At 39.9% G+C, this 115,343-nt stretch carries 86 protein-coding genes (1 of these 86 running past the window's edge); 50 read left to right on the forward strand and 36 right to left on the reverse strand.

Going from position 1 to position 115,343, the window contains the following annotated elements; genetic code table 11:
• Nucleotides 1-489: 489 nt before the first annotated feature.
• Nucleotides 490-1,347 carry a peptide chain release factor N(5)-glutamine methyltransferase gene (prmC, locus tag ACWICE_RS04390; RefSeq protein ID WP_454297723.1) on the reverse strand — a complete coding sequence of 286 codons (858 nt, stop codon included), beginning with the start codon at nt 1,345-1,347 and terminating at the stop codon, nt 490-492.
• Nucleotides 1,348-1,755: 408 nt separating this feature from the next.
• On the opposite strand from prmC, the gene ribD reads away from it, so the two are divergent.
• Nucleotides 1,756-2,799 carry a bifunctional diaminohydroxyphosphoribosylaminopyrimidine deaminase/5-amino-6-(5-phosphoribosylamino)uracil reductase RibD gene (gene ribD / locus ACWICE_RS04395; RefSeq protein ID WP_454297724.1) on the forward strand — a complete coding sequence of 348 codons (1,044 nt, stop codon included), beginning with the start codon at nt 1,756-1,758 and terminating at the stop codon, nt 2,797-2,799.
• Between the two features lie 125 nt (nt 2,800-2,924).
• Nucleotides 2,925-4,211, forward strand: a complete 1,287-nt coding sequence (locus tag ACWICE_RS04400; RefSeq protein WP_454297725.1) for a DUF2851 family protein — start codon at nt 2,925-2,927, stop codon at nt 4,209-4,211.
• On the opposite strand, the gene ACWICE_RS04405 is transcribed toward ACWICE_RS04400, so the two are convergent.
• Complete coding sequence (locus ACWICE_RS04405) at nt 4,208-4,858, reverse strand: ankyrin repeat domain-containing protein (protein ID WP_185217087.1); 651 nt, start codon at nt 4,856-4,858, stop codon at nt 4,208-4,210. The genes ACWICE_RS04400 and ACWICE_RS04405 overlap by 4 nt on opposite strands.
• Before the next feature lie 424 nt (nt 4,859-5,282).
• On the opposite strand from ACWICE_RS04405, the gene ACWICE_RS04410 reads away from it, so the two are divergent.
• From ACWICE_RS04410 to ACWICE_RS04450, 9 genes are all read left to right on the forward strand, one after another.
• Nucleotides 5,283-5,855, forward strand: coding sequence for a UbiX family flavin prenyltransferase (locus tag ACWICE_RS04410; RefSeq protein ID WP_254529117.1), 573 nt, complete (start codon nt 5,283-5,285; stop codon nt 5,853-5,855).
• A gap of 270 nt (nt 5,856-6,125) precedes the next feature.
• Complete coding sequence (locus ACWICE_RS04415; protein ID WP_454297726.1) at nt 6,126-7,391, forward strand: dihydroorotase; 1,266 nt, start codon at nt 6,126-6,128, stop codon at nt 7,389-7,391.
• 7 nt (nt 7,392-7,398) lie between these two features.
• Nucleotides 7,399-8,067 (forward strand): hypothetical protein, encoded by a 669-nt coding sequence (locus ACWICE_RS04420; RefSeq protein ID WP_254529121.1) that lies wholly within the window; start codon nt 7,399-7,401, stop codon nt 8,065-8,067.
• A 3-nt stretch (nt 8,068-8,070) separates the two neighbouring features.
• Nucleotides 8,071-8,700, forward strand: a complete 630-nt coding sequence (locus tag ACWICE_RS04425; RefSeq protein ID WP_185211653.1) for a DUF4199 domain-containing protein — start codon at nt 8,071-8,073, stop codon at nt 8,698-8,700.
• Between the two features lie 64 nt (nt 8,701-8,764).
• Nucleotides 8,765-9,715: a glycosyltransferase family 2 protein gene (locus ACWICE_RS04430; protein ID WP_185217083.1), complete on the forward strand. Its 951-nt coding sequence runs from the start codon at nt 8,765-8,767 to the stop codon at nt 9,713-9,715.
• A 1-nt stretch (nt 9,716) separates the two neighbouring features.
• Entirely contained in the window at nt 9,717-10,727 is a 1,011-nt protein-coding gene (locus ACWICE_RS04435; protein ID WP_185211655.1) for a glycosyltransferase, read from the forward strand.
• Between the two features lie 41 nt (nt 10,728-10,768).
• Nucleotides 10,769-11,041 (forward strand): hypothetical protein, encoded by a 273-nt coding sequence (locus tag ACWICE_RS04440; RefSeq protein WP_185211656.1) that lies wholly within the window; start codon nt 10,769-10,771, stop codon nt 11,039-11,041.
• On the forward strand, nt 11,038-11,805 hold the full coding sequence (locus ACWICE_RS04445) for an MBL fold metallo-hydrolase (protein ID WP_254529125.1): 768 nt from the start codon (nt 11,038-11,040) through the stop codon (nt 11,803-11,805). The genes ACWICE_RS04440 and ACWICE_RS04445 overlap by 4 nt, the downstream gene beginning before the upstream one ends.
• Before the next feature lie 103 nt (nt 11,806-11,908).
• Entirely contained in the window at nt 11,909-12,061 is a 153-nt protein-coding gene (locus tag ACWICE_RS04450) for a lmo0937 family membrane protein (protein WP_139185413.1), read from the forward strand.
• Here ACWICE_RS04450 and ACWICE_RS04455 read toward each other — a convergent pair.
• Together ACWICE_RS04455 and queA are read right to left on the reverse strand one after the other, a co-directional pair.
• Nucleotides 12,058-12,750 carry a 2-C-methyl-D-erythritol 4-phosphate cytidylyltransferase gene (locus ACWICE_RS04455; protein ID WP_313258523.1) on the reverse strand — a complete coding sequence of 231 codons (693 nt, stop codon included), beginning with the start codon at nt 12,748-12,750 and terminating at the stop codon, nt 12,058-12,060. The genes ACWICE_RS04450 and ACWICE_RS04455 overlap by 4 nt on opposite strands.
• 95 nt (nt 12,751-12,845) lie before the next feature.
• Nucleotides 12,846-13,895: a tRNA preQ1(34) S-adenosylmethionine ribosyltransferase-isomerase QueA gene (gene queA, locus ACWICE_RS04460; RefSeq protein ID WP_185211659.1), complete on the reverse strand. Its 1,050-nt coding sequence runs from the start codon at nt 13,893-13,895 to the stop codon at nt 12,846-12,848.
• Nucleotides 13,896-14,162: 267 nt separating this feature from the next.
• On the opposite strand from queA, the gene ACWICE_RS04465 reads away from it, so the two are divergent.
• Genes ACWICE_RS04465 through ACWICE_RS04480 form a run of 4 tightly spaced genes read left to right on the forward strand, consistent with a single transcriptional unit; the run spans nt 14,163 to nt 21,248 of the window.
• Nucleotides 14,163-16,622 carry a glycoside hydrolase family 31 protein gene (locus tag ACWICE_RS04465; RefSeq protein ID WP_185211660.1) on the forward strand — a complete coding sequence of 820 codons (2,460 nt, stop codon included), beginning with the start codon at nt 14,163-14,165 and terminating at the stop codon, nt 16,620-16,622.
• A 21-nt stretch (nt 16,623-16,643) separates the two neighbouring features.
• Complete coding sequence (gene glgB / locus ACWICE_RS04470) at nt 16,644-18,563, forward strand: 1,4-alpha-glucan branching protein GlgB (protein WP_254529128.1); 1,920 nt, start codon at nt 16,644-16,646, stop codon at nt 18,561-18,563.
• Nucleotides 18,560-19,975 (forward strand): glycogen synthase, encoded by a 1,416-nt coding sequence (locus ACWICE_RS04475; RefSeq protein ID WP_454297727.1) that lies wholly within the window; start codon nt 18,560-18,562, stop codon nt 19,973-19,975. The genes glgB and ACWICE_RS04475 overlap by 4 nt, the downstream gene beginning before the upstream one ends.
• Before the next feature lies 1 nt (nt 19,976).
• Nucleotides 19,977-21,248 carry a glucose-1-phosphate adenylyltransferase gene (locus ACWICE_RS04480; RefSeq protein WP_454297728.1) on the forward strand — a complete coding sequence of 424 codons (1,272 nt, stop codon included), beginning with the start codon at nt 19,977-19,979 and terminating at the stop codon, nt 21,246-21,248.
• A 59-nt stretch (nt 21,249-21,307) separates the two neighbouring features.
• On the opposite strand, the gene ACWICE_RS04485 is transcribed toward ACWICE_RS04480, so the two are convergent.
• The 4 genes from ACWICE_RS04485 to ACWICE_RS04500 all read right to left on the reverse strand — a co-directional run bounded on the left by ACWICE_RS04485 (nt 21,308) and on the right by ACWICE_RS04500 (nt 25,941).
• Nucleotides 21,308-21,508 (reverse strand): hypothetical protein, encoded by a 201-nt coding sequence (locus ACWICE_RS04485; protein ID WP_185211664.1) that lies wholly within the window; start codon nt 21,506-21,508, stop codon nt 21,308-21,310.
• Nucleotides 21,509-21,572: 64 nt separating this feature from the next.
• Nucleotides 21,573-22,211 (reverse strand): response regulator transcription factor, encoded by a 639-nt coding sequence (locus ACWICE_RS04490; protein ID WP_185217076.1) that lies wholly within the window; start codon nt 22,209-22,211, stop codon nt 21,573-21,575.
• Entirely contained in the window at nt 22,208-24,466 is a 2,259-nt protein-coding gene (locus ACWICE_RS04495; protein ID WP_454297729.1) for an ATP-binding protein, read from the reverse strand. The genes ACWICE_RS04490 and ACWICE_RS04495 overlap by 4 nt, the downstream gene beginning before the upstream one ends.
• A gap of 77 nt (nt 24,467-24,543) precedes the next feature.
• Entirely contained in the window at nt 24,544-25,941 is a 1,398-nt protein-coding gene (locus tag ACWICE_RS04500) for a WG repeat-containing protein (RefSeq protein WP_454297730.1), read from the reverse strand.
• Between the two features lie 571 nt (nt 25,942-26,512).
• Here ACWICE_RS04500 and ACWICE_RS04505 point away from each other — a divergent pair.
• Nucleotides 26,513-29,761 carry a SusC/RagA family TonB-linked outer membrane protein gene (locus ACWICE_RS04505; RefSeq protein ID WP_254529134.1) on the forward strand — a complete coding sequence of 1,083 codons (3,249 nt, stop codon included), beginning with the start codon at nt 26,513-26,515 and terminating at the stop codon, nt 29,759-29,761.
• A gap of 4 nt (nt 29,762-29,765) precedes the next feature.
• The gene (locus ACWICE_RS04510) at nt 29,766-31,505 is read left to right on the forward strand and encodes a RagB/SusD family nutrient uptake outer membrane protein (RefSeq protein WP_313258501.1); all 1,740 of its coding nucleotides are present in this window, start codon (nt 29,766-29,768) and stop codon (nt 31,503-31,505) included.
• A 52-nt stretch (nt 31,506-31,557) separates the two neighbouring features.
• On the opposite strand, the gene ACWICE_RS04515 is transcribed toward ACWICE_RS04510, so the two are convergent.
• The 3 genes from ACWICE_RS04515 to ACWICE_RS04525 all read right to left on the reverse strand — a co-directional run bounded on the left by ACWICE_RS04515 (nt 31,558) and on the right by ACWICE_RS04525 (nt 35,860).
• Nucleotides 31,558-33,255, reverse strand: a complete 1,698-nt coding sequence (locus ACWICE_RS04515) for an amino acid permease (protein ID WP_454297731.1) — start codon at nt 33,253-33,255, stop codon at nt 31,558-31,560.
• 118 nt (nt 33,256-33,373) lie between these two features.
• Nucleotides 33,374-34,315, reverse strand: coding sequence for a Dyp-type peroxidase (locus ACWICE_RS04520; RefSeq protein ID WP_454297732.1), 942 nt, complete (start codon nt 34,313-34,315; stop codon nt 33,374-33,376).
• Between the two features lie 159 nt (nt 34,316-34,474).
• Nucleotides 34,475-35,860, reverse strand: coding sequence for an NAD(P)-binding domain-containing protein (locus ACWICE_RS04525; RefSeq protein ID WP_185211672.1), 1,386 nt, complete (start codon nt 35,858-35,860; stop codon nt 34,475-34,477).
• A gap of 518 nt (nt 35,861-36,378) precedes the next feature.
• On the opposite strand from ACWICE_RS04525, the gene ACWICE_RS04530 reads away from it, so the two are divergent.
• On the forward strand, nt 36,379-37,251 hold the full coding sequence (locus ACWICE_RS04530) for a DUF808 domain-containing protein (RefSeq protein ID WP_185211673.1): 873 nt from the start codon (nt 36,379-36,381) through the stop codon (nt 37,249-37,251).
• A 97-nt stretch (nt 37,252-37,348) separates the two neighbouring features.
• Nucleotides 37,349-37,861 carry a hypothetical protein gene (locus tag ACWICE_RS04535; protein WP_454297733.1) on the forward strand — a complete coding sequence of 171 codons (513 nt, stop codon included), beginning with the start codon at nt 37,349-37,351 and terminating at the stop codon, nt 37,859-37,861.
• Nucleotides 37,862-38,001: 140 nt separating this feature from the next.
• Here the strand turns inward: ACWICE_RS04535 and ACWICE_RS04540 are convergent, their stop codons facing one another.
• Complete coding sequence (locus ACWICE_RS04540) at nt 38,002-38,430, reverse strand: GNAT family N-acetyltransferase (RefSeq protein ID WP_214649456.1); 429 nt, start codon at nt 38,428-38,430, stop codon at nt 38,002-38,004.
• Between the two features lie 490 nt (nt 38,431-38,920).
• Here ACWICE_RS04540 and ACWICE_RS04545 point away from each other — a divergent pair, with 490 nt between their 5' ends.
• Nucleotides 38,921-39,139: a hypothetical protein gene (locus tag ACWICE_RS04545; RefSeq protein ID WP_185211676.1), complete on the forward strand. Its 219-nt coding sequence runs from the start codon at nt 38,921-38,923 to the stop codon at nt 39,137-39,139.
• Nucleotides 39,140-39,249: 110 nt separating this feature from the next.
• Here ACWICE_RS04545 and ACWICE_RS04550 read toward each other — a convergent pair whose 3' ends face one another.
• Nucleotides 39,250-39,744 carry an RNA polymerase sigma factor gene (locus tag ACWICE_RS04550; protein WP_313258486.1) on the reverse strand — a complete coding sequence of 165 codons (495 nt, stop codon included), beginning with the start codon at nt 39,742-39,744 and terminating at the stop codon, nt 39,250-39,252.
• Between the two features lie 550 nt (nt 39,745-40,294).
• Here ACWICE_RS04550 and ACWICE_RS04555 point away from each other — a divergent pair.
• From ACWICE_RS04555 to ligD, 3 genes are read left to right on the forward strand one after another with little or no spacing between them, the layout of a single operon-like run.
• Nucleotides 40,295-41,287 (forward strand): sensor histidine kinase, encoded by a 993-nt coding sequence (locus ACWICE_RS04555; RefSeq protein WP_313258483.1) that lies wholly within the window; start codon nt 40,295-40,297, stop codon nt 41,285-41,287.
• Nucleotides 41,288-41,290: 3 nt separating this feature from the next.
• A complete protein-coding gene (locus tag ACWICE_RS04560) occupies nt 41,291-41,950 on the forward strand; it encodes a response regulator (protein ID WP_454297734.1) in 660 nt (219 codons plus the stop codon).
• 42 nt (nt 41,951-41,992) lie between these two features.
• Entirely contained in the window at nt 41,993-44,476 is a 2,484-nt protein-coding gene (gene ligD / locus ACWICE_RS04565) for a DNA ligase D (protein WP_454297735.1), read from the forward strand.
• On the opposite strand, the gene ku is transcribed toward ligD, so the two are convergent.
• Nucleotides 44,473-45,225, reverse strand: coding sequence for a non-homologous end joining protein Ku (gene ku / locus ACWICE_RS04570; RefSeq protein ID WP_454297736.1), 753 nt, complete (start codon nt 45,223-45,225; stop codon nt 44,473-44,475). The two genes, ligD and ku, sit on opposite strands and share 4 nt — an antisense overlap.
• A 113-nt stretch (nt 45,226-45,338) precedes the next feature.
• Between ku and ACWICE_RS04575 the strand changes: the two genes are divergently transcribed.
• Complete coding sequence (locus tag ACWICE_RS04575) at nt 45,339-45,842, forward strand: CinA family protein (RefSeq protein WP_254529142.1); 504 nt, start codon at nt 45,339-45,341, stop codon at nt 45,840-45,842.
• Here the strand turns inward: ACWICE_RS04575 and ACWICE_RS04580 are convergent.
• A complete protein-coding gene (locus ACWICE_RS04580; protein WP_185211683.1) occupies nt 45,835-46,731 on the reverse strand; it encodes an SDR family oxidoreductase in 897 nt (298 codons plus the stop codon). The genes ACWICE_RS04575 and ACWICE_RS04580 overlap by 8 nt on opposite strands.
• 82 nt (nt 46,732-46,813) lie before the next feature.
• Between ACWICE_RS04580 and ACWICE_RS04585 the strand changes: the two genes are divergently transcribed.
• Nucleotides 46,814-47,503 (forward strand): DUF421 domain-containing protein, encoded by a 690-nt coding sequence (locus ACWICE_RS04585; protein ID WP_237235549.1) that lies wholly within the window; start codon nt 46,814-46,816, stop codon nt 47,501-47,503.
• On the opposite strand, the gene ACWICE_RS04590 is transcribed toward ACWICE_RS04585, so the two are convergent.
• The 6 genes from ACWICE_RS04590 to ACWICE_RS04615 form a co-directional block, all read right to left on the reverse strand.
• On the reverse strand, nt 47,504-48,595 hold the full coding sequence (locus ACWICE_RS04590; RefSeq protein WP_313258470.1) for a sensor histidine kinase: 1,092 nt from the start codon (nt 48,593-48,595) through the stop codon (nt 47,504-47,506).
• Nucleotides 48,596-49,176: 581 nt separating this feature from the next.
• Nucleotides 49,177-49,632, reverse strand: coding sequence for a ferritin-like domain-containing protein (locus ACWICE_RS04595; protein WP_454297737.1), 456 nt, complete (start codon nt 49,630-49,632; stop codon nt 49,177-49,179).
• Between the two features lie 97 nt (nt 49,633-49,729).
• Entirely contained in the window at nt 49,730-50,770 is a 1,041-nt protein-coding gene (locus tag ACWICE_RS04600) for a DNA topoisomerase IB (RefSeq protein ID WP_454297738.1), read from the reverse strand.
• Nucleotides 50,771-50,800: 30 nt separating this feature from the next.
• Complete coding sequence (locus ACWICE_RS04605) at nt 50,801-50,992, reverse strand: hypothetical protein (RefSeq protein ID WP_454297739.1); 192 nt, start codon at nt 50,990-50,992, stop codon at nt 50,801-50,803.
• A gap of 75 nt (nt 50,993-51,067) precedes the next feature.
• Nucleotides 51,068-52,165, reverse strand: coding sequence for a hypothetical protein (locus ACWICE_RS04610; RefSeq protein ID WP_454297740.1), 1,098 nt, complete (start codon nt 52,163-52,165; stop codon nt 51,068-51,070).
• A gap of 9 nt (nt 52,166-52,174) precedes the next feature.
• Nucleotides 52,175-53,296, reverse strand: a complete 1,122-nt coding sequence (locus ACWICE_RS04615; protein ID WP_454297741.1) for a glycosyltransferase — start codon at nt 53,294-53,296, stop codon at nt 52,175-52,177.
• 250 nt (nt 53,297-53,546) lie between these two features.
• Here ACWICE_RS04615 and ACWICE_RS04620 point away from each other — a divergent pair, with 250 nt between their 5' ends.
• The gene (locus ACWICE_RS04620; protein WP_454297742.1) at nt 53,547-55,022 is read left to right on the forward strand and encodes a glycoside hydrolase family 130 protein; all 1,476 of its coding nucleotides are present in this window, start codon (nt 53,547-53,549) and stop codon (nt 55,020-55,022) included.
• A gap of 2 nt (nt 55,023-55,024) precedes the next feature.
• Here the strand turns inward: ACWICE_RS04620 and ACWICE_RS04625 are convergent, their stop codons facing one another.
• The 4 genes from ACWICE_RS04625 to ACWICE_RS04640 all read right to left on the reverse strand — a co-directional run bounded on the left by ACWICE_RS04625 (nt 55,025) and on the right by ACWICE_RS04640 (nt 63,161).
• Complete coding sequence (locus ACWICE_RS04625) at nt 55,025-55,624, reverse strand: hypothetical protein (protein WP_454297743.1); 600 nt, start codon at nt 55,622-55,624, stop codon at nt 55,025-55,027.
• Between the two features lie 1,412 nt (nt 55,625-57,036).
• Nucleotides 57,037-58,368 carry an efflux RND transporter periplasmic adaptor subunit gene (locus ACWICE_RS04630; RefSeq protein WP_313258458.1) on the reverse strand — a complete coding sequence of 444 codons (1,332 nt, stop codon included), beginning with the start codon at nt 58,366-58,368 and terminating at the stop codon, nt 57,037-57,039.
• 4 nt (nt 58,369-58,372) lie between these two features.
• A complete protein-coding gene (locus ACWICE_RS04635; RefSeq protein WP_454297744.1) occupies nt 58,373-62,725 on the reverse strand; it encodes a CusA/CzcA family heavy metal efflux RND transporter in 4,353 nt (1,450 codons plus the stop codon).
• Between the two features lie 112 nt (nt 62,726-62,837).
• A complete protein-coding gene (locus ACWICE_RS04640) occupies nt 62,838-63,161 on the reverse strand; it encodes a DUF6660 family protein (RefSeq protein ID WP_185211694.1) in 324 nt (107 codons plus the stop codon).
• A 164-nt stretch (nt 63,162-63,325) separates the two neighbouring features.
• Here ACWICE_RS04640 and ACWICE_RS04645 point away from each other — a divergent pair, with 164 nt between their 5' ends.
• The 6 genes from ACWICE_RS04645 to ACWICE_RS04670 all read left to right on the forward strand — a co-directional run bounded on the left by ACWICE_RS04645 (nt 63,326) and on the right by ACWICE_RS04670 (nt 72,145).
• Nucleotides 63,326-64,351, forward strand: coding sequence for a glycosyltransferase family protein (locus ACWICE_RS04645; RefSeq protein WP_254529156.1), 1,026 nt, complete (start codon nt 63,326-63,328; stop codon nt 64,349-64,351).
• A gap of 92 nt (nt 64,352-64,443) precedes the next feature.
• Nucleotides 64,444-65,235 (forward strand): class I SAM-dependent methyltransferase, encoded by a 792-nt coding sequence (locus ACWICE_RS04650; protein WP_454297745.1) that lies wholly within the window; start codon nt 64,444-64,446, stop codon nt 65,233-65,235.
• Between the two features lie 321 nt (nt 65,236-65,556).
• Nucleotides 65,557-68,313: a DUF1553 domain-containing protein gene (locus ACWICE_RS04655; protein WP_454297746.1), complete on the forward strand. Its 2,757-nt coding sequence runs from the start codon at nt 65,557-65,559 to the stop codon at nt 68,311-68,313.
• A 4-nt stretch (nt 68,314-68,317) separates the two neighbouring features.
• Nucleotides 68,318-69,817: a DUF1501 domain-containing protein gene (locus tag ACWICE_RS04660; protein WP_454297747.1), complete on the forward strand. Its 1,500-nt coding sequence runs from the start codon at nt 68,318-68,320 to the stop codon at nt 69,815-69,817.
• A gap of 7 nt (nt 69,818-69,824) precedes the next feature.
• Nucleotides 69,825-70,712, forward strand: coding sequence for a sugar phosphate isomerase/epimerase family protein (locus ACWICE_RS04665; RefSeq protein WP_454297748.1), 888 nt, complete (start codon nt 69,825-69,827; stop codon nt 70,710-70,712).
• Nucleotides 70,709-72,145 (forward strand): c-type cytochrome domain-containing protein, encoded by a 1,437-nt coding sequence (locus ACWICE_RS04670; RefSeq protein ID WP_454297749.1) that lies wholly within the window; start codon nt 70,709-70,711, stop codon nt 72,143-72,145. Before ACWICE_RS04665 ends, ACWICE_RS04670 begins: the two co-directional genes overlap by 4 nt.
• Nucleotides 72,146-72,197: 52 nt before the next feature.
• On the opposite strand, the gene ACWICE_RS04675 is transcribed toward ACWICE_RS04670, so the two are convergent.
• The 3 genes from ACWICE_RS04675 to ACWICE_RS04685 form a co-directional block, all read right to left on the reverse strand.
• A complete protein-coding gene (locus ACWICE_RS04675) occupies nt 72,198-72,776 on the reverse strand; it encodes a helix-turn-helix domain-containing protein (RefSeq protein WP_454297750.1) in 579 nt (192 codons plus the stop codon).
• Between the two features lie 174 nt (nt 72,777-72,950).
• Nucleotides 72,951-73,358 (reverse strand): response regulator, encoded by a 408-nt coding sequence (locus ACWICE_RS04680; protein ID WP_454297751.1) that lies wholly within the window; start codon nt 73,356-73,358, stop codon nt 72,951-72,953.
• Between the two features lie 9 nt (nt 73,359-73,367).
• Nucleotides 73,368-74,870 carry a PAS domain-containing sensor histidine kinase gene (locus ACWICE_RS04685; protein ID WP_454297752.1) on the reverse strand — a complete coding sequence of 501 codons (1,503 nt, stop codon included), beginning with the start codon at nt 74,868-74,870 and terminating at the stop codon, nt 73,368-73,370.
• 749 nt (nt 74,871-75,619) lie between these two features.
• Here ACWICE_RS04685 and ACWICE_RS04690 point away from each other — a divergent pair.
• From ACWICE_RS04690 to ACWICE_RS04705, 4 genes are read left to right on the forward strand one after another with little or no spacing between them, the layout of a single operon-like run.
• Nucleotides 75,620-76,432 (forward strand): hypothetical protein, encoded by an 813-nt coding sequence (locus ACWICE_RS04690; RefSeq protein ID WP_185211703.1) that lies wholly within the window; start codon nt 75,620-75,622, stop codon nt 76,430-76,432.
• Between the two features lie 5 nt (nt 76,433-76,437).
• Nucleotides 76,438-77,541 (forward strand): ThiF family adenylyltransferase, encoded by a 1,104-nt coding sequence (locus ACWICE_RS04695; protein WP_454297753.1) that lies wholly within the window; start codon nt 76,438-76,440, stop codon nt 77,539-77,541.
• Between the two features lie 37 nt (nt 77,542-77,578).
• Nucleotides 77,579-79,711, forward strand: a complete 2,133-nt coding sequence (locus tag ACWICE_RS04700) for a sensor histidine kinase (RefSeq protein WP_185211705.1) — start codon at nt 77,579-77,581, stop codon at nt 79,709-79,711.
• A 49-nt stretch (nt 79,712-79,760) separates the two neighbouring features.
• Nucleotides 79,761-80,849, forward strand: a complete 1,089-nt coding sequence (locus ACWICE_RS04705) for a hybrid sensor histidine kinase/response regulator (protein WP_185211706.1) — start codon at nt 79,761-79,763, stop codon at nt 80,847-80,849.
• 11 nt (nt 80,850-80,860) lie between these two features.
• Here the strand turns inward: ACWICE_RS04705 and ACWICE_RS04710 are convergent, their stop codons facing one another.
• Together ACWICE_RS04710 and ACWICE_RS04715 are read right to left on the reverse strand one after the other, a co-directional pair.
• Nucleotides 80,861-81,328, reverse strand: coding sequence for a response regulator (locus ACWICE_RS04710; RefSeq protein ID WP_185211707.1), 468 nt, complete (start codon nt 81,326-81,328; stop codon nt 80,861-80,863).
• Between the two features lie 103 nt (nt 81,329-81,431).
• Nucleotides 81,432-82,706, reverse strand: coding sequence for a DUF2264 domain-containing protein (locus ACWICE_RS04715; protein WP_454297754.1), 1,275 nt, complete (start codon nt 82,704-82,706; stop codon nt 81,432-81,434).
• A 139-nt stretch (nt 82,707-82,845) separates the two neighbouring features.
• Here ACWICE_RS04715 and ACWICE_RS04720 point away from each other — a divergent pair, with 139 nt between their 5' ends.
• The 6 genes from ACWICE_RS04720 to ACWICE_RS04745 all read left to right on the forward strand — a co-directional run bounded on the left by ACWICE_RS04720 (nt 82,846) and on the right by ACWICE_RS04745 (nt 91,642).
• Entirely contained in the window at nt 82,846-83,715 is an 870-nt protein-coding gene (locus tag ACWICE_RS04720) for a helix-turn-helix domain-containing protein (RefSeq protein ID WP_454297755.1), read from the forward strand.
• A 169-nt stretch (nt 83,716-83,884) separates the two neighbouring features.
• Nucleotides 83,885-85,387, forward strand: a complete 1,503-nt coding sequence (locus tag ACWICE_RS04725; RefSeq protein ID WP_454297756.1) for an acyl-CoA dehydrogenase family protein — start codon at nt 83,885-83,887, stop codon at nt 85,385-85,387.
• A 343-nt stretch (nt 85,388-85,730) separates the two neighbouring features.
• On the forward strand, nt 85,731-86,867 hold the full coding sequence (locus ACWICE_RS04730) for an NAD(P)-binding domain-containing protein (RefSeq protein WP_454297757.1): 1,137 nt from the start codon (nt 85,731-85,733) through the stop codon (nt 86,865-86,867).
• Between the two features lie 38 nt (nt 86,868-86,905).
• Nucleotides 86,906-88,120 (forward strand): MFS transporter, encoded by a 1,215-nt coding sequence (locus ACWICE_RS04735; protein WP_454297758.1) that lies wholly within the window; start codon nt 86,906-86,908, stop codon nt 88,118-88,120.
• A gap of 656 nt (nt 88,121-88,776) precedes the next feature.
• Nucleotides 88,777-91,227 (forward strand): ThuA domain-containing protein, encoded by a 2,451-nt coding sequence (locus tag ACWICE_RS04740; RefSeq protein WP_254529174.1) that lies wholly within the window; start codon nt 88,777-88,779, stop codon nt 91,225-91,227.
• Between the two features lie 82 nt (nt 91,228-91,309).
• On the forward strand, nt 91,310-91,642 hold the full coding sequence (locus ACWICE_RS04745; RefSeq protein WP_454297759.1) for a hypothetical protein: 333 nt from the start codon (nt 91,310-91,312) through the stop codon (nt 91,640-91,642).
• Between the two features lie 675 nt (nt 91,643-92,317).
• Here ACWICE_RS04745 and ACWICE_RS04750 read toward each other — a convergent pair.
• Nucleotides 92,318-93,160, reverse strand: coding sequence for a mechanosensitive ion channel family protein (locus tag ACWICE_RS04750; RefSeq protein ID WP_185211713.1), 843 nt, complete (start codon nt 93,158-93,160; stop codon nt 92,318-92,320).
• Nucleotides 93,161-93,438: 278 nt separating this feature from the next.
• Here ACWICE_RS04750 and ACWICE_RS04755 point away from each other — a divergent pair, with 278 nt between their 5' ends.
• From ACWICE_RS04755 to ACWICE_RS04780, 6 genes are all read left to right on the forward strand, one after another.
• Nucleotides 93,439-94,824, forward strand: coding sequence for a TrkH family potassium uptake protein (locus tag ACWICE_RS04755; RefSeq protein ID WP_454297760.1), 1,386 nt, complete (start codon nt 93,439-93,441; stop codon nt 94,822-94,824).
• 3 nt (nt 94,825-94,827) lie between these two features.
• The gene (locus ACWICE_RS04760) at nt 94,828-95,511 is read left to right on the forward strand and encodes a potassium channel family protein (protein WP_185211715.1); all 684 of its coding nucleotides are present in this window, start codon (nt 94,828-94,830) and stop codon (nt 95,509-95,511) included.
• A 314-nt stretch (nt 95,512-95,825) separates the two neighbouring features.
• On the forward strand, nt 95,826-99,728 hold the full coding sequence (locus tag ACWICE_RS04765; protein ID WP_454297761.1) for a response regulator: 3,903 nt from the start codon (nt 95,826-95,828) through the stop codon (nt 99,726-99,728).
• A 4-nt stretch (nt 99,729-99,732) separates the two neighbouring features.
• Nucleotides 99,733-100,086, forward strand: coding sequence for a response regulator transcription factor (locus ACWICE_RS04770; RefSeq protein ID WP_185211717.1), 354 nt, complete (start codon nt 99,733-99,735; stop codon nt 100,084-100,086).
• 3 nt (nt 100,087-100,089) lie between these two features.
• A complete protein-coding gene (locus tag ACWICE_RS04775; protein ID WP_454297762.1) occupies nt 100,090-101,157 on the forward strand; it encodes a hypothetical protein in 1,068 nt (355 codons plus the stop codon).
• A gap of 2 nt (nt 101,158-101,159) precedes the next feature.
• Nucleotides 101,160-104,558: a sulfatase-like hydrolase/transferase gene (locus ACWICE_RS04780; RefSeq protein WP_454297763.1), complete on the forward strand. Its 3,399-nt coding sequence runs from the start codon at nt 101,160-101,162 to the stop codon at nt 104,556-104,558.
• Between the two features lie 3 nt (nt 104,559-104,561).
• Here the strand turns inward: ACWICE_RS04780 and ACWICE_RS04785 are convergent, their stop codons facing one another.
• A complete protein-coding gene (locus ACWICE_RS04785; RefSeq protein ID WP_454291709.1) occupies nt 104,562-105,815 on the reverse strand; it encodes a YaiO family outer membrane beta-barrel protein in 1,254 nt (417 codons plus the stop codon).
• 178 nt (nt 105,816-105,993) lie between these two features.
• Here ACWICE_RS04785 and ACWICE_RS04790 point away from each other — a divergent pair, with 178 nt between their 5' ends.
• Nucleotides 105,994-107,085: a helix-turn-helix domain-containing protein gene (locus ACWICE_RS04790; RefSeq protein WP_454297764.1), complete on the forward strand. Its 1,092-nt coding sequence runs from the start codon at nt 105,994-105,996 to the stop codon at nt 107,083-107,085.
• 180 nt (nt 107,086-107,265) lie between these two features.
• The gene (locus tag ACWICE_RS04795) at nt 107,266-107,607 is read left to right on the forward strand and encodes a hypothetical protein (RefSeq protein WP_454297765.1); all 342 of its coding nucleotides are present in this window, start codon (nt 107,266-107,268) and stop codon (nt 107,605-107,607) included.
• Between the two features lie 21 nt (nt 107,608-107,628).
• On the opposite strand, the gene ACWICE_RS04800 is transcribed toward ACWICE_RS04795, so the two are convergent.
• The 4 genes in view from ACWICE_RS04800 to ACWICE_RS04815 are tightly spaced (at most 20 nt apart) and all read right to left on the reverse strand, a layout consistent with a single transcriptional unit that may run on beyond the window.
• Nucleotides 107,629-109,518, reverse strand: coding sequence for a CocE/NonD family hydrolase (locus tag ACWICE_RS04800; RefSeq protein ID WP_454297766.1), 1,890 nt, complete (start codon nt 109,516-109,518; stop codon nt 107,629-107,631).
• Nucleotides 109,518-111,500, reverse strand: a complete 1,983-nt coding sequence (locus tag ACWICE_RS04805; protein ID WP_454297767.1) for a prolyl oligopeptidase family serine peptidase — start codon at nt 111,498-111,500, stop codon at nt 109,518-109,520. The genes ACWICE_RS04800 and ACWICE_RS04805 overlap by 1 nt, the downstream gene beginning before the upstream one ends.
• 20 nt (nt 111,501-111,520) lie before the next feature.
• Nucleotides 111,521-112,927 (reverse strand): RagB/SusD family nutrient uptake outer membrane protein, encoded by a 1,407-nt coding sequence (locus ACWICE_RS04810; protein WP_454297768.1) that lies wholly within the window; start codon nt 112,925-112,927, stop codon nt 111,521-111,523.
• Between the two features lie 10 nt (nt 112,928-112,937).
• Nucleotides 112,938-115,343, reverse strand: partial view of a SusC/RagA family TonB-linked outer membrane protein gene (locus tag ACWICE_RS04815; RefSeq protein WP_185211726.1) — the 3' portion only. Its footprint extends 579 nt past the window's final position; only the last 2,406 of its 2,985 coding nucleotides appear in the window; the start codon falls outside the window, past its right edge; it ends in the stop codon at nt 112,938-112,940.

Genomic DNA, 115,343 nt, shown 5'->3' on the forward strand with positions numbered 1-115,343 from the left:
AAAAATCCTTAATATGTGCCAAATCTTTTGAACTTAAATTTGTCCATAATCAAATAAGTCGCTGTTTTTCAGTTTGAAAAAATGAATAAAAATATTGGGTTAGATTTATACTGAAGTGGTTTCTGTTCAATTTTTACCCAAAAACTTGCAGGAACAACCATTTTGCCGGACAGCGAAAGGAGATCTGTTTTTCCATATTCATTAAAAAATTGAAATAAGTGGGGGCTGAAATTATTAGGGCGTTGCATTCGGGAATTGTTTTACCCATGTTCGGGCCATATTGCGAAATTTCCGAATATGTCTCGAATGAGACCAAAGCCATGTACATCTGAAATCAAAAACGATTGTTAAAATTTTGATCTAAGCTAGGAGGGAGGCAATGCTGGTATCGAATTTAATGAAAACAGTGCCTATGGTCTAAAGGTAGAAACTCTTCGGGAAAATAGGATGCTTTGTAAAGGTTAATAATCCTTAAACTTAAAAATTGCCTTAAAAATAGCTTGCCCTGATCATTCTGGGAACTGAGTTGATGTCATGGAGAATATCAACCTTGGCAAATCCTTTCTTGATCAGAAGTTCCTTGGTTTCTTCGGAAAGGTACTGGTTGATCTCGAAATAGAGAGTCCCTTCCTTTTTGAGGTGTTTTAGGGCGAATGAAGCGATATGGTCGTAAAACAACATTGGGGCTGAGTCTTCCACAAATAAAGCCGTGTGTGGCTCGAAATTCAGAACATTACGGTGCATATCCCTTTTCTCGTCATGGGTGATGTAGGGCGGGTTGCTGACAATGATGTCATATTGCTCCTGATCAAAGACCAGGTTCCATTCCAGGATGTCCAAACAACGGAAGTCCACAGGGCATCCATTTTGTTGAGCATTCTGTTTGGCAATGGTAATGGCCTCCGGGGAAATGTCCACTGCGCACACATGGGATTCGGCAAGACTTTTTTTCAAGCTGATCGCAATACAGCCAGTCCCTGTGCCGATATCGATTATATCAAGATCTGATTTGTTCTTGTTTTCGGAGATAATCAGCTGTACGAGTTCCTCCGTCTCAGGTCTGGGGATTAAGGTATCCTCCGACACGATAAACTCCATTCCATAAAAAGGAGCCTTTCCAATAATCTGTTGTATAGGTCTGCCGATCTGAAGCTGTTGCAGGAGCAAATTGAAGTTGGTCTCCTGATCCTCCGAGAGCTTATCTTGCAACTTCATGCTAAGTTGGATCCTGCTGTAACCCAGCAAATGTTCGGCAGCAATCTGAAACAGGCTCATTGCTTCATCCTGATCATAAATCGACGATAAATCCGACACAAATTTTTGCCTTAAGCTGCCTATAGAATCCATACAGCAAAGGTAGGAAAAAAACTTGTGGCGAGCTGCTCTTGACAGCTCGCCACAAGTTTTTTAGACATCAGACAATAGACACAAGACAACAGACCCTGCGGCAAGAATCTTACACAAACTGTTGGGGTGTATGCGATACACCCCAACAGTTTGTGTGCGTTAAGCTGGCGAAATATAGGTTATGATCTTGGCCTATCCTCTCATCTTTTCCATCCTGGTTCATTCCCTGATCTTGGTCTATCCTCTTATCCTTTTAATCCTGGTTCAAACAAGTTGACATATACGAGCAGCCCCTTCGAACCTGTGTATTATTCTGGCGAAATATTAGGTCATGGTCATGGTCCTTCCGGAAAGTTTTTCTCAATCCACCAATCTCCATACTCAAATCTATTTCACTACCTTTGAAACATGCATAATCAATACATGAAGCGATGTTTGGAATTGGCTGTCTTGGGGGCAGGCAAGACCAGTCCGAATCCGATGGTGGGGGCAGTGATTGTCCATAATGGAGAAATTATTGGAGAGGGCTATACATCGCCTTATGGAGGTCCGCATGCGGAGGTGAACGCGGTCAGGTCCGTAATCGATCAGGTCGGAGAGGCGAAGGCAAGGGAGCTGTTTTCGGAGAGTACGATCTATGTGAGCTTGGAGCCCTGTGCGCATTTTGGGAAGACACCGCCCTGTGCGGACATGATCGTGGACATGGGTTTCAAGGAAGCTGTGATCGCTTGTTTGGATCCCTTTGCGAAGGTAAATGGTTTGGGCCTGAAAAAGTTGGAGGATGCGGGGATTAGCACGGAAGTAGGGGTTTTGGAGGATGAGGCTAAGTGGGTGAACCGCAGGTTCTTTACGAAACTGAAAGAGTTCCGTCCTTACGTAATCCTGAAATGGGCAGAAACTGCCAATGGTTATTTTGCACCTGTATCGGGGCAGCGCTGGATCAGCAATTCGGCAAGTAAGCAATTGGTGCATAAATGGCGTTCGGAGGAAGATGCGATCCTGGTCGGCAAAAGAACGGCAGAGCTTGACAATCCAAGCTTGACGGTTCGGGACTGGGAAGGACGGAACCCGAAACGCATATTGATCGACAAAAATTTGGAACTTCCGGAAAGTCTTTCAATTTATGACGATGCAGCGGAAACCATAATTTTCAATGCTCAGAAAACCGATTGGCAGGGTAACCGGAAATATATAGAACTGGAGAATTTTGACCTGTACCTTCCACAGCAAATCCTTTATCAGCTGTATTTAATGGATGTACAGTCCATTATCGTTGAAGGCGGTAGAAAGACGCTTGACCTGTTTATTCAGGCAGGACTTTGGGATGAAGCCCGCATATTTGTAGGAGCCGAATCATGGTCTGAAGGCATCGAGGCTCCAAAATTAATTGGAGACCTGAGGGAAGAAATAAAAGTAGGTTCGGATCTATTGAAAATTTACCTTCCAAAATAAATCGAATCATAATTTTTCCTAGCTAAGCTTGCCCTCAATCTATTGGGAGGCTTAATTCATCATTTCATAAACTTGTTTTTAAAATTAAAATACGTAATTGAAAGTTAAATATATTATATTTAGCTATGCGTATATCCGAGCATATCCTACACTTTATTTGGCGTTATCGACTTTTTGCTCCATTTGACCTTTGTTGTACGAATGGAGATGAGATTGAGGTTGTTCAAGCGGGCAACTATAATACCGATGCTGGACCAGACTTTCTTCTTGCCCATCTTCGTATAAATGGCCAGGACTGGCATGGGCATGTTGAAATCCATGTAGACCCCAATGATTGGAACCAACATGGCCATCAAAAGAACAAGGCCTATAATGCAGTGGTGCTGCATGTGGTCTGGGAAGCCGGCTTGGACTGTTTCCTGGAGGATGGAACCCTCATTCCCTGTTTGGAATTGAAGCCTATCGTTGAGGAATCCCTATTACAGAAAATTGAGAAACTCTTGCAGAATAATCATTGGTTGCCCTGTAGCTATGGGATGAATCAGGTGCCAGACTATCAGAAGATCCAGGTCTTGAACCGAATGGGGATTGAGCGATTGGAGCATCGCTATAAGATTGTGGTCCTGATGCTCAATAGCTATAGAGGGGATTGGGAAAGGGTCTGTTTGGGGATGTTGGCAGGTGCTTTTGGAATGAAGGTCAACAAGCAATCCTTTCAGGACCTGAGCCAGATCCTGTCCTTGAAATTGATCCAAAAGATGAAGAATAACCCTGAGAATATACAGGCCTTGTTTTTTGGGCAATCGGGGTTCTTGAAGTCCTATAAGGGGAATGATCCCTATGTCATAAAGCTTCAGGCCAATTATGGCTATCTGAAGAAAAGCCAGAAGTTAATTGAACTTTCCGCCTTCCAATGGAAGTTTATGCGCATGCGGCCCTATAATTTCCCGACGGTTAAATTGGCCCAGCTTGCCGCGATGTACTGTCGCTTTGCCTCTTGGTTTTCTCTGATCGTGGAAGCGAACAGTTTGGATGAATTAAAGGGATATTGCCAGCAATTGGAGATTCCAGAGTTTTGGAATACGCACTTTCATCTGGAGAAAGAATCAGTCAGGCACAATACCCGGATTACCGAGCAGTTTTTCCATCTCTTGGCGATCAATAGCTTTGTGCCCATTTTATTTTCCTATGGAAAGTACATAGGGAACCAGCAGTATATGGATCGCGCCTTGCACTGGTTGGAGCAGCTGAAGCCGGAGGTCAATTCCGTTTGCCGACGTTATATGGGATTTGGCTTGGACCTGTTCAATGCACTGGAGACCCAGGCCGTGTTACATTTAAGGTCGGCCTATTGCAATTCCAAGCGATGTCTGGAATGTGGTATTGGGGTATCGATTATCCGAAAGGATTAAGCTTTTAGGATCTCAGCAATTTCAGGGAATCCTTTTTCTGCGGCCATATCGGATGCAGTATGCCCGAAATCGTTTCGGATGGCGATATTGGCGCCATGTTCCAATAGAATGATGATCATATCGATATTACCCTGTTGGGCGGCCAAGTGCAGAGGGCTGATCCTGGAGGATTGCAGCACATTGACTTCAGCACCGGCTTCGATCAGCATTTTGGCGATATTGTTTTGCCCGTTACTTAATGCCGAGTGGATAGGGAAGACCTGATATCCATTTTGGGAGGATGAATTGGGATTAGCACCGTTTCGCAATAAGATGCGAACGATATCTTCTTTTCCAAAGTGGGAAGCTATGCCTAGCGGGTAAAAGCCATGGGAGGAGAGTTCGTTGATGACATCAGGTTTTTGGTCAACCATAAACTGTACCTGTTCGGTCAGGCCTGCGGCACAGGCTTCGTGTATGGTGATGCTCTTGATATATTTGAGGATGACCTGCACGATCTGGCTTTTTTGGTAATAACAGGCCAAAAGCAGTGCTGAAATGTCATGGCTGGTGTTTTCCTTGACAAGGTCGGGGTTTTGGCTCAGTAATAAATCTAAATCTTGGTAGTTTCCGGTCTCAATATATTCTTCCAGTACTGTCAAACTCATAGTCCTTATTTTGCGTTACGAAATAAACAAAAAAAAGTTAAAATAAAGTTACTTGGGCCCTAAATTTCTATGTTTTGCTATAAAATATTTTAGGTTAATAAATGTAATCTATACAATTTTTTTTGTTTGGGTACGAACACTATTTAATTTTTGTAGCTGATTGTCTACAAAATAGGAAATCTACCACCTTGTCTTATAACTTTTCTGTTGATTTTTTTACTTTTGTAATGCCCTCCCCAAGGGCATGTTTTTCATAGGTAGATGTAGGGTCGAATTAATCTAATTCGACCCTTTTTTTCTTTAGGGCTCAAATTTAGTTTCCAATTAGGTATTTTTTGACTTAATGGGATTTGTTGAAACGGCTAATTATTAACTATAAAAGGGTTTTGCAGGTACTGTGGAGGAAGTTTCATAGATTTGTAACATGAGCAAAAGAAAAATTGTGGTAGCCATTACCGGAGCATCTGGATCCATCTATGCGAAAGTGCTGTTAGACAAGCTGCAGCAGCTTTCAGAGCAGATCGAAGCTGTAGGGATCGTTATGTCGGACAACGCCAAGGACGTTTGGAAGTTTGAACTGGACAACGATAGTTACAAAGATTATGATTTTCCGACCTATCAGAAGAGTGATTTTATGGCTCCCTTTGCTTCCGGTTCAGCAAAGTACGATTGCATGTTTGTCGTTCCCTGTTCTATGGGAACCATGGCGAGGATAGCACATGGGATTTCCTCGGATCTGACGACCCGAGCGGCCGATGTGATCCTGAAAGAAAGGAGAAAGCTCATTTTGCTGACCCGAGAAACCCCGTTGAGCAGCATCCATATCCAGAATATGGCCCTGATTACCCAGGCAGGTGGAATTATCTGTCCAGCTTCCCCATCGTTTTACAGCCGTCCACAAACCTTTGAAGAATTGGCCGCAACCGTTGTAGACCGTGCCCTGGATATCGCAGGATTTGATCTGAGCGGTTTAAAGACCTTTCGTTGGAGTGAATGATTTCATTGATCCTTTTATAGATAGGGACAGCAGGTATTTTGCGAATAATGGGATATACAAGGATTCCTAAAAGTTTTTGTAACAGTATTCATTGAATTTTGTACTTTTGTTTTTTAATGAAACAGCTGTTAATATCTTCGAATAAGGAGTTTTTATACTTGAAGAAGGTTTTTGAAAATGCTCATTGGAAAAGAACCTTTGGATGGCTAGCTGGTTCCCACAACTTAAACAACAGCATTCAGCACAATTTTTTGATTTTCAATTCAATTCATGGCTACAATATTAATTAATTCTGCGACTTTGGTTTCGGCAGGACATCCGCTGCATTTGTCTACTGTAGACGTACTTGTGAAAAATGGCAAGATCGAACAGATTGCCAAGAAGATCAAGTCGGACGACAATAAGCTTCAGGTGATTGACGGGAAGGATTCATTTCTTTCTGTAGGATTTTTTGACCTCAACGTTAATTTCGGTGAACCGGGTTACGAAACGAAGGAGGATCTTCAGACGGGAACTGCAGCTTCGGCAGCAGGAGGATTTACGGCAGTGGCCGTACAGCCGAATACCAATCCGCCAATCCACAACCGTTCGGAAGTAGCCTTGATCGTCAATGCTGCCAAAGGAAACCTAGTGGACGTTTTTCCGGTAGGGACGGTCAGCAAGAAGCGTGAAGGCAATGAATTGGCTGAACTATATGATATGAAGGTCACTGGTGCCGTAGCTTACAGTGATGGTACGCACAGTATACAGCAGGCGGGTCTGATGTCCCGTGCCTTGCTTTATGCAAAAGGTTTTGATGGATTGATCATGGCATTTCCGGAGGATGACTCCATCGCCGCAGACAGTAAAATGAATGAAGGTGAAGTGAGTACCTACCTTGGCATGAAAGGTATCCCTAACCTAGCGGAATCCGTTATGATCTCTAGGGATCTTTTCCTAGCGGAGTATAATGAGGCGCCAATCCACTTCAGTACCATCTCTACGGAAGAAGCAGTTGACCTGATCAAAAAAGCTAAGAGTAAAGGGATTAAGGTGACCTGTGATGTCGCTGCACATAACTTGGTCTTTACAGATGAGGACGTTAAGGGTTTTGATAGCAATTATAAAGTAAGCCCTCCATTGCGTACCAAGAAAGATGTAAAAGCCCTGATCAAAGGATTGAAAGATGGCGTGATCGATGCGGTGGTATCACAGCATACTCCACAGGAGATCGAATTCAAGCAGGTGGAATTCCAGATTGCGAAAAATGGTATCATTGCGGCACAGACCGTCTTGCCATTGTTACTGAAGGCAGGTTTGTCCGCCGAGCAGATTGTAGAGAAATTAGCGGTTAACCCTAGGAAAATCTTAGGACAGGAAGTTCCTGTTATCGCAGAAGGAGCAGAGGCAAATTTGGTGTTGTTTAGTCCATCGAAAAAATGGATATTTGATAGTAAGACCAATAGATCAAAATCAGCAAACAGCCCGTTGTTCGGTCAAGAATTAACAGGTCAGGTATTAGCTGTAATTAACAATAATAAGTTGCACATCAATTAAATAACATATGGATACTAAAGTAAAGAATGCCTTAGAGGCTGCTGTAAATAATTATGCTAAGGTAGAGCAGATTGATGGACAGGATATCCTTCCGGGCTTAGCTTCCGCATTTGAATTAGATGCTCCATTTATGGATAAGGTAGAGGCCATGGATGCTGTTTTTGATGACAATCAACGCTTTGAAGAACTGCGCGAATATAGTTTTGACCTGTTGATGATCAACTTCTTTGCAGAGGATGTCCAGAAATTGGAAGAGGACTATCTCGATTCAGAAGAATGGGAAGCGATCGAGGAGGAAACTCTTGATCGTGGCTCAGAACTGTTGAATATTCTATTATACCTGAAAGAATGTGAAGATGACGAGGTTGAACCTTCGTTGGATGATTTCTTGAAGGAGTTCCTTTTGGTTGAAGAAGATGAATTTCAGGATGAATACAGGATTTATGAAAAGGTAATTGCCAATCAGATCTTGATCGATAGCGACTATAATGAAATCGCAAAAGTGGCCAAAGGGCTTTCTGAGGATGATGAATTGGTTGATTTATTCTATCCTTTGATTTCTTTCTTCAACGAACAGAAACCAAATGCAGGACAGTTGGAGGAATATGCGCAGGCAGCTCCGAATAAGGCATTAGACCAAGCGCTTCTGCAATTAATCATAAACTACAACTCATAAATTATGGATTCAATCAACGCTACAAATAATGTAAGGAAACAAGCCGTGATCAATGGCGTCATCTTAGGAGTGATATCCTTTGTTCTTTCCATTATTTCCCTTTATTTTTCGAAATCAGCTACATCGATCGTTACTTCTTCGGTCATCAATATTTTCGTTAGTTATGCGGTTTTCCTTGCGATTGCTGTATTCTTTATCCTGAAATTGAGAAAAGCTAACGGTGGGTATTGGGATTTTTCCACGGCCCTGAAGAATATCTTTATTATGTTGGCCATTACGGCTGCCATAGGTCTTATCGGTATCAATATATTCAATATGGTTTATCCAAGCTTACAGGTAGAAGCTATTGAAAACACGCAGAACCTGACCATTGAGATGATGGAAGCCAATAATATGCCTGATGAGCAGATTGATGCTACCTTGGAGATGTTGGATCAGCAGAAGGAAGCCTTAGGTTCCTTGTCGATCGGGCAGATCCTGAAGGGATTGGCGGTTTCCTTATTGCTTTACTTTGTATTGGCCTTGATTTTTGCGGCAATCTTCAAAAAAGAGAAGCCCATGTTCAAACCTGCAAGCAGTTCAGATGAAGCACATCCTTGGCAAAACACAGATAACAACGATAATAACGCTTAACAAACGCTAACGTTTATATGATAAAGGTATCATCCAAAAATGATACCTTTGTTCTTTATTCATTATGGACATTTCAGTAGTAATACCTTTATACAACGAGGAAGAATCACTTCCTGAATTGACGGCTTGGATTAAGCGCGTTATGGATGCCAATAATTTCACTTACGAAATCGTTATGGTTGACGATGGCAGTAAGGATAGTTCTTGGAAGGTGATCAAGAACCTGAAAAAGGAGAATGAGAATGTTATCGGTATACGTTTCAGGAGGAACTATGGGAAATCGGCGGCGCTTAACGTTGGTTTTGCAGCGGCGGAAGGCGATGTGGTCATTACGATGGATGCTGACCTTCAAGATAGTCCTGATGAGATTCCTGAGCTTTATGACCGGATCATGAACCAAGATGCTGACCTGGTTTCAGGTTGGAAGAAAAAGCGGTATGATCCATTGACAAAGACCATTCCTACCAAGTTGTTCAACTCTGCTACGCGCAGTATGTCGGGTATAGACAACCTGCATGATTTCAACTGTGGGCTGAAAGCCTATAAGAAAGATGTGGTAAAGAGCATAGAGGTTTACGGTGAGATGCACCGCTATATTCCTGTACTGGCCAAATGGGCTGGTTTTAGCAATATTCAGGAGCAGGTCGTTCAGCACTATCCCCGGAAATATGGTACGACCAAATTTGGTCCGGGACGCTTTGTAAAGGGATTTCTGGATTTGATGTCCATATTCTTTGTAGGAAAGTTCGCCAAGAGGCCCATGCACTTCTTTGGACCTTTAGGCGTTATCAGTTTCTTACTGGGATTTTTCATTACCATCTGGTTGATCTGTGAAAAGCTGATGAGCATCGCCAATGGTACCGTTTATAGAAATGTGACCGACCAGCCATTGTTCTTTTTGGCATTGGTGGCCATCATCATTGGATCACAGTTATTCCTGACTGGATTTGTTGCCGAGCTGGTATCGCGCAATGGTTCCGATAGGAATAAATATCATGTAGACGAAGTCATCTAATATGTTTTTTTCCATCATCGTTCCTCTCTATAACAGACCGGTTGAGATCAAGGAAATGCTCAGTTCTTTGTTGGACCAAACCTACAAGGAATTTGAAGTGATCATTGTGGAGGATGGATCCAAAAATAAAGCAGAACATATTGTAGATAAGTTCAAAGACAGACTGGATATACAGTATTTCTTTAAGGAAAATGAAGGTCAGGGATTTGCTCGGAACTATGGTTTTGAAAGAGCAAAAGGAGATTTCTTCATTGTTTTTGATTCTGATATCATTGTTCCAGAAGATTATCTGCTCAAGGTAATCGAAGGGATTGAAAAAGATAAACTGGATGCATTTGGTGGTCCAGATGCAGCACATTCTTCTTTTACGGCCATACAGAAAGCGATCAGCTATTCGATGACCAGTCCGTTTACCACAGGCGGTATCCGTGGCAATAAAAAGCATGTCGGACAGTTTCATCCCAGAAGTTTCAATCTAGGGATCAGCCGTGCCGTTTGGGAGAAAACTGGGGGATTTAAGCTTTCCCGTCGCTCCGAGGATATCGAATTCAGTATCCGGATGATCAATTCCGGCTTTAAGGTTGGTTTGATTCCAGATGCTTTTGTTTACCATAAACGAAGGACGAGCTTTGCTCAGTTCTATAAGCAGACCTATAATTTTGGAAAGGGAAGGATCGATATTTACTGTCTGTACCCGAAGGAATTGAAGCCTGTTCATGCCCTGCCTGCCGTATTTGTGTTGGGCTTGGCTTTCTTGCTCATGATCGATGTCATCAACCTGTTGACCATGGACGAGATCTATTTTTTACATATCCTGGGCCTGATAGGCAATTCTTTTCTAGCGATCTATACCATATTGCTGTTTCTACATGCCTTGGTCAGTACCAAGAGCCTGAAGGTTGCCTTCTTGTCGGTGATTGCAGCTTATACGCAATTGATAGCATATGGATCTGGATTCCTGAGCCAATATGCCCAAAAATTTATTACGAATAAAAAGGCTTCAAAGAATTGATAAATTCCTGATGCTTTATTAAATTGTGATGAGGAGATACTATGATTTCATTAACTCAAGGAAGTTTAGATAAATTAGAAACCCTGTTCAGTGATCTTGGCTATAAACTGCGCTATGAGAAGGGATCGTTCCGGACCGGTGCATGTGTTCTGCAGAACGCCAGGGTGGTCGTGGTAAACAAGTTCTCGACCGTGGACATGAAAGTGGTTTCCCTATTGCAAATCTTGGAAACCATGGAAGTGGATGAGAGCTTGATCCAAGAAAAATTAAAGACTTTTTATCAGCAAATAAAAAAGACAAAAATTACGGTTTGAGAGTAACATTTTTAGGTACAGGAACCTCGCAGGGAGTTCCGGTTATTGCATGTCCATGTGAAGTCTGCCATTCGGAGGATAAGCGAGATAATCGCCTACGTTCTTCGATATTGCTGGAATACAATGGCTATTCGGTCATTGTGGATACAGGACCTGACTTTAGGTACCAGATGTTACGCCAGGAAGTCAAGCGCCTGGATGCCGTATTAATGACGCATTCCCATAAAGACCATATTGCAGGTTTGGATGATGTCCGTGCCTTTAATTACCAACAGCAGCAATCCATTCCGATCTATTCCAATAAGGCGACCCATGATGCCTTGAGGAAGGAGTTCTACTATGCCTTCAGTGATTATAAATACCCCGGAGTGCCTCAGCTGGAGCTTGAGGAAATCTTTGCCGGGCAGGCTTTTGAGCTGTACGGAAAATCAATCCTGCCGGTGGAGGTGATGCACTACAAGATGCCGGTTCTGGGATTTAGGGTCGATAATTTTGCCTATATCACCGATGCCAAGACTATATCTGAGGAATCCTTTAAATTATTGGAAGGAGTGGAGGTTTTGGTGATCAATGCCTTGCAGCGCGAACCTCATATTTCCCATTTGACTTTGGAGGAGGCTATCGAAGTTTCCAATCGGATACAACCCCAAAAAACCTACCTTACCCATATTTCACATCGTTTTGGAAAGCACGTGGAGATAGAAACCATGTTGCCAGACGGAATTTATGTGTCTTACGATCAATTAGTTATTGATTTATTGTAAAAAAATATGTCTGTTTAAAACAATTTGTTTGAATGACTTGTTTATCCTAATGAAAATTGAATCATTGAATAAACTATTTTACAAAACACAAATTTTAACTACTATGGGAAATATTTTGTATTTAATCGCGGTTATTCTCGTCATCATTTGGGCAATTAGCTTCTTTGGAGGTTATGCTACTGGCGGTATTATTCACATTTTATTGGTTATTGCCATTATTGTGATCTTATTGAGAATAATCAGAGGCAACGCTTAAATTTTATTAAATAACAGTTGAGCAATGGCTATGTCTTCTTCAAAGGTAATCTTCAGGTTCTGTTGATCTCCGGGGAGCAGGTATAAGTTATTGCTCAACTTTTCTACAACAGATGCGTCATCTGTAAAAAAGCTTTCCTCAGGCTGTTCATAGGCTTCGATCAGTAGTTTGCCCATAAACAGTTGTGGCGTCTGTACCAACCAGACGGTCTGCCTATCCACCGCATGGCTTTGTTCCTGCATACCCATCCTTACAGAATTTGTACTCTGTACAGCAGGGATTACCGCAGGTCTATCCAAGTTACAGGTCGTATATAACTCATCGATCAATTTGCCGCTCAACAATGGTCTAGCGCCATCGTGAACCCCAATTTTAGATTCTAACCCCAGTTGGGTACTTCCCTTAATAAATTCAATACCATTTTTTACGCTCTGGAATCTCGTGTTTCCACCTTGAGTCACCTGATGCGGGATGTTGAAATCAAATTCTCTGCAGAGTTCCTCCCAAAGACCAAACATCTGTTCGGAAAGAACGAGGATAATTTCGGGCTTGGTCTGTGAAGAGGCGAATTTCTCCAGGGTATGCATGAGGATGGGTTTCCCATCCAACAGAAGAAATTGCTTTGGGAGATTTCCTCCAAGCCTAGAGCCTGTTCCAGCAGCAACGATGATGACAAAATGGGTAGACATAGCTTCGATATAGCGTTTAATAAAACAAAGTAAATAAAAAGGAATAAAAAACGCAGGTCATTGACCTGCGTTTTTCTTATTTAAGGAGTAAATTATTAAATAATCAACATAGCGTCTCCATAGCTATAGAAACGGTATTTCTCTTTTACGGCAACTTCGTATGCATTCATTACATTTTCATATCCTGCGAAAGCTGCAATCATAACCAAAAGGGTAGATTGTGGAGTATGGAAATTGGTGATCATCGAGTTGGCGATGCTGAAATCATAAGGAGGATAGATGAACTTGGAAGTCCAATCATTTGCTGCTTTCAAATGTTTGTCGGCAGATACTGAGGATTCGATAGCGCGCATGGATGTTGTACCTACTGCACAGATCTTGCGTTTGTTATCGATACCCTTATTAACGATGCGAGCAGCTTCTTCAGAAATGATATACTGTTCGGAATCCATTTTATGTTTAGTTAAATCTTCTACTTCAACCGTACGGAAAGTACCAAGACCTACGTGAAGGGTTACTTCAGCGAAATCTACGCCCTTAAGTTCTAAGCGTTTCATCAATTCGCGGGAGAAGTGCAATCCAGCGGTTGGCGCTGCAACGGCACCTTCGTTTTTAGCGTAGATAGTTTGGTAGCGGAATTTATCTTCAGGAGTTGCTTTTCTTTTGATGTATTTAGGAAGAGGAGTTTCACCTAAGATCTCGATGTTCTTACGGAACTCTTCGTCAGTACCATCAAAAAGGAAACGGATGGTACGGCCACGGGAAGTGGTATTGTCTACTACTTCGGCAACCAAAAGATCGTCATCTCCGAAATACAATTTGTTACCAACACGGATTTTACGAGCAGGATCAACCAAAACGTCCCAAAGGCGTAATTCTTTGTTCAGTTCCCTCAACAAGAATACTTCGATAGTCGCACCGGTCTTTTCTTTATTACCATACATACGAGCAGGGAAAACCTTTGTGTTGTTCAAGATCATGACATCTTTATCATCAAAATAATCCAGAACATCTTTGAAGATCTTGTGTTCGATTTTTCCACTATCGCGGTGTAAAACCATTAAACGAGATTCATCTCTTTGTTCTGAAGGCTCAGATGCTAGCAATGACTCTGGAAGATTAAAGTTGAATTGAGATAATTTCATGTTATTCTACTGATGTATTATGCCCTCTAGCCTTACTGGGGCTAGATTTTAAAAAGGCTTACAAAATTACGAAATTAAAAGCTAATTATACCCTTTTTCTTGTATTACAACAATTTAATGATAATATCGGGTAAAACCATGTAGCTATGACTGTACATTTTAGTACATGTTCAACCGAATTTATTTAATAACATTGATTTCTATAAAATATATTGTAATTTAAAACTGACATTTACACTGTCTATTACCTATTTAGATTAATTTTTTATGACAGATACAACAAAGAAGGGCGATTTTGCAAATGATTTAATACCTAACCCTGACACACTAGACGATGGAATCCATCACGTTAATAATCCAGTTCTCGACCTTCCCAATATAGAAAAGCTTTATTTAACTGCTGTTAAAGGCTATACGCAAGACCGAAACGCGTTTTATTTTTCGGATGGGCGATCGAAAGTGGAAGTGAAAGTTTTTTCAGAGGATATCATCCGAGTGCGATTGGCACCTGAAGGTTCTTTCTTGGTCGATTTCTCTTATGCCATCAGTTTCAAGGAAGATAACTACGTGAGTTATGAACTTTTGGAAGATGCCGAATATTACAAAGTAAAAACGAACTCTACGATATGCTTGATCCGTAAATCGGATTTTACCATTTCCTTTGCGGATACGAACGAGAAGGTCTTGAACAAAGACCATTCGCCAATGCACTGGGAAGAGAATGTAGATTTTGGTGGTTATTATGTCTATTGTTCTAAGGAAGCTGCTGCTGATGAAGCTTTCTTTGGACTGGGCGATAAAGCTACCAACCTGAACCTGAGAGGGAGAAGGGTGAAGAACTGGAATTCGGATACCTATTCCTATGCCTTCAATCAGGATCCACTCTATAAGACGATCCCGTTCTATATGGGGGTAACCGAAGGTCAGGCCTATGGAATCTTCTTCGACAATACCTTCAAGACTTATTTTGACTTCGCTGCAGAACATCAGGACCAAACCAGTTTTTGGTCTGAAGGTGGAGAACTGCTATACTATTATATCCAAGGTCCAAAAATGATGGACGTGGTAAAGCGCTATCATAAACTCACCGGCACCCATTATATGCCTCCAATGTGGGGCTTGGGCTACCATCAATGTAGGTGGAGCTATTACCCAGAGAATAAGGTTCGTGAAGTTGCCTATGAGTTCAGAAAGCGTGAAATTCCTTGTGACGCTATCTATTTGGATATTGATTATATGGATGGATACCGTTGTTTTACTTGGAACAAGCGCTATTTTCCAGATCCTAAAAAGATGATTTCGGACCTCAATGCCAATGGATTTAAAACGGTGGTGATGATCGATCCGGGCATCAAGGTGGATGATAGCTATTGGGTTTTCAAGCAAGGTCAGGAGAACAACTATTTCTGCCGCCGGGGGGATGATTATTTCATGGAAGGGTTTGTATGGCCAGGAAGGTGTCAATTCCCTGATTTCACAAATCCGGAGGTACGGACATGGTGGGGCACACTATACAAAGGTTTGGTCGATGATGGCGTTGCAGGTTTCTGGAACGACATGAATGAACCTGCTGTATTTGGTAGAGGGACTTTCCCGAATGATGTTAGGCATCAATTTGAAGGACATCGTGGTTCGCACCGTAAAGCGCATAACGTATATGGTATGCAGATGGTCCGCGCGACTTACGATGGCTTGAAGAAATTATATAAAAACAAACGTCCGTTTACCATTACCCGTGCGGCCTATGCCGGTACACAACGGTACTCATCGGTATGGACGGGTGACAATATCGCTACTTGGGAGCATTTGCGCATCGGAACCTTACAGTTACAGCGTCTTTCGGTTTCTGGACTTTCTTTCTGTGGAACCGATATCGGTGGATTTACTGGTGAGCCAGATGGTGAACTGTACACACGTTGGATGCAGTTTGGGGTGTTCTCTCCATTTATGCGTGTCCATTCGGCAGGTGATACCCGGGATCGTGAGCCTTGGAGCTTCGGACCAGAATGGGAAGCGATCTGTAAGAAGTTTATTGAATTGAGATACAAGTTGTTACCATATATCTATTCAACGTTTTGGTTGCAACATAAATATGGTGAACCTATCTTAAGACCAGTTGCCTTGATGGAACAGGAAAAGGCCAAAAATATGGTCCGTGAGGAGGAGTTTGGTTTTGGAAATCAATTGTTGGTTTCGCCAGTCCTTCATCCTGGTCAACAGAACAAAATTGTTTATTTGCCTGAAGGAACCTGGTATTATTATTTTGACAACAGTTTCTATGAAGGTGGTCAAGAATATACCATTGATACGCCATTGGATGAGATGCCATTCTTTGTCCGTGGTGGATCGATTATTCCTGAGTACCCTGTGATGCAGTTTACTGGAGAGCGCAGGGTGGAGTCATTGCGTTTGAACCTGTACTATTCCGAAGGTGAACATGCATCCTACCTATATTCCGATCATGGCGAAACCTTTGCCTATGAACAAGGGGTCTATGTGGAGAAGAATTTTATTGCAAGCTGTGATGCCAAGCAGGTCAGCGTGATTCAAGGTGAGGAAGGGTTGTACACTCCGTATTACAGCGATTTCCATCTTTACCTGATCGGATTGCCATTTGAGCCAAAACAGATCACGGTGGACGGGGTCAAAACCGCTTTGCAGAAAGATGAGCAAGGAAACAGTTTTATTAAATTAGAGCGAGATTTTAAAAAAGTAAATATTCAATAACTAGCTAAAACCTACTTAATTATGCCTCAACCAGTTGAAGTACACTCCTTATTGTCCGAATTTGATGTTTTTTTATTCAAGGCAGGACGGCATTATAAGCTTTATGAGAAATTTGGTTCTCATGAACTTCTAATTAATGGGGTAAAGGGAGTATATTTTGCGGTATGGGCACCCAACGCCCAAACAGTGTCGGTAGTCGGAAACTTCAATGGATGGAATCCTCATTCGCATCAATTACAGGTTCGATGGGACAGTTCGGGCATTTGGGAAGGTTTTATACCTGGATTGGAGAATGGAGAGGTCTATAAATACCATATCCATTCCAATACTGGGGAGCATCTGGAGAAGTCTGATCCTTTTGCCTTGCATACCGAGATTCCACCGAAGACAGCATCGATTGTTGCTACAACATACTTTGATTGGAATGATTCAGAATGGATGTTCAGTCGTAGGGAGCATAATGCACTGGATAGGCCCATGTCGGTCTATGAAATGCATTTGGGCTCTTGGCTTCGTGATCCTAAAGATCCAGATCGTTTCTTAAGCTATTTAGAAATTGCAGAACAGCTGATACCTTACATTCAGGAAACTGGTTTTACCCATGTGGAATTTATGCCTATCATGGAGCATCCATATTATCCTTCGTGGGGATATCAGATTACCGGTTATTATGCGGCGAGCTCCAGGTTTGGAGGTCCGCAGGACTTGATGAAGTTGATCGAGCTGTTGCATGAAAGCCATATTGGCGTAATCCTGGATTGGGTGCCTTCGCATTTTCCGGGAGATGCCCATGGGCTCTATAATTTTGATGGAACCCACCTCTATGAACATGCGGATCCAAGAAAGGGTTTCCACCCCGATTGGCAATCCTATATATTCAATTATGGAAGGAATGAGGTTAAATCGTTTTTGATCAGTAATGCCTTTTTCTGGCTGGATCGATACCATATCGATGGATTGCGGGTGGATGCCGTTGCCTCCATGCTTTATCTGGATTATTCAAGGAAAGCTGGTGAATGGGAACCTAATGAGTTGGGCGGAAATGAAAACCTTGAAGCTGTAGCCTTCTTGAAGGAATTCAACGAGGCTGTTTCCAAATATTACCCCAACGTGCAGACCATTGCCGAAGAGTCTACTTCTTGGACGGGGGTGAGCCGTGCCACCTTTAATGGTGGACTTGGGTTTGGAATGAAATGGATGATGGGCTGGATGCACGATACATTAGCCTATTTCAAGGAAGATCCTATCAATCGTTCCTACCATCATGATAAGCTGACCTTTGCCACCGTATATGGATTTACGGAAAACTTTATGCTGCCTTTATCGCATGATGAAGTGGTATATGGCAAGCGTTCCTTGGTCTATAAAATGCCTGGCGATGAATGGCAGAAGTTTGCCAACCTCAGGGCATTATACCTATACATGTTTACTTTCATAGGAACGAAATTGCTCTTCATGGGTGGGGAATTTGGTCAGACTGCAGAGTGGAATGTCAACCAATCCTTGGACTGGCATCTGTTGCAGTACAAGCCGCATTCTAGTCTAAAGAATTTCGTGGCGAAATTAAATGAGATCTATAGAAAGTATCCAGCACTTTATGAGAAAGCATTCAGTCCGGAAGGGTTTTTCTGGATAGAATTAGGGGACAGGGATCAAAGCGTCTTTGCGTATTGCAGACGTGGGCACGATATGGTGAACGACCTAGTGGTCATCCTCAATCTTACGCCTGTTGTCCGGAGGAAATTTAAGTTAGGTGTGCCGCATCCGGGAAAATGGGAGCTGATCCTGAACTCGGACGATCAGGCTTATAATGGCAGTGGCGTATCGGTTAAGAAAGAATTGATTACAGAAAATGAACCTTGGATGGGGCAGGAACAAGCCATTGTCGTAGACCTGCCACCATTGAGCGGTTTAGTATTTAAAAGAAAATTCGGAAAATGAAAGTCATACATTTAAGTGTAGAATGTTTTCCTGTCGCCAAAGTCGGCGGATTGGCGGATGTGGTGGGTGCCTTGCCTAAATACCAAAGGGAATTAGGTATTGATGCATCGGTCATCATGCCCTACTTCAACAGGAAGTTTGTACAGGATCATGAATTTGATGTGGTAGCCCGTGGAGAATTCCAACAGGGTTCCAGTGTATTGACCTATGAAATATTAAAGGAGAAAAAAGATGAATTGGGATTTCCGTTGTTCTTGGTGAAGATCCCTAATCTTTTGGACCGTGAAGAGATTTATTGTTATCAAGATGAGGCAGATCAATGGATTGCCTTTCAGCATGCGGTTCTCCATTACCTAAAAAGCAATGATATTCATCCAGATGTGCTGCACTGCCATGATCATCATGTTGGATTGGTTCCTTTCTTGACCAAGTGGAGCAATGAATTCAATGTTTTCAAGGGTGTGAAAACGGTAGTGACGGTCCATAACGGCCAGTATCAAGGCTGGATGTCCTGGAGTAAAGGGATTATCCTGCCATCATTTGATACCTGGAAATGGGGGTTGTTGGATTGGGATGGTCTGATCAATCCGTTGGCCACCGCCATAAAATGCTGTGATGCCTATACCACAGTTTCTGAAGGTTATCTAAAGGAACTATTTGTGGATGCGAATGGATTGCAGGATCTGTTTTCAGATGAACGCTCCAAGGCCGTGGGAATTGTCAATGGTATTGATACCTCTTTTTGGGATCCAGAGATCGATGCCTTAATCGATCATCAATATTCCATGGTAACCGTGAACCAAGGGAAGGCTGAGAACAAAATGACCTTTTGCAAAGAATTTGGTCTAGATCCGAGCAAGCCTCTGTTAAGCTATATCGGTCGATTTGCCACGGAAAAAGGAGCAGATATTTTGCCTGAATTAATTGAGAATCTTTTGAAGAAAAACTCAGGGAAATTAAGTATATTTATACTAGGCTCTGGTGATGCGGGCATCCAACAATCTATAGAGGCTATCGCTCCTAACTATAAAATTGATCTAGCAGTATTCTTTGGGTATAATGAGCAATTGGCTCACCGGGTTTATGCAGCCTCAGACCTGTTGATTATGCCTTCGCGTGTGGAGCCCTGTGGATTGAACCAACTGTATGCATTAAAATATGGGACCATTCCTGTCGTTCGCAAGATAGGGGGTCTAAGAGATACCGTAAAGGATGTAGAAGAGGGAGGCTATGGCTTTCTTTTCAATGATGTAGAGGCTGATGAAGCTGCTGAGACTGTGAAAAGAGCAATCAAATATTTGAGTTATGCTGATAACTTGACGAAAACAAGGGATGCTGCGATGGTATTGGATTATTCTTGGAACAAATCGGCAAAGAAATATATAGAGTTATATAACCAATTACTTAAATGATATGTCGCATAAAGTTGTTTCTATAGTATTAGGTGGGGGTCGAGGAACCCGCTTATTTCCGTTGACAGACCAACGTTCGAAACCAGCAGTTCCAATTGCAGGAAAGTATAGATTGGTTGATATCCCAATTTCCAATTGTCTTAATTCTGGCTACAATAAGATATATGTACTGACGCAATACAACTCGGCTTCATTAAACAAGCATATCAAGAACTCCTACAACTTCAGTATTTTCAGTAAGGGTTTTGTGGATATATTGGCTGCAGAGCAGACCAATGAAGGTGATCGCTGGTTTGAAGGTACCGCCGATGCGGTTAGAAGGACCCAGAAGAACTTGGTGAATGTGGACTATGATTACGTGCTGATCCTTTCGGGCGATCAACTCTATCAAATGGATTATTCGGCCATGGTGGACTTCCATGTTAATAATGGAGGGGAAATCACCATTGGTACCATTCCAGTAACGGCCAAGGAAGCTCCAGGTTTTGGAATCCTGAAATCGGATGAAAACAATAAGGTCATCTCCTTTATTGAAAAACCGACCAAGGACCTTTTGGAAGACTGGACCTCGGAGGTACCTGAAGAATTGGAAAAACAAGGTAGAAACTATTTGGCTTCCATGGGTATCTATGTGTTCTCCAAAGGAGTGATGTCGAGGATGTTGGCAGAGAACAACGGAATGGATTTTGGAAAAGAGATTATTCCAGATGCAATCGAAAGTTCAAATGTATTGAGCTATCCTTTTGACAGCTATTGGACCGATATCGGTACGATCCCTTCTTTCTTTGAAGCGAATATTGGATTGACAGATGATATCCCGGAATTCAACCTTTTTGGCGAAACGGTATATACCCGGGCGCGTATGTTGCCACCATCAAAAGTGTCAGGTACTACCCTGAACAATGCGATCATAGCTGATGGATGTATTATCTTGGCTGAAAAGATCCAACGCTCTGTGATTGGGATCCGTTCTAGGATAGGGGAAGGAACCGTGGTCAAGATGACCTATATGATGGGTTCGGATTATTATGAAGAATTAAATGAAGTTGTACAATTAACTTCATCCCAAGCTCCGCCACCAATTGGAGTAGGTGAGCGCTGTTATATCGAAAATGCCATCTTGGACAAGAACTGTAGGATTGGAAATGATGTAAGGATTAAAGGTGGGAAGCAATTAAAGGATGGGGATTTTCCTGAGTACACAATTTGTGAAGGTATTATCGTCATCAAGAAAAATGCTGTAATAGAACATGGCAGAACCATTGGGTTCTAGAACTATAAGATTTAAAAAGAAAGGCTATCCCACTCGGATAGCCTTTCTTTTTTATGTTTTTATTGTTGGCCTTTTAATACCAATTCATAGATAAAGTAAATGATCGCCAAGACAATGATTGCAATGATGATTGTTTTCTTGAGATTGTTAGCTGCTGGCTGATCATCTTTCTCTTTAACGACCGTTTCTGGAACCTTTGTAGGGTCTACATCTTCGGCGTTATTGATTTTGTTTCCTTGTTCATCTTCTTTTTCTTGCATCGTTATTCTCCATTAGTTTACTATTCTTAAACAAATAAAGAGATAAATAGTTTGAGATGGCTTGTTAGTCAACAGATTCGCGGATTAAGCCATAATCAAGGGCCATTTTTATGGCCGAGCTCAAGTTGCTGGTCTTGAATTTTTCGATCAGGTTCTTACGATGGCTCTCCACAGTGTGGTGGCTAATAAAGAGCTTTTCTGCAATTTGGGTCGTCGTCAGTCCCTGTGCTGCTTCAGCCAATATTTCCTTTTCCCGACGGGTCAATTTTGGGACACTCTTCAGTTCCGTACTGTTTTTCTTATCGATGATCAGTTTGGTCTGTTTGCATAGAAATTTCTTTCCAAAAAGAATTTCTTGGATGCCAAGCTTGATCTCGTCAATGGAAGCATTTTTCTGGATATAGCCATGCGCCCCTTCCTGAAAAGCGCTGTTGATCACAGCAAATTCATTGTGAACACTGAGCATGATGATCTTAAGATCCTTATGTTTTTTGATCAATGGACTGATCAATTCCAATCCATTCGCATCAGAAAGGTTGATGTCCAATAGCAAGACATCAATCGCAGTTTCTTCCAAAGCCTTTACCAAGACCTGCGCATTGGGATAACAACCAATGATATTTAAATCTGGCTCTTGGGCAAGGATGTTCTTCAAGCCTTCGGATAGTAAAGGATGGTCGTCGGTGATGGCGATATTTATCATGTTTGTTTGTTTTTTGGGATATTGATTTCAAAGCTACTACCTTGACCGATATCAGATTGTACATTCAAATTACCTTTCAAGAACTCTACTCTTGATCGTATGTTATGCAAGCCTGCAGATTTGTTGCTGTGATTGTTGCTGTCAAACCCTTTTCCGTCGTCCTCAACGGTGATATGGTATTCGGAGTCTTCCTCAACAAGCTGGATAAGGATTTGGCTAGGGTCCGCATGCTTAATGGCATTATTGACCAGTTCTTGGATAATTCTATAGATGACCAGTTGCTGGTCAAGATTCATGTTGTTGTTAAAATGCAGGAATTGGACATCGATTTCCAGATTATCATTGCACATGCGTGAGGCATAGTCATTCAAGGCTTCCTGCAAACCAAACTTCTGCAATAGGTCTGGTGTCAGGTTGTGGGCAACTCGACGGAGTTCATCAACGGCCATATCCAATTGGGTGATTCCCTTTTGCATCTTCTCCTGGATCTCAAATGATGTTTGGTCGTTCAGATGGGATAATTGCAGTTTGGTTCCTGAAAGGAGTCCTCCTAAGCCGTCGTGTAGATCGCGTGCAATCCTTGCCCTTTCTTGTTCTTGCCCATCCAGTAGGGCAGTCAGCATGGATATTTTCGCATTTTGTCTTTCTTGTTCGATGGCAAGGTTGTGAAAGTTCTCCCTTTGTTTCATATGTTTCAGGCGCTGCGTATAGGCATAGAATAGGACCGCCAATAGGGTTAAGGCTGCGATCATCAAAGCAATGTAATACGTGTTGATCTTATCCTTTAAGCTGATTTCCTGTTGATAATTGCTGATTTCTTGAGCTCTGTTCTTGGCTTCCAGTTTAGACATCTGAATTTCCTGAAACTGCTTCTCAGCAGTCAGTTTGGAGACCTCCAATTCTTTGGACTGATTGTCCTGGATCAGGCGCAAGTTTTCCAGTTCCTGCTTCTGCTGGATTCCCAAAGCTGCCATCAATTGGATCTGCTGTTCTTTCTTTTCAGCTTCTACTTGTAAGAGTGCCAGTTCTTGGTCCTGTTTTCCTTTTTCATACTGTGCTTCAAGACGCTTGCCTATACCCAGTTTCTCCTGGTCGTAGACATTGGTAAACAAGTTTATGTATTCTTTATAATAATTGATGGCCTCCTGATAATTTCCCTCTTGCTCACTGATATGTGAAAGGGTGTTATAGATGCTCATCAAGATCTGTTGATCCTGTACCTGGGATTTGTTGATCTCTATCAGTGATGATAGCAAATGTTCTTTTGCACTTTTGGAGTTTCCGTTCAGAAGTTCCAGTTCTGACAATATCCCATACGCCGAGGCAACCAAATTGTACTGTTTGGATTCCAGTCCTTTTGTTTTTGCCAGTTCAGCATACAGAGTTGCTTTATCCCTATATTCCTTAGGATAGAACTTAAAATAGAGATGCGAAAGGTTATTGGCTACAAAAGCTAAGTTTGAAGGTATTGGTATCTCATTCTGTTTTTCCAGATAGGTATTCAAAGCTTTTAGGTAGTATTCTTCAGCTGAGTTCCTAAATTCTACATGTTGTTGGTCTTCTAGATATTTCTGTTCATACATATAGCCCAATGACATGTAGGTATCAAAAATGGTCAGTGGATCTTTCTGCTTCAGTGCAATATTCAGCGCTAGTTTGCTGTATTTTTCCTGCAGTTCAAACTCATTCCAGTTCGCGTAAATAGACGTCAGCTCTTTATAGACATTTGCTTTTCTGTTGAAAAGTGTATTCGATTGTTTGGCCTGATCGTAATAACTCAACGCGATCATAAACTGCTTGACTGCTTCTGCCTCCTGTTGTTGCCTTGCCAATATCCATCCATAGCCGTAATAGACATATCCTTTGGTTTCGATGTCCTTGCTGCGGTCTACCAATGACTTCGCCTTCAAGATGCTTTGCCTTGAACTTGTCGTTTCTTCCATAATCAATTGATTGATGGCAAGAATGGTATTGAGATAGGCAGAATATCGGCTGTCATTTAACTTGCTGGCAACGGCGATATCTTTTTTAAGTAGTTTGAAGGCTTCATCTTCCTTTTGATTGAAGAATAGCGCTTGCGCCAGCTTTCCGGTGCTGAAGAATTTTTCAGGATCGTCGGTGTTGTATTGATTATATTCTTTTTGGAGTTTGTCCAGGATATCCTGAGCCTTTGCCGAATGGGGAAGGAGGGCAAGAATGTTGAATAGAAAAACATAAAATATAGATAATAAGACTTTTCCTATGTTAGTGTTCATTCTTGCTTTCTGTTTGTGTATTGACAAAAGTACATAAACAGAGCCTAATAAAGGACTCTGTTTATGCTTTCGTTCGATTAGTTGATGTTTACTTTTTCACCTTTGGTATTGATATAATACACATCGCCATCATCCGTATCCATAACTGATGCCGTACCATCTTCGAAAGAGGAAACACTGCTAAACTTAATAGGGATGACTAACTTTCCTTGATTATTGATATATCCGAATTTTTCACCCTTTTGAACAATATGCAATGGGTCTTTTTCAGAAAGAGAGATCATATCGTAGCCTTCTGCAAGTTTTTTGTTCTGTTTGATATTGTACATTACATAATGATCATTTTCAACCGAAACAAAAACTTCAGCGTTGAATTCCAGGATGAGAGGATAAGAAATCGGAACGATAACCTTTCCTGTTTTGTCCAAGATTCCAGTTTTATCACCAACGGTAGCCGATAAGTAACCGTGGCTCATATGGCTCACCATATCATATTGAGCCTTGATAACAGGCTGGTCATTGGCACCAAGGATCCCAAACTTGTCGTTTTCGGAATAGATGTACTGTTGGTATTCTGCGTCATACACTAGGAAATCATACTTGAAAGGAATCTTGATGTTACCATCTTTATCCATTGAACCATATTTGCTATCCAAATTGATTACTGTGCTTATTCCTCCACTGAATTGATCAAAAAAGGTATAATCAGCTTCGGTAATAGGATTTCCATTTTCATCCATTAAGCCTAATAGTTCGGTGTCCTCATCTTGGTATAAGTAACGGTCTTCATCAACCTGCGGGACTGCTGAAAGGCTATCTGCCGCATCTAAATGCTCACCATCTTCCTCGTCAACAACCAATGCAGCATAGAAAGTAGGAATCTCAAATTCGGTATTGCTCAGGCTTTCTTCGGTAATATTAATTGCAGTAAATCCAGTCTCGCCAATAGTAAGTTCCATTACCGCTCCAGGTAGATCTTTAAGGAACATGAATTGATCCCAATATAGGTTTGGAAGTTTATCGGAGTACCAAACTTCCATCTTAGTATAGTTATCACCCGAAAGGTCAAAATCTCCATTCACTACGGCCATCTTACAAGGAATGCCTGCTATGGTTTTAGTTTTTCCCTGGACGAATTCAAATTCTACGTCTGATTCCACATATAGCCTTCCAGCTTCACCATCATTACCTTCATTGTAAATGTAATACTGTTCGGATTCTGGAAACAACAAGAAAGAGCGATCTGTCTTTTTGTTGATAACCTGCAATCTAGTGGGTGATTCATTGAGCGAAGTCTTAATAAAAGTGTCGTTGAACCAAGCCCTCAATGAATAATTGTCTGAAGTGTTTGCCTGATCCTTTTGTTCTCCAATTAAAATAGTGCGATAGTCGATTCTGTGAAGCTTTTGCTCTTGTGCCAACAATGTTAGATTGCAAAAGCTAATAAGTAAAATAGAAAATAATAGTTTTTTCATTAAATATGATGTTATTCCACAAAAATGGGCAGATTACGGCAGAAAAACCATCCCTGATAACAGCTAATTTCGTTGGTTGCACGGAAATAATTGCCTGATTTTATGATGTAGAGATTGTATAGCTCCGGAGAATAAATTTAGTAAGTATTCCTGCTAAGTGGTTTTTAATATGTAAGTAAACTACTCCAAGCAATTATTTGACACTTCACCTCTTTTTCTATGATAAAACATAAAAAGAGAAACAACTTTTTAAGATTATTAAACTTAAAAATATGCTTAAAATAATGTTTGTTAAGCAACGAGAATATTCTGTGTTACAACATTTATTCATTATTTTCTCTAATATCCTTTTTAATTGAAAATTAGTTATAAGATTAACTAAAGGGTAATTATTAAGCTTTAATTATGTTAACTTTTTAGATGAAGTAGCGAAACCTTTTTGTTATTTTTGAATTAACTAATTGTACTTGATAAAATATATTTAACATCTTAACCTACTATTAACAAACATTTAATAATAAACCAATATTGTAAAACCTTTCTTTGCTCGCAAAGAAATTGTACTTAAACCATGAAAAAGAACTACACCTACCTGCCCATTTTAGTGGGCTTATCGCTTCTTTCTTGGTCTGCTGCTCATGCTACATATAAGCATGTCCCACTAGAGCGGACCTATGAAATCAGTCAGAACATTATTCGAGGTAAAGTAGTCGCAGAAACAGGTGAGGCTGTTGTCGGCGCATCAGTGAGTAATGTCACGATTGGGTCTAGCACCCAAACTGATGAAAATGGAAATTTTGAACTCTCCGGTTCTGTGGGAAACGAACTGAGGATTTCCATGGTCGGCTATACTGCTAAAACTGTTACTGTTACTGGACCTCAAGTAAATGTTACTATTGTTGCTACCGATCAAAACCTTGATGAGGTCGTGGTTGTGGGCTATGGTAAGCAGAAAAAAGTGAACTTAACAGGTGCAGTAGCACAAATCGATTCCAAAGTATTGCAAGATCGCCCTGTAGCAAATGCAACCCAAGCTCTTCAAGGGGCTGTACCTAACTTGAACATTAATTTTACCAACGGACGCCCAGGGGGTGAAGGAAAGGTAAATATCCGTGGTTTTGCTTCTATTAACTCCGCCAATGCTGCTCCACTTGTCCTAATTGATGGTGTTCCGGGGAATATCAATACCATCAACCCTAAAGACATTGAATCGATATCTGTATTGAAGGATGCTTCCGCGGCGGCCATCTATGGTGCTCGAGGTGCCTTCGGTGTTATGCTTGTCACAACCAAAAAAGGACAAGCCGGAAAGATGACCATTGGCTATAGCAATAATTTTGGAACTTCTGACCTTACTGTTAACACGGATTTCATCACCAATGGCTATGATGCTGCCGTATTGAATGATGAAGCGTTTTTACGTGCTACTGGTAACCGATATACAGGTTATACCGATGAGGATTATGCAGAATTACTAAAGCGTAAAAATGACCCATCTTTACCTTCCGTGGTAATCCAAAATAGAAATGGAAAGGACCAATACGTGTATTATGCCAATACGGATTGGTGGAATACTTTCTATAGGGATAAGATGAATTCTATGGAACATGCCCTAACTTTTTCTGGTGGATCTGAAAAAATGGACTATTACATCTCCGGAAGAATGTACCAGAAAGGTGGTCTGATGAAGGTCCAGCAAGATAAGTTTGAAGGATACAACCTAAGAGCTAGATTGAATGGGCAAGTAACAGATTGGTTAAAAGTGAGCAATAATAGCCAAATAAACTATCAAAACTATACTTTCCCAGGATGGAACAGTAGTGTTGATGCCAACAATAACTTTATCTCCACAACTGTGCATGCATTACCTTCCTATGTTCCTCAAAACCCAGATGGTACGGCTACATACAGAACGGAACTGAACAATTATAATATCGGTGATGGTATCATGGCAGATTTACTTTACGGTAAATCCAAAGGAGGGGAGAAGGAATATGAATTTATCAACCTTTTTGAAGCTGTCGCTCAAATTATGCCAGGTTTGACAGTTACCGGAAACTATACATTTACCTACAATCCGATTGATAAATTTAATCGTAGGGTTCAGGCTCCATGGTCTGTTTATCCAGGCGTGATCAATTATTTGGGAAATGATCAGCTAATTCAAAACTTAGAGAATTACAAGAAACATTCCCTTAATATTTTCGCCAATTTCAATAAAAAATTTGGTGATCATAATTTAGGAGCTACAGCAGGTTACAACCAAGAACTGAGTACCTGGAGAAATGTAGGTGGAACCCAAACCAACCTCTTATCGGAAGACCTTAATGACTTTAACCTAGGTACAGGCGTGCCATTATTACGTGGTGGCGAAGAATCTTGGGCATTACAGGGGTTTTTCGGAAGGATAAATTATGATTATAAAGGAAGATATCTTTTAGAAGTAAATGGTCGTTATGATGGGACTTCCAAATTCCCTTCAGGTCAACAATTTGGTTTCTTTCCATCCTTTTCAGCAGGATGGCGTATTATGGAAGAACCTTTCTTAGAGTCTGTGAAGCCTTATATCAACGAAGCTAAATTAAGAGTTTCCTACGGTTCTCTAGGAAATGCTCAGGAGGCTTCGCCTTATGGTTATATCCCGTTATTAGGTGCTGGAAACTCAGCCTACATTACCAATGGTGGAAGAACACAATTCTTAAGTTCACCGTCGCCAATCTCTGGAGATTTAACCTGGGAAAGAACCAGTACCTTAAACTTTGGTGCTGACTTTGAATTTGCTCAAAGTAGATTGACTGCATCCTTTGATTACTTTATCCGCGAAACCTTGGACATGTTAATCCCCGGAAAAACATTGCCAGCAGTATTCGGTGCTAGTTCTCCGAAAACGAATGCAGGAGATTTAAGAAACGTAGGATGGGAATTGTCATTAGCATGGAGAGATCAATTTGAAGTTGCTGATAAACCTTTTGGCTATAGTTTCGGTCTTGGCCTGTCGGATTCCAAAGCAAAGATTACCAGATTTGACAATAGAGAAATGTTGTTGAACAACTATTATGTCGGTCAGACATTAGGTGAGATCTGGGGATATAAGATCGACGGTTTGTTCCAAACCAATGAAGAAGCTGCCAATTGGGATGTAAATCAAGATCGCATTGATGCTCGCCGTCTTTCAGCTCCTGGAGATTGGTCTAAGCTGCAGGCTGGAGATCCAAGATTTGTGGATATCAATGGAGACAAAGAAGTAAACCAAGGGAAAAATACCCTAAGTGATCCTGGAGATCAGGTTATCATCGGTAATAGTAGAGCGAGATATAACTTCGGTTTAAACTTAGGTGCCAACTGGCAAGGTTTTGATGTCTCGGCATTCTTCCAAGGTATCGGAAAACAGAATTGGTGGCCAGGTTCCAATGCGGATAAGTTCTGGGGGCCTTATTCAAGACCTTATTACTCATTCGTTCCAAAAGATTTTGTTGAAGATGTATGGACTCCTGAGAATCCAGATGCATATTTCCCTCTATTGCGTGGCTATATCGCTTTGGATGGTAACAGCTCCCTGAATGTAAAATCAGACCGTTATCTGCAAGATTTAGCTTATATCCGTTTGAAAAACCTAACCATTGGTTACACTCTTCCAAACGCTATCATGAGCAAGTTGAAACTGAGCAATGCAAGGATTTATCTATCTGGAGAAAACCTGTGGACAGCGACTAAACTAAGGTCAAAATATATTGACCCAGAACAAGCAGCTCAAGAATCAAACGGTAGAGCTTACCCTTATTCTAGAACATTTTCTTTTGGACTTGACTTTACTTTCTAAACCCATGAAAAACTCATTAATATTATATATTCTACTTGCTGTTCTAGTTACAGGATGTAGTAAGGATTATTTAGATAGACAGCCGGAGGCAAATATCTCTCCTGATGTCTCTTTCAAAAGTGTCAAAGATCTTGAATTGTTCAGCAATTCATTTTATGACGGCGCCCTTCCATCTGCTGAAGGAATCTATAACGAGGCAATTGATAATATTGTTAAAACAACCCTTCAAGATGAATTAACGGGAAAAAGAATTGTCCCTGTAAGTGGGGGTGGCTGGTCTTGGACCCAACTAAGGAATATTAATTTCTTCCTTGAAAACTGCTATAATCATCTTTCAGTTCAGGATGCTGCGCCTTATGCAGGTGTAGCCAAATTCTTCAGGGCTTATTTCTATTTTGATAAGGTTAGACGTTTCGGAGATGTGCCTTGGTACGGAAAGGTTCTTGATGTCAATGATGAAGAGGAATTATCGAAAAAACGTGATTCCAGAACGCTTATTGTTGATTCCATCATGGCAGATTTAGATTTCGCCATCAAGAATATGTCAGACGCAAAGTCCGATGAAAAAGCAACAAAATGGACCGCCTTGGCACTTAAATCAAGAGTGGCCTTGTTTGAAGGTACTTTCAGGAAATATCATACGGAATTGAACCTGCCAAATGCAAATAAATACCTTGAAATGGCTGTAGCAGCTTCTAAAGAATTAATGGATGCTGGTCAGTATAGTCTATATACAGGTGCTGGAGTTGATTCTTATGGTAAACTTTTCAGCTCTGTCAATAGCGTATCCCAAGAAGTTATTTTGGCCCGTAAGTTTTCGGATGCCCTACAGATTTGGCACAATGTAAACTATTATACCATTACAGCTTCATACGGTAAGCCAGGTCTGGAGAAAAACTTGGTCAATTCCTACTTAATGAAAGACGGAACACGCTTCACGGACAAACCTAACTATGATAAAATGACCTTCTTGGAAGAGGTAAAAGATAGGGATCCAAGGTTGCATCAAACCATAAGAACTCCTGGCTATACCAGAATAGGAGGGGCAGCACCAATAGCACCTAACTTTGGAAATTCCGTAACAGGTTATCAGTTAATCAAATTCGTAGGCGATGTGAAATATGATAACTATAATCGTTCTGAAAATGATATGCCTATTTTCCGCTATGCTGAAGTTCTGTTGAACTATGCTGAAGCTAAAGCTGAATTGGGAACTTTGACCCAAGCGGATCTTGATCAATCCATTAACCTAATCCGTGCAAGAGCAGAAATGCCAACATTGGTATTAGCAGCGGCAAACAGCAATGCAGATCCGTATCTGGCCAATGATTATCCAGCAGTTGCTGGCGCCATGAAAGGTGCCATCCTTGAGATCCGTAGAGAAAGAAGGATCGAATTGGTTATGGAGTCTTACCGTTGGGATGATATTTTGAGATGGAAAAGCGGTCAATTGATCACTCGTCAATTTAAAGGGATGTATTTCCCAAGCATTGGTAAGTTTGACCTTGATGGTGATGGTAAAGAAGATGTTTGGATTTACGAAGGAACTAAACCAACAGCTCCAGGCGTCCAATTGTTAAAATTAGGATCAGAAATCTTATTGGAAAACGGGAAAAGTGGAAACGTGATAATCAATGCCCATATCAAAAAAGTATTTGATGAGGCTAAAGATTATTTCTATCCGCTTCCGATCCAGGAATTGGAACTCAATAAGAATTTAACTCAAAATCCAGGCTGGAAATAATGTTAATAATAAATAAATGAATAAAGCCGCATCTTTTTGATGCGGCTTTTTCTTATGCAATATCTTCAGCTTTAGGGTTGTTAAGCTTGGAATGTTTATAACCATAAAAGAAATAAACCACTAATCCTATTGCTAGCCAGATCAAAAAGATCACCCAATTGCTCGTACCTAGCTCGGTCATCAAATAGAGATTGATCAGGATCCCAATCACAGGTAGCAACGAGAAATTGTATTTAAAAGCCATAATAGCAAGTACAATCCATACAGCCCAAAAGATCAAAATCAACGATTTATGCTCCAGGATATACAAGAAATCCAAGTGTTGCCATTCATGGATGGCTTCTTGGTTAAATCTCCAGATCAAAGCCCAAGCAATCACAAAACCTAATCCGATCAGGTATTTGCCGTTTATATAGGGAACTCTAAATTTAGATTGCTTTGATAAGCCTGAATAATCCATATAGAGTACACCCGCACAGACTAAAATAAAGGCAAAGAAGGTACCTACGGAGGTTAGATCCACAAAGAAATCCATCTTGAAGAACATGGAAGGTATAGCAACCACAAAGCCTGTCACGATTGTCGCAAAGGAGGGGGTCTTATATTTTGGATGGATAGTTGCAAACTTCTTCCAAAGCAGGCCATCCCGACTCATGGTCATCCAGATCCTTGGTTGAGCTAATTGATAGACCAAAAGTGCGCTGGTAATCGCAATGACTGAGGTAACTGAGATTATCCCAGCTAAATAATCGACTCCTATGTATTTAAAAACAAATGCCAAGGGATCTTTTACGTTCAGTTCCGTGTAATTCACCATCCCTGTCAATACCAAAGTTATCCCTACATAAAGAACGGTACAGATCAATAAGGTGATGATCATCGCCTTAGGAAGGTCACGTTGGGGATTCTTGCATTCTTCTGCAGTGGTCGAAATAGAGTCAAATCCAATAAATGCAAAGAATACAGCTGCCACTGAACCTAATACCCCTTGTAGACCGTTTGGAGCAAAGGGAACCCAGTTTTCAGGATTGACGAAAAAGGAACCACCAATAATGATAGCCAAGATTACACCGATCTTTACCATGACCATAATGTTACTGGCTCTTCTAGACTCTTTAATGCCTCGATATACCAACCATGTGATCAAGCTGATGATAACCCCAGAAGGCAAATCAAAAATAATAGGTACTTCACCAATCCGAGGGGCAGATTCATAGGCCTTCAGACCCAATTTATCCGCAACCGTCAAAGCTTCCGGTCCTAATTCAACTAACTTCTGATGAGCTTCCAAGGCATATTGGGGCGCCATAGAAAGCCATGCAGGGATATGTATCCCAAATCCTTCCAGCATGGTAACGAAATATTGCGACCATGATATGGAAACCACAATATTGGAAACAGCATATTCTAAAACCAATGCCCAACCAATAATCCAGGCGAATAGTTCCCCAAATGCAACATAAGCATAGGTATAGGCACTCCCCGAAATTGGAATGGTACTGGCAAATTGAGCATAGGAAAGAGCCGTAAATACGCAGGCAAAAGCAACAAACACAAAAAGTAGAGAAATGGCAGGGCCACCCTCAAAACTAGCCAATCCGATGGTGCTGAATATTCCGGCACCTACGATGGCAGCAATTCCTAAGGAAACTAAGTCTCGAACTCCAAGGACCTTGTTCATACTTTCGGACTGACCCTTTTCCTTGATGATCAGTTCTAGACTCTTCCTTTTGAAAAGCTTATTTCTCATTAGCGATTAATTATTTGGTGAAGTCAACAAAAGTAGATATAAAAATGAAACCCTAGAATGATATTTATAAGAAAATCATACTAGGGTTTCTGAAAATTTATTGAATAAAATATTTCATTTATGTTGTGGCCGAGTAATTATCTAGTATTTCCTGCGTAGGTACAAAGAAAAGTGTACCTGTTTCCGCAGTACTGAAATCCAATATCCTATCATAATTTCCTACAGGATCCCCCAAGAACATATTTTCCAACATCTTTTTCGTTGTCGAGAATTTACTGGCGTAGGAAATAAAATACGTGCCGAATTCACCTTTTGAAGGATTTGAAAACGGAAGGTTATCCCGCACAATCTTTAGGTCATTCCCATTCTCATCTGTAATACTGGTCAATGCACTATGGGCATTCTTTGGCTTGACTTCATCCGTCATCTCCACATCCGACAATTTGTACCGACCAAATACCTTCTCTTGCTCGCTTGTAGACAGTTCTTCCCATGCCTTAAGATTGTGGATGTATTTCTGTACAAACTGATAACTCCCACCTTGATATTGAGGATCTTCTTCGCCAACCAATGCAAATTGAGCTCGTTCATCCCCAATCGGATTTTCTGTTCCATCGACAAAGCCAAGGATGGAACGGCCATCCCAATACCTAAAACCATGGACCTCCACCAAATTGTCGGCAACAGGATTGATGATATCGTAGATATCCTTCGCCATCTCATAACAGATGCCAGCATTCTCAGCGCGTAGATGAAAATGTAAATCTCCCTCCGTAGATACGGCAGTGTGTTTTCCTCCAACAATCTTTTCAAAAGTCTTCAGTTCCTTGGGAAGGGGAGTAGGCATACCTAATTTATTCCAAGCATCATAACCGATCCCCATAATACAACTGGTCCTGCCATTTGGCGTACGAACCACAAATGAATGGTTCAAATTGGAAATCAGTGCACAAAGCCTTTCAAAGACAGCCTTATAATCTGTTCCATCCTTAAATTTCCAAACTGAAAAAATGGTGTTGTTATTGGGGTAATCCGTAATGTTTTGAGATATTGATGCCATAGGTGAATTTAATAATAGTGTTAACCTAATTTAAGCATTCTTAACAAGAGATAAAAGTTAGCCTGTAAATTTTATTGAAAGAAAAAAGTACTGCGTTTTAGGGCAGTACTTAATGCATTGTGATGAAAAAAGCAGAGAAATAAATCCCTGCTTTCTCAATTAGTAATTTATAACCTTATCTAATTCTTTTTCATCGATGGTAACTTCATTTAGATAACGCTCTAAGCTATCATCCAATTCTTTCATCCAAGGTGTATGGTGAGGTTCAGCGCTTGTGCCATCCATGACCGACTTGTAAACCTGATCCCTGTAGTTCAGGATATTGACCTCCTTGTCGTTTAACCAGCTTTTAAACATCTCTGCCACACGATCTAAATCGAATGCAGGATAATCCGTATAACTGATCAAATTCTTGATGTAATCTGTCTGGAAATCTACATGCTCAGGACCAGTTACGGTTTTAGCCTCGTAATCCATCCACTGTTTAATGTCGGCATCTCTTTCCTCTTTAGCTGGGAAATCAACTCGCCCCAACATATAATCCCTTGCAAACCATGCCTGAGTATCAAACATGTTGAATGTATAGTATTGGTCTTGCATACCTAAGAATATAAGTCGCTCATTTTCATTGAATACTACACCTTTATATAAATTGTCTGGATACAGACAGTTCTTCGTCTTTAAACGCAAATCATCCGGTAGGAAAGGGAACTTGTGCTGATATCCTGTACAAAGGATCACGGCGTCATAATCTTCAGTTGTTCCATCTTTGAAATAAGCAGTATTGCCATCAAAGTGAGTTACCAACGGTTTTTCCTTGATTCCTTCTGGCCATTTCGTGCCAATTGGGTTTGTCCTATAGGAAATGGTCACCGAGTCACTGCCATGTTTGAAACATTGAACCGCAATATCCTCAGCAGAATAACTACTTCCGATCAACAACAACTTTTGTCCAATAAATTGATCCGCACCACGGAAGTCATGCGCATGCATCACGGCACCTGGAAAGTTATCAATACCTTTGAAATAAGGCATATTAGGCGTTGAGAAATGACCTGTACCTACTACAAGATAATCGAAGTACTCCTCGAATGTCTCATTCTTTTGTAGGTCATCAAATACGACCCTAAATTGTTTTTTATCTTCGATATAGTCAACCCAGCGAGCTACCGTATTGAATTTAATATAATCTCTTGCGTTACTTTTCTTAATTCTGCCTTGAATGTAGTCAAAAAGCACTTCACGTGGAGGATAGGACGAAATAGGTTGCCCAAAATGCTCCGTAAAAGTATAGTCTGCAAATTCTAGACATTCTTTTGGCCCGTTGGACCATAAGTATTTATACATGCTTCCATGTAATGGTTCGCCAAATTTCCCTACACCCGTTCGCCAGGTATAGTTCCACATGCCGCCCCAATTATCTTGTTTTTCATAACATTTAATTTCTGGGATGGGATTACCTTTTTTCTGTTCTGATTCAAATGCTCTTAACATAGCTAAACCACTAGGGCCAGCTCCAATAATTCCAACTTTAAAATCTGTCATATTTTATTCTTTTTATAAATTTTTTAAATTTTTCAATGTGCCATTATCTGTAGATAGATGCAATAAGGCTGTAATGATTCCCATTAGGGGAAATAGAAGGCGTGTTGATTTCTTTGGCAGATAATTACCAAATATTCGTGACGCTAAAATTAAAGGAAGTAATAATTAGGTGATGCTGAATGATCATTATACACAAATGTGTTTTTTTCCTTCACTGTTGCAAAGGTACGAATAATATTCATTAATTAAAAATATTAACGAAATAATATTCGGATTAACCAATGGTTTTATCGGAAAACCAAAGATTAATATTTGGTTCTGTTAGGAATTGTTTGGCAAATTTGACCGTTCAGAAATTAAGTCCAATTGGCTGCGTCCCTGTTGGTTTTGGTATATGATTTGCTTTTATCGGGTAGGATTTACCAAATTAATTCTAGCCCCATTTTCAATTAAATTAAGGGATTGCGTGATTTTGAGCAAAATCTGTTTATTTTAGGAGTAAATTAAAAAAATCATATATGGCATCAGGAATATTCGCGGTTTTGGATGATATCGCCGCTCTTATGGACGACGTAGCAGTTGCAAGTAAAATCGCAACTCGGAAAACCGCAGGTATTTTAGGAGATGATTTGGCCGTGAATGCCGAAAAAGCAACCGGATTTTTAGCATCTAGAGAACTTCCTGTGCTATGGGCAATTACGAAAGGCTCCTTTGTCAATAAGCTGATTATCGTGCCTGTCGCCTTATTGCTGAATGCTTTCCTTCCCGTAGTGATAAAATATATTTTATTGATTGGTGGTGCTTATTTAGCTTATGAAGGAGCGGAAAAAGTTATACATTATCTTTTTCACCGGAAGAAAGAAGGGCAGGAGGTCATTCAGGAACAAGCTTTGGAAGGAGAAGCAGCAGAGTCTGCAAAGGTTAAATCCGCAGTCACTACCGATTTTATCTTATCCGTGGAGATCGTAATCATAGCATTAGGAACTGTACTTGAAGAAAGCCTTGCCATTCAGATCCTAACGGTTTCTGTGGTTGCTATCCTTGCTACGGTGGGTGTATATGGTATAGTCGCCCTGATCGTGAGAATGGATGATGCCGGACATAGCCTGATCAAGAAATCGAATGATAAGGGAATAGCAGCTAAATTAGGACACCTCCTGGTAAAACTTTTACCGATTGTGATCAAGGCCTTAGGAGTAATCGGAACAATAGCTCTATTATTGGTTGCAGGGGGTATTTTTGTGCATAATATCGATTATTTCCACCATTTCCTTCCACAGGTTCCTTCAATCGTGAAAGAATTTGGAATGGGTCTTGTAGTAGGTTTTATTGTACTGGGAATTGTTCTCCTGGTCAAGAAGATCTTTGGGATAGGAAAGGATAAGCATTAATTTATTTGTGGGGCGGGTTAATTTTTAGCAATTTGCGCCACAATAGGTCCTGGCCTAAACCGAATAAAATTTCTACAAGAAATAGTATAGATTATTTATGAAAAAGATATTAAACATTATTTGTTTCGTTGCTGTTTTAGGGGCATTTACTGCCTGCTCCAAAGAGGATGAAGAAGTAAAGACTCCAAAAGACACTGCAGAACTGATTGGAAAATGGGTTAAGGTTGATGGAATCCGTAATTCAGATACTATTATCACCGAAGGTCCTCATTTGGACACCTTAAAAATGCTTGAATTCACAGCGGATAATAAGTTGACGGTGAGTCGTGGACAGTTCTGCGTTTTCACGGTTGCAAAAGATAAGAGCCAATCTGGAGATTTTGAATATTATTCAGTAAACAATAGTATTTACCCTGGTCTCAATGACAGGATTAAATATAACCAAGGCTGTACGAATGGAATACCTGTATCTCTTCAAGGCAATGTTTTACGCATTGGATTTCCTACGGATGAGGCTTCTTACGAAGAATATATGAAAGTTATACCTGCAGAAACCCCAGAGGTTCCTGAAACCCCAGAGGTTCCTACAGAACCAACTCCTGTTGGATAAAAAAGACTTTTGTGGAAAGCCCAAAATTAATTTTGGGCTTTTTTTATTCTAGTTCCAATAAAATAAAAACCCCCGACCAGGTGGTCAGGGATTTTTTTATATGGCCATCCGCCATGTTATTGTTAAACATTTCTTTATGCTTAGAGATGTAGTTTCATCCCTTCGTGACTTGCTCTAAAACCCAGCTTCTCATAAAATTTCAAGGCATCTGGTCTTACTTTATCTACGGTGAGTTGAAGGACATGGGCACTTTTTTCTTTTGCTCTTCGGATCGCATATCGGATCATCTTTTCGCCATAACCTTTAGACCGCTCTGCTTTATCAATCCTAACCCCTTCGATCTGGGCCCTGATCCCTCCACGATAGGTCAGGTATTGGATAAATGTCAATTGCAAACAGCCAATAATTTTGCCATCCTCAGTTTCCATTACCAAAAGCTCTTGGTTTTTGTCCTCATTGATCTTATTGAAGGCCGTAATGTACTCCGCAGGAAGTGGATGCCGATAAGCCTCGCGCATGTTCCCTAACATATCGTCCGAAAGTAATTCTATGATTCTTTCTAAGTCCATAATATGGGCTTTTCTAAACTTCATGGTAGATTTTCCTATGTTTGCATAGTAAATGTACGAAAAATCTGGAATAAAAATAAAAGGATAAAAAGAAAGAATATTTTTTTTGACATATCTTAATAAGGATCTCGGCACGTTGCAAAACCCTTCATGAAAATGTTATGGACCGTGTTAGCGTTCAGTTCGTTAACCTTCGATTAACGATGACAGGGTCTTAGGGTGAAAAACCGGAGAGATTCTTTACTAATTGTTCAGAATTGGAAACACATGTTTCATCACAAGCAAATTGTCTGATTTTCAATTTTTAGCACTTTATTACATTAATCTTCCATCTTATTACATTTTCACCTGCTACTATTGTAATTTTTTCTAAAATTATGTAACTTGTTGATAGATAGTTTGTTGATGGATATTTATTTATCCATTACTCCCCATTTATCAACAATTTAATTAACATTTTTCGAAAAACACTTAGTATAGGAGGTATATCATGGAAAGTCTAAAATTTGAAATTGGAAAGGTTTCTCTGCATCAATTAAACAGTGTCAAGGACGCATTAAATGAAATAACAAATATCAACGATTGGCAGATTGCCCCTTATGTGGATGGATATTTGCTTTCTGTAAAGGGCATCAATATTGTAAGTTATTCCATATTAAAATCCATTACTGCACTGGGGATAAATGCAGAACAACTTTATGAAGAATAGGTTCTTCAGTACGAGCTTGAGTCAAGGGATTCCCTTGACTTTTTTCGTTTAATTGGATTGGGCTGTAGGTGTTAGATTGTTTGCTAGTGTTTCTTAGTTAAATGCTCTACCTAGTTAATAGTATACACATTTAGTTTTTTCCTTAAGATCCTTCGGATGGTATGTATCCTCGTTTTTATTGTTCCTTCTTTAATATCCATTGTCTCCGCGATTTCATAGTATTTAAATCCTTCTAGGTACATACTTATTATCTCATAATTTTCCGCTGATAAAGACTTGATTGACTTTTCGATATCGCCTAAAACAAACCTTGATTCAGCATTGTTTTTCGAACTTCGATTTTCCCCAGTATAGGTGAGTTCTTTTTCTGCGGTTCTGTATAAATTAAGGCGTCTATATTTATTCAAATAGATATTTTTCATGATCACATATAACCAAGCAACTATTTTAGGGTGATTGATAAATTTTTCAATTGATTTCAGGGAGCGGATAAAAGTTTCTTGAACCAGCTCCTCCTTTTCGTTTTGATCTGTAGTGAAGTTATTAGCCAACCGATTTAAAATTGGTGAATTCTGCACAATCACATCATTAATTAGATTTTTCATGATTGAATGTTATATGTTATGTAACATTATAACGTATTGTTTATGAGCATGTTTTGCGCTGTTGGGTACATTATGACAAAACAGGTATTAAAATTTATTTCAGGTATTAATCTCTTGCTTGATCTGAAATTTAAAAACTTGAATTTATAGGATTGTACGGTTTCGAACTGTTAATTTCCACTCAACACGAAAGTTGAAGGGATTAGGATTCTTTTGTTACACTTAAATTTGTAGCGAAATTGCGACAAATACCTGAAATCAGTTAAAAAGTACTGAATTGTCTTTAATTCAAGCATGCCCCAAGCTGATAGCGATTAATTTTAGTTAATTTTAATAGCTTAATTAAAAAGTTAACTAAGTATTGCCGATGAAATATAAAGTTGATTTAGAAAGATAGAGTTCTTAATAAATTAATGTAAATAAGTAAACTAATTAAAGTACAAAAAGAAAAGGTTAATTAGTCATGCTCACTACAAGAAAAGATTCATTTCACAATTCTGTTAACAATAAAAGATATACACTCCTCCAAGAAGATTGTAAAAGTGATTTTTTGTGCTTTGATGTCTTCTTTAAGGAAGGGCCCTTTGCAATTCTTGTTTTAGACAAGAACTTTCATGTTATACGTGTTAATGGGCGATTTGATTACATATTTGGGTTAAAAGGAAAGGAGTTAATATCTAGAGATATTTTTGAGTTTTTAAACTCAGAAGATGCATATAGATTAAAGGGGATTTTTGAAAATAGAGATGAGTCCAGAAAACCATTGTTGGTCAATCTGAGATTCAAGAAAAACAGAAGTTCCTTCCTAAAAATTGAAACCTTTATTAAAAAATATATCAATCAGTTCCAGGACCCGCATTATTGCATGCTCCTTTTTGATAAGAAATTTTATCCCCACCATCATTGGGTGGAACTGAAAAAAGAAGTGTTTCAGGCCATTGTTGATACCCAAGAACAAGAAAGATATAGGATAGGAACCCAGTTACATGATAGTGTAGCCCAAACCCTATATGCCATAAAATTAAACCTTCAGCACCTTGAAAAGGATAATGTCGGTAGTAAAAATGAAATGCAGAACATTAAACTGATGTTGAACGATGCTATTGCGCAAATACGGAATATCTCAATCGACTTGGTTCCTGCTGTCCTCCATGATTTTGGACTCAAGGCTGCAATCCAGTTTATGGTTAACCGAATTGATATGTCGGATTTCAAAATTACCACTGTCATTACCAAGAAAGTTGAGGAGGTAGAACAAGAAGTTAAGTTAGTGATCTACAGAATCGTCCAAGAACTATTGAATAATTGCCTGAAACATTCCAATGCAAATAAAGTCGCAGTAAAAGTAGGAATGAATGAAAATAAAATTCAAATAATGGTTAAGGACAATGGTGTTGGCTTTTCTGAGGAGTTAGCAAATAGCATGAAAAAAGGAATTGGATTGAGGAGTATTAAAAATAGAATTGATTTATATCAAGGTGAAATAGAAATTTTGGAATTAAAAAAAGGAACCGCAGTGGACATAACTTTAAACGTATTTTAAAAAATGGGCGAAATTAAGATACTTTTAGCTGAAGATCATTTAGTGGTTAGAAATGGTATTAAGCTGCTTTTGAATTCCCAAACAAATTTTAATGTAGTGGCCGATGTCAGTAACGGCATGGACGCCCTGCAAACATTAAGTTCAGATTTAGAGGTCGATATTGTCATAACTGACCTCGGTATGAACAATCTTGACGGTTTACAGCTTATTCAAGAAGTTTCCGCAAAACACCCCCATATAAAGGTCATAGTACTGACTATGCTGGACTGTGAACAGCATATGTTCAAGGCTTTTGAATATGGTGCAAAAGGCTATTTGGTTAAAAATGTGGGTTCGGACGAACTTATTTTTTGTATCAATCACGTGGCTCAGGGCGGGAAGTACCTATGCGAAGAGCTAGCTATTGGATTTATCAATTCAGGTATTGAAAAAAACAGGAGCAAAGACCTCGAGTTTGATCCGGTAGCACTTGATCTGACATCCAGGGAATTGGAAGTGTTGGAACTCTTAGGTGAAGGCCTCACAAACCTAGAAATCTCTAAAAAATTGTTCTTATCTAAACGTACCGTTGAAGGACATAGGCAAAACCTAATTGATAAAACAAAATCTAAGAATACACCCGCACTGATTAAATATGCCGTTCTTAACGGCTTGATTCAATAATTTCTAAACTTTATCAAGGTTCGATTTGTTCTTCCATTGAATATGTCGAACCTTGATCAATATAATAAAAAACGTGATTTCTCCCAGACAGCCGAACCCCAGGCAAAAAAGGAAAAAATCAAATCTGCAGGCCAGCATTTTGTCGTTCAGAGGCACCATGCCAGTAGGCTACATTATGACTTCAGACTAGAAATCGATGGCGCACTGAAGAGTTGGGCGGTGCCAAAAGGACCTTCCCTAAATCCTAAGGACAAACGATTGGCTGTTCAGGTCGAAGATCATCCATTAAGCTATGGCTCTTTTGAAGGCCATATTCCCAAGGGAAATTATGGCGCCGGTACAGTTAGTATCTTTGATGAAGGAACTTATGTCCCCTTGGAAGCAGCGTCGGATAAGGATTTCCTAAAGCAATGGAAAAATGGAAACATCAAGTTTACCTTGAAAGGGAAAATCCTGAAAGGTGATTTTGCTCTCGTCAGAATGAATGGAGCAGATTCCGACAATTGGCTTTTGATCAAACATAAAGATGAATTCTCTTCGGATAAACCCTTTGACGCGGAAAAGTTGGTCAGTGATTCCGTTAAGGCTGAAGGGAAAGACTTTAAGAAAAAATCGGCCAAAGCTAATTCTGGAACTGTAAAAAAAAAGTCCCAAAGCATCGAGGATAAACAGCTGAAACCCATGCTCGCAAAATTAAGCCAATCCATTCCTGATTCCCACGACTGGCTATTTGAGAAGAAATTTGACGGTTTTCGCTCGCTTTATTATGCTTTGGACAGCACAAAGAAATTAATCTCAAGAAATGGAAATCTCCTGAACAAGAAATTCCCCAGTATTCTCAACGATCTCGAAAACCTAAGCAGACCTTGCGTCCTTGATGGTGAGATCGTGATTGAAAATAAACAGGGAATATCCCAATTTCAATACCTTCAGTCTGGAGAACCTATACAAAATAACCTTCAACTCTATTATTATGTCTTTGATATCCTGTATCTGGATGATGTAGACCTGAAATCTTATGCTTTAACAGAAAGGAAAGAAATACTAAGGCTTCTGATTTCCAAATATAAATTCCAACATATTAAATTGGTTGAGGAAATAATCCCCGAACATCAAGACCTCTTAGCCTATGTTAGGGAGCAAAAATGGGAAGGGATTATTGCTAAGCTTAAGGATAGCACCTATGATATGGGCCAGAGGAGTGGGAAATGGCTTAAGATAAAAATCCGAAATACCCAGGAAGCTATTATCTGCGGATTCACTAAACCTGAAGGTTCTCGGTCTTATTTTGGTGCATTAGTTTTAGGGATCAAGTCTGGAGGTCAATTCAAATATATCGGCAATTGTGGTACTGGGTTTAATGAGGAACTGTTAAAATCGCTTTCTACTTTATTTAAGCCCTTACAGACCCAGACCAAACCCTTTTCAAAGGCTGAAAAAATAGCCAAAGAGAAAGATGTCACTTGGTTAAGGCCTCAATTGGTTTGCGATGTTTATTTTTCGGAATGGACCTTGGACGAACATCTGCGTCATCCGGTTTTCAAAGGTATCCGAGATGATAAGTCCGCCGAAGAAACTACCAAGGAAGAACCTGCAAACGAAGTGTCAAGAAAGGAAAATAAGATCATGGACAAAGAACTTAAATTTGGAAAAAAAACGGTCAAATTGACCAATCTAGATAAACTCTATTGGCCGACAGAAAAAATCAGCAAAGGAGATCTTTTAGATTATTATGAAAAGATTGGTGATTATATATTACCCTACTTGAAGGATAAACCTATTTCCATGAATAGGTTCCCTAATGGAATCGATAAAGAGAGCTTCTTCCAAAAAGATGTTGACCCTAATAAAATCCCAGCTTGGCTCAAGACGACCGAAGTGTTTTCTGAAAGTACATCTAAGACCATTGACTATCTTTTATGTAATGATCTGCCAAGCCTACTCTATATCGTGAACCTCGGATCTATCGAAATAAATCCATGGCTTTCTACCTACAAAAAGCCTGAAAAACCGCAATATGCTGTTTTGGATTTAGATCCAAATGGCGCAGATTGGGAAGATACCATCGATGTAGCCCTAAGCTGCAAGGAAATTTTGGACAGAGGAAATATTCCTGGTTTTATAAAGACCTCTGGGTCCAGTGGATTACATATCTTTATGAATGTTGCAGGTAAGTATGACTACCAAGTCGTCAGGGATTTTATCCAATTTATTGCTGAATTGGTTCATCAAATGCATCCTGAAACGACCAGCTTGGTTCGGGATCCTAAAAAAAGAAAAGGCTTAATCTATCTCGATTATCTCCAAAATAAAGAAGGCCAGACTATAGTAGCACCGTATTCAGTTCGTCCCAAGCCTAATGCTACAGTCAGTACACCCATTCTTTGGGAAGAAGTGAATTATGACCTTTCTATTCAAGACTTCCATATTTTCAATGTCTATGGTCGAGCCAGCAGCATTGAGGATCCCTGGAAAGACCTCAATAGCAGTAAAGTCGATATAAAACAGGCCCTGTCTAAATTTTAAGCCAAACTGGCCTTTAATTTTTCCAATAGGTCGGTAGCTTTGGTATTTTCCACATTGATCTTTCGGATGGTAGCGCGTTTGCCTTTGCTCTTCTGATTGATGATTTTCATTAATTCCTTGGAATATTCATTTTTGAAAGCGGAGATATCAAATTCCTTACTATTCATTTTGATGAGCTGAAGAGCCATATCCATCTCCTGTTTAGAGATTTTGCTGGAAGGTGTTTTTAACTCTTCCGTATCCCTAATTTCTTCCTCAAACCGGAGTTTGTTGAGTAAGAGAATGTTCTTGTATGGTTTAATGATCGCTAGGTTTTCTACACTTCGCATAACAAAGGTCCCTAAACCTGCCATTTTACTTTTTTCCAAGGCCTGTAATAATAATTGATAAGCTTTTTCCCCTGATTTTTGAGGCTCCAAATAGTATGGAGTGTCAAAATATATACTGTCGATTTCTTGCAGTTTGACGAAGGTTTGCAAATTGATCATTTTGTTCTTTTCGGGCATAGCTTCCTCAAAGTCGGCATCTTCCAAAACCACATATTTATCCTTCAATAAATACCCCTTTACGATATTGTCCCAACTTACTTCCTTACCCGTATCTTCATTCACCCTCTTGTATTTGATATTTGCGTGATCTTTGCGGTCTAACATATCTAAATCAAGACTGCTGCTTTGCATGGCTGAAAAAATCTTGATAGGGATATTTACTAATCCAAACCCAATGGCTCCTGTCCAAATAGCTTTCATACGATGTTTTTATTTTAATAAACAATCTTTAGGAAATATAGTTCAGTGCTTCTCACTGAACGATTTTAAGCTTCGATTGTTCTCGATGAATAAAAAGGATTATTTATTGTTTTATGATGAAGATAAATGAAGAAAAATTAAACAGGATTGGAGAATACCTCCAATCAAAAAAATTAAAACTATCCTTGGCAGAAAGTATGCCTGCTGGCTTTTTTACTAGTATATGGAGTTTGCAGACCGAAGCTGGGGAATATCTTGAGGGTTCAGTTGTCTGTTTCAGTGAAAAAGTAAAAACCCATGTTTTAAAAGTCCCTAAAAATCTTCTTGAAACTTATTCGGCAGAATCCATGGAAGTAACTGAAGCCATGCTAAAGAGCATAATGGCTACCATACCTGCCGATATACACATAGCCATTACGGGCAAAGCCTATGATGTCAAGCAGACCCAAAAAAATCAGTGTGAGACTGGTGACGTCTTTCTTTCTATTTCCAATAAGGGTAAAATAATATCTAAAAAATATCATTTTTCAGAAAGCAATGCAGCCGATGTATTTATTTGTGCATTCAATGCCTGTTTAGATTTATTGGAATTAGAGTTTGAACTAACAGCTAAATAGTAACCCTTCCACCGGTTGCTGGGATTGTAGCTCCTGAAATATAGGATGCCGCATCTGAAGCAAGGAATACATATATGGGAGCAATCTCTGCGGGTTGTCCAGGTCTGCCCATAGGCGTATTGCTTCCAAATTTTTCATGGTCGGGAATCGTACTGGGAATCAATGGTGTCCAAATAGGACCTGGAGCAACGGCATTTACCCGAATGCCTGTGTTTTCCTCAAGGAATTTCTGCGCCAAGCTAGAGGTGAAGTTTTGTATGGCGGCCTTACTGGCTGCATAAGGCAACAAGGTTGGGTTAGGATCATAAGCATTCACCGAGGTCGTATTGATAATACTTCCGCCAGCAGGGATATACTTTTTTGCATATTTTACCAAATAAAACATCGCACTTAAATTTACTTCAAATGTTTTGTTCCATTCTTCCGCAGTGATATCTTCAATATCCTTATAGGTCATCTGATAGGCCGCATTGTTTATAAGGACATCTATTTTTTTAAATTCCGTGATACATTGCTCAACGAGTTTTTTACAATTGAGTTCTTCACTTAGATCAGCCTTAAATAGAATGACCTTCGAACCAGCTTGTTTAACCCATTCGGCAGTATCATAGGCATCTTCGTTCTCTATTTCATCCTTATAGGCAATGACTATATCAGCGCCTTCTCTGGCCATGGCGATGGCGATTGCCTTGCCAATACCCGAATCACCGCCAGTAATGATCACAACTTTCCCTTCCATTAATCCATGCCCAACATAGCTGTTCTCGCCATGATCGGGTAAAGGATCCATTAATTTCGTTTCCCCAGGAGGGGATTGTGGCTGTTTCTTAAATGGAGGTGCTGGATATTTTGTCTCTGGATTATTCGTTTCTTGTCCTTTCTTCTTCATAGCTTCTTCTGATTTTTTGTTGTTATGTTCCGTGAATAGAACAATTCTACCCGATAATCGTTCTGCTAAAAAACAATTCATCATGATGCAAGAAAACAGCTTATACAAGATTTTATTTGATGGAGCAAGTTCCGAATTGTTGGTCGAGATTGTTTTGAGGACTTTGATCATGTTCCTGCTGATTTTGATTATCCTTCGTATTTCTGGAAGAAGAGGGGTGAGGCAATTGACATTATTTGAAGTGGCTATTATCTTAGGCTTAGGTTCTGCAGCCGGTGACCCTATGTTTCAGGATGACCTCCCGATATTACACGCTATCCTGGTTTTTCTAACCGTTATTTTGCTTTACAAAGGGATTACCTGGTTGACAGCAAAGTTCAGTTTTGTGAACAAAATCATGGAAGGTGATCCCTTTGTCGTGGTAAGGGATGGCGAATTTGCCGTCAATGAAGAAAATATAAGCAGCTTCTCAAAAATGGAATTCTTCGCAGAGCTGAGGAATGAATCCATCGAACATCTAGGTCAAGTCCGAACAGCAGTTTTAGAAACAGATGGCAGCATGAGTATTATCCGCTTCAGTAATGAAAATATTAAGTTTGGTCTTCCACTTTTTCCAGACGATTATATTGAGATTGAACCGCTCCAGCCCGAAGAAGGTCCATTTGCCTGTATGTACTGTGGCAAGGTGATGGCAGTAGTAGGTCAAAATTTAACTTGCCCGGTATGCCAAAAAAAACGCTGGACAAAAGCTATCAATACTTTGACCCCTTAATCAATTATCGGGAAAATAGAGTTTGACCGCTGTTCCTTGATTGATCTCACTGCTTACTTCTATTTTTCCCTGAAGCTTTTCCATCATCCGCTTTACGATGAACAAACCTATTCCGTTACCGTGGAAATTACCTGCATTCGAAGCTCTATGCATATTGGAAAATATTTCGCCCATATCAGCTGTTGGTATTCCAATCCCATTATCCCTGATATAATAATAAATCCCATTTTCATCCCTTTCGCTATCAATACTCAACATAGGTTGATCTTTTTGAGAGGAATACTTGATGGCATTATTAATAAGGTTAGAAAAAACCTGATTTAAGGAGTTTGGCTCAGCATTAATGGGATGTAATTCTCCCAAATCTATTTTCAGTTCTGTTACCTGGTGAATAAATTTGGCCTCATTGATCCAATGGTTAACCTTCTCCGAAATATGAACTACCTTTTTGCCAATTTTATATGTTCTTGCCTCGCTCAAAAGAGAGGTTTTGTCGATGATCTGTGTCAAGCTGCAAAGGGCATCTTCAATCACATATAACCAGTCCTTGAAATCATTGTTTTGATCCAAATGCTTTTTACGGATATTTTCTATAGCAATCCTTGCAATGGAAATTGGGTTTTTGGCATCATGCACTAAGGTATTGGTAATCAATTCCAATTCATTATTATAATTTAAATGCTGAACATGGGATTCAATGGTTTTGAGTGCAACATTTTTCTCTGTTACATCGATAGAAGTATGTAATATAGCATAGGTCTTATTGTTCTCATCCGTTAAGGCCTTATATTCAAAATCAAAAAAACGTTTGATTGGAATTCCGTCCTTCAGGATTTCAGCCTCTTTATCTGTTGCGGTATAACTCTTTCCGCTATGCCATACATTTTCCAATATTGCTGAAAATCCACTTTCTTTGAAGGAAGGAAAAACTTCACTGAATAGTTTACCGCTAATATCCCGCTTGGCGCACCACATTTCTAACATAGCCTCATTGACAAAAGCAATACGTAAATCAGGACTATCGTATATAGCAGTCGCTAACGGAGAATAATTAAGGATTTCGTTTAAAAATTTGTAATCTTCAGGTAGCATAGAATTATTACGAATACGATTGCAAAACAATAAATTTATTGAATTTTAGGTTACTCACAAGGCAACAAGGAAGAAGGGATTCTATCTCAAATTCCGGTTAACCGTAAAATGCTGGATAGATTTTAAACCTATTTTTAAAATATTTCCTCAAGGAAAAACCCTCAAGCGGAGAGCAGGAGGGTTTTAGGAAAATGAAGGTTTTATAAATAAACGATTACTGTAATAATATCAAATCAAACTGTAGATTATGAAATCTGTTAAAAATCAGTGTTTTATAAACGGATGAAATTTCTGAAATTAATTTTTATTTCGCCGTTTTGAACGGATGCCATATACGGCATATCCCAATACTAAAACACAGATAAGGATCAAAAAAATAGTTAGTAAACTCGAATCCATTGTTTTTTCCTTTCAATTAAAATACAACTTAAATTATTTCTGAACGTCAAAAGCCCTAAAAAACCGTATTTTACTCTGTAAAAACCGTATTTATTTTCTATTTATTCGTAGAAAATAAATACAGGCAAAAGAATTGAGGTTTCTTCTGCCTGTCAATATGGAAATGGGTGTTTGAGTACTTATTAAAAATCTCTTAACTCTTTGATGTGTTGATGAGCTTCCAATTGAGTAGCAAGTTGTTGCTGCAGAATCCCTGTCAAGTCTTGATAGTCATCTAAAGTATCGCTTAAAATTTCCTTATAGGTTTCTTTGAATTCATCCTCACCTTTCTCGCAACTCTCCAAGATAGCCTGAGATATGGAAGGTGAAATGGCAGATTTGATATCCATCCAAATCCTGAAAATTTTACCGGTAAAATTACTGTCCTCTGTCGGCTCTTGCCCAAACTGCTCTAAGCAAGGGCTTAACTCAATGATAAATTGACGTGATTGCTCAATGTATTGCTGAAACAAAACCTGTAACTCCCGTAGATTCGCATCGCTTGCAATTTCTATTGCTTTCTTGTACCCTTTAATACGGTCATTGTTTATTTCAACTGCTCGATTCACTAAGTCTATTTTCTTTTCGTTATTTTCCATGGCTATATATTTTAAATATTGAACCATTTAACGTATTTCATAGTTTTAACTTTTTCATATTCAGGTATTTGTCCCTTAATTGATGTGTAAATACTGCCTATGTTTTTGATGTAATAATTTTTAATAATCTATCTTGGATTCTTTTAGCCCTTGACCCTGTGGGCATGCTTTTATTTTTTCTTATCCAGTTACTTAAACTTCCATCTTCATACAGACAGATTATTTCTGGCAGGATGTAATGCTTTAACGCTATGCCTTTACTGTTCCCCAATTCTTTGGCTACCACTTTGACGGTTTCTTGAACCTGATTTTGTCGCTGTTTTGAGTCTTCGGAATATTCGCTGTTTAAAAATATTTCTAGGCATAGATAACAGGCATTCCAAGTCCTAAAAGTTTTGCAGGTAATGTGCTGTTGATAAACATGGTATAGATATGCATTTAAATGTCCAGAATCCAATTGCTGGATTTTACGGTTACTATCTTCAAATTGAAATAATTGCTGTCCAGGTATAGCTTTTACCTTTTTCAATAATCTGGCTAAGTTTTTTGCGGTTATTTTTTTTTCTTGAGGAACACCCTTCTTACCTATATATTTAAAAAAGATCTTATTTTTATCGATGGATAGATGTCGATTTTTCAATGTAGTCAATCCAAAGGAACCGTTCTCTTTCTCATAAAATTGATTGCCAGCTCGCATGGAGGTTAGATCCATGATCTGTAGGGCCAAAGCTGTAACTTTTTGAAGGTCAATTTCTTTGCGATTTAAATCTTTCCTGATCTGTTTTTTTAATTTTCCGAGACCTTGAGCGAAGGGTAGGAGCATGGCAAATTTATCTTCCTTTCGCAGAGCTTTCCATTTGGGATGATAGATATATTGTTTTCTGCCTTTTATATCGTAACCTGTGGCCTGTAAATGACCAGTTTTATAGGGACAGATCCAAACTTTCTTCCAATTCGGAGGTATGACCAAGGATTTGATCCTAGTAAGAGTTTTATCGTCGGAAATAGGTTTTTTATTTTGGTCAACAAAGGAAAACCCTTTACCCTTTTTAATTCTTGAAAAGCCGGTAATATTACTGTCAACATACTTAAGGCCTTTAATCTTATCGATTGAACTGTGGGTAAAGGATTTTTCCATTTTTTAATTAATGATTCCGGAGAACATTAATCATTTCTCCCTTTTTTCATTAGATTGTTTTCCAGAATTATCTGTTGTTTCTGTTTTTGAATTACCATTTGACTTAGTACTTTCTTTTGACGGATCGGCTTTAATGTTGGTACTTCTGGAATCCAATGAGTTTTTGTTATGGGGATGTTTATCTACTGCTATATTTCCTTGTTTTTTCATGTTTTCCTCCATGTTCGATGTTAATTAAATAACACCTGAAAATACAATATGTTTATGTTTTAAATACTTGTTTTCCAAGGAAAATACCTACTTAAAATGAATGTAATTTATTGTGTCTAAATAAGATAGCCAAAAAGATAGATTGCTTTCTGCTCCTTGATTTTTATTGACCCCATATTCTTCCAATCCATCGAAACATGCCATGTTTTGATAATCAAATAATGCTTCTCCAGTCATATTGATACCTAAAAACCATGAAAATGCCTGAAGGACCCTTTCTGGACAATTAATGCCTGTCTCATGATGGTTCAGTTCATCATAAAGCATGATCGTACTGGAGACTTCTATAGGCTGTTGACCATAATCGCTAAGAGAACCATCCTTTTTCAGCCAACCCGTGTTGCCGATACTTGCAAAATATCCTTTTTGAAAGACGACTTGGTCCAAGTAGCAGCTGCTGTGCAAGGCAACTTTCTCAAGCTCCTTGTTTCCGAAAAAGCGCGATGCCCTTAATAAACTCAACGGAAGAATGGCATTGTCGTAGGAAATCACTTCCTCAAACCAATTCCAATTCTCATCCTGAGCAGCATGATACTCATTCATTAAAAATTGACATGAACTTTGGAGCTGTTTTTGGATTTTCTCATCTTCAGGAAATTTTTCAAGGTAATGTATAAGACCTAAGATCTGGTATGCAATGGCCCTGACTGATTCGCAGTTTTCCATATGCGGATAGGCACGATCAAATATTTCCTTGGCAATAGCATGGAAGTTGGCTATTTCCTCTCTAGAAAGTAGATAGCCTAAGGCCCATATGGTTCTCCCAAAACTGTCCTCAGAACCTATCCGCTCCAAAAAAGCATGGTCAAAGGACATAAAGTTCCTAAAGGTACCATCGGATTTTTGGGCATAATGGATAAATGATAAATAAATACTGATATACCTATTTCTGTACTTGGGTTCTAAATGATTAAATGCTTTACAAAATAATAACAGGGCCCTGCAATTATCATCCAAACAATAGCCGTGATGATAATCTGGGATATTGAATTTTGCATGCTGAATGATTCCAGTAGGTTTTGTCAAAATTTCAATGTAGGAAAAATCCACCCTTGGTACTCTCTCGAAGAAGCCCTTCAAAGTTTTCGTCATACTTGTTCTTTCCACATGATTTTTCTCCATCATGAAGTAGCGTTATGAAGAAATTAAGTTCTTAGATTTTCCAGAATCTAGGAACTTCATTGTTTTATCTTGGTTTATTATGCTCTGAATTTTTGCTTTCGGATTAAGAATGGAAGATATTAAGCTCAAATGTAGTTTCCCCACATTTATCCAAGACATGGATTTACCAAAACTTTCAGCTCGCTTTTGATAACTTTCCATCAACGATGGCTTTTCAATCAATTCATTGATGCAATTTGCCAATCCTGAAGCATCATTGAAATCAAATAGCACCCCTCTACCTTCAGCCAAAAGATCCTTGGCATACCAATATGGCGTTGAAATTACTGCCGCTCCAGCACCAAGTGCAAAGGATAGGGTCCCACTGCTCATTTGGCTTTCATTTGGATATGGCGTTACATAGATATCACAGGCTTTAAGATATTGTTGTAATGTCTCATCATTTACAAAGTGATTCACAAAAAACACCTTGCCTGAAAGATTAAGATTGCCAGCCTGTTGCATCAAACTATTCTTATAAGTATCTCCTTCCTCTTTTAATACATTTGGGTGGGTAGCACCGAGGATGATATAAACAAAATTGTCCGAACGGATTTTTGAGGTAGCTTCTATGGCAATTTCATACCCCTTGCTTCTTCCCAGTAGTCCGAATGATAGCATGACCTTTTTATCTTCCAGACCTAAAATTGATTTTGCTTCTGCCTTGCTTAACTTAAAGTTCGGGACACCATGTGGAATCAATGTAAGTCGATTGGGGTTGACATGGTAAACTGTTTCCATCATTTCAATTCCCCGCTGTGTCATGACCGTAATCTTATCACTAAGGATGCTTAATTTTTGGATGACCCTGAACTCTTGAGGATTGGGATTTTGAAGGATAGTATGCAGATTGCTGATTATTTGAAAGTTGACCCGTAGCATGAAATCCAAAATGAATTCTCCCGCCTCACCTCCGAAAATTCCGAATTCATGCTGTATTATGCAACAATCGTAGCGTTGGTTGTTTGCCCAATCTGCTGATTCTAAATAATCTATTTTTTCATTTCTTCTAATGGTCCTTTTAACCTCAGGAGGAAATGAATGTTCAGAACCGTCGGTGATAGCGATGACATCAACTTCATTGGAATTATCCATTATGGAGTTAAATAAATCATGTGTAAAAGTTGCTATTCCACATTTCCTAGGCGGGTAAGTGCCAATAATCAAAATTTTCATAGATATCCTTTTGCAAATTGTTTATAATTAATTCTTTACTATGTGTTGAACATTCCATAACAGGAAATTGTTCAGGTCCATCCTTCAGAAAAATTAAATATGACAAAGATTAAACAAGACCAGTTTTTAATCGTTATAAATAAGTTGTTGACTTTTAATCAAAACTAAAATGGGAATAACAATAAACCGAAAGAATATACTTTTTAAACCAAAGTTGGATAGGGTATTGGCTCGCAGATTCAACCTTTCACCCGAAAGGTCAAAAAGGATTATTGAAAGGGTAATGAAATTAAGCGATGACAAGAAAAATGCATTGATCACCCAGATTTTAAGAAATTATGCACGTAGGCATCGCAGTGTTTTGAATGTATTGGAGCGAAACTATAAACTCAAGGCCCAGGAACTCAAAGACCTCCAGATTGATGCCAAGAAATTAACGGAAGTTGAGAAATTGCTGATCGGTTCGTATTTTACCATGGAATATTCTATTGAAGCTGCTGCCTACTTCAATCCGTCCATCGTGATTTCACCGGACCAATCCCAAACGCATGAAGGAGAGAAAAGGGTAATATTGAGCTTTAGGGCAGTTGGTGAAGGGCATTTATCTTCCATCGTTTTCCGTTCGGGAATCATCGACAAAAATCTGAACATCGAACTTGATGAAGTAGGTATTTTATTGGATAAACCTAAGCATGTCAAGAATTACCGATATAAGAAAGATGATTTTATAGAGAAACTGATGCAAATGCATACCGTTCAGGATGATATTAAAGTAATCATTGAAAAGAAATTGACGGAGACTTTTACCTATGATGAACTGATGCGATTTGTCAAGGAAATTGAAGAAGATAATGAGATGACCCATGATAATCAGATTCTGATGCATCAGATCATGTGGTTGGCCTCATCACATTATGAGATTTCGTATTCCTTGGATACATCGATATCTGAACGAGTGATTTTTCCGATAAGTGATACCGAAAAAAATGGGATTGAAGATGCGAGATTTGTAGCTTTCAAAAGCGAAAAAGGCAATACAACCTATTATGCGACCTATACCGCATACGATGGCCATACCATCCTCCCCAAACTGCTTTCGACCAAAGATTTTATCAACTTCAAGGTTCAACCTATCAACGGGAAAATTGCCAATAAAGGTGCTGCACTTTTTCCTCGAAAAATCAATGGGAAATATGTCATGCTCTGCCGTATAGATGGAGAAAACAGTTATGTGTCCTTCTCTGATTCCATTACCAATTGGCATGGTGAAATCCATTTGGTCGCTGAACCTGAATTTCCTTGGGAGTTTATCCAAGTCGGGAATTGTGGATCTCCTCTCGAAACGGAGAAAGGTTGGCTGGTCATTACCCATTCAGTAGGGCCCATGCGAGAATACGTCATCGGTGCCATGCTTCTCGACCTAGATGACCCTAGCAAAGTCCTGGGAAAATTGTCAGAACCGCTGTTATTTGCCAATGAAGAAGAAAGAAATGGGTATGTGCCGAATGTGCTCTATTCCTGTGGACAGATCATCCATAACAATCAATTGATTTTGCCATATGCATATTCTGACCATGAGTCTACCTATGCAACAATATGCTTAGATGAATTGCTCAGCACCTTGTTGGAGGAGGGAAATCCCTAGATTTACTTTTGTAGGATACCTTCGACCAGGGATTTCCATTGCGGATAGGAGGCACCTAACTTGGCTCCTAGGGCAACGAATAAATTCCTTAATCGGTCCAATAGCGAGTCGAGATCCAAGTTCATCATTTCATTTCGACCAAAATAGGATGCTTCCACGGTCTTTCCATCCCTTTTGACCTGAAAACTAGAAGTTGCCATGTTTTTGAAGAAATGCTTGGTTTCGTGGTCATCTTCCTGATGTGGCATAGCGCTCGGCCTTAAGGTTAGTGTAATGAGATCATGGGAGCTGTCTGATGATTCATTGATCTGTTCTATCTGTACGTAATCATACCCAGAGGCAGTCCATAATCCAGGTCCTGGGATGTCAATTTTCACAAAATCCCCTTCTTGTGGCTTTTCCTCCGAATGCTTTCCAAAGGCATCCAAATGCTCAAAGGTCGAAACTGGAACCTTCGCCACTTGATCCCAATTGTTGATCTCCAATAGCCTGTTCTTCGCTTCTAAGTAAAAATTCTTTGCCTGGATTTCATTCTCAAATTCTATGGAATCGGAGATATCCATGTCTTTGCCTTTATGCTGGGCCGGAATAAAATGTTTCATCGCATTGATCTTTCTTTATTAACAAGTTACATGAATAATAGTTGGCTCTTTAAGCTACCTTAATTTTGGGCGATCAGTGAAGAATCGGTACAGTTCACCTACAATAGGCATTGTCATGCTTTACCGAAGGTTAAGGGGTTTTGGATCAGTTCAATTAAGGTTTGTCTGGTTCCGAGATCCTTCCTGCGTCAGGATGACACCGGAAATAAAAAGAATTTTTGCGGTTAATGGCTCCGTAGGGGCATGTAATTATGTTTTTTTTGTCAACGAAACATCTCGGAAAAATGCAAGCATTCAAAATAAATTATATCAATCACTGAACCCCCATCGGGGGTGGAATCTTTGTAGATTAATGATGGCTAATAACGGCCAACATACAGCGTGGCTGAAATGTTTTTCTGAAAATCCCCGTATCAATCAAATCAAGAAAAATAGTTCCCTCATCTTACGATTTCGGGTTGACAACGATCCTAAAAAACACTAACAAATAGATTCTTCGCTTCACTCTGGATCCCTCTAATGTGCATTTTGATTCTGAACGATCAGTGAAGAATCTGTATGGTTTTCCTCTCTGCGACCCTGTCATGCTGCACCGAAGGTGCAGGAACTGTACGCCATTGTAATTAAGGTTTGTATAGTTTCGAGATCCTTCCTTTGTCAGGATGACAGGAAGGGGAAAACCGAAGGTTAAGGAACTGTGAACCAGTGCAATTAAGGTTTGTATGGTTCCAAGATCCTTCCTTTGTACCAATGACAAGTTTAATAGAAATGTGTTTTCTAGCCATTCAGGGACATATTTGTTTTCCAGAAAAATCTCTTTTTTGCGACAAACTGCCCTAGAAGGGCAGAATTATTTTAGCATGGATGGTAAACAATATAGGGTTAATGCAAAAACGATGTTCGATTAATCGAACATCGTTTTTGCGCGACTTCCAGGCTAACGTGCCATGGCAGCTAAAATAATGGAACCCCAAAAGGGGTTCTATAATTAAAAAAATAAAAGAGCTAATTGATTTTCATTGCCAACCTGCTGTCATAACCTTCCGATAAATTTTGCGTAAATTTTTATTTCTCAGTTGGACACCGAAAAAAAAGGAATTTTTGCGATTAACGGCCCTTCTCATCAACTTCTTTTAAATTTTGTGAAAACTGAAAATTCTCGAAATCGAGAACGAGCTTCGGGTATACTTTTGCTCTTGTTCGAGGCATATTCGGAAAATTCGAAATATGTCTCGAATGAAACCAAAGTGAGGTCCAATTCCAACTGCTATGGAGCAGATTGCTTATTTTAAAATTTTAATAAAGATTTTGCCCTATTTAATCAGGCAGTTAATTAGGTTATAAAATAAAGAAAAAGGTTTTGAAAATTACTTCCAAAACCCTTTTCTTTATTGGGGTAATATGAGAGTGCCTTAATGGCTATGCCCAACTGTACCTACCATTTTGGCATTGATAAAGAAAGCATTCTTTATTACGATCCTGCTGTTAGCTGGTATTTCAATAATTGGGGTAATAGCGGTATAGCCCATACTGGAAACGCCTCTAACAACTTCTATTTTTTCAAAATTAAAAGGTTTGGAGGTTTCAGTATGATTATGTTCTTCACCTTCCTTATGAACATGTGGCTCTTCGGGGTGTTCATGTTCGCCTGCGTGGTCATGTTCCTCGCCAGCAGCATGTTCATGGTCTTCATGTTCTGCTTCCGGTTTTTTATCGGTTTCGATAAAAATGAAGGTTTTTCCCTCTGATTCTACTATAGCCTCGTCAGGCACTGCCGCTGTTGTGACATCTTCCACACTTATGGAACCCGAGGTATTCATGCCGTCAATCAGACCAGATTTGTCTCCAATGACCATACTATGGATGGCGATGGTCTTGCTTTCATTTTCAAATGAAGCCCCAATTTGCGATATCCTTGCGGTATAGTTTTTACTCGGATTGTTGGTCGTGGTAAAACTGATTTCCTGGCCTACCTTTAGCTTAGGCAAATCCCTTTCAAAGACCTGCAGGTCTAGGTGGATCATGCTATTGTCAACTACTTCTACTATAGGAGAGGAGACATCTACATAGCTGCCCAGTTTAGCAAAAATATTGGATACCACTCCATTGATTGGGCTTGTGATAGTTAATGCGGACCTCAGATTAGAAGTTGAGATGGCATTGGGGTTTATCCCCAAGAGTTGGAGTTGTTTGGCGGAAGAGGCTTTTTTAGTCCTTAATATATTCAGGTTGCTCACTGCATTTTGAAGGTTTCTTTTTACCCCTGCATTGCCGGCATTTAGTTCTTGCTGACGTTGAAGCTCCTGTTCAGCAGCTTGGATTTCATTGTTGGCATTGAGATAGTCTTCTTGAAGTTGGATGAACTGCGGATTGATAATGGTCGCTATCGTTTGTCCCTTCCTGACATGATCTCCTAATTGAACATTCAGGGATTGAATTACGCCTCCGTATAAAGGGGTGACGTTGGAACGGTTGTTATTGGGTACATTTAATACCCCGTTGGCAGTGATCCTGGCCGTCAGATTTTTCTGTTCGATCTGTCCAAATTGAATGCCCACCTCCTTAATCTGTTCCTCTGTTAGGGAAGTGATGGTTGTTTTTTCCGTAGCGCCATGTTCATGTTCATGGCCTTCTTCAGTCTCCGCAGCTTTTTCTGATTTAGTAGAACTGCTATTACAGGAAGCCAAAAGGCATGCAAAGCCTAAGCAGAGTAATAGTTGTTTTGTTTTATTGATGGATTGCATAAGCCTATTGATTGATAATTGAATAAATTGAAATGACAGATTCATTGACACTTTGAATGCTTTTTAAATAATTCAAATAGATATCTGTCGTGGTCTGAAGGGCAAAAAGATATTCTACATAGGAAATATCTCCTGCTGAATAACCTAGTTTTGCGGCATTGATGATCTCTCTTGCATTTGGCAAGGCATTGTCCTTGAAATAATTGAACTGAGCTAGGTTCTGTTCATATTGATTCATCAGGTTGCTGTATTCGTTCTGGAGTTTTTGCTTTTCCCATTCTGCGGCCATCTCTGCGGCCTGTTTTTCAAAGTCTAGGGACCTGATCTTGGCCTTTGTGGTTCCGTAGGTTAAAGGGATGGCAATGCCTACATCAAAAGAATTGAACCTTTGGCCACGGCCATAATACTTTTCAATCCCATTCCTTTCATGCATGCCCATTAAAGAGGCATTGGTATATCCAATATTAAAATCGGGCAATCCTGAGGACTTCTCCACCTGTTTACTTGATTCCGCTATCCGTGCCTGTTGGTAAAGTGCCTGGATTTGTGGATGATCGGCTATTTTTGACGTATCGGTTATCTCTGAAAGTCGGATAGGTTCAAATATTTCATCCGTTTCAACTTCGAAATCCTCTGAAACCTGCATCAGATTCTTTAGACTATTATAGGCGTTTTTCATCAAGGTTTCATTTTGCTTATATAACAAGTTGATTTCCCCTTGTTTAGCCTGTGCAGTATTGATATCCACCTTTTTGGTGTCACCAGCATTATATCGCACTTCTGCAATCCGAATAAAATCCCTATAGATACTATCCAATGATTTAAGTTCCCTTTCATTGTTCTCTAGGTAAGCTATCTGCAAAAAGTAGGTACGGACCTGTTGTTTTAATTGGTTTATTCCTACAGATTTTTCTACCTGTTTGGCCTTCACCTGCTCGGTTATCAAAGCTTTCCTAGATTTAAAAAGTGTAGGGAAGGGGATGGTCTGGGAGATGGAAATGGCATCGTTCTGTTCAAAGCCATCGTTTTGGCCATATTGAAAATTCAGGTCTGTTTTAGGGAGTTCTCCACTTGTTCTGAGGAGGCTCTCTGCAGCTCGGATTTCAAGGTCGTTAGCCTTTAATCCTTTATTGTTGTCCACAGCAATTTGAATAGCCTGATCCATATTGACCTTTTGCTGGGCATTTGTAGTCGATAGACCTAAAAAGCCAAGGATAAATATGCTAATCGTCGTTTTCATATCCGTAGGTTTTACCTTGATTTTAGAATTGAAAATAATATATAACAAAGGAAGGACAAAGAGTGTCAGGATCGTTGCAGTGACTAATCCACCGATAACCACCGTGGCTAGGGGTTTCTGAACTTCTGCACCGGCACTAGTACTTATGGCCATTGGCAAAAATCCCAAAGAGGCCACAGTAGCCGTCATCAATACAGGTCGTAACCTGATTTCAGTCCCTACCTTTACACGCTGTACGATGTCGGTCATTCCTTCTTTTTCAAGCTGATTAAACTTTCCTATCAATACAATGCCATTCAGTACGGCGACACCGAAAAGGGCGATAAAACCAACTCCAGCACTGATACTAAATGGCATATCCCGGATCAGCAGGGCAAACACCCCACCGATGGCACTCATAGGAATGGCTGTAAATATCAATGTTGCCTGCTTGAAGGAATGGAATGTGAAGTATAGCAACAGGAAGATCAAGAAAAGGGAAATAGGTACCGCAATCATCAGTCTGGAACTGGCCTGTTGAAGGTTTTCAAATTGGCCTCCATACGTAAAATAATAACCCGATGGCAGCTTGACCTGGGTACCTAACTTATCTTGTATTTCTTCGACGACAGATTGAACATCTCTTCCAGCAACGTTGAAACCTATAACAATCCTTCTTTTACCTTCTTCACGACTGATCTGAGCGGGTCCGACGGTAAAATCAATCTTAGCGACTTGGGAAAGTGGGATCTGTTGATGGTTTTGTGTTGGGATCAAGAGTTGGCTCACATCTTCTATATTGTTCCTATGTTCGTCATGCAGACGGACCACCAAGTCAAATCTCCGTTCATTTTCATATACCATTCCACTGCTTTTTCCTGCGAATGCGGTACTGACCACATCATTGACATCTTCAACGGTCAAACCATAATTGGCCATTCTCACCCGGTCGTATTGAATATTGATTTGAGGAAGTCCGGTCACTTGTTCCACCTGTGGTGCTGTTGTTCCGGGAACGGTTTGGATTATTGCATTTACCGTGTTAGCATAGTTAAGCAAGGTATCTAGGTTCTCACCAAAGATTTTCACGGCTACATCCTGACGGATACCCGTCATCAATTCATTGAAGCGCATTTGGATAGGTTGGTTCTTTTCAAAGAAAACCCCTGGAATGACCTGTAGCTTTTCCATAATGGCATTGCCGAGTTCTTCGTAGGTCCTTCCTGATTTCCATTCATTTTGTGGATTTAATATCACCATGATATCGGTGGCCTCTGGAGGCATAGGGTCAGTGGGCACTTCGGCAGCACCGGTCTTTCCCACCACCATTTTTACCTCTTCAAACTCCTTGATAATCCTAGATGCTTGCATGGAGGTTTCTATACTTTGACTCAATGAGGTGCCGGGTGGGAGGATACAGTGAAAGGCATAATCTCCTTCCTGGAGCTGTGGAATAAATTCTCCACCCATTCTGTTGAAAACAAAGATGGTAAACAGGAATATGGCGACCGCAATGGATACAATGATATATTTTACGCGTATCGCTTTATCCAATAAAGGCGCATATAGCTGATGTAATTTTTCAATGAATTTATCGCTGAAAGTCTTTTTGTCATGACCTTTCCTTGGAAGGAAAAGGGCACACATCATTGGGATATAGGTTAGGGAGAGGATTAAAGCACCGAATATGGCAAAACCAACCGTTTTCGCCATCGGTGAAAACATTTTCCCTTCTACGCCCACTAATGTTAAGATTGGAATATATACAATAAGGATAATGATTTCCCCAAAAGCGGCTTGGGTCCTGATCTTGGAGGCTGAATCGAAAACCTCCTGGTCCATTTCCTTTTGACTAAGTCTGTGGGTTGATTTCCTTAAGCCTAAATGGTGCAAAGTTGCCTCCACCACAATGACTGCCCCGTCTACGATAAGACCGAAGTCAATCGCCCCTAAACTCATTAAGTTTGCACTGACCCCAAACACGTTCATCATCCCCAAGGCGAATAACAAGGAGAGAGGAATGGCCGAGGCGACTATCAATCCCGCCCGGAGATTACCTAAAAAGAGGACCAAGACAAAAATAACAATTAAGGCACCTTCGATCAGATTTTGCTCTACGGTTCCAATGGCTCTGCCAATAAGGTCGGTTCGATCTAAATATGGTTCTATTACTATATCCTCAGGTAATGAATTCTGGATGGTAGGTAACTTTTCCTTGATACGGTTGACGACGTCATTACTGTTCTCGCCTTTCAGCATCATCACCACACCGCCCACTGCATCAACCTCTCCATTGTAAGTCAATGCTCCGTAACGAACCGCTGATCCTAGTCTTACATCTGCTACATCCTTGATGAAGATAGGTACAATACCATCTGTTTTTACAGCGATGTTACCGACATCTTCCAAAGAACTTACTAATCCAATTCCTCTGATAAAATAAGCGTTGGGTTTTTTGTCTATATATGCGCCACCCGTATTTTGGTTGTTTTTTTCAAGAGCATCGAAAATATCAGGGATGCTGACACCCATGGCGCGCAATTGATCGGGGTGAACGGCTACTTCATACTGTTTCAGTTGACCGCCAAAGCTGTTTACTTCGGCCACTCCAGGAGTACCATAAAGTTGACGGGCTACTATCCAATCCTGCATCTCCCGCAAATCCATGGAGCTGTATTTGCTTTCACTTCCTTTTTTCGGGTGAATAATGTACTGGTAGACTTCACCTAGTCCGGTGGAGACTGGGGCCATTTCCGGATTACCTATGTTTTTGGGTATGTCTTCGGTGGCTTCGATGAGCCTTTGATTAATCAGTTGCCGCGCGAAATAGATGTCTACATCCTCTTTAAAGACTACAGTAATGACAGAAAGGCCAAACCGAGAAATAGATCGGATTTCCTCAATATCTGGAATATTGGCAATGCTCTGCTCGATTGGGAAAGTAACAAGTCGTTCAACTTCCTGACCTGCAAGTGTTGGCGTACTGGTGAATATCTGAACCTGATTGTTAGTGATGTCAGGAACGGCATCAATGGGTAATTTGGTAGCTGACCATACTCCCCAAACTATCAAGACCAAGGTCATTATACCAATAATGATCTTATTCTTGATACTAAATTTTATGATTTGATCTAGCACATGAATGGCTTTAAATTCAACATTTTACGTTTTTAGATATAGGCATAACTTGCTCTATCCAATAGGTTTTCTTCCAGAATCAATAATTCTGAAATAACATAAAGATTGAATATTAAACCTGAGGGGGTTGCCAAATGTTTTCCTGGTCATTGCTGACTAGAGGGTATTCTTTTTCTGTTAAATCTATGTTGGAATAGGATTCAATTGGTTTTTCCAGCTTTAACATATGAAAACTCGCAACCGTTAAGGAAATTCCGCAGCATGAACAGGTACAGAAAGGTGTACAGCTGTCTTTGGAGCAGTCATGTTGTTCCTGATGGGTTGATTTTTCAGTTGAGCTATGGAGATGGGCATGAGATTCCGTCATGCGATCACTGCATGGTATCAAGGTAAGGACCATGACATAAACCATTAATATGATAGAAGCGAATCTCATTACTGCAAATATATAGAATCTAATGATTGGGAAATTAGTGATAATCAATAAATAAGGCTTAATGTAACAAGAAAGTTGCGATTAATGAGTATCGAATCCCGAGCAATCTCGTTTTTTAATTAATCTACCGCCTTTTTTGGCTATCTATTAATAAATACATCACTATGGGAAATATTCCCCAAAAAATCTTAATTGGAACACATCATTTGGATCATATTGGGGGATCCGAAGCGTATACTTACGATTTGATCAAGGCCCTAAAAAATATGGAAGGTATAGAAGTGGAGTATTTCACTTTCGATAAAGGAGCGGTCTCTCAAAAAATTGAAGAGGAACTTCAGGTTTCCTTTATGTCCAAGAAAAAGTATGATTTGGTCATTGCTAACCATAATACCACCGTGAAAGAGCTTTATGGTCAAGCGCCCATTCTTCAAGTCTGCCATGGCATCATTCCTGATCTGGAACAGCCATCGCCATTGGCAGATTATCATGTAGGGATATCTGAGGAAGTTTCAGATCATTTAGTAGAATTAGGATATCCTAATTCCATCATTCTTAATGGCATCGATGTCAACAAGAAAAAGTCCATAGTGGCTCCCAATGATGAATTGGAAAGTGTTCTCTCTTTATGTCAAAGTGAGAAAGCTAATAAACTATTGCAAAAGGTTTGTGAGGATAAAGGTTTGGAATTCAAGTCTTTTAATAAACATGTTAACCCAACTCTCAATATAGAGAAACAGATCAATAAGGCGGACTTGGTTGTGGGGGTGGGAAGATCCATCTATGACGCCATGGCTTGTGGAAGGCCCTGTTTAATCTATGACAATCGGGGATATAATGGAAATAAGGCCGATGGATACCTTAGACCTAGAAATTTCTGGAAATATGTGAAGAATAATTGCTCCGGTCGCTATTTAAATAGAAAATATACAGAGAAGGACCTGATCCGGGAACTGGAGAAATATAATCCGCAGCATGGTCAAGAATTGCGAAACATTGCTGTTGAGAACCTTAATTCACAGAACATGGCTGTGGAGTTACTCAATATGCAGCAGAATTTTACTTGGAAAAATAAGTTCAAGAAATGGAAAAGGTTTTCAGACCATGCGAAATTAGTGAAGCATGCCCTGCTTTACAAGAGATTGTATAATGCAACAGGTATAGAGTATTTTAACAAGTCCTTGATGTAGCCTGTGAATTTTCAACCTTTATTTTTTCAATAAAATTATCCCATAATAATCTGGATAATTCATAATTTACAGAGCCTAAATTAAATGAAATTATGCAGAAATTCGTCGATCGTTCAGAGCAAGCAGCAGATAAGATTTTTGATAGCCGGACCGTACAAAAAGATTACCACAGCATTGTAGGAATAATAAAGCCCGGAATGTCGGTTTTGGATGTAGGCTGCGGTACAGGAGCGATTAGTAAGGGCATCGCAGAACTGGTAGGACCCACAGGAAAAGTGATCGGTATAGACAATACCCGTGATTTTATTGATTCTGGGAAGCGGAATTATGCAGAGCTGGACAACCTTGAATTAGTACATGCCGATATTTTTGATTATTCAAATACAGAAAAATTTGATTTGGTAGTTTCTGCCAGGACATTACAATGGTTATCCAAACCAAATGAAGCCATTAGAAAAATGATAACATTCCTGAAACCTAATGGGATACTTTCTGTTTTGGACTATATCCATGAAGACATTGAGTGGAACCCTAAAATCCCGGAAAGCATGGCCAACTATTACAGTTCATGGTTGAAGTGGAGATCAGATAATGGAATGAATAACCGCATGGCGGAATGCTTGCCCATAATTTTCAATGAGAATGGATTAAGGAACATTGAGGTCCGGGAGTCCAATGAGACCTATATGAAAGATCAGAATGATTTTGAAGATAAATTGGGCATCTGGATCAAAGTAGCCAGTTCAAAGCAGCTTGTTGAAGAACAGTATGTTACGGAAGAATTAAGACAGAAAGCAATTTTGGACTATCAAAATTGGATCAGCAGGGATGCCCAAGCGATGCAAATGATGCTGAAAGAGGTGCGAGGGCAAAAGATAGAGTAAGTCTATACATATATTTCAAGTCTAAAGATTCCTTTAGACTTTTTAGTCTCAAAATTTATACAATTCCAGTAACATTTTTTTTAGTAGATTTATTAGATAAATAACTTATTCAACGTGTATTATTTATAAACCTAACCATACATAGGTATTTGTATTTTTTTATAAAATATAAATACCGAGTTAAAAAAAGCTTAGTATCCATCAATCTTGAGTAAGATTGTGTATACATTCTATGCTAATTTTACGTATGGATACATAATCCTGCTTTAGGGCTATGTACGAACGCAATAAACCTATAACTAAGCGTAATATAAACCTGCAATGAGAAGAAAGATATTGGTTTTTTCTGCTTTGGCTGTTCTGGTGCTGACCGTCGGTTTTTTTACTGTACATAACAGTGAAGAAGTGGATTTCAGCAAAGATGTTAAGCCCATCCTGAACAAGCATTGTATTTCATGCCATGGTGGGGTGAAAAAAAATGGCGACCTGAGTTTTCTTTTCGAAGAGGAAGCCTTTGCCAATGCGAAGTCAGGTGAGCCCGCAATCATCCGCGGTGATGCCGAGCACAGTAACATGATCAAACGCCTGACCGAAGAGGATCCTGAATTGCGCATGCCCTACAATGCCGCAAAATTGGATGACAGTGAAATCGATATCCTGCGTAAATGGATAGACCAAGGGGCTAAATGGGGCAAGCATTGGGCATATGAGCTGCCTGAAGAAGTGGAGGTTCCTAAATCCTTTTCATTCGCCTCCCTTTTTGGTTTCAAGCCAAAAGGGATTAACAATAACATAGACTATTTCATTAAAGATAAATTGGATGATCAGGGACTTTCTTCTTCGGAAGAAGCTACCCGAGAAACTCTTTTGAGAAGGGTTTATCTGGACCTGGTCGGTGTTCCGCCAAGCCTTGAGGAGGTAGAAGCCTTTAAAAATGACAATCGCGACGACGCCTACGAAATAAGGGTGGATAGCTTGCTCAATTCGCAGCAGTATGGTGAGAAATGGGCTTCCTGGTGGCTCGATATGGCCAGATATGCTGATACCAAAGGCTATGAAAAGGATATGTCCAGGCAGATCTGGGAGTATAGGGACTGGGTGATCCGAGCCTTCAACAAGGACATGCCCTATGATCAGTTCAGTATAGAACAGCTTGCCGGAGACCTGTTGCCTGAACCTAGCAAGGACCAACTGATTGCTACGGCATTCCACAGGAATACCATGAATAATGATGAGGGTGGTACAGACAGTGAGGAGTTTAGGGTTGCTGCGGTCCTGGACCGTGTAAATACAACCTATCAGGTTTGGTTGAGTACGACCTTTGAATGCGTGCAATGCCATAGCCATACCTATGATCCCTTCAAATTTGAGGAATATTATAAATCCGTCGCCTTTTTTAACAATACACGAGATGAAGATACCGAAGGGGATCATCCGAGACTGCGTTTTTATGGCGAACAGGAGCAACATAAAATAGATAGCATCAAGACTTGGTTGACTCAATATGGCAATGAGAAGCTGCTGCATTCGACAGATCTTTTCTTAAAAAGCCTGGAACCTAAGATACATGCTCATTATACAGATCAACTGAACAATGCCGCTCTATACGATACTAAATGGTTAGGGGTGCGTAGTGGTGGAAATGCCAGAATGAGGAACATCCAACTGGATGGAAAGAAGTTGATCTACCTGAACTATTGGACTGGAAATACTGGTGGAAAGCTGGAAATCCGTAAGGACAGTTTAGCTGGGGAATCCATCGCCAGTATTGAGCTTCTAAGTACACAGGGAAGACAGGTGATACAGGCTCCGATAGCTGCTACCCAAGGCCGACATGATCTTTACCTGGTATTTACCAATCCCAAATTGGGGAAGGATGAACCGGTGTGCATGGTGGAATGGTTGGCATTTCGGGAGCCATTTCCTGACATGAAGGCGCCTGGTGCGGAGCATATCCAAAAAAGTATATTGCAATTGGTCAATACTAATCCTTCCAGTGTTCCGATCATGATCGAGAACCCTGAGGACATGAAAAGGACCACCAAGATATTTGAACGTGGAAACCGTTTGGCGCCGGGGGATGTGGTGGAGCCCAAAGTACCGGAAGCATTGAACCCATTTCCGAAAGGAGCTCCCAACAACCGATTGGGCTTTGCACAGTGGTTGGTTGCCAAAGATAATCCGCTGACGGCAAGAACGCTGGTAAACCGGGTATGGGCGCAGCTATTCGGTAGAGGGTTGGTAGAACCATTGGGGGATATGGGAACCCAGAGCAATCCACCGATCCATAGGGAATTGCTGGATTACCTTGCTTTGGATCTGATGCATGAAAAGGAATGGAGCATGAAGTCCTTGGTCAAGGATATCGTTCTTTCCTCAACCTATAGACAGTCATCCAGCCTGGATAGCAAGGATGCCAAAAAGGATCCGGAGAACTATTACTTGGCAAGAGGTCCACGTTTTAGACTTTCTGCAGAACAGATCCGCGACCAAGCGCTGACGGTAAGTGGGTTGCTGAGTGGCAAGATGTTTGGACCAAGCGTGATGCCGCATCAACCAGATGGAGTTTGGATGTCGGTGTACAGTGGCGAAGCCTGGAAGAAAAGTGAGGGTGAAGACCAATTCAGAAGAGGAATCTATACCTTCCTGAAACGGACCAGTCCTTATCCTTCCTTTATTTCCTTTGATGCATCGAGTAGGGAAGTCTGTCTCGTGGACAGAATCAGGACGAATACTCCGCTCCAAGCATTGACGACATTGAACGACCCTGTTTATATAGAGGCAGCGAAGAACCTCGCCGCAATTATGAAAAAAGAATCTAATGGTGACCTGAAATCAGGGATAGCGGCTGGATACCGGCATACGATGTTCAGGGATCTCTCCGCCGATAAATTGGCGGCACTAGAGAAACTCTATGCGCAAGCCTATGATAATTTTGAAAAGCGACCAGCTGAGGCGGAAAAGTTCATGGGCAAGGACCATGTTTCGCCTAACAGTAAAGAGCTGATCAGTGATGCTGCATATACCTTGGTAGCGAACGCTCTGTTGAACCTAGATGAATTTTTGACTAAATCTTAAGGATATGAAAGACTTTAATAAGCTAATGAAAGAGGCCTACCATAGGCAGTTGCAGGCAGAGACTAGACGACATTTCCTTAAGAAATGTGTTGCTGGGATTGGAAGCATCGCCCTTGGGGGAATGATGGCAAGTTGTATGCGTTCTGGAAATTCTGCAAATGCTGAAGGCATTGACCTCAATTCCTTGAATCCTTTGCTGCCCAGGGCTCCTCACTTTGCCGGAAAGGCTAAGAATGTAATCTATCTTCATATGGCCGGAGCGCCGTCCCAATTGGAACTTTTTGACTATAAACCTGCTTTGCAGAAACTTCATAACCAACCTTGCCCAGAATCTTTGTTAGCGGGCAAGACCTTCGCTTTTATCCGTGGTGTTCCCAAAATGTTGGGGCCGCAGGCAACTTTTAAGCAATATGGACAGAGCGGAGCTTGGGTTTCGGATCATCTCCCACACTTTAGCAAGGTGGTCGATGAGGTGAGTTTCCTGAAGGCTGTACATACCGACCAGTTTAATCACGGTCCGGCACAATTGTTCATGCATACCGGAAGTGCCCGATTAGGACGTCCTAGCATCGGCTCTTGGGTAACCTATGGCCTGGGTTCGGAGAACAGCAATTTGCCGGGATTTGTAGTGCTGACTTCTGGGGGTAAGACTCCAGATGCGGGGAAAAGTGTTTGGGGCAGTGGCTTCCTGCCTTCAGTGTACCAAGGGGTGCAGTGTAGGTCTAAAGGTGACCCGGTGCTCTATATTGCCGATCCGGAAGGGATGGACCGCGACCTCAAGCGGAACGCCATAGATGCCATCAATCAGGTGAACAAGGAGGAGTTCGAAACGTTCAAAGATCCTGAGACCCTGTCCAGGATAGCACAATATGAGATGGCCTATAAAATGCAGGTAGCAGTACCTGAGGTGATGGACATCAACAATGAACCGGAATATATACAGGAACTCTATGGCACTAAACCAGGGCAGGAGTCTTTTGCGAATAACTGTCTGCTGGCACGTAAGCTCGTGGAGAAGGGGGTTAGGTTCGTTCAGCTCTTCGATTGGGGCTGGGATAGCCATGGTACCAATCCTTCTGATTCCATTGACCTCGGCTTTCGCAACAAATGCCGCGAGATTGACCGCCCGATGACTGCACTCATCATGGACCTCAAGCAACGTGGTTTGCTGGAAGAGACCTTGGTAGTTTGGGGTGGTGAGTTCGGAAGGACCCCGATGCAGGAAAACCGTGACAACAACGATATGCCTTTCCTTGGACGTGACCACCATACCGATGCTTATACCATCTGGATGGCCGGTGGTGGTATCCGAAATGGGGTCAGCTATGGTGAAACGGATGAAATTGGGTTTACGGGAATTAGTGGAAGATCTTCAGTACATGATGTACATGCGACCATGCTGCATTTGCTAGGGTTTGACCATGAAAAGTTTACCTATGAATTCCAAGGACGGCCGTTTAGGCTGACCGATGTGGAAGGGACCGTAATCAAAGATATTATCTAAACAATATATGAAGAACCTTTTTAGGCTATTGATCATTTTGGTCTGTCAAATGAATTTTCTGTTTGCACAGACGGAAAAGGGACTGACCATCAAATATTATTGTACAAACTGGGGCATGACTGATAGCTGGGCCGACTTCTGTAAGAAAGTGAAGGCGGCTGGATATGATGGCGTGGAGACTTGGTTGCCAAGTGGGCAGGCTGAAAGGACTGCTATGCTAAAAGCGCTGAAGGAAAATGGACTTTCCTTGGGGCTGCTCGCTGGTGGAGGTGGAAGTGATTTTACAGCCTATATGGGCAGTTTTGAGAATAACCTCAAGGAAGCCATTAAACTAAAGCCGGATTATATCAATTGCCATACAGGAAAGGAGTATTACAGTTTTGAGGAAAACAAGAGGTTGATCTTGCTTGCCTATGGGATGAGCAAGCAATCAGGAATACCGATTTACCATGAGACGCATCGTGGACGGTTCAGTTTTGCAGCTAATATTACCAAAGAATATCTTGAAAAGATACCTGAATTGACCCTAGCCTTGGATATCTCCCATTGGTGTGTCGTCCATGAATCCTTGCTTTCGGACCAAAAAGAGGCAGTGGATCTTGCCCTTTCGAGAACCGGACATATCCATACGCGCGTTGGGCATCAGCAGGGCGCTCAGGTGAACGATCCGGCAGCCCCTGAATGGAAAGCTGCCCTGGACCAACACTTGGCATGGTGGGATGCCATCGTTGATCGGCATAAAAAGCAAGGTAAGTCTACGCTGACCATGTGCATGGAATATGGTCCATCGGGTTATATGCCCACCTTGCCTTATACTCAGCAGCCTGTTGCCGATCAATGGTCTGTAAATAAATTTATGTTGGATCTCCTGAAGAAAAGATATAGCTCCTTATGAAGTTTCTAGAAGAATTGGCCTCCTTTTTCGGTCGTTTCCACCCAATCCTAGTCCATCTGCCAATCGGAATGCTTGTGTTAGCCTTTGCTATGGCGGCTTTCGAAAAGATCAAGAAAACTCTTGAATATGGTTCAGCGATTAGGTTTTCGCTATTGTTGGGGGCTTTTGCTGCTGTATTGGCTGCGGTAACGGGGTTCTTGCTGTCCAAGGATGGAGGCTATGAGGATGATGTCCTAGATTTCCACCAATGGCTGGGAATCTTAGTTGCCCTATTGTCTTTGCTGAGCTATTGGCTCTACCGTGACGGAAATACAACGCAGGGGATTCTGGGAAAGTTGAAGGCTCAACGTTTTGTGATCCTGTTGTTGATGGTCGTTCTATTGGGATTTACAGGTCATTTTGGTGGGACATTAACCCATGGTAAAGGTTATATCAAGGATGCAATTCCTTCGGATATAAAAGCCGCATTGGGCATCGAGGACAAGGAGGAAGAGATTATGGTACTGGAGAACGTTCAGGAAGCTGAAGTCTATGGACAGGTCATCCAACCTATACTAAAGGCTAGGTGTCAGAGTTGCCATGGTGAAAAGAAACAGGAAGGTGAATTCTCCTTACATAACAAGGAAAGCCTATTGAAAGGCGGTGAATCAGGATCATTGTTGGAAGCAGGGAACAAGGATAAAAGTGAACTCTATAGGCGACTTATCTTACCAGAAGGCCATGAGGATAGGATGCCACCAAAAGGTAGGAAACCTATTACAAACGATCAGATCAAGCTAATTGCTTGGTGGATTGATAGCGGACTGGCTTTTGATAAAAAGGTTAAGCAAGTGGATCAAGGGCAGGAAATAGCAGCGATCCTTAAAAAGCTGGAAAGTCCGGCTGAACCCACTGAATCACCAATGTTGTATGCCAACCTTCCAGAAGCTCCAGACCTTCCAGAAGAACGTTTGGAGGCTTGGCAGGCTAAAGGGATAAAGGTCCTTCCGGTAGCTACGGAAAACAACTATGTGACAATCAATGCCATTAATTATCCAGAGCTCAACGATAAGGATATTGAAGATCTGATGCATATCAAAGAAAATATTGTACAGTTGAAACTTGGGCATACCAAAGTAACGGATCAAGGCATGAAACTTTTGACTTCATTGCCAAACCTGGTCCGTCTGCATTTGGAACATACCGGAGTTACCGACAAAGGAATGGAAATCTTGAAGTCTGCTCCACAGTTGGCCTATCTCAATATCGTAGGAACAAAGGTTACCGAAAAGGGAGTGCAACAACTCAGCTCGATCAAGTCACTGAAGGACATCTATGCCTTCCAAAGTGGAGTTAAATTAAATGCAGATAACTTAAAGGGGAATGGGAATTCCAAGTTAGACACCGGTAACTATGAATTACCGTTTCTTGAGTCTGATACCATACAATATTAAACCCAAAAGAACGATAGGACATACCTGTTTTGGGTTTAATGGAAATTAATGACTAAGATTTACTAGGAAAGAAATAGGTGATCAAGATAATGCATTTCTCGTTATTTTCATTTTTTGTGGAACGAATCATATTTCCATCAAGAAATATGGAATCACCAGTTTCTAGTTCTATTACCTGATTTCTTAAATGTATCGCTGCTTTCCCATTGATAATGTGCTTAAAAATGTAAGCATCCTGTTGCACTATGGATTCTTCTTTATAAGGATCTAATTCTAACAATACAACACTCATATTGCTTTCTCCTAGATCTTGATCGGTAATTCTTTTGTACAGAGAACCTGATCCTTTCTCCAATATTAACGAAGAATAGTTTTCTTTTTTGAGTACAATGACTGGACCTGGTTCCTTGGGACCTGAGAAATCCTCAAAAAACTGATTCATGTCAATTTCAAGAGAGCTGATGATATTGATTAATACCGGAAGTGAAGGTATAGTCCTATTGTTTTCAATCTGGGAAATTAGCCCTTTGCTCACTCCAGCCTTGTTCGCAAGCTCTTGGATCGTAATACCCTTGTTTTTTCTGATTTCCTTGATCTTACTACTTATTTTGAAAATAGTATTGCCTTGCATTGTTTGTTTTAATTAAAATGATTCAAGTAAAGTTAAACTTATTAAGTAAAATTGTTATTTTTTTATTTTATTTTCTTTGTTCGAAACAAAATAGTAGTAGAAAATTAACACTTTCCTTAAAAGTACTTTCGTCCAAATACTGATTTTTCAGCACTTTAAAAATTGTCGGGTTATTTAGGATTGTAAGCTATCCAAAACTTGAAAAAGAGTTTGATGGGAAATGGGCTTGGTCAGGTACTCAATGTATTGATTACCGTTATTGCTTTTATATCGGTCTGATTTACAGATAGAAGAGCTAATAATAAAGATGCTTACCTCTTGATCTTCGAATAGGTTTTCTTCTTGTATGCTCGACATCAATTCCCAGCCATTCATTAAGGGCATATTGATGTCTATAAACAAGACATGGGGATAACTTTCTTTGTTGGATTTGTTCTTTCTAAAAAACTCAGCTGCCGTATATCCATCAGGGAAGATGCTCAATTCAATCTGTTTTTTGTCGTACTTTTCAAGGAATTTCTTGAATAGAAAACAGAAAATAGAATCATCATCCACAAGAGTTATCCTCAATGTTTCCTTCATGGTAAAACGTTAATTTGCTAAGGGTAAGTTTATGGTTACCTGATTTCCGAAGTCAACATTCCTAGAGATATTGATATTTCCGCCGAAATTTAAGATCTGTTGTTTAGCTAAATGCAGATCCAATAATGAGTTTTCATCAATATCTTCATCTGTTGATTCCAGATCTTTTTCAATACCAAAACAACGTTGTGATTCACAGTCGTTTTCAATTTTTATCACAATAAAATCGTCCTTTCTTTCTGTCCAAATTTTTATCGTAACTTTCTTTCCGGACGAATTCAGTTTCAGGCTTTCATTAATCAGATAATGCATGATATTGTAGATATAGATAGCAGGGAAGGCAATTTCTATTATTTCAAAATGGCAATCCAACTGAAGTTCTTTACTGTCGATTTTGGACTGAAACTGATTGGTCAAATTTTGATATATTTCGTCCATATTCGAGGTCTTGAAAAGAGAGTCGTTAGAATTTTGTATTTCCACTGTTTCAATCAGTTTATCGAACAGTTTTAGGAATTTGAAATTGCTCTTTTTCAATAATTTGGTCAGGACTTGCTTCTCATGTTCATCAGTTTCAAGACTCAATTGCTCGATGATCATGTTGATATTACTGATCGGGGTCCTGAGGTTGTGCGTTAGGATCTGATTGTAAGCTTCTAATTGATTTACTCGAACTTTCAGTTCATAGTTCCTTTTTTCCAAGAGTTCGTTCTGTTGGTTAAGCTTTTTCTCATTGTTCTTGAAAAGCGATAGATCTTGGATCTGACAAAGGAAATAGACTAATTTTCCAGTCATATCGCGAACAGATGAAATATTGATCAGGCAATAAAAAGATTTATCTTCTTTGGCAATACAACGGGCTTCTATAATGGCTTTTTCCTTTTCACCAGACTTCACCTGTTTTGTGGCTGTTGTCACCAAATCGAGTGATTCTTCATGGATGAACTCTGATATGGGTTTTTCCAACATTTCCTCAGCAATGGTATAGCCCAATATGCTTTGCAGTTCTTGGTTGTATTCCATGACCTTCAGCGAACGGTTCAACAGCAGCATACCGATAGAAGAATTCTTGAAAGCACGATTGAATTTCTCCTCCTTGATCTGCATCTCGGCTTCCAGCCTTTGTTCTCTGGTGATATTGGTCACCACCACTGTCAACCGATCAGTTTTATTGTTGATGATCTTGGTCTTCAACTTAAACCATTGGTCTGGATTCGAATCATAGGGCGATTTGTATTTCAACACGTAGCCAGTCCTTCTCTTGAAGGATTTGTTCAGGATATATGTGAGGGTTTCGGAAAATTCTTGTGGGAAAAGATCAGCAATGGATTTATTGACAATAAATTCCTTTTCATAGAAGAGCTGTTCCGGGGTAGATGTCCAACAGTTCAATATGACACCATCATCCCTGATTTCAAATATAATATCATCTATAGAGGATACTAAGGAGTCAAAATCTTCCAGTTTTTGTTTCAATTGCTTTAATTCATCAGACACTAAGGGAAGTTCCATATTGAAAATAATGGTCAGCTTGAAGGGCTGAAAATGATAAATAGATAGTGCTTTCTGTTAATACTTTACGGCCTGCAAGAATATTCATTCTTGAAATGATGTAAAGATAAAGAAATTTCTGTTCCTATTTTAATGAAAATTTCTTAAAATCGATACAGGATGGTTAAAAATTTATTAAATAAAATTAAAAAAAGTGCTAACTTGCTCCTGTTAACCTAAGTGCATATTTGTACTGTAACACTTACTATTAATAAATTCAATTAATAAATCTGAATAATGGTAATTCGTTCTTAATTAGAGGTTTTGTAAATATTTTTATTTAAAAATCTGTAATCGAAAGACCAGGAAGAGATTGAAATTAGTGCATGGCAAAATGGATTATTGTGCAGAAAGTAGGATGCTAAAATATTTCTTGGATATAAGATATTAAAATAGGTTTAATATAATTAACTAATCAATTTAAAATATGTCTTTTTTCAATCCAATATCATGCTACCTTTGCGACGCAAAAATTCATTAATTCAGTTTGTTCAAGCATGGAAAAACCAAACCAAGTTTATCAGTGGGCAATCTTTTGTTCAATTGATATCTATAGAATTAAGGTAATTTTTCAATTAACAAAATTGGTTTTAATAAAGCCAATATTGTCCAGAAATTAACTATTATGCAGATTGGCATTTAGTCAACATTAGGTAATATTAGCTTTAAAATAAATTTTATTTTATTTATTAAATATAGCCGACAGAAAAGTGACATTAATTTTAAAAAATGGTAGACCTGTTGTCAGATTAAGGGCGTTTAGAGCGATAGATGACCCTGAAACATGTTTACGATTTATCAAAGGGCATGAACACGTGCTAACCTCTATAGGTGTTAAAAAAGTAACCTCATCCAAGGACGAATGGATGTTCAATCCCGCATCTTTTGTTTTAATTGTAGAATCTCTAGATGGTGCAAACGTTTATGGTGGGGCGCGTATACATGTTGCTGGTGGTACTCAACCTCTACCTATCGAAGAAGCCACTGGAATGATGGATCCCAAAATATTTGACCTTGTCTGGTCATACGCTCAAGAGGGAACAGGGGAAGGCTGTGGACTATGGAACTCCCGTGAAATTGCTGGCTATGGAATCGGAAGTATTTTCCTTACCCGTGCGGCAATTGCAATCGCACCTCGGATCGGACTGAAAACCTTATTTGCACTTTGTGCACCCTATACCATCAATCTTACAAAAGCAGTAGGTTATCGACAAGAATTTGGAGTAGGAAATAACGGTACATTTTATTACCCGAAATTAGATCTCTTGGCCACAACGATGGTTTTGGATGATGTACTGAATGTTCCTACAGCCTCCGAAGAAGATCGAAATGCCATTCTTGCCCTGCGGGATATGGCTGTAGGTCCTCGGATAGAGGTCCTCCGATCCAAGGAGATTGAAATCCATTACGATCTAAGCCTTAATAACCTGCAAGGTTGGGACCTTCAAAAAATTATCAATATGGCAAATGGACCAAGGTCTATTGATGATGGTAAGAGTCCCGACGATATTGTAATTCTATAAAAACTATGCAAGACAATCACGCTACCAAAAACAACTATTTATACAAACCTATATTTTTTGACAAATCCAAACCTGCGGATGCAGTGGACATCCAAGAATTGCTGGATAAACAGGAAATCGTATTTGTACATGATCAATTCGAACGGCAGTTAAGGGATCTTTTTATTTGCCGAAATCCTACTTTTTCGACAAACGAAGAACAATTTCTGCAATTTGTTGGTTTAATCAGTAATCAACGACCTATGGAAGAGTTGGGTGCCTGGGTTTATTATCCGTGGAGAAAAACCTTAGTGCACGTTTTGGAACGTGAAGAATTTATCGAAGTAAGAACAAACCGCAATCAACTTAAAATATCAAAAGCAGAGCAGGAGCTTCTGTCGAATAAGACAATTGGTATTATCGGACTTTCAGTTGGTCAATCTGTGGCTATTACCATTGCTATGGAAAGAGGTTGTGGCAAGTTAAAGCTTGCCGATTTTGACGATCTGGATCTTAGCAATTTGAATAGGTTGAGAGCACCAGTGTTCAGCTTGGGGATTCCCAAGGTTGTCCTGGCAGCAAGGGAAATTGCAGAAATCGATCCCTATCTGGAAGTGGAGATATATCCCGAAGGGATCCATGAGGAGAATTATCAAGAATTTCTTCTGGGGAGTCAAAAACTGGACTTGCTGATCGAGGTCTGTGATAATTTTGAGGTGAAGGTCGAAAGCAGGATCCGCGCTAAAGAGCTAGGAATTCCGGTAATTATGGAAACCAATGACCGAGCAATGCTGGACATAGAAAGATTTGATGTATTTCCTGAACTGAATATATTCCATGGACTTGTTGGTGATATAACGGTTGATGAAATCCAAGCTTTGGACAAGAATGAGCGGATGGGGCTGTTGATGAAGATTGTCAATGCCAAAGAGCTATCTGAAAGGATGAAACAATCGCTTCCTGAACTGGGTAAATCCCTGAAATCTTGGCCACAATTGGCTTCCGAAGTCGTGTTGGGCGGTGGTATTTCTGCTTGGGCTTCGCGAAAACTTCTGCTCGGTCAAGATCTGAAATCTGGAAGGTATTACGTGGATTTGGAGAAAATATTAAGTGCAAACCCTGTTAATTAACACATCAGCGATGTTAAGGTATTTGTTATTTCTAACTATGATTTTATGCTGTCTTTTTAGCCCTAAAGCTAAGGCATCGACAGATAGTGTCATTTACTTTAATGGGAAGGATGTCAAAAATATTGGAAAGTATTTATCTCTCTATGAAGAAAATGGGGAGTCAGTTTCTTTTAATGATGTCTTAGCACATCCAAACCTTTTTTCTAAATGTGAAACTGAGGTCCCTAACCTCGGGATCGTCAAGAAACCCCATTGGATCAAGTTTGAAATCGTCAATAATTCTGATGAGGATCGCTTGATCGTAGACCTATCCCAACCTAATATTGCGGAAGTGAAATTTTACAGCATTATCAATTCCCAAATAGACAGTGTTGGATATAACTTAAAACAAGGTTATAGCGATCGAAAATATTCCCATCAATTCTATCTGTTTGATCTCCATCTCAAAAAAGGAGAGAAAGCAGTCTGCTATATGAAGTTGCAGAGCGAAACCCAAGTCATTGTTCCGCTGTCCATCCATACGCCAACAGGACTTTTTAATTTCCTGCAGAAAGAAGATATCCTTTCAGCCATCTACATAGGACTGATGTTGTCCTTAGTGCTCTATAATGCGTTTCTATATGTTGCAACTGGGGAAAAGCATTATTTAAGCTATGTGAACTATATTTTTTGGGTCTTTGTGGCCCAAATGGCGGTATTGGGGCTATTTGAAAGAGTTTTCCCCATTCGCAGTGAATGGCTGTCATCAAGATTGTTAACGTTTTCAGGCGCCATGTCAGGTATCGGTGCCATTCTTTTTGTTAAGTCTTTCCTGCACACTTCCGTAGAAGCAAGGGGCTTCAATAAATTACTGAACGTTTTTTTATTTGGTTATTTCTTTGCCATCCTTTTGCTGTTGATAGGCTATATTATTCCTGCATATAGAATCGTAAACCTGGTTGCAGGTGGTGGAGCTGCCATCGTCCTCATATTTGCCTTTGAGTTATCGCGAAGAAAATATAGCCAGACCAAGTTTTTCCTCTTTGCATGGTGTATCTTCCTGATCAGTGTATTGGTCTTTGTTCTTAAGGATTATGGCGTGCTGCCAACCAACGTATTTACGGCTCGGTCCGTACAGATAGGTTCTGTTATCGAAGCGCTCTTGCTATCTTTTGCATTGGCCGATAAGATCAATACTTACCGCAAGGAGATGTTGGAATTACAGGTCCGTGAATTGGCTATTTCCCAAGAAAATGAAAAGCTGATCCGTGAACAAAATGTGATTTTGGAACAGAAGGTCCGTGAAAGAACGGAAGAACTCCAAGAGTCCAATAAATCGCTGAGCTTAACCTTGTCAAACCTGAAAGATGCCCAAGCCCAGCTGGTGGAATCTGAGAAAATGGCCTCTCTGGGTCAGTTAACGGCCGGTGTAGCCCATGAGATCAATAATCCGATCAATTTTGTGACCTCCAATGTATCTCCACTTCGCCGCGATGTAGGAATCCTCTGGGATATTATCGATCAAATTGAAATGATAGCATTGGATAACGACCTGCAACTGGAAGAGAAACAGGAGAAAATCCAAAATATCAAGAATATCAACGATGTTGACTATCTGAAATCGGAAATCAATTTCTTGTTGAAGGGTATCCAAGAAGGAGCAGAACGGACAGCTGAAATAGTCCGGAGCTTACGGATTTTTTCCAGGATTGATGAAGATACGCTGAAGCGTGCCGATCTGAATGAATGCCTGGATTCCACTTTGGTCATCTTGAATCCAATGACCAAAGAACGGATTAGGGTCATCAAAAATTACCATAGCATTCCCATGGTGGAATGTTATGCGGGTAAACTGAACCAGGTTTTCATGAATATACTTTCCAATGCCATCTACGCCGTTGAAAAGAAATACAATGGAAATGCGGGTGGAGAAATCAAGATCGAAACAAAACTTGACGAGGATTTGTCAAAAGTAATAATCAGTATTATGGACAACGGTACGGGGATCCCTCCAGAGGTCATCGGACGTATCTTTGAACCATTTTTTACAACAAAAGATGTTGGTGAAGGCACAGGTCTAGGGATGTCAATTGCTTATAAAACAATTGAAAGACATAATGGAAGAATTGGTTTGCAATCCACGGTCGGAGAGGGAACCACTTTTGATATCCATTTGCCAATCAAACAATAAGGTAAAGATTAAAATAAAGGTTTTTTAGGTCACACTAAAAGGTAATAGTATGGATAAGAATTTTGAGGTGTTGTACATTGATGATGAGTACAATAATTTGGTAGGATTTAAAGCGGCATTGAGGTTTCACTACGATATTCATATTGCGAGCAATACTACGGATGCAGAAAATATTTTAATGACCAATCCCAATATCAGGGTAATCTTTTGTGACCAAAAGATGCCCGGAGAGAATGGAATTGATTTCTTCAGCAGGATCAAAAAGGAATTTCCGAAGCCTATGCGGGTCTTGATCACCGCTTTTGCAGACATGGATACGGTAATTGACTCCATTAACCGCGGTCATATCTTCAGGTTTATCAAAAAACCTTGGGAAGAAGCTGAGATTATTTCCTGTATCGAAGAGGCCAATAAGTTTTATGTAACAAATTCTTTGTTGGATTTGCGCAATATGGAGCTTCAGAAAGCTTATGAGGAGCTTGATAAATTTGCCTATAGCGTTAGCCATGATTTACGCGATCCACTTGCCGGGGTGCTTGGTGCTATCCGGATTGCTTTGGATTTCAAGAGTGTCGAGCAGGTTCATGAAATCCTGAACCTCATGAAAACTTCCATTGTTAAACTAGAGGACTATATCAACAGCCTTCGAGATTATTATCTGTTGAGAAGGGGAGAGCTCAACCTTTCCAAAATTGATTTCAATTCCATCTTCGAAGATATTCTTGATTTCTATAAAATGTACAGCCAAAACTCGGGCGTAGAGATCAGCTTTGAAGTCGACCAAGAAAACACGTTCATCAATGATAAATCCATCTTGGAATTGATCATACACAATTTGGTTTCCAATGCGATAAAGTACCAAAAATTAGACTCTCTGGATAAATGGGTGAAATTGAAGGCAGAAACTGAAAATGGTCATGCAAAAATAACCGTAACGGATAATGGAATTGGAATCTCAGAATCTTCGATCAACGATATCTTTAGGTTGTTTTTCCGCGCTAGCGATCAGGCTGAAGGGATGGGCTTTGGATTATATAATGTGAAGACTGCTGTGCAGAAACTTAAAGGCGGGATTTCAGTAGATTCAGAACCAGAGAACGGATCTAAATTTGTAGTGACTATTCCTTCTAAGGAATAGTCATTGGAATTTTAGGACAATAGTTTTTGACGAAGTAAAAACTCCAATTGTTCGTTTGAGATCTCCAGTTTAGACTTTTGATCGATGATATTTTTCTTGTTCTGATAGATTTCAAAAGCTCTTGAGATGGTTTCGGTCAATTCCTCTTCGCGCCAAGGCTTGTTCAGGTAGTGGAAGATTTTGCCTTTGTTAATGGCATCGACCACTGCACCCATATCCGTATAACCGGTCAACAGGATTCGCATAGGGTCAGGTTTGATTTCAATAACCTTTTCCAAGAATTCCACCCCGGTCATTTCAGGCATTCGCTGGTCAGTAATTATGATCTGGATATCATTTTTACGAATAATATCCAATGCTTCAGCTCCCGTTAAGGCAGTAAATACATTGTATTTAAACCTGAACGTGGCTTTAAAAGAAAATAAATTGTTCTCTTCATCATCCAAATACAGCACATTAATCTTATTTTCTATGTTCATTACTTTCTTACTTGAAAAACTGTTTCAAAATTAGTAATTATTTGTGGTCCATAATAATTGATTTGAATATAATGAGAAAATTGCATTTATTTTCAGATTTAAATTAATATTTTACTTGATAGTCTTTAGGGAACTTTTTTCCGGAAAAAGCTCGCTGTGAGGTCAACTCTTCACTTTTAGAAGTCCAGAATTCATCATCTGCAGGTAAGCCCAATGGTAAGAAGGAAAGGGATGCTTCATATAATGATCCGGCATTGGTATAGGTGTCAGCCATATTCCCCTGATCTGTGGAAGTAAATCCCAAAATCAACCAACCATATTGATCATAAAGATCATGCTTGTAAATGTTTTTCAGGATGGCTGTCAATCCATTTCGGATTTGGCCATATGATAGATGTTCTGGAAGTTTCTTGTCCAATGCTACTTGTGCCAAAGGTTGGAAAGCTCCATTCCTATAGGTTGAACTCCGTCCGATAATTGGAAAATAACCTTCCGGAGAAATCATTCTTTCCAAGTGCTGGGCATATCGTTGCATTCTCTTATATGCACGGTCATACTTCTCTTGGTAGATCCCAGCCTTCAGGTTATGTTTTAAGGTTTCAACCAGCATGCAATGGATGATATAGCCATTGTAATGGTCAAATGCAAAGTGGTTACCATCTGAGTACCAACCATCGCCAACATACCAATCCTGGTCAAATTTATTGATGGCTAAATCTATGCTTTCCCGATTGGGTTCCACACCAATGCTGTACAGAAAGGTTTCCGTAATCGATGAAAACAACAGCCAATTGTTTTGCCCCGGCTTTATCCAGCGAATGTATTTCAGCTCCTCAATGACCTGTTGTTTGGTCTTGTCAGGAAGAGGTTCCCATAAGGCTTGTGGAGCCCTTAAAAAGCCTAATGCTAAATGGGCAGCATCTACCAAGGTCTGACCTTCTTTTCCACGCCAAGAAAAATAATCGGGCGAACTGGGATCAAACCCATGTTGTATACCGAGTAGGGCTTGTTCCCTATATTTTTTTCGAAGTTTACCTTCTTCAGAAGCATCGTCTTTCAATCCCAACCAAGGAGCCATGCCGGCCATCAATCGGCCAAAGGCCTCCAAATACCCAACCTTTGGATTTCGCCCATCAAAAGATTCGGATACGACCATGGGCATGTTTTTCTGGAAAGTGCCTTTACTGATGTTCTCCAAAATAGGACTTGCCATTTTGCTCAAAATGGAAACCCAATAGGCTCGGTCATCTGTAGCTAGATATTTTGATGCTAATCCATCTGTGTTGGTCTCATTTAGGCCGGCATATGCCCTGTTTTCCTGCATGGTTAAACCAGCAATCATTAATCCTGCAGACTGTATCCAGGTTCTTCTTTTCATAGGGTAGGTATTTATGGGTTTAGGTCAGTTATTTGCCTTTTCTCTAATTTAACATATTCTGGCCAAAAAGTAGCAGATATTGAAAATCGGCATCCTCAATCAATTTTATTAAGTTTGTAATATCGAGATGCAATAAGGTATGGAAAAGAATAAAATCAGCGCTGATGAGTTCGTCGAGAAGTTTATGGGAGGGAGCCTTAAACACCTGACCTATATACATACGCCTATCAAGATCTTTCCATTACGTGATATAGCACCTTATCTGAAAACCCCGATTCCACCTATTTTCTTCGGCTATAATCTCCTTATTTATATTAATCAAGGTTATTTCAAACATCAGATTGAATCTACTTCATTTATGGTACAGGCACCTTCTGTGCTAATTTCCAACTATGGTAATATTTCTGCTATTGATTCGGTGGATAAATCCGCACAGGGATATTGTGTATTGATCAAGGAGCAGGCTATGACATCCTTGTTCAGGGAACAAGAAATCCTCAATATTTTCACCATCTCACCTTTATTGAATCTCAGTAAGATAGATAATGAAGAATTGAATGGACTTCTGGATTTGCTATATGAGGAAATCTATACGGAAAAACCCTATAAGGAATACTATGAAAGTATTTTTAAGACCGTGATGTTAAAAATTATCAAGATTTCTGCCTCCAATAAATCCTTGGGAAGGCGACAGGAAATTGCTATATCATTTAAACAACTGGTTCATTTACATTATAATAAGGAAAAGTCCGTTAATTTTTATGCAGATAAGTTAGCTGTCTCCGTAAACTATTTGAATAGATGTGTTTCTTCGGTGTTCAAGAAATCCTCAAAACAGCTCATTCTTGAAGTTGCCATAATCCATAGCCAGTTAATGCTGTTGGAAACCAATAAAAGTGTGGCCAGTATCGCCTATGAATTGGAGTTTGAAGATCCATCTTATTTTACCCGTCTGTTTAAAAAGATCGTAGGAATTTCTCCAACTGAATATCGCAAAACGATAAATTAGCGCAGAATGGTTTTTATGCACGATTTGTCCTAAATATAAACGAATTCCTCATAGATATTTTCTTGATTTCCCTCTAATTTTACAATTGAGTTTTATAATAGCCAATTTGTTCAACTCAAAAAGGCGGACCTATGAATTGCTCACTATACATTGTAAATAAAAAAATAGCATGAACGGAGTTATAGAAAATATAGATTTTGAAAACTATATTTCATCATTCAGAAAACACTTATACCACCTATTCAGAGAAGAATTTGATTATTCATCCATTAGTTTGAAACGTGATTTTCCTGCAGAGTTTCTAGCAGAGATCATGAAGAAAAAACCTCTGGCGGTGGCTATTCCTAAATTGCACGGAGGAAGAGGCGTATCGGTAAAAGAATGTTTAGGAGTTCTGTCTGCCGCTTCGTATGAATCTCTGGCACTTTCCTTAATGTTCGGTATCAATATCGCTTTGTTCTTGGAGCCTGTTGCCAAGTACGGAAATTATGCTGTGCAAGAACGCGTATTTAAGGAATTCATAGAGAACAATGCCATGGGAGGTTTAATGATAACCGAGAAAGCCTACGGTAGCGATGCATTAAATATGAAAACGGCTTACGATCAAATCGGAAACTCCTATAAGATCAAAGGTGAAAAACATTGGCAAGGACTTAGCGGTGCTGCTGATTTCTGGTTAGTTACTGCCCGCAAACTCACCCCAACCGGTGAGTTGACCCGCGACATTGATTTTTTCGTGACGGATAACAGCAATCCTGAACAACATATCCCTATGCTGGAGCGCTATAACAACCTTGGTTTGTATGCTATTCCTTATGGCGTCAATCAAATTGATGTAGTTGTACCGGAAGATCAAAAATTAACACCAGAAAGTACAGGAATTAAATTGATGCTGGACATGCTTCACAGAAGTAGATTGCAATTCCCAGGTATGGGCTTAGGTTTTATCAAGCGTCTACTTGATGAATCTCTGCAACATTGCCAAAACAGGATTGTCAGTGGAAGCCCATTGATCAACATTGATTCTGTAAAATATCAAATTTCAAGAATCCAGGCAGCCTTTGCCATCTGCTCAGGTATGTGTGCTTATTCAGTAGCAACCAGTGGTATTGAAAATGACCTTTCAGGATTAAGTATTGAAGCCAATACCTTGAAAGCCTTGATTACCGACTTGATGCAAGAGTCTGCACAGATCAGCCTTCAATTAGCAGGTGCAAATGGATATAGATTGGATCATATCGCTGGACGATCAGTGGTGGATAGCCGCCCATTCCAGATATTCGAAGGATCCAATGAAATGCTATATGGACAGATTGCTGAAGGTATCAGCAAGATGATGCGTAGAGCAAAAGAATCAAATCTATATGAATTCTTAAAAAACTATCCTAATGCTAATCTGAGTGCTCCATATTTCAAGGAACAATTGAACTTCAGCCTAGAAGCCGGTATCAACCAACGCGACATGGTTACCATTGGTCGAATGATCGCTAGGGTAATCAGTTTCCAATTTGTTCTTCAAATGGAGGGCTTCAACGCTGAATTAGTAGAAATCACCCGTCAGCATATCTTGATGGATCTGACGATGTTCCATGGCCAGTACATTAGCAAAAACAGCGCTAATCCTTTGGTTGAATATGGTATGGATTCCGATTGGATGAACTTTGTCTCTTAATAACAATTTCAAATACAACAAGGAGAGCTGGGTTTTATAACCCAGCTTTTTTTATGGCCAAAATTTTTAATCTCAAAGTATTCTTGATTTTCCTATTGGTCTTATTCGAGACATATTCCGAATTTTGGCAATATGAATAAGGTAGAGTTAATATTCTATCCGAAGCATTCTCGAATATGCCTCGAATGAGTCTCGACCATGGTCTATTTTATTAGCCATAATTATGTCAGGAAAAACCTTGAAAAATACCATTCTCCTGAATCTTTGATAATTTTATTTCATCATATAAAAAAACTAGCTATAGGTTAAACAATCTATTGTCTTTTACTATTGTAAATACTGTATGGAGAAACAGAATAAGGCTGATAATGCTGTGGCGCCAATTCCGGATGGAAGGAAACTAGATGTTTTCTATAAAGTGGACATTGTAGTCATCGGTGCGGGGCAGGCAGGTCTGTCGGCGGCCTATCATCTCAAAAGGGAAGGGTTAGAGCCAGGAAAAGGATTTGTGGTATTGGATGATGAATTTGGTTCCGGTGGAGCATGGCAACATCGCTGGGATTCCTTGACCTTGAGCAATGTGAATGGAATCAATGACCTGCCGGGGATGACCTTTTCGGAAGCGGTCAATCGCGATGATAAACAATTGCGGGCCAATGTTGCATTGCCCCAATATTATGAGAAGTACGAAAAGGCCTTTGATCTCCCTGTAATCAGACCAGTAAATGTATTGAAGGTAACGGAGCGAAATGGAAGGTTTCTGATCCATACCAATGGACTGCAGTTTTCAGCAAAAGGCATTATCAATGCGACCGGTACCTGGAAGACTCCACATTGCCCGAAGTATCCCGGTTGGGATAAGTTTAAAGGAAGGCAATTACATACCGGTGAATATAAAAATGCTGCTGAATTTATAGGGAAGCACGTCATAGTCGTTGGTGGTGGGATTTCTGCTGTACAATTATTGGGTGAGCTCTCCAAAGTGACTAAGACTACATGGGTAACACGGAGGCCTCCTGATTTTCGGCCTTATGAATTTAACCCAGAATTAGGTCGAGAGGCGGTGGCCATGGTCGATGAACGGGTACGGAAAGGATTGCCTCCAAAATCGGTTGTTTCTGTCACGGGCTTACCGATCACTCCGGCTATTGCGGATATGTTGAAGTCTGGTGTATTGGATAGGAAGCCCATGTTTCAAGAGATAACAGAAAATGGCGTGAAGTGGGAAGATGGTAGCGAAAAGGATGCTGATGTTATCTTTTGGAATACCGGTTTTAGGCATTCCTTGGACCATTTGGATCCTCTGGGGTTAAAAAATGAGCAAGGTGGAATTGAAATGGGCGGTCAATTAGCTACCCAAGTGGTAAAAGACCCTAGGATTCATCTGACTGGTTATGGGCCTTCCTCTTCAACCATTGGAGCAAATAGGGCGGGGCGTGCGGCTGCAAAGGAATTAATTGCCTATTTAAAATTGAAATAAGTGCCGAGCAGATATATTTTGAGAACTTAACTTACAATATGACTTTTTCCCGATACGAATCATTATTGGTTGCGATGTTGACCATTGTCCAGTTTACGGTAGTTTTAGATTTTGCAGTTATGGCACCTTTAGGTGCAGAGTTGATCGACTCCTTGGATATTTCCACCAAGCAATTTGGTATCTTAGTGTCTGCCTATGCATTGAGTGCAGGTGCTTCGGGCTTCCTTTTAGCCGGTTTTATCGATCGTTTTGACCGTAAAAATATCCTCTTGATCATGTACGTAGGTTTTATTATCGGAACAGTCTGTTGCGCAATAGCACCTTCGTACTATTTTTTGTTGGTATCTAGGATTGTCGCCGGTGTTTTTGGTGGAGTAATGTCGGGAATTACCTTTGCGACCGTTACCGATTTTTTCAGGTATGAGATCCGAGGTCGGGTGATGGGTTTTATACAGATGGCATTTTCTGCAAGTCAGATTTTGGGGATTCCATTAGGGCTCTATTTAGCGCATATTTGGTCCTGGCATGTTCCATTTTATTTTATCATTGGTATTGGCCTTATCAATATCGCCATGTTGGTGAAATTTATGAAGCCTATTCCTTCCAAAACCGTTCCTGGAGAGAAAAGCAGTTATTTCCAAGTGATAAAAAGGGTTTTTACCAATAAAAAATATTTGGTTGCCTTTTCGACAACCTTTTTCCTGGCAACAGGAGGGTTTATCCTACAGCCCTATGTTACCCCGCATTTGGTATTCGATCTTTATTATGCAGAAGACCAGTTGCCCTATGTTTTTTTCTCGGCGGGGATAGCCACATTGATTGGTTCACCAATTTTTGGAAAATTAAGTGATTCTTGGGGAAAGTATAAGTTGTTTGTTACGGGTAGTTTATTGGCCGGAATCTGTATCATTTGGTTTGTTAATGTTCCAGCGGGCAATTTATTTATGGTTGCCGTGGCATTCAGCTGTATGATGCTGTTTGTATCTTCTAGGATTATCAGTGCAACCGCCATGATTACAGCCATTCCAGATGCTAGTGAACGTGGAGCCTTTATGAATATCAATTCAGCCATACAACAGTCCAGTGGGGGAATTGCCTCCATCTTAGGTGGAATTGTTTTGATTGAAAAGGAAGGTAATCAGGGCTTTGAGAATTTTCAGTTATTGGGACTGATTACGTTTGTGAGTATTTTGATCTGTATCTTGTTGATGTATAGGGTGAATAAAATCGTGGAAGGGAAATATTTGAAGTAAATGTAATGATTGTGGTAGGGGAAATGCTAAGCCGGTTGGTATTTGAACCAGGATGCCAGGGATAAGAGGATGGACCAAGATTGGGGGCTTATTTTAGCATATAACTAGTGCTAAAAGGCCTGTTTTTTTTGCGGGGTCATCCTGACGCAGGAAGGATCTCGGAATTTTACAGACATAATCAAATTACGGATGGCATTGGCGTACAGTTCCTTAACCTTCGGTTAAGGATGACAATCGGTTTGTGTGGAGAACCGTACAGATTCCTCACTGATCGTTCAGAATCAAAATGCGCCTAGGAGGAATTCAGAGTGAAACGAAGAATCTATTTATTACTTTTTTTAAGGATCGTTGTCATCCCGAAATCGTAAGATGAGGGAACTATTTTTTTTCTTTTTAGACGCTTAAAAGGGAGATATAAAAAATATTTCACCCACGCTGTGGGTTTTCTACATTCCAATTCAACTTTCTACAAATATTTCACTCCTGTTGTCGATTCCCAAAACTTGATCTTTTACTAACCTTTCAGTTGTAATTTTTTCAATGCAGTTCTTTAGACTGAAATAATTAATTGCATATTTGTTTTTTGACTGACATTTGCTAATTTGGTAAAACGGATTAGCGAAACCTAAACACAAAAAATATTAATAAACTCAAATATGATTAAACATTGTTTATCCAAGATTTCTCTCCTGCTAATATTAGTGGCGGTACTGAGTTCTTGTCAACAAAAGCGATCTGGAAAGCCTAGGGTATTGGTTTTCAGTAAAACTGCAGGTTTTCATCACAATTCAATTGAAAAGGGCAATGCAGCCATTCAAAAATTAGGTCTAGAGAACGATTTTGTTGTGGATACCACTTCGAATGCGGATCGATTTGTTGAAGATTCTTTGAAGAATTACTCAGCAGTTGTATTTTTAAATACATCTGGGGATGTCTTAAACAATTATCAAGAAGCTGATTTCGAGCGTTACATTCAAGCTGGTGGTGGTTTTGTTGGAATCCATTCAGCGGCTGACTCGGAGACGGATTGGGGTTGGTACGGACGTTTACTTGGTGGATATTTTGGTTCAGAGCCTGAATTGAAACAAGGTAAATTAACCATTGTAGACAAAAATCATCCTTCTACAAAAGGTCTTCCTGATCCTTGGGAGATTACCGATGAATGGTACACTTTCAAGAAACAACCTGAAAACTTAAAAATCCTGATGACGGTTGATAAATCTGTTTTCCCGAATAAGGATGAGGTTGAGCAGGCTCCTGTTGCTTGGTTCCATGAATATGATGGCGGAAGGTCTTTCTACACCGGTTTGGGACATGAGGATGCAGAATATGCAGACGCGAATTTCTTGAAACATATCTTAGGGGGTATTCAATATGCAATCGGTAAAAACCTTGAATTAGACTATAAAAAAGCTAAGACTGTTCAGGTTCCAGCTGCAGACCAGTTCAAGAAGGTAACTATGGCCGAAGGAGAGTTCTTTGAACCGACCGAAATGGCTATCCTTCCAAACCTTGATATCTTGATTGCACAACGTCGCGGCGAATTGTTGCTTTATAGCAAAGAAACCAATAAAGTAAGCCAAGTTGGACTTTTGGATGTCTATCATAAAACAGAAGTTCCAAACGTGAATGCGGAAGAAGGATTTATGGGTCTAACAGCCGATCCAGACTTTGCAAAGAACAATTTTATCTATGCTTATTACAGTCCTAAAGATACTTCGGTAAATAGACTTTCGAGATTTGTCTTCAAGGACAATAAATTGGATATGGCTTCTGAAAAAGTGATTTTAGAGCTTTATTCTCAACGTGATATCTGTTGTCATACAGGTGGTTCATTGGCATTTGGTAAGGATAGAAACCTGTTCATTTCTACAGGTGACAACTCTACACCATTTGATGAGCCAAACCAAAAATATGTGAGCAATGGATTTTCTCCTAAGGATGCTCGGGAAGGGCATGAGCAATATGACGCTCAACGTTCTTCTGGAAATACCAATGATCTGCGCGGTAAGGTATTACGTATCACCGTTAAAGAAGATGGTACCTATGCTATTCCTGAAGGCAACCTATTTGCGAAAGGAACAGAGAAAACAAGACCTGAGATCTACGTAATGGGTAACAGAAACCCTTATAGAATCTCCATTGATAAGAAAAATGGATTCTTGTATTGGGGTGAAGTTGGACCGGATGCGAATAAGGATTCGTTGAACAGAGGTCCGCGCGGTTACGATGAAGTTAACCAGGCTCGTAAAGCAGGTTTCTTTGGTTGGCCATATTTCGTAGGAAACAACTATGCTTACCATGCTTATAATTATGAAACTGGTGAAATGGGTCCTGCGTATGATGCGAAAAAACCAATCAATGATTCAAGGAATAACACAGGTTTAAGAGAGTTGCCAGAGGCAATGCCTGCCTTTATTTGGTATCCATATGCGGAATCACCGGATTTCCCTCAAGTAGGTTCTGGTGGACGTAATGCGATGGCCGGTCCAATCTATTATACTGATATGTTCCCTCAGGAAACCCGTTATCCAGACTATTACAATGGTAAATTGTTTGTCTATGACTGGATCCGCGGTTGGTTTAAAGCTGTAACGATGTTGCCGAACGGTGATTTCGATAAGATGGAACCATTCATGGGCGGTGTTAAATTCAACAGTCCAATCGATATGGAAGTAGGTCCTGATGGTAAGTTCTATGTATTGGAGTATGGCAGTGGATGGTTTAGCAAGAACCCGGACGCTGGGATTTCAAGAATTGATTTCGTGCCGGCTTCGGCAGATCAGGCTGCTCACAAAGGAACTGAAGGGGATGCAAGTGTTGCTGGACCAATGGGCCACCAGCAAGGCAGCAAGCCTAAAGGTGAGGCCTTGATCGAGGCATCAGACTGTAAGGCTTGTCACGCTATCGATAAGAAGTCTGTAGGACCTTCATATGTAGAGATTGCAAAACACTATAAAGACAATAAAGATGCACACAGTATCCTAGTGAAGAAAATCAAGAATGGCGGAAGTGGCGTCTGGGGAGAAGTAGCGATGGCTGCACACCCGAATATGAAAGATGCCGACCTAGATGAGATTGTAACTTGGATCTTGTCGCACAAATAAGAAATCCTTTAGATAACCTGATTTTTTCAGGGATAAAAGAATTGGAGTGGCTGAAAAGCCGCTCCTTTTTTGTATTGGAAGGATGAATGTTTGCTTAGGTAGGCAACCCCTAGCGGGCAATGTCATTAAGTTAAGGAAAATAACCACAGATTCTTTGTTACTTTTGAAGCCCAAAAGTAACCAAAAGGCTTCGGCCCATTTAAGGTGGCTTTTCGCACAGTCATCCGCACATGGACAAGAATGCCTTGTTGTCGGGAATACCTTTCTCAAGATCATCCCTTTTGATGGGATGATCTTGAGAAAGCATTCCAAGGCCAATCCCATCGCACAGGTCATCGGCATTCTTTCCATTTTTCCGCCACTAGAAATGAGCCGGGGGCTAAAGGACTTCCTTCGGAAGGTGAAATGTTTGTAGAAAACCCCCAGCGGGGATGGAATATTTGTAGAAAATAGATCTGTGTAATGTCCAACCCCTAGCGGGGGTGGAATATTTTTCTATATATTCCTTTTATGGGTCAAAAAAGAAAAAAATAGTTTGCTCATCTTGCGATTTTGCAATGACAACGATCCTTAAAAAAAGAAAATAAATAGATTCTTCGTTTCACTCTGAATCCCTTCTTAGCGCATTTTGATTCTGAACGATCAATGAGGATTCTGTACAGTTCTCCACTCTACGACCCTGTCATCCTGGACCGAAGGTCCGGGAAAGTAAGCCATTGCAATTATGGAAACGCATTGTTCCGAGATCCTTCCTGCATACCAATGAAGTTTGATAGATCTATGTTTCTGGCTTTCTAGACCCATTTTTATTATCCTGAATTTTTCCTTTTTATGACATACTGCCCTGGAAGGGCAGAATTATTTTAGAAATAGTATTGAACAATATAGAAGTAGCGAAAAACTGATGTTCGATTAATCGAACATCATTTTTTCGCTACTTCCAGGCTAACGTACCATGCTAGCTAAAATAATGGAACCCCGATCTTGGCCCATCCTCTTATCCTTTGAATCCTGGTTCAACCCCGATCTTGGTCCATCCTCTTATCCCTTGAATCCTGGTTCAAAATCCCCCTCCCAGCAATCTCTTTTTTTATTTTTTGATATGGATATCGGTTTGTGGGAATGGGATATCGATTCCTGCCTTATCCAGGTCTTCTTTACATTGTATGATCAATTGTTCCTGCATGGCCCAGAAATTTTCGTTGGAGGTCGTGGCACGGATTGAGAGGTTGATGGCACTATCACCTAATTCAGTGACAACCACATCTGGTGCTGGATCCTTAAAGGCAAATTCATTTCTCGAAATCGTATCCAACAACAATTGTTTTGCTGCCTTTAAATCGGTGTCATACCCTACACCTATGTTGAACCATGTTCTTCGGGTTCCTAGTTCAGAATAATTGGTGATGTTACTATTGGAAAGTTCACCATTGGGAATGATTACCAATTGATTCTGCGGAGTAACCAATCTGGTATTGAAAATATCGATTACCTTGACCGTACCATCCACACCTGATGAAGAGGAGATATAATCACCGACCCTAAAAGGTTTGAACAGCAAGATCAATACACCTCCAGCGAAGTTAGAAAGTGATCCTTGTAATGACATACCGATTGCTAAACCGGCAGCACCAATTACTGCAATAAAGGTGGAAGTCTGTACGCCTAATTGGCTGACTACCACGATGAAAAGCATGATCTTTAAGACCCAATTCAATAGGTTCCCCAAAAATGTCCTGATGCTGGGATCTACATCGCGCTTTTCGAAAATCTTTCCTAAAAGTTTTCCAAAAAGCTTGATCAACCATAGTCCCAAGAAGAGAACAAGTGCGGCAGAAATCAAAGAGCTCAATAATACTGGAGCATATGCGATTGCACTGTCAATAAATTTTTCAAGTTTGTTTTCTATACCGTTCAAATTTGCGTCTTGCATTTTTTCTGTTTTTGTGGTGCGTATTAATAGTAAATATTCAGTATGATAAATTCGATAAACCCTTCGCAGGGAACAAAATGAGATCCCACGGCTAATCACCTAGAAGCGTTAAAGATAGTATGGGATTTGCAGCGAATTGCGAATGCTAATTTGCTGTTGATTTTAATAAATAAGACACAAAGGTACTAAAAAATAAACTAATAGGCAATTTTAGCGCAGGATTGATGAATTATTGCATATTTTTTGAAATTATCCTTACTTTGCCAGCACTCTGAAATATGAAAAACGTTAAAGCATTCTATAACCCTGCGCAACTCTTTACGTTCAGTTTTATTATGATCATTTTGACTGGATGTTTATTGTTGATGGCGCCGTTTTCTACCCAGGTTCCGATTAATTTTATCGATGCACTCTTTACGGCAACCAGTGCGGTCTGTGTCACGGGATTGACTACTTTGGATACCGGAACTGCATTTACTCCCATAGGTCATTTTATCATTATTTTACTGATTCAGATCGGCGGATTGGGCATCTTGACCTTTACCAACTATTTCGCTTATTTTTTCAAAGGAGCAAGCACTTACGAAAACCAAATCGCGACCAGTAATTTTTCCAATAATGAAAAGCTGGGGGAAGTATTTTTGATGTTGAAGCGAATCATCATCATTACGTTTTCCATAGAATTGGTTGGAGCGATCTTCATTTTCCTTTTTTCGGCAAAGTTGATGGACCAGTCCTTTTTGGAACATCTGTTTTTTTCAGTCTTTCATTCGATTTCATCCTTTTGTAATGCAGGATTTTCTGTAGTGCCAGATGGTCTGACCAATCCACTCGTTATCCATAACTATGCATTTCAGATGGTCTTGATCATCTTGATCATTTTTGGAGGTCTTGGCTTTCCAATAGTAATCAATATATTGAAATACCTGAAGCACGTATTCAATCGCATATTTAAGAAGATTGCCTATCGGGAATTTGATTATAAGCCTTGGGTGATCAATATAAACAGTAAGATCAATTTGATTACTACGCTGAGCATTACAGTTTTTGCGACTATATTGATCTTTATATTGGAATATGATAATATCTTGGTGACGCATGAGGGGATAGGCAAATTCGTAACAGCACTTTTTACCGTTGTTTCCCCACGTACGGCAGGTTATAACAGCATTGACTATGGCGCTCTACATATTTACAGTATCCTGTTCATTATCCTGTTGATGTGGATCGGTGCCTCACCAAACTCTACTGGGGGAGGTATTAAGACGAGTACTTTTGCCGTAGCGGTTTTGAACATCCTGAGTTTGGTTAAGGGAAAAGAAAGGGTAGAGGTATTTCAACGTGAAATCGCAGGCATTACCATTAAGCGGGCATTTGCCATCATGACCTTATCGCTTTTTGTGATCGGCTGCTGTATCATTTCGATTTCTGTTTTTGATCCAGAATGTACTTTGGTAGAAATCGCATTTGAATGTTTTTCTGCCTATAGTACTGTCGGATTGACCTTAGGCATTACGGCAAAGCTATCGGCAGGGAGTAAGATCACATTGATTATTCTGATGTTTATAGGCAGGGTGACCATGCTGACAATTATGATTGCCATGTTCAAGAAGGTGAAATTCACGAATTATAGATACGCAAAAGAAGAACTTACAATAAATTAAGCAATGAAATTTATCATCATAGGATTAGGGAATTTTGGGGCCTCTTTGGCCATGAAACTAACAGCCCAAGGAAACGAGGTGATTGGGGTTGATTTGAGGCTGGAGCGCATTACCGCTTTGAAAGAGAAAATCACACATACCATTGCGCTTGATGCGGCCGAGCCCAGTGCTTTTCATTCTTTGCCTTTAAAAAACACCGATGTAGTCATTGTAGCCATAGGCGAGGATGAAGGGGCCAATATTATGGTGACTGCCTTATGTAAAGAAGCACAAGTGAAACGTTTGGTGAGCCGTGCGGTCAATGCATTACATGAAAAGGTCTTGAATGCCATCGGCGTTACTGAGATTGTCCATCCGGAGGAGGAAACTGCAGAGCGCTGGTCGAAGAAGCTGTGTTTGTCTGGTTTGGTTGATTCATTTGAATTAAATGCCAACTACAGCATTGTGGAAGCCATAATTCCAAAGCAATATGTAGGCAAAACAATTCAGGAAATCGGTTTTAGGGAAAAATATGAAATATTAGTCCTGACCATTCTGAAGAGTGCAGAAAGAGATACTTTATTTGGCAAAAGCAGGATCGTCACCACGATTTTGCATGGAATCCCTAAACCTGATACGGTATTGCAAGAAGGAGAAATCATCGTCATTTACGGTAGCAACAATAACATTAAAGAGTTCTTGAAATAGGATTGCTTTTAATGAAATCGCAAGAATTATAAGGGATGTTTGGCATCCCTTTTTTTGTATAAAAAGCCTTACCTAAACAAGAACTTCGGATTATCGGCAAAGAATATATCTGCATTTCCATATACTATTATTAGCGCTAATATATTGCTATATGAAAGTTATTTATTCAGTATGATTTTAGTTTCGTTAATTTTTTTTAAAATGATAAAATAATTTTAGAACTATATCGCAATTTTATGGTTTAAATTAATAAAAAAGAAGTTATAACATAAGTAATAACTATCTTGCATTACTTATTAATCTACCAATATTGTATGAGCATGCCTATTGTCCCGGAAAATGAATCGGAGCGTTTAAATATCCTATATTCTTTTGGACTGATTGCTGTTGGAAAATTGCCGGAACTGGATGTTTTTGCAGAACTGGCATGTCGTATTACGAACTGTCCCTCCTCCATCATTGCTGTTATGGAAAAGGATCAGCAGCGAATCCAAAGCTGCATTGGTCTGGACTTAGAAACGGTAGATCGTAAGAATACGGTCTGCCAATATACGATATTGAGTTCGGAGCCATTGATGATTGAGGATACCTTCTTGGATACCAGGACGGCGCATAATCCGCTCATCATTGCTGGGCAGATCCGGTTTTACGCTGGGGTACCATTATTGGACGAACGTGGACATGCTTTAGGTACACTATGTGTAATCGATTATCATCCCAAAACATTAAGCCAGCAACAGTTAAAAGAACTGGAAGACTTAGCAAAAGCCGTTTTGGCCGTACTATTGGCCAAGCGGAAATTAAATCAAGCGGGTTATTTCAAGGATATCCTTTCCGTGACACAGAACATGATCTGTGTTTTGAATGAGGATTTTACCGTAAAGGAAGTAAATCCAGCCTTTGCAGAACTGATGCAAATACCTATCCGTGAATTCGACGGTCTTAATTTTTTAGAGGTACTGAAAGTTAAGGATAGGAAGGTGGTCTCGAAAATCAAGTCTGTATCCAGTTCAGATCTGGAGGTTATGGTGCAAACGCAAACACAGCTTAGGGAAGACGAGTCGGTAACGATTGATTGGCACCTGAGGCATGGTCAAGAGAATAAGGAGATTTTTGCATTTGGCAGGAACATGACCAGAGAGAATTCAGAACGTGCAAAATTGGAAGTTTCCGAAAGGAGATTTAGGAATTTCTTTGAAAATGGAATCGGGCTGACGAGCATGCACGATATCCATGGGAATATATTGGAGGTCAATGAAAAGGGCAGACAGGTTCTTGGATATTCCTTGGAAGAAATCCCAGGTTTGAACTTAAGGGATTTAGTACCGAATGAAAATAAATCGCTTGTTCAACCTTATTTGGATAGGATCCTGAAAAATGGAGAGGATTCTGGCATGATGGTCCTGAAAAAAAGGAATGGAGAATGGATCTATTGGTTGTACAACAATATGGTCGAAAAAGACCAGAACGGCAAGCAATATGTCGTGAGCTCCGCCTTGAATTTAACCGATCGGATCAAGTTAGAGAAGGACTTAGAACATACCAAACAGATGCTTGAGCAAACCAATATTGTTGCCCAAGTAGGTGGTTGGGAAGTTGATGTTAAAAAGAATGAAATCTATTGGTCTGATTCAACACGATTGATCCATGGTGTTTCTGAGGATTTTCAGCCCAATATGGAGAATGTGTTTTCATTTTTCGATCCGGAAGAAAGAACGATCATTGAGCATAGATTTAACAGGGCCATCGAAACTGGGCAGCCCTATGATTTTGAAATACAATTAAGAAAGCCGAATTCAGAACAGATCTGGGTCCGTATTAAAGGCAACCCTGAATATATCGAAGGGCGATGTGAAAGGGTTTTTGGGATTATTCAAGATATTGACCAGAGCAAGAGGCTGTATTTAGACATTGAGTTAAAAGAAGCCATGCTTCAAACCTTTGTCAAGCACGTTCCAGCTGCAGTAGCCATGTTTGATACTGATCTCAATTATTTGGCGCTCAGTCAACAATGGATTGAAGAATTCCATCAAGGGAAGAATTCAGACGGCAAAAGGAATCTTTTTGAACTTTTTCCAAATGTTCCCGAAAGTCGCAAGCAGATCTATCAACGAGCCTTAGAAGGAATACCCTATAAAAATGTAGATGAGGTTGTTCAAGTTGAAGGCGCTGCAGAAAATCAACATTATAATTGGGAAGTGAGGCCTTGGCGTATTTCGGACAATAATATTGGTGGGATAATCATATTCTCCCAAAATATAACGGAACAAGTCGAGAAAAATGAGGAACTAAGGAAAGCGAAACAGCTTGCGGACCTAGCCAGTAAAGCTAAATCCGAATTCTTGGCGAATATGAGCCATGAGATCAGGACACCATTAAATGGTGTAATAGGCTTTTCCGATCTATTGCTGAAAACACCGCTAAACGATCTACAGAAGCAATATTTAAAATATGTAAATGAATCTGGGACAAACCTCCTAGCGATCATTAATGATATCTTGGATTTTTCAAAAATAGAATCAGGAAAGCTTGAATTCTACATTGATCAATACAACCTATATGAATTAGTAAACCAGGTCATCCACGTGATTCTCTATCAAGCCCAAAACAAGAATATTGAGCTATTATTGAATATTGAGCAGGGTTTGCCGACCATGATTCATGTAGATGAATCCAGGATTAAACAGGTTCTGATCAATCTTTTGGGGAATGCGGTAAAATTTACGGAACAAGGAGAGATTGAATTGCGGGTGGAGGAAACCTTCAGGAATGAGGAGAAGGTCGGATTGCGATTTACGGTTCGAGACACCGGAATAGGGATTCCTGATGAAAAGCAGCAGCGCATATTTGATGCTTTTATCCAGGAAGACAGTTCTGTGAGCAAACGTTTTGGAGGAACGGGCTTAGGTCTGACCATTTCCAACAATATCCTAAATTATATGGGCAGCAATCTATCCTTAAGGAGTGCAGTAGGGGTAGGTTCGGAATTCTTTTTTGAAATAGAAGTTCCTTATGAGAACCCTATTGAGGCTGAACATAATTTGGCAGTCGATTCTGCCCTGATTGTGGATGATAATGGCAGCAATAGAATGATTTTGGAGCACATGTTGGCCTATAAAGGAGTGGAAACCGAAACTGCTGAAAATGGCTTTGAGGCCCTACAGCTTTTGTCCATTGGGAAGCGATTTGATGTAATTTTGATGGATTATAGGATGCCAATCCTAAATGGTTTAGAAACTCTTTCAAAAATCAAGGAATTATATCGTCAGAACGAGGAGGAGTTACCGATCATGATCTTGCATACCTCTTCAGATGATGAAGAGCATATTGGACACTTCCGTCAAGAATCCAACTCACATATATTAACCAAGCCTATTATTTCAGAAGACTTGTATAGGATCTTGAGGAAAGATACTGAGGCTAATAAATCACTTCCAGTGGAGCAGGAAATGGAGTTCGCTGCAGAAGAAAAGATATCCACAAAGTCATATCAGGTTCTTCTTGCAGATGATAATCCGGTGAACATGGCCTTGAATAATCGACTTATAGAAAATTTACTTCCTAATTGTAGTACGGTCTGTGTTGAGAATGGCCAATTGGCAGTAGACTCCTGTGAAAACCAGGATTTCGATCTGATCTTAATGGATATTCAGATGCCGGTGATGGATGGGCTTGAAGCGACAAAAAGGATCCGAGAGATTGAAAGTTATAAGCATGTGCCCATCATTGGAATTACTGCCGGTAATGTTGTTGGGGAAAGAGAAAGGTGCTTACAGGTAGGTGTGAATGATTTTTTGACCAAGCCCATTAAAGTTGAGACTTTTAAAGAAGTGCTGTACAATTGCCTACTAAAGGCTTCAGATAAAAGTTTATCCAACATCAATGAGGTCAAGCATATAGATTTTGATGTTATTGAAGAAGCGACCGATTCTGATCCGGTATTTAAACAACAGTTTTATGGATTGATCCTTCAAGAACTGCAGATGCAGGAATTGGATATCAAGCAATTGATCCAGGATCGAGATGAAAATCTATTAGGACGAGTCTTACATAAATTGAAAGGTACATCAGGAAGTGCAGGCTTGACGGAATTGAATCTTATGTTGATTGAATTGGACAGTCAATTTTCGAAGGGGATTGAAGTGTGGGAACATTTGCCTAAGGTATTACATGAAATTGAAATATTACAGAAATTATTAATTGATATAAAGGAGTAAAGAAATGGTTGTGTTATTAGCTGAAGACGATGAATTAATCCTCAAAACTATCGAACATAAACTAAAAAAAGAGGGTTACCAGGTGATCTTAACGAGGAATGGAATGGAGGCCATCGATTTGTTGAATAAAGAAGAAATCGATCTTATCATCAGCGATATCATGATGCCTTTTGCATCGGGTATCGAAATCCTTTCGGAGTTAAAGAGTCTAGAAAAGAGGATACCAATTATCATGTTATCCAGTATGGGGCAAGAAGATACCGTGCTTGAAGCATTTGACTTGGGAGCTTCTGATTTTATGGTTAAACCATTCAGTCCCAATGAACTGATTATTAGAGTAAATAGACTGCTGCGATAGCCTATGGAGAAAATGTTTACCCTTCATGAGTTGACATTAGGAATATTGACCATTCTGATATTGGTTTTCCTTTTTACGCTTGGATTGTTGATCTACAGTTTCCGAGCCTATAAATTGGAAATCAATAGGAAGTATTGGAAGAATATGTTGAACGAATACTTGATGCAAGTCCTCGTAGAAGGGAACCAAACCGATCTGTATATCGACCCTAATCTGTCGGAATTACTGAAGCATGAGAATTTCAGGAGGTTTTTCTTGGGGCAACTCATTGAAGCTGACCGTAAGTTTTCAGGAGTGGCTGCTACGGTCCTACAGCGGGTCTTTAATTCCTATCAATTAGATAAAGAGTCCTATAGTTTACTTAGAAGCTATAAGGGGCATTTAATTGCTCGAGGCATACAGGCCTTGACTATCATGGATGTGCATTTGGCCTTACCTGAAATTGAATCCAAACTGAATCATCGGAAAAAGAATGTGGTCAATGAGGTACAATATGCCATGGTACATTTCAATGGTTTTGAGGGCTTATCCTTTTTAGACACGCTAGAAGGAATTCTGTCGGATTGGCAACAGCTGCGGATTTTGAACAATATTAAATCTTTACCCAAAAATGCCACTGAAAAGATCAGTAAATGGCTGGAGTCCAATAATCCATCGGTTTTGCATTTTGCATTAAAGTTGGTGCGGAAATTTCAAATTTTTGAGTTGCATGATCAGGTAGTGGCGCTTTTGGCGGATGACCAGGATGTGATTTTGAAGGATGCCATCAAAACACTTTTTAGTTTGGATGCTCAGGATACATCCAGTCTATTGGCCATTTATTATCCTAAAATGAAGGAAGACCTTCAACTTGAGATCCTAAAGGGATTTGGGCAGACTAGGGCTTTTGATCAATTAGAATTTTTAAGATCGCACTTAATAGACAATCCTTCCAATAGGATTAAGGTTTCGGCTGCCGAAGCTTTAGCGAATCTTGGGGAATTTAAATATTTAATAGACTTAAGTAATAAGTTGGCTCCTGAGGATCCAACTTTAATGGTTTTGAATCACGCTCTGCAGAAAAAATCCTAATTATGGCTGAGATTATTTATGTAATCATAGTTTGGTTATTTTTACTTTATTCCATTGGAATTTTTAGTGTTTATACCTGGATTGCTCTATTTTCCTATGGTGCTGTCCTGCGTTATAAGCATGGTAATATCTTTACGGATTATTCCATTATAGCCTCCAATCCGAATGCGCCAAGTTTCAGTTTGATTGCACCCGCCTATAACGAAGGAATGACGGTGGTGGAGAATGTCCGCTCACTGCTTTCCATATATTACCATAAATTGGAGATTATCATCGTCAATGATGGTTCTAAGGATGATTCAATGGAAAGATTGATCGAGGCCTATCAATTAGAAAAAGTTTCTTATATCATTCCTGGGAATATAGCAACCAAAGAAGTAAAGCAGGTTTACAAAAGTAAGAACCCTGCTTTTAAGAAATTGATTGTAGTGGATAAGGTGAATGGGGGGAAGGCCGATGCATTGAATGTTGGGATCAATATTTCTAAGGCTGACTATATTGTCTGCATCGATGTGGACTGTATCATAGAGCAAGATGCCATTTTGAGATTGGCGAAGCCTTTTATGGAGCAGACAGACAAGCGCTTGATTGCATGTGGTGGGACCATCCGTTTAGCAAGTAACTGTAAGATAGAGAAGGGTAAGGTTGTTGAAGTTAATTTACCAAAAAGCTGGTTAGGCCGGAGTCAGGCATTGGAATATATCCGGGCGTTTGTATTGGGACGTATGGCCTGGTCAAGAGCCAGTGGGTTAATCTTGATTTCAGGTGCATTTGGTGCTTTTGACAAGGAGATTGTGCTGGCCTGTGGTGGATATGATCCAAAGACGGTGGGTGAGGATATGGAGTTGGTGGTGAGAATGCGTAGGTATATGAAAGAGCATAAATTGCCTCATCAGGTTATTACCATTCCAGACCCTTTATGTTGGACCGAAGTTCCCGAGGATAAGTCTGTGTTAAAGAAACAAAGGAATCGTTGGATGCGTGGAACGATGGAGACCCTGTGGAAACATAGGAAAATGATGTTCAATCCGAAGTACGGCAAGATGGGAATGCTCAGTTTGCCATATTGGTTTTTCTTTGAGTTTCTTGGACCCTTGGTTGAGTTTTCGGGGTATGTTATTTTCTGGATATTCTTATTTATGGGCGTCTTGAACTGGACTTTCTTCTTTGTCCTATTTGCCTTAGTCTTATTTTCTAGTATACTCTATTCCGTATATGCGATTTCGGTTGACTTAGTGAGTTACCAAGTTTATACCAAGCGGAAGGATTTGACCAAGTTGATCCTGACGGCCATAATAGAACCTTTTTATTTTCATCCCATAGTCACGATGGCAGGTATCAGGGGGATGATTGATTATTTCAAGAAAGGGCATACTTGGGGTGAAATGACAAGACAAGGCTTCTCGGATCAAGTTCATGAAACTTTCAAGGAAAAGGTTGTCCGTATTATTAAGTCCTTGTTCCGGGAGTTTAGCTCGGTCGCAAGTTTATTTATGATCCTAATTTCGATTTTTAGCATATTGGAATACTTTATCTATAGTCATAATATCCAGCAATTCAATGGCATGAGTTCGTTTTTTGTCTTGTTGCTGAATAACGTATTGATAGGGTTTGTGATTCTGGTGCTCTTTTTCGTGATCTACGCAGTCTTGGCAATCTTTAATCGTCAGTTTTCCAGAGTTGCCCTTCATGTTTTGGCGAGTTTAATATTGATCTCTCAACTGGTATTGGCCTTTTATTTTGCAGAATCGAGAAATTTATTGGGGACCGACCTGTTTTTTTATTCTGCGGATGAGCTGAAGAATATACTGCTTGCCAGTGGGGTATTGAATTGGGTTAATATTTTGATTTTAATAGTCGGTTTAGTTGGATTATATTTTGTGTTCCATAAAACGAGTAACCGATTTAAAGGCTCAGGGAAATTGTCGGCAGTTTTTCTTGGCTTGGCGATTTTAGCTTTTGGATATCTTTCCATGGGTGGAGATGTGAAAAGCGCCACAAAAAATGAGTTTTTGGAAACTGCAGAGAAAAGCAAGCTTGGGTTTTTCATGGAGAGCAATGCCAAGATGCTCATGGAAGATATTGAAGAAGGATTAGGCTTGAATACATCATCTGCTAGTTATGCTCAAGTTTCTGGGGACTTTCCATTTATGCGAGAAGATCAAACCCTAGACCTGCTCGGACCATTTTTCGACAAGAGTGATTCTGTTCCTAATCTTGTGTTAATTATCGTAGAGGGATTGGGCAATGCTTATAGTAATCCTACTGGATATATCGGTGATTTTACGCCATTCTTGAACTCCTTAAAGGATAGCTCTTTGGTATGGGAAAATAATCTAAGCACATCGGGAAGAACTTTCTCTGTGCTTCCGACGATTTTAGGTTCCCTGCCATTTGGAAATTCGGGCTTCCTAGAATTAAAGGATTATCCGGAACATTTTAACCTGATCAATATCTTGAAGAAAAATGGCTTCTCCACAGCATTTTTCTACGGTGGAGATGCTGAGTTTGACTATATGAGCAAATACCTGAAGGCAAACGCTATTGATGAGTTAGTCGATGTCAGCTCCTTTCCGGAGGGGTATAAAAAACTGCCGAGCAGCAATGGGGAAAGTTGGGGTTATGAAGATCAGGCGGTATTAGAACAATTAAGATTGGCAAATCAGGAGAATAATGCTCCGCATTTCCATATTGCCCTGACTTTATCGACCCATAACCCATTCCTGATCAATAATGAGGCAAAGTTTGCTTCCATGTTTGATCAAAGGCTGAAGACGATTAAGGTGAACAGTATACAAAAGAATTTTGCTTTGGAAAATAGGAAGCAATTGATTTCGGTGCTGAATGCGGACGAGGCTTTAAGGGATTTCTTCCGTTCCTACCAGCAGCGAAGTGATTACAAGAATACGATCTTTATTATCACCGGAGACCATAGTATGCCAGAGATACCTCTGCAAAGTAAGATAGATCGCTATCATGTTCCTTTGATTGTGTACTCTCCTTTATTGAAAACTAAACGTAAATTTCAGAATGTGGTCAGTCATTTTGACCTTGCTCCAAGCATTTTGGCATTTTACAAAAATAATTATCAGTTGGAGGTTCCAGGTCAGGTTGCTTGGGTAGGACAGGGATTGGATATCGGAGCTAACAAGAAAGGGCTCGGGATTCCAATGATGCAAAGTAAATCGCAATTGATTGATTTTGTTTCTGCGGACCTGCATTTGAACTCAGGGACTTTATACAAATTAAATAAAGACCTCAGTGAAGATGGGATAGATAATAAATCGGGTGCCGAGGAGCTGAACCAAAGATTTGATACCTTCAAAAAAATGAACAGGCAATTTACTTCAAAAATGAAGCTATTGCCTGACAGTGCTTTTAGATCTTATTTTAAGAATTAAATTTTAGAACCTTCTTCTATAGCCAACCGTGAAATCAAGTTGATTATCCCTGGTTTTTGGTTTATACTCCACATTATAATAAGTGCCGGAGATATTGAAAATATTTTTGGATTTTACACTGAAGTTGTAGTCTAAACCTGTTTTAAAGGTTTTCAATTTGTACAGATTGTCAAATAGCAAATTTTCTCTGTTTTGGTCAGGACTGATACCTGTTCCAACGATAAAGCCTAGAAAATCATCAGAACCCTTGGTATAATATCTAACTGTTCCGGCATAGGATTGGGAGATATTGTTTTCACTTGGGGTAAGGTAAGTTCTGGCATTGAACCAAAAGTTTTTATAGTATTTACCAATAGATGCGGTATACATCCAAACATTATCGGTGAATTTCAATTGTCTGAAACCGATCTCAGCTTCAAAACTAGCTGGTAAGTTGGCGTATAGAGAGGCTGCGGTCCTGAATTTTGGGAATAAGCCTGTACTATTAGAGAATCCCGTACCAAGGTACATATAGAACATTTTGGAAAGTCGCGGGTAGGCTTCCAGCTCAAATTGAGTTCCATTGCTTCCGAATTTGTTTGCTAGATTCGCCCTGAAAATAAATGATCCGATTGCTGTGCCTCTTTTATAGCTTAAACCTACGATATGCCAGTTGTCTTCAAATTGCTTGTCAAAATACATCCAATTGTAGGTGACACCAACCTCATTGATTCCTACCTGTTCTTTGATGGCAATTTCCAAGGTTCTGGCATCAGCATTTTTTGGGTCAATTTCTAAGATTTCATCTAAAGTTGCTTTTGCCGTTTTAAAATCTTTAGTGCCATTTGCGATTTTGGATTTTAACAAAAGAAGATCCATGGATTTAGGGTCATGGGTCAATCCCTTGTCTACAATTCGGAGAGCTTCTGGATAATTATCTTCCCAGTATTCAAGTGAACCATAAGCGAAATAGAAATCTGGATCCTTCGCTTCTTTAATTTCAAGTTCCTTGAATACGATTCGAGCGGAGTCGATTTTATCCATCCAAGTATATAACCTGCCCAGGAACACGGAGATGTCTGTATAATCTGGACTTTTAGCTAAGGCTGTTTTTGCTAGATTTACTGCAGCGGGATAGTTTTTGTTGTCAAATGCTTCCTTTCGAGCCGCTTGGAACAATTCATCCGAATTCAAATTGCTTTCTTGAGCACATAGCTCTTGTGTTCCAAAACTCAAAACAAAGACTAGAATAGTTAATAGTTGCGTTTTTAAATTCATAAGTAGATTGACTCGATAGAGAACAAAGGTAACCTCTTTAAGTGGATTTATGTCTAAACAAATAGATTTTTGGATAAAAAAATTATCTCAAATTGTGAACATAACAATAAGTTTTGGGGTTTGGTTTGTTTTATTTTTCTTTAGGGTATAAATTAACCATCAAATTAATGATTAAAGGATGAACCTAGAATTGATCATAAAAGGAGCTCTTGTGGGCGGAATGTTTCTGTTAGCCTTTCTGAATTTTAGTAATGCCATCCGGGTAAATCGAAAAGCTAACCTATGGTTTGGCTTTTTTGTGTTACTATGGTCTACATTCTGGTTGGATGAATTGATCTTTCCGGATAATCAATTCACTAATTATTCTGCCTATATTCTGTTTCGTACTGTTCAGTTTTTTGTTCCCTTGAGCTTCCTGATAAGTGTATATTATTATACAAACCCTCAGTATAATTGGAAAGCGAAAGATAGTTTTTTATTTCTATTACCAATAGCTTTTCTGTCCGTCCTTATCCTTGGAAAGGGAAATCCCCAAGGATTTTACAAACCGATATTGATGCTGTTGTTTTTTATTCAAGCCTTGTTGTGTACAGTCTTGGCCTACCTCAAAGTGCGAAAACACCAGAAAGTTATACAGTCGTTTTCTTCGAATACCATGAATATTGATCTGAGATGGATAAAGTATATTATTTATTGCTGCATCATTTCTTCGGTCCTGATTTTAATCTATAACCTATTATTCCCTGAAACTAACCTAAATATCATCATCAATTTATTTTTCATGGGCGTGCTCTATTTAGTTGCATTTTATTCCATGCGTCAGGGTGAAATTTACCCTAAAGGAATAGATGTTGACAAAACATTGGATATTGCTGATGAGGTAGATGGGGACCAATCTGAGCATAAAATTAAATTATTGTCGGATGAAGATTTGATCCATTACAAAGAGGAGTTAAGTCAATTGATGATACAAGAGGAATTGTTTTTAGATAGTGAACTCAATTTATTGAAATTGGCAAATCGCTTAGGGATTACTGTACATCAATTGTCATACATTATTAATTCTGGATTTGGAATGAATTTCTTTCAATATATCAATCGGTTTCGGGTAGATAAAGCGAAAGAACTATTGGTTGATGAGACCATGATACCCTATAACATGATTTCAATTGGCTATGCTTCAGGCTTTAATTCCAAGACAGCCTTTAATACCGTTTTCAAAAATATAACCGGACTGACTCCAACTGAGTTCAGAAACTCTCGAAAATAAGGATATGCCCCAGTTATGTGGTGCCAATTTATAAACTTGAACACGTAAGTGTTAGAATACTAAGGATTTAAGTAGTTAAGCTGATTTGTTGTTCTGATCTATAAGTCAAGACATTTTCAGCTTATTGATCGACTAATTTAGGCCTTGAACATTTTCATTTTAAGGATAAAGAATTAGTTTATGAAGTATTATCAAGAAATCGCTATCTATGCAGATCTAGAATTAATTCAAGAATTGTTGATCCGTTATGATCATATAGAGGTTTGGGAAAGGGGATTTGAGATATTTAAGGAATTGATAGTGGACGATAAGGAAAGCTGTATAATTCATTGGGATATCGAAAAAAACATAGATTATACCTATCGGCTGAAAGAAAATATTTTAGGAACGAAACTGTGCCTAGAAGCGAATGGCTTGGTGGAAGATTTGGATGGATTGGAAATTCAGTTTTATATGCAAAGAGCATTAAAGGGGATAAAAGAAAGAGCAGAGGAAAATTACTTCTTCTGCTCTAATGTTTAGTTCAATTAAATAGAATCTTTATTACGGTTGATAAACCTGGAGGCTAATAAATGATTTCTCGGTATTAGACCTGTAAATTCTTTGAGTATTTTTCTGGTAATCAGATTCTTTGGAATCATTGTATAGATCCATAAACTTACCAGGGTTGATATCAAGCATGGGGAACCATGATCCTTGAACCTGTACCATGATACGATGACCCTTTTTGAAGGTGTGAAAGGCATCCGTCAGATCAAAGTTCAGTTTGGTTGGTTGGTTAGGAACCATAGGTTCAGGGTTCTCTAAACTATTCCTAAACTTAGCACGAATTGGATCACCACGCAATAACATTTGGTATCCACCCATCTTGATTTTTTGAGGATTGTCAGCAGGGTCAGTTGCATCGTTTGGATAAACGTCGATGACCTTGACAATAAAATCTGCATCTGTTCCCGAGGTAGAAGCAACTAAATGTACGCCTATACTTCCAGCAATGGTCAAGTCTTCTTTAAGGGGTTCCGAAACGTAAACCAGTACATCCGGTCTTCTGCTAGCAAACCTCTGGTCCTCAACCATCCAATCATTGCCGAATCTAGTCGTAATTTCTTGGGTAAAAGGCACTGGCTTTTTCGGGTCGTGGGTAAATTCATCAAAGTTATCCCTATCGGTTTTAGCATGTTCAGCTAGCTCGCCGTTAGGATTAAAATACAGGTTTTTTGTCTGTAAATCCTTTGGCGGCCATTGATCGAAATTATGCCATTTGTTGGCACCGGTATTGAAAGCCATTACCTGAGGAAGGTCCATTGATCCCTTTCCTTTCAGGTGATAATTATAGAATTTCAATTCCAGTTCCTGACGGTAATACTCACCGGTATTGCTGTCCCAATAGATGTTGGCAGAGCGGTCTCCTTTTTGCGATGACCAGCTGCCGTGGTACCAAGGGCCTAAAATCAGGCGGTTTGAAGTGTTTTGGCTATGACTCTTGATACCTTGGTACACATAAAATGGTCCACGGATATCCTGCGCATCAAACCATCCGCCCACTGTCATAACTGCCGGTGTGATATTCTTTAAGTGCGGGCGTACGTTTCTGGATTTCCAAAACTCATCGTAAGTTGGGTGGTTTCGGTATTCCTCCCAATGGATGTTTTCCCCTTTGAAAAAGTTTTTGTTCAGATTTGAAAGCGGACCCTGGCGTAGCCAGAAGTCATATCCATCGGGTGTATCATACTGCATGTTTCCAGCAGGGTATTTTTTCAGAGGTACTGGTCTCTTAACACCAAAGTTGTTGATGAAATTGATGTTGTGCGGCATTAGAAAAGCTCCATTATGCACCATGTCGTCACCTTGCCATAGGTCTGCCATTGGTGCTGATGGCATAGCCGCCTTTAATGCAGGGTGGGCATCGATCATACCGGCTACAACATAAAACCCAGGGTAGGAGCCACCGTAAGTACCCACTTTTCCATTATTGTTCTTGATGTTTTTGACAAGCCAATCGATGCTATCGTAAGTATCCATGCTTTCATCCCATTTTTTAGGATCTGATTGATTGGGAGCCATCCAAGTAAATGTTCCTTCAGACATAAATCTTCCACGGACATCTTGACGAACGAAGATATAACCTTCACGAACCAATTCCATGGAAGGTCCAAAGCGACTGCCAGGGTAATTATCTTCACCATAAGGTGCGCAGCTATATGGCGTACGCATCATCAAGAAAGGGTATTTTTCTTTTTTGTCCTTTGGACTGTATACAACAGTAAATAACTTGACGCCGTCGCGCATACTGACCATATACTCCTTCTTGTCATAGTGTTCGCGGAAGTATATGGAATCTTGGTTGATTGCTTGCGCAATAGATTGCGAGCAAAAGATAGCGAGCATGAGAAATAGACTTACTGTCCATTTCGTTAATATTGATCTAGCCATTATTTTAGGTATTTGTCAAACCAAGCTAATAACTCCTTATTGTTGTGAAGCCTATTTTTTGGCTGTGCCATTCCATGGCCTTCATTCGGATAACGAACGAAACGAGTAGGGATACCCACTTTTTTCAGTCCGATGAAGAATTCTTCAGCTTGGGTAATAGGAACATCCATATCGTTTTCTCCATGGACAATTAGGGTAGGGGTTTTCACTTTATTGATATGAGCCATTGGGGAGAAGTGCCATAAAAGGCTGTAATTGTCCCAAGGCATGCCATTAAATTCAGTTTCTATCAGATCCGGATAGATCGATGTTCCGTAGAAAGAAATGAGGTTGCTGACAGAAGCACTGGTTACTGCAGCCTTGAATCGATCTGTTTGAGTAACGACCCAATTGGTCATAAATCCACCGTAAGAACCACCTGTAACTCCCATTCTGTTCTTATCCAAGAAAGGGTATTTTTCAAGGGCATAATCTAATCCTTTCATCAGGTCTAAATAATCTCCACCACCCCAGGCTTGGTAAGTACCATCGGAAAATTTCTGTCCATAGCCCGTGGAACCTCTTGGATTGATAAAGACTACAGCATATCCTTTTCCAGTCAACACTTCCACGATATCGGTATAGCTATAACCGAATGCGCCATGTGGACCACCATGAATACGTTGGATAACTGGGATCTTTGTACCTGCAGGAATGTTAGCTGGATAGGCAATAAATCCTTGGACATTGACGCCATCATGGGATTTGAACCAGAAGCTTTCTTTTTTGGAAAGGTCCTTGTCTTTTAACCAATTGCTAGATTCGTTAGTCAATTGTGTAATAGTTTTACCTTCATTATCAGATATATATACTTCATTTGCTGAATTGAAATCTGACATGGTAAAGGAGATTCTCTTGTTGGAAACATTGACAGCTCCAACACTAGCTTCTTTATCGATTATCGGTGTGAATGTTTTACCGTCTATGTTTCCTTTGTACAAGACACGTTTTCCATGTCTTGGGAATCCAAAGTAAAAGTTCTTGCTATCATCCATCCATTCACCTCCACTCAGTCGTTCATCCAAATCAGTGGATAGGCAAGTAACCTCCCCATTTGCGACCTGATATAGGTAAAGCTTAAGGTCTTCTGGGGAACTGTCTTTGGTGTTTAAGGGGCGGATCGTAGCTGGATAGAGGATGTATTTTCCATCTGGGCTCCAATTTGGGTTATGTTCAGTACCAATGGTATTGGTAATCTGTTTCACATTGGAATTGGAAATGTCGACTATGAACAGGTCGTTGTTGTAATTATTATCTGGATCATCGGTATGGTTTGAGACGTAGGCAATTCTTTTAGAATCTGGTGCCCAAGTTAAAGAATGGCTATCAAACTTATCATCCGTCAATACCTTTACGGTTCCTGTTGCTACATCCACCAAGTGGATTTTTGTTAGTACATTATCGGAGAAAGAAGTCCTGGATTTATAAAGGATCCTTTCGATTACTTTAGGAGATGCAGGGTCGATTTTGACTTGAGCCTTTTCAGCGTCTGCCCCCACGTATGCGATGTACTTTCCATCAGGGCTCCATGCGTAATTCTTCTTTGCAGAGTGGCCCAGGAAATGGTTGCTGGAATACACGGGGGCAACAAATTTTGGACTGTTGTCACTGTTGGTAATATAGAATATTCCGGATTGTCCATTGATATTACCTCGGAAGGCCAGTTTACTGCCATCAGGAGACCATTGTGGGTCGCTGACCTGAGTCGCTACAGTTTCTTTTTTTCCTGATTTTATGTCGAGGATAATTAATTCCGATTGTACTTTATTGGCTTCCAAATTGGTTTTCGCTTGTACGTAAGCTAATTTTTCACCATTTGGAGATAATGCTTGCCCAGCAATGGAAGGCATAGAGAAACTAGTCTCTTCCGTTATTTTTTGTTGGGCTTGAAGGGAGCTGCCCATGTATACAGCTCCCATCAATAATAGATATTTTAACTTCATATAATTTATCTTTTTTGATGTTATTTATTTTTATAAAGGTCCCAGTTCACTTCTGCTTGTGGTAGTGGGAATTGGGTAAATACCTTTCCTTTATCATAAGTCGCATCAATTGCTTCACTCATATTGGCATATAATAGACCTGGTCCAGTATAGCGTCTTACGTCTACCCAGCGGTGGCCAGCAGGTTCAGCCCAAAGGGAATACCTACGTTGGTATAGGATTTCCTTAAGCAGGCTGTTTTTGTCGGTAGGGCCGGTGTATTTGCCAATGTTAGCTGCCTCGCGGATAATATCGATACTGGCAATGGCATTGGTAGTTTGTCCTAATTGGGCTTGAGCTTCAGCTTTGATCAAGATCAATTCTTCGTTTTTGATAAAAGTTACCGGCAAAGTATTGGTTGGATAGCGGTTGTCTTGGTATTCACCTGTCAATGCCACGGTGGAAGTCGTAACTACGAAAGGAGTAGTTAGTTTAAAGAACTTCTTGGCAACACGGCTGTCTCCGGGAGTAGCATCGGCGATCAGTCCAGGATTTACAACTCTAAGGTTTCCTGGGTTAGGGATATTTAAGGCCATGAACAAAGGATTGTTCAGGTCAGCACCGCTACTGAAAGTATGCTTAGGCCCTTCTTCTAGATTTCCGTTTTCAGCGATGAAAGAACCTGATAGTGCATCCAATGCACCCTGCCAATCTTTGCGATAGATTGCTAGTCGTGCAGAAATGGCGCGGTTGACCTTGGCTAAGCCCGCAGGGTTGTTGTAGCCCGAAAATCCAGTGCTTAATTTAAAAGGAAGAGTAGTGCCTGCCTTCTTTAGATCTTCGAAACCTGCATCCAGTTGTCCTTTAACGTAGGTTAAGGCTTCATCATAGGAAACAAAAGGGCCAGGGTTCAATTCATCTTTAACATCCACGCGGATACCATTTTGGTAAAGCCAGTTGGCAGGGATCATGTATTGGTAGCCCATAATGGTTTTTGCAAAACCTGAAACAGCAGCTTTTTCTGTTTCATTCATTTTGTCGGTATTGGCCAAGGCATCCAAAATCAGGTTTGCCTGATTGATGGCTCCGTAAGGAGAGGCATAAGAACCACCACCGGTTGTTCCATAGCCGAAGACATTGGAGTTTAGGGTGTAGTCGTTAAGGCCTAACCATTCGGTCATGTTGCGGGTATCCGATGAGTTCAATAACCAGATTTCACGACCTAAGCTGGCCCAGCCATTCGTTACGTTGGAAACATAATCGCGGTGTCTGGATTCTAAGCCCGTTACCAAATATTGGATCTGTTGTGGAGTTGCATTGTTGTTGACCGAAGCAACCGATGGGTTGTTTGGATCTATCATGGACTCAATGTCAAATGGGTTGCAAGAAGCAAGCAGACAAACTGACGAGAGCATGAATATCGTATTTTTTAAAGTTGTCGTTTTCATGATAATAAGGTTAAAAATCTAGGCTAAGGTTTAAGAAAAATCTGCGTGCACTTGGGTATGGACCAACATCGATATTGTTGGCAAGGCCATTTCCAAATGTTGAAGTTTCAGGATCATAACCCGAATATTTGCTTATCATTACTAGGTTGTTGCCCGAGATACCTGCTCTAAAGCGTTGTACTTTGTTTTTGAACAATCTTTGGGTAACCTCAGTTGGCATGCTATAGTATAAACCAACCTCTCTTAATTTGATGTAAGAAGCATCTTCTACGAATCGACCGGCATTGTTGAATGGTTCTGGTTCTCTTTGTTTACCATTTGGGATACCATCACCGTTTCTATCACCGAACCAATCTTTTGAGTTACCGCCTTCATCCAAGTTTAGGTTAGTTAAGTTGACATTGTAGCCACCTTTTTTCCAATCAAACAAGAAAGAGAAGTCAAAGTTTTTGTAGATGGTCAAGTTGTTGCTGAAACTCATGTTGAATTTCGGTTGGGAGTTGCCCCAAACCGTGTATTCACCTGGGTTGATCTGTGGAGTTCCTACGATAGTTCCTAGCTTTTCGCCTTCTTTCATCAGGAATGTTCCGTAACTAACGCCGAATCCACCAGTGGTATAGGTAGGGATTCCCAGTTTACTAATGGTAATATCGTTTTTCCAGAACATCAATCTACTGTTCCATTTAAAGTTTTCCCTTTCGAATGGAGTACCGGACAGGCTTAACTCGATACCTTTGTTGCTCAGTTCAGCAAGGTTGCTGGAAGTTGAAGTAAATCCCGATGAAGGTGAAAGGTTCAATGGCTGGATGTTGTTTGCGGTATTTTTGATATAATAGGTCGCTTCCAAGGAAAGTCTATTTTTCAAAATTCCGACATCCACACCGAATTCCAATTCTTTAGCGGTTTCAGGAAGGATGTTCACATTTCCTACAATGGTAGAAAGGGATGAACCCAATAAACCGCCAATGTTCACACCAACCAAAGAGGAATAGGTTGCCCCAAAAGCTACTGGACCAGCAGTCTCACCGTAGGCAATCCTTGGTTTCAATTGAGAAATGAAGTGGTCTCTTAGGAAGTCGAAACTTGTTAAGTTCATCGCTAAGGATGCCTTAGGGAATGCAAATAATTTATTTGGATTGCCATTTAAAGAGGACTTATCAAAACGGACACCAAGGGTACCTATGATCTTATCTTCAAAGTTTGCTTCCTGTTGTAAGAAGATACCAGCTTCCTGAGTTCTCATAAAGAACTGGTTGAAGATAGTCTGAACAGCAGCTTGTTTAACATTTTTCTGAAGCGGCGCCAAACCTTGACCTCTTACAAATAGCAAGTCATCTTTGAAATCCAATCTCACCATACCTACCTGGGAGTTCATGTTCACACGTTTCAGGTTGAAGTTGTAAACCAAGGCAGCCTGTAAGTTTGTATTGAAACTCTCTTGCTTGCCGTTCATGATATCACCAGGATTGGCAATACTACGTTGGTATTGTAAATCTTCTGGCAGGTGGATGTTTGTTGTATTCTGTAAATAGTCTAGACCACCATTCAACACGAATTTCATATAACTGCTTTCCCCTTTGAATAGATCTATGCCTAAGTTGAAAGAACTGATTGACCTGTTTACCAAAGAGTTGTTGGTTGATTTATCCGTTAGGGCAATAGGGTTTTCAGTAAAGTATGGGTTGTCAGGGTAAGTACCATCAGGACGTTGTCTCAGGTCGTAGTAATTTGGCGTTGCAGCGATGGCATAGCCAATACTTGCTCCGGTCCTGTTTTGGTTTCCTGTAAATCCGCGATCGGTATTGGAGCGGATATAGCTAGAATTTACAGACAATTGGATGGCATTTGTGATCTTTTGGTCGATGTTTGCACGCACGGTATACCTTTGGAATCCTGTGTTTTTAATCAATCCGTTTTCATCATTGATACCACCGGCAACAAAGAATTTAGTTTTTTCTGTACCGCCGGAAACATTTAAACGCGTGTTGCTTGAAAAGCGCTGATGATCATAGAAGTAATCTTCATAGTTCACAAAGCTATTGTTTGCTTTAGCTTCACGGAATCTTTCCAGTTCAAGGTTTCTACGGTTTGTTTGGCTTTGGGTGGTACCACCATAGAAATAATTGATTTTTTCTTCGGACCAATCATCATAGCCCAGAAGCTTAAGAGGAGTTGTTAGACCAAAGTCCTCCGAGATCGATACTTTCGTACGGCCTTCTTTACCTTTTTTGGTGGTAATAATTATTACCCCAGCATTGGCTCGGGTTCCGTAAATCGCAGCGGCAGAAGGACCTTTAAGGATTTCGATATTTTCGATTTCATCAGGGTTAATGTCGGCAAGGCGGTTTGAACCATCATCTTGCGTTGAGTTTCCTGCGCCATTTACAGTTGCTCTACCGGTTGATTGGGTAGAGTT

The organism is Sphingobacterium sp. NPDC055346, from assembly GCF_053645235.1.

Bases quoted from the DNA above. Each gene is read 5' to 3' on its own strand.
- prmC (WP_454297723.1), bottom strand. From the start codon at position 1,347: ATGGATTCTATAGGCAGCTTAAGGCAAAAATTTGTGTCGGATTTATCG.
- ribD (WP_454297724.1), top strand. From the start codon at position 1,756: ATGCATAATCAATACATGAAGCGATGTTTGGAATTGGCTGTCTTGGGG.
- ACWICE_RS04400 (WP_454297725.1), top strand. From the start codon at position 2,925: ATGCGTATATCCGAGCATATCCTACACTTTATTTGGCGTTATCGACTT.
- ACWICE_RS04405 (WP_185217087.1), bottom strand. From the start codon at position 4,858: ATGAGTTTGACAGTACTGGAAGAATATATTGAGACCGGAAACTACCAA.
- ACWICE_RS04410 (WP_254529117.1), top strand. From the start codon at position 5,283: ATGAGCAAAAGAAAAATTGTGGTAGCCATTACCGGAGCATCTGGATCC.
- ACWICE_RS04415 (WP_454297726.1), top strand. From the start codon at position 6,126: ATGGCTACAATATTAATTAATTCTGCGACTTTGGTTTCGGCAGGACAT.
- ACWICE_RS04420 (WP_254529121.1), top strand. From the start codon at position 7,399: ATGGATACTAAAGTAAAGAATGCCTTAGAGGCTGCTGTAAATAATTAT.
- ACWICE_RS04425 (WP_185211653.1), top strand. From the start codon at position 8,071: ATGGATTCAATCAACGCTACAAATAATGTAAGGAAACAAGCCGTGATC.
- ACWICE_RS04430 (WP_185217083.1), top strand. From the start codon at position 8,765: ATGGACATTTCAGTAGTAATACCTTTATACAACGAGGAAGAATCACTT.
- ACWICE_RS04435 (WP_185211655.1), top strand. From the start codon at position 9,717: ATGTTTTTTTCCATCATCGTTCCTCTCTATAACAGACCGGTTGAGATC.
- ACWICE_RS04440 (WP_185211656.1), top strand. From the start codon at position 10,769: ATGATTTCATTAACTCAAGGAAGTTTAGATAAATTAGAAACCCTGTTC.
- ACWICE_RS04450 (WP_139185413.1), top strand. From the start codon at position 11,909: ATGGGAAATATTTTGTATTTAATCGCGGTTATTCTCGTCATCATTTGG.
- ACWICE_RS04455 (WP_313258523.1), bottom strand. From the start codon at position 12,750: ATGTCTACCCATTTTGTCATCATCGTTGCTGCTGGAACAGGCTCTAGG.
- queA (WP_185211659.1), bottom strand. From the start codon at position 13,895: ATGAAATTATCTCAATTCAACTTTAATCTTCCAGAGTCATTGCTAGCA.
- ACWICE_RS04465 (WP_185211660.1), top strand. From the start codon at position 14,163: ATGACAGATACAACAAAGAAGGGCGATTTTGCAAATGATTTAATACCT.
- glgB (WP_254529128.1), top strand. From the start codon at position 16,644: ATGCCTCAACCAGTTGAAGTACACTCCTTATTGTCCGAATTTGATGTT.
- ACWICE_RS04475 (WP_454297727.1), top strand. From the start codon at position 18,560: ATGAAAGTCATACATTTAAGTGTAGAATGTTTTCCTGTCGCCAAAGTC.
- ACWICE_RS04480 (WP_454297728.1), top strand. From the start codon at position 19,977: ATGTCGCATAAAGTTGTTTCTATAGTATTAGGTGGGGGTCGAGGAACC.
- ACWICE_RS04485 (WP_185211664.1), bottom strand. From the start codon at position 21,508: ATGCAAGAAAAAGAAGATGAACAAGGAAACAAAATCAATAACGCCGAA.
- ACWICE_RS04490 (WP_185217076.1), bottom strand. From the start codon at position 22,211: ATGATAAATATCGCCATCACCGACGACCATCCTTTACTATCCGAAGGC.
- ACWICE_RS04495 (WP_454297729.1), bottom strand. From the start codon at position 24,466: ATGAACACTAACATAGGAAAAGTCTTATTATCTATATTTTATGTTTTT.
- ACWICE_RS04500 (WP_454297730.1), bottom strand. From the start codon at position 25,941: ATGAAAAAACTATTATTTTCTATTTTACTTATTAGCTTTTGCAATCTA.
- ACWICE_RS04505 (WP_254529134.1), top strand. From the start codon at position 26,513: ATGAAAAAGAACTACACCTACCTGCCCATTTTAGTGGGCTTATCGCTT.
- ACWICE_RS04510 (WP_313258501.1), top strand. From the start codon at position 29,766: ATGAAAAACTCATTAATATTATATATTCTACTTGCTGTTCTAGTTACA.
- ACWICE_RS04515 (WP_454297731.1), bottom strand. From the start codon at position 33,255: ATGAGAAATAAGCTTTTCAAAAGGAAGAGTCTAGAACTGATCATCAAG.
- ACWICE_RS04520 (WP_454297732.1), bottom strand. From the start codon at position 34,315: ATGGCATCAATATCTCAAAACATTACGGATTACCCCAATAACAACACC.
- ACWICE_RS04525 (WP_185211672.1), bottom strand. From the start codon at position 35,860: ATGACAGATTTTAAAGTTGGAATTATTGGAGCTGGCCCTAGTGGTTTA.
- ACWICE_RS04530 (WP_185211673.1), top strand. From the start codon at position 36,379: ATGGCATCAGGAATATTCGCGGTTTTGGATGATATCGCCGCTCTTATG.
- ACWICE_RS04535 (WP_454297733.1), top strand. From the start codon at position 37,349: ATGAAAAAGATATTAAACATTATTTGTTTCGTTGCTGTTTTAGGGGCA.
- ACWICE_RS04540 (WP_214649456.1), bottom strand. From the start codon at position 38,430: ATGGACTTAGAAAGAATCATAGAATTACTTTCGGACGATATGTTAGGG.
- ACWICE_RS04545 (WP_185211676.1), top strand. From the start codon at position 38,921: ATGGAAAGTCTAAAATTTGAAATTGGAAAGGTTTCTCTGCATCAATTA.
- ACWICE_RS04550 (WP_313258486.1), bottom strand. From the start codon at position 39,744: ATGAAAAATCTAATTAATGATGTGATTGTGCAGAATTCACCAATTTTA.
- ACWICE_RS04560 (WP_454297734.1), top strand. From the start codon at position 41,291: ATGGGCGAAATTAAGATACTTTTAGCTGAAGATCATTTAGTGGTTAGA.
- ligD (WP_454297735.1), top strand. From the start codon at position 41,993: ATGTCGAACCTTGATCAATATAATAAAAAACGTGATTTCTCCCAGACA.
- ku (WP_454297736.1), bottom strand. From the start codon at position 45,225: ATGAAAGCTATTTGGACAGGAGCCATTGGGTTTGGATTAGTAAATATC.
- ACWICE_RS04575 (WP_254529142.1), top strand. From the start codon at position 45,339: ATGATGAAGATAAATGAAGAAAAATTAAACAGGATTGGAGAATACCTC.
- ACWICE_RS04580 (WP_185211683.1), bottom strand. From the start codon at position 46,731: ATGAAGAAGAAAGGACAAGAAACGAATAATCCAGAGACAAAATATCCA.
- ACWICE_RS04585 (WP_237235549.1), top strand. From the start codon at position 46,814: ATGATGCAAGAAAACAGCTTATACAAGATTTTATTTGATGGAGCAAGT.
- ACWICE_RS04590 (WP_313258470.1), bottom strand. From the start codon at position 48,595: ATGCTACCTGAAGATTACAAATTTTTAAACGAAATCCTTAATTATTCT.
- ACWICE_RS04595 (WP_454297737.1), bottom strand. From the start codon at position 49,632: ATGGAAAATAACGAAAAGAAAATAGACTTAGTGAATCGAGCAGTTGAA.
- ACWICE_RS04600 (WP_454297738.1), bottom strand. From the start codon at position 50,770: ATGGAAAAATCCTTTACCCACAGTTCAATCGATAAGATTAAAGGCCTT.
- ACWICE_RS04605 (WP_454297739.1), bottom strand. From the start codon at position 50,992: ATGGAGGAAAACATGAAAAAACAAGGAAATATAGCAGTAGATAAACAT.
- ACWICE_RS04610 (WP_454297740.1), bottom strand. From the start codon at position 52,165: ATGATGGAGAAAAATCATGTGGAAAGAACAAGTATGACGAAAACTTTG.
- ACWICE_RS04615 (WP_454297741.1), bottom strand. From the start codon at position 53,296: ATGGATAATTCCAATGAAGTTGATGTCATCGCTATCACCGACGGTTCT.
- ACWICE_RS04620 (WP_454297742.1), top strand. From the start codon at position 53,547: ATGGGAATAACAATAAACCGAAAGAATATACTTTTTAAACCAAAGTTG.
- ACWICE_RS04625 (WP_454297743.1), bottom strand. From the start codon at position 55,624: ATGAAACATTTTATTCCGGCCCAGCATAAAGGCAAAGACATGGATATC.
- ACWICE_RS04630 (WP_313258458.1), bottom strand. From the start codon at position 58,368: ATGCAATCCATCAATAAAACAAAACAACTATTACTCTGCTTAGGCTTT.
- ACWICE_RS04640 (WP_185211694.1), bottom strand. From the start codon at position 63,161: ATGAGATTCGCTTCTATCATATTAATGGTTTATGTCATGGTCCTTACC.
- ACWICE_RS04645 (WP_254529156.1), top strand. From the start codon at position 63,326: ATGGGAAATATTCCCCAAAAAATCTTAATTGGAACACATCATTTGGAT.
- ACWICE_RS04650 (WP_454297745.1), top strand. From the start codon at position 64,444: ATGCAGAAATTCGTCGATCGTTCAGAGCAAGCAGCAGATAAGATTTTT.
- ACWICE_RS04655 (WP_454297746.1), top strand. From the start codon at position 65,557: ATGAGAAGAAAGATATTGGTTTTTTCTGCTTTGGCTGTTCTGGTGCTG.
- ACWICE_RS04660 (WP_454297747.1), top strand. From the start codon at position 68,318: ATGAAAGACTTTAATAAGCTAATGAAAGAGGCCTACCATAGGCAGTTG.
- ACWICE_RS04665 (WP_454297748.1), top strand. From the start codon at position 69,825: ATGAAGAACCTTTTTAGGCTATTGATCATTTTGGTCTGTCAAATGAAT.
- ACWICE_RS04670 (WP_454297749.1), top strand. From the start codon at position 70,709: ATGAAGTTTCTAGAAGAATTGGCCTCCTTTTTCGGTCGTTTCCACCCA.
- ACWICE_RS04675 (WP_454297750.1), bottom strand. From the start codon at position 72,776: ATGCAAGGCAATACTATTTTCAAAATAAGTAGTAAGATCAAGGAAATC.
- ACWICE_RS04680 (WP_454297751.1), bottom strand. From the start codon at position 73,358: ATGAAGGAAACATTGAGGATAACTCTTGTGGATGATGATTCTATTTTC.
- ACWICE_RS04685 (WP_454297752.1), bottom strand. From the start codon at position 74,870: ATGGAACTTCCCTTAGTGTCTGATGAATTAAAGCAATTGAAACAAAAA.
- ACWICE_RS04695 (WP_454297753.1), top strand. From the start codon at position 76,438: ATGCAAGACAATCACGCTACCAAAAACAACTATTTATACAAACCTATA.
- ACWICE_RS04700 (WP_185211705.1), top strand. From the start codon at position 77,579: ATGATTTTATGCTGTCTTTTTAGCCCTAAAGCTAAGGCATCGACAGAT.
- ACWICE_RS04705 (WP_185211706.1), top strand. From the start codon at position 79,761: ATGGATAAGAATTTTGAGGTGTTGTACATTGATGATGAGTACAATAAT.
- ACWICE_RS04710 (WP_185211707.1), bottom strand. From the start codon at position 81,328: ATGAACATAGAAAATAAGATTAATGTGCTGTATTTGGATGATGAAGAG.
- ACWICE_RS04715 (WP_454297754.1), bottom strand. From the start codon at position 82,706: ATGAAAAGAAGAACCTGGATACAGTCTGCAGGATTAATGATTGCTGGT.
- ACWICE_RS04720 (WP_454297755.1), top strand. From the start codon at position 82,846: ATGGAAAAGAATAAAATCAGCGCTGATGAGTTCGTCGAGAAGTTTATG.
- ACWICE_RS04725 (WP_454297756.1), top strand. From the start codon at position 83,885: ATGAACGGAGTTATAGAAAATATAGATTTTGAAAACTATATTTCATCA.
- ACWICE_RS04730 (WP_454297757.1), top strand. From the start codon at position 85,731: ATGGAGAAACAGAATAAGGCTGATAATGCTGTGGCGCCAATTCCGGAT.
- ACWICE_RS04735 (WP_454297758.1), top strand. From the start codon at position 86,906: ATGACTTTTTCCCGATACGAATCATTATTGGTTGCGATGTTGACCATT.
- ACWICE_RS04740 (WP_254529174.1), top strand. From the start codon at position 88,777: ATGATTAAACATTGTTTATCCAAGATTTCTCTCCTGCTAATATTAGTG.
- ACWICE_RS04745 (WP_454297759.1), top strand. From the start codon at position 91,310: ATGAATGTTTGCTTAGGTAGGCAACCCCTAGCGGGCAATGTCATTAAG.
- ACWICE_RS04750 (WP_185211713.1), bottom strand. From the start codon at position 93,160: ATGCAAGACGCAAATTTGAACGGTATAGAAAACAAACTTGAAAAATTT.
- ACWICE_RS04755 (WP_454297760.1), top strand. From the start codon at position 93,439: ATGAAAAACGTTAAAGCATTCTATAACCCTGCGCAACTCTTTACGTTC.
- ACWICE_RS04760 (WP_185211715.1), top strand. From the start codon at position 94,828: ATGAAATTTATCATCATAGGATTAGGGAATTTTGGGGCCTCTTTGGCC.
- ACWICE_RS04765 (WP_454297761.1), top strand. From the start codon at position 95,826: ATGAGCATGCCTATTGTCCCGGAAAATGAATCGGAGCGTTTAAATATC.
- ACWICE_RS04770 (WP_185211717.1), top strand. From the start codon at position 99,733: ATGGTTGTGTTATTAGCTGAAGACGATGAATTAATCCTCAAAACTATC.
- ACWICE_RS04775 (WP_454297762.1), top strand. From the start codon at position 100,090: ATGGAGAAAATGTTTACCCTTCATGAGTTGACATTAGGAATATTGACC.
- ACWICE_RS04780 (WP_454297763.1), top strand. From the start codon at position 101,160: ATGGCTGAGATTATTTATGTAATCATAGTTTGGTTATTTTTACTTTAT.
- ACWICE_RS04785 (WP_454291709.1), bottom strand. From the start codon at position 105,815: ATGAATTTAAAAACGCAACTATTAACTATTCTAGTCTTTGTTTTGAGT.
- ACWICE_RS04790 (WP_454297764.1), top strand. From the start codon at position 105,994: ATGAACCTAGAATTGATCATAAAAGGAGCTCTTGTGGGCGGAATGTTT.
- ACWICE_RS04795 (WP_454297765.1), top strand. From the start codon at position 107,266: ATGAAGTATTATCAAGAAATCGCTATCTATGCAGATCTAGAATTAATT.
- ACWICE_RS04800 (WP_454297766.1), bottom strand. From the start codon at position 109,518: ATGGCTAGATCAATATTAACGAAATGGACAGTAAGTCTATTTCTCATG.
- ACWICE_RS04805 (WP_454297767.1), bottom strand. From the start codon at position 111,500: ATGAAGTTAAAATATCTATTATTGATGGGAGCTGTATACATGGGCAGC.
- ACWICE_RS04810 (WP_454297768.1), bottom strand. From the start codon at position 112,927: ATGAAAACGACAACTTTAAAAAATACGATATTCATGCTCTCGTCAGTT.